General features: G+C 43.8%; 107 protein-coding genes and 5 tRNA genes (2 of these 112 cut by a window edge). 65 read left to right on the top strand and 47 right to left on the bottom strand.

Annotation, left to right across the window (positions count from 1 at the left end; genetic code table 11):
- Together CTT31_RS13680 and CTT31_RS13675 are read right to left on the bottom strand one after the other, a co-directional pair.
- On the bottom strand, positions 1 to 765 hold the 5' portion of the coding sequence (locus CTT31_RS13680; protein ID WP_211858342.1) for an EamA family transporter. 129 nt of this gene lie to the left of the window's left edge; the window shows 765 of its 894 coding nt (coding positions 1-765); its start codon is at positions 763 to 765; its stop codon lies off the left edge, out of view.
- Between the two features lie 100 nt (positions 766 to 865).
- A complete protein-coding gene (locus CTT31_RS13675) occupies positions 866 to 2,710 on the bottom strand; it encodes a serine hydrolase domain-containing protein (protein ID WP_260491442.1) in 1,845 nt (614 codons plus the stop codon).
- 172 nt (positions 2,711 to 2,882) lie between these two features.
- On the opposite strand from CTT31_RS13675, the gene CTT31_RS13670 reads away from it, so the two are divergent.
- Positions 2,883 to 4,880, top strand: a complete 1,998-nt coding sequence (locus tag CTT31_RS13670; protein ID WP_260491441.1) for a winged helix-turn-helix domain-containing protein — start codon at positions 2,883 to 2,885, stop codon at positions 4,878 to 4,880.
- A 79-nt stretch (positions 4,881 to 4,959) separates the two neighbouring features.
- On the opposite strand, the gene rdgC is transcribed toward CTT31_RS13670, so the two are convergent.
- Together rdgC and CTT31_RS13660 are read right to left on the bottom strand one after the other, a co-directional pair.
- Complete coding sequence (rdgC, locus tag CTT31_RS13665) at positions 4,960 to 5,874, bottom strand: recombination-associated protein RdgC (protein WP_010606126.1); 915 nt, start codon at positions 5,872 to 5,874, stop codon at positions 4,960 to 4,962.
- A gap of 157 nt (positions 5,875 to 6,031) precedes the next feature.
- The gene (locus CTT31_RS13660) at positions 6,032 to 7,792 is read right to left on the bottom strand and encodes a sensor histidine kinase (RefSeq protein WP_010606127.1); all 1,761 of its coding nucleotides are present in this window, start codon (positions 7,790 to 7,792) and stop codon (positions 6,032 to 6,034) included.
- Positions 7,793 to 7,990: 198 nt separating this feature from the next.
- Here CTT31_RS13660 and CTT31_RS13655 point away from each other — a divergent pair, with 198 nt between their 5' ends.
- The 14 genes from CTT31_RS13655 (at position 7,991) to CTT31_RS13590 (ending at position 23,800) form a co-directional block, all read left to right on the top strand.
- Positions 7,991 to 8,356: a response regulator gene (locus CTT31_RS13655; protein ID WP_069022959.1), complete on the top strand. Its 366-nt coding sequence runs from the start codon at positions 7,991 to 7,993 to the stop codon at positions 8,354 to 8,356.
- Between the two features lie 240 nt (positions 8,357 to 8,596).
- Positions 8,597 to 11,011, top strand: coding sequence for a bifunctional aspartate kinase/homoserine dehydrogenase I (gene thrA, locus CTT31_RS13650; RefSeq protein ID WP_260492408.1), 2,415 nt, complete (start codon positions 8,597 to 8,599; stop codon positions 11,009 to 11,011).
- A 5-nt stretch (positions 11,012 to 11,016) separates the two neighbouring features.
- Positions 11,017 to 11,955, top strand: coding sequence for a homoserine kinase (gene thrB / locus CTT31_RS13645; protein WP_039493701.1), 939 nt, complete (start codon positions 11,017 to 11,019; stop codon positions 11,953 to 11,955).
- A complete protein-coding gene (gene thrC / locus CTT31_RS13640) occupies positions 11,955 to 13,238 on the top strand; it encodes a threonine synthase (RefSeq protein WP_039493699.1) in 1,284 nt (427 codons plus the stop codon). Before thrB ends, thrC begins: the two co-directional genes overlap by 1 nt.
- Positions 13,239 to 13,495: 257 nt before the next feature.
- Positions 13,496 to 14,752 carry a serine hydroxymethyltransferase gene (gene glyA, locus CTT31_RS13635; protein WP_010372111.1) on the top strand — a complete coding sequence of 419 codons (1,257 nt, stop codon included), beginning with the start codon at positions 13,496 to 13,498 and terminating at the stop codon, positions 14,750 to 14,752.
- Between the two features lie 85 nt (positions 14,753 to 14,837).
- Entirely contained in the window at positions 14,838 to 15,287 is a 450-nt protein-coding gene (nrdR, locus tag CTT31_RS13630) for a transcriptional regulator NrdR (protein ID WP_010372109.1), read from the top strand.
- Positions 15,284 to 16,396, top strand: a complete 1,113-nt coding sequence (gene ribD / locus CTT31_RS13625; protein WP_039493697.1) for a bifunctional diaminohydroxyphosphoribosylaminopyrimidine deaminase/5-amino-6-(5-phosphoribosylamino)uracil reductase RibD — start codon at positions 15,284 to 15,286, stop codon at positions 16,394 to 16,396. The genes nrdR and ribD overlap by 4 nt, the downstream gene beginning before the upstream one ends.
- A 1-nt stretch (position 16,397) precedes the next feature.
- Positions 16,398 to 17,054 carry a riboflavin synthase gene (locus CTT31_RS13620; protein ID WP_010372102.1) on the top strand — a complete coding sequence of 219 codons (657 nt, stop codon included), beginning with the start codon at positions 16,398 to 16,400 and terminating at the stop codon, positions 17,052 to 17,054.
- Positions 17,055 to 17,082: 28 nt separating this feature from the next.
- Positions 17,083 to 18,195 carry a bifunctional 3,4-dihydroxy-2-butanone-4-phosphate synthase/GTP cyclohydrolase II gene (gene ribBA, locus CTT31_RS13615; protein WP_069022948.1) on the top strand — a complete coding sequence of 371 codons (1,113 nt, stop codon included), beginning with the start codon at positions 17,083 to 17,085 and terminating at the stop codon, positions 18,193 to 18,195.
- Positions 18,196 to 18,311: 116 nt separating this feature from the next.
- A complete protein-coding gene (gene ribH, locus CTT31_RS13610) occupies positions 18,312 to 18,776 on the top strand; it encodes a 6,7-dimethyl-8-ribityllumazine synthase (RefSeq protein ID WP_010372096.1) in 465 nt (154 codons plus the stop codon).
- Between the two features lie 11 nt (positions 18,777 to 18,787).
- The gene (nusB, locus tag CTT31_RS13605; RefSeq protein ID WP_010372094.1) at positions 18,788 to 19,198 is read left to right on the top strand and encodes a transcription antitermination factor NusB; all 411 of its coding nucleotides are present in this window, start codon (positions 18,788 to 18,790) and stop codon (positions 19,196 to 19,198) included.
- Between the two features lie 43 nt (positions 19,199 to 19,241).
- Positions 19,242 to 20,204 carry a thiamine-phosphate kinase gene (thiL, locus tag CTT31_RS13600; RefSeq protein ID WP_130163559.1) on the top strand — a complete coding sequence of 321 codons (963 nt, stop codon included), beginning with the start codon at positions 19,242 to 19,244 and terminating at the stop codon, positions 20,202 to 20,204.
- 8 nt (positions 20,205 to 20,212) lie between these two features.
- On the top strand, positions 20,213 to 20,695 hold the full coding sequence (locus tag CTT31_RS13595) for a phosphatidylglycerophosphatase A family protein (RefSeq protein WP_010606135.1): 483 nt from the start codon (positions 20,213 to 20,215) through the stop codon (positions 20,693 to 20,695).
- Positions 20,696 to 20,719: 24 nt separating this feature from the next.
- Positions 20,720 to 23,800, top strand: a complete 3,081-nt coding sequence (locus CTT31_RS13590) for a ligand-binding sensor domain-containing diguanylate cyclase (RefSeq protein WP_130163560.1) — start codon at positions 20,720 to 20,722, stop codon at positions 23,798 to 23,800.
- 97 nt (positions 23,801 to 23,897) lie between these two features.
- Here the strand turns inward: CTT31_RS13590 and dxs are convergent, their stop codons facing one another.
- From dxs to xseB, 3 genes are all read right to left on the bottom strand, one after another.
- The gene (gene dxs / locus CTT31_RS13585; RefSeq protein WP_260491437.1) at positions 23,898 to 25,769 is read right to left on the bottom strand and encodes a 1-deoxy-D-xylulose-5-phosphate synthase; all 1,872 of its coding nucleotides are present in this window, start codon (positions 25,767 to 25,769) and stop codon (positions 23,898 to 23,900) included.
- A 166-nt stretch (positions 25,770 to 25,935) separates the two neighbouring features.
- On the bottom strand, positions 25,936 to 26,835 hold the full coding sequence (ispA, locus tag CTT31_RS13580) for a (2E,6E)-farnesyl diphosphate synthase (protein WP_211858326.1): 900 nt from the start codon (positions 26,833 to 26,835) through the stop codon (positions 25,936 to 25,938).
- A complete protein-coding gene (xseB, locus tag CTT31_RS13575; RefSeq protein ID WP_045988936.1) occupies positions 26,835 to 27,074 on the bottom strand; it encodes an exodeoxyribonuclease VII small subunit in 240 nt (79 codons plus the stop codon). Before xseB ends, ispA begins: the two co-directional genes overlap by 1 nt.
- 234 nt (positions 27,075 to 27,308) lie before the next feature.
- Here xseB and pomA point away from each other — a divergent pair, with 234 nt between their 5' ends.
- From pomA to CTT31_RS13560, 3 genes are all read left to right on the top strand, one after another.
- A complete protein-coding gene (gene pomA, locus CTT31_RS13570) occupies positions 27,309 to 28,076 on the top strand; it encodes a flagellar motor protein PomA (RefSeq protein WP_017216363.1) in 768 nt (255 codons plus the stop codon).
- A gap of 2 nt (positions 28,077 to 28,078) precedes the next feature.
- Complete coding sequence (locus tag CTT31_RS13565; RefSeq protein ID WP_017216362.1) at positions 28,079 to 29,008, top strand: flagellar motor protein MotB; 930 nt, start codon at positions 28,079 to 28,081, stop codon at positions 29,006 to 29,008.
- 169 nt (positions 29,009 to 29,177) lie between these two features.
- Positions 29,178 to 29,699 (top strand): hypothetical protein, encoded by a 522-nt coding sequence (locus tag CTT31_RS13560; RefSeq protein WP_260491435.1) that lies wholly within the window; start codon positions 29,178 to 29,180, stop codon positions 29,697 to 29,699.
- 60 nt (positions 29,700 to 29,759) lie between these two features.
- Here CTT31_RS13560 and CTT31_RS13555 read toward each other — a convergent pair whose 3' ends face one another.
- From CTT31_RS13555 to leuS, 15 genes are all read right to left on the bottom strand, one after another.
- Positions 29,760 to 30,962 (bottom strand): aromatic amino acid transport family protein, encoded by a 1,203-nt coding sequence (locus tag CTT31_RS13555; RefSeq protein WP_260491434.1) that lies wholly within the window; start codon positions 30,960 to 30,962, stop codon positions 29,760 to 29,762.
- 253 nt (positions 30,963 to 31,215) lie between these two features.
- Entirely contained in the window at positions 31,216 to 32,292 is a 1,077-nt protein-coding gene (locus CTT31_RS13550) for a tetratricopeptide repeat protein (protein WP_010372068.1), read from the bottom strand.
- 216 nt (positions 32,293 to 32,508) lie between these two features.
- Positions 32,509 to 33,474, bottom strand: coding sequence for a lipoyl synthase (lipA, locus tag CTT31_RS13545; RefSeq protein ID WP_017216358.1), 966 nt, complete (start codon positions 33,472 to 33,474; stop codon positions 32,509 to 32,511).
- Positions 33,471 to 34,124, bottom strand: coding sequence for a lipoyl(octanoyl) transferase LipB (gene lipB, locus CTT31_RS13540; RefSeq protein ID WP_174169868.1), 654 nt, complete (start codon positions 34,122 to 34,124; stop codon positions 33,471 to 33,473). The genes lipA and lipB overlap by 4 nt, the downstream gene beginning before the upstream one ends.
- A gap of 19 nt (positions 34,125 to 34,143) precedes the next feature.
- Complete coding sequence (ybeD, locus tag CTT31_RS13535; protein ID WP_010606146.1) at positions 34,144 to 34,422, bottom strand: DUF493 family protein YbeD; 279 nt, start codon at positions 34,420 to 34,422, stop codon at positions 34,144 to 34,146.
- 164 nt (positions 34,423 to 34,586) lie between these two features.
- Positions 34,587 to 35,750 (bottom strand): serine hydrolase, encoded by a 1,164-nt coding sequence (locus CTT31_RS13530; protein ID WP_102057334.1) that lies wholly within the window; start codon positions 35,748 to 35,750, stop codon positions 34,587 to 34,589.
- A gap of 41 nt (positions 35,751 to 35,791) precedes the next feature.
- On the bottom strand, positions 35,792 to 36,565 hold the full coding sequence (locus tag CTT31_RS13525) for a septal ring lytic transglycosylase RlpA family protein (protein ID WP_211858320.1): 774 nt from the start codon (positions 36,563 to 36,565) through the stop codon (positions 35,792 to 35,794).
- Positions 36,565 to 37,671 carry a rod shape-determining protein RodA gene (gene rodA, locus CTT31_RS13520; protein WP_017216356.1) on the bottom strand — a complete coding sequence of 369 codons (1,107 nt, stop codon included), beginning with the start codon at positions 37,669 to 37,671 and terminating at the stop codon, positions 36,565 to 36,567. The genes CTT31_RS13525 and rodA overlap by 1 nt, the downstream gene beginning before the upstream one ends.
- Positions 37,668 to 39,536, bottom strand: a complete 1,869-nt coding sequence (gene mrdA / locus CTT31_RS13515) for a penicillin-binding protein 2 (RefSeq protein WP_039493678.1) — start codon at positions 39,534 to 39,536, stop codon at positions 37,668 to 37,670. Before mrdA ends, rodA begins: the two co-directional genes overlap by 4 nt.
- Positions 39,537 to 39,538: 2 nt before the next feature.
- Positions 39,539 to 40,009, bottom strand: a complete 471-nt coding sequence (gene rlmH / locus CTT31_RS13510) for a 23S rRNA (pseudouridine(1915)-N(3))-methyltransferase RlmH (RefSeq protein WP_010372039.1) — start codon at positions 40,007 to 40,009, stop codon at positions 39,539 to 39,541.
- A gap of 1 nt (position 40,010) precedes the next feature.
- Positions 40,011 to 40,328, bottom strand: coding sequence for a ribosome silencing factor (rsfS, locus tag CTT31_RS13505; protein WP_010372036.1), 318 nt, complete (start codon positions 40,326 to 40,328; stop codon positions 40,011 to 40,013).
- Between the two features lie 52 nt (positions 40,329 to 40,380).
- Entirely contained in the window at positions 40,381 to 41,016 is a 636-nt protein-coding gene (gene nadD, locus CTT31_RS13500) for a nicotinate-nucleotide adenylyltransferase (RefSeq protein ID WP_211858318.1), read from the bottom strand.
- Positions 41,013 to 42,056, bottom strand: coding sequence for a DNA polymerase III subunit delta (gene holA / locus CTT31_RS13495; RefSeq protein WP_211858316.1), 1,044 nt, complete (start codon positions 42,054 to 42,056; stop codon positions 41,013 to 41,015). The genes nadD and holA overlap by 4 nt, the downstream gene beginning before the upstream one ends.
- The gene (locus tag CTT31_RS13490) at positions 42,056 to 42,568 is read right to left on the bottom strand and encodes an LPS-assembly lipoprotein LptE (protein ID WP_010606155.1); all 513 of its coding nucleotides are present in this window, start codon (positions 42,566 to 42,568) and stop codon (positions 42,056 to 42,058) included. The genes holA and CTT31_RS13490 overlap by 1 nt, the downstream gene beginning before the upstream one ends.
- On the bottom strand, positions 42,552 to 45,140 hold the full coding sequence (gene leuS / locus CTT31_RS13485; protein WP_211858314.1) for a leucine--tRNA ligase: 2,589 nt from the start codon (positions 45,138 to 45,140) through the stop codon (positions 42,552 to 42,554). Before leuS ends, CTT31_RS13490 begins: the two co-directional genes overlap by 17 nt.
- Positions 45,141 to 45,388: 248 nt before the next feature.
- Between leuS and CTT31_RS13480 the strand changes: the two genes are divergently transcribed.
- The 5 genes from CTT31_RS13480 to CTT31_RS13460 all read left to right on the top strand — a co-directional run bounded on the left by CTT31_RS13480 (position 45,389) and on the right by CTT31_RS13460 (position 52,341).
- Positions 45,389 to 46,465 (top strand): PepSY-associated TM helix domain-containing protein, encoded by a 1,077-nt coding sequence (locus tag CTT31_RS13480; protein WP_211860068.1) that lies wholly within the window; start codon positions 45,389 to 45,391, stop codon positions 46,463 to 46,465.
- A 180-nt stretch (positions 46,466 to 46,645) separates the two neighbouring features.
- Positions 46,646 to 48,781 (top strand): TonB-dependent receptor, encoded by a 2,136-nt coding sequence (locus CTT31_RS13475; protein ID WP_211858312.1) that lies wholly within the window; start codon positions 46,646 to 46,648, stop codon positions 48,779 to 48,781.
- Between the two features lie 134 nt (positions 48,782 to 48,915).
- A complete protein-coding gene (locus CTT31_RS13470) occupies positions 48,916 to 49,374 on the top strand; it encodes a zinc ribbon-containing protein (RefSeq protein WP_017216346.1) in 459 nt (152 codons plus the stop codon).
- 71 nt (positions 49,375 to 49,445) lie between these two features.
- Complete coding sequence (locus CTT31_RS13465; RefSeq protein ID WP_211858310.1) at positions 49,446 to 51,875, top strand: Lon protease family protein; 2,430 nt, start codon at positions 49,446 to 49,448, stop codon at positions 51,873 to 51,875.
- Entirely contained in the window at positions 51,862 to 52,341 is a 480-nt protein-coding gene (locus CTT31_RS13460; protein WP_211858308.1) for an FKBP-type peptidyl-prolyl cis-trans isomerase, read from the top strand. The genes CTT31_RS13465 and CTT31_RS13460 overlap by 14 nt, the downstream gene beginning before the upstream one ends.
- Before the next feature lie 272 nt (positions 52,342 to 52,613).
- Here the strand turns inward: CTT31_RS13460 and CTT31_RS13455 are convergent, their stop codons facing one another.
- The 9 genes from CTT31_RS13455 to CTT31_RS13415 all read right to left on the bottom strand — a co-directional run bounded on the left by CTT31_RS13455 (position 52,614) and on the right by CTT31_RS13415 (position 59,819).
- The gene (locus CTT31_RS13455) at positions 52,614 to 52,850 is read right to left on the bottom strand and encodes a hypothetical protein (RefSeq protein WP_260491432.1); all 237 of its coding nucleotides are present in this window, start codon (positions 52,848 to 52,850) and stop codon (positions 52,614 to 52,616) included.
- Between the two features lie 68 nt (positions 52,851 to 52,918).
- A complete protein-coding gene (locus tag CTT31_RS13450; RefSeq protein WP_370649644.1) occupies positions 52,919 to 53,188 on the bottom strand; it encodes a hypothetical protein in 270 nt (89 codons plus the stop codon).
- A gap of 53 nt (positions 53,189 to 53,241) precedes the next feature.
- Positions 53,242 to 53,880 carry a DUF4178 domain-containing protein gene (locus tag CTT31_RS13445; RefSeq protein WP_010606163.1) on the bottom strand — a complete coding sequence of 213 codons (639 nt, stop codon included), beginning with the start codon at positions 53,878 to 53,880 and terminating at the stop codon, positions 53,242 to 53,244.
- 65 nt (positions 53,881 to 53,945) lie between these two features.
- Positions 53,946 to 54,635: a PspA/IM30 family protein gene (locus tag CTT31_RS13440; protein WP_010371996.1), complete on the bottom strand. Its 690-nt coding sequence runs from the start codon at positions 54,633 to 54,635 to the stop codon at positions 53,946 to 53,948.
- 15 nt (positions 54,636 to 54,650) lie between these two features.
- Positions 54,651 to 55,064, bottom strand: coding sequence for a DUF2170 family protein (locus CTT31_RS13435; RefSeq protein ID WP_010371994.1), 414 nt, complete (start codon positions 55,062 to 55,064; stop codon positions 54,651 to 54,653).
- A gap of 81 nt (positions 55,065 to 55,145) precedes the next feature.
- Positions 55,146 to 56,798, bottom strand: coding sequence for a polyamine aminopropyltransferase (locus tag CTT31_RS13430; protein ID WP_370649643.1), 1,653 nt, complete (start codon positions 56,796 to 56,798; stop codon positions 55,146 to 55,148).
- An 87-nt stretch (positions 56,799 to 56,885) separates the two neighbouring features.
- Positions 56,886 to 57,785, bottom strand: a complete 900-nt coding sequence (locus CTT31_RS13425; RefSeq protein ID WP_039493655.1) for a DUF350 domain-containing protein — start codon at positions 57,783 to 57,785, stop codon at positions 56,886 to 56,888.
- A gap of 23 nt (positions 57,786 to 57,808) precedes the next feature.
- On the bottom strand, positions 57,809 to 58,747 hold the full coding sequence (locus CTT31_RS13420) for a CHAD domain-containing protein (RefSeq protein ID WP_260491429.1): 939 nt from the start codon (positions 58,745 to 58,747) through the stop codon (positions 57,809 to 57,811).
- A gap of 289 nt (positions 58,748 to 59,036) precedes the next feature.
- On the bottom strand, positions 59,037 to 59,819 hold the full coding sequence (locus tag CTT31_RS13415) for a sporulation protein (protein ID WP_130125896.1): 783 nt from the start codon (positions 59,817 to 59,819) through the stop codon (positions 59,037 to 59,039).
- Between the two features lie 287 nt (positions 59,820 to 60,106).
- On the opposite strand from CTT31_RS13415, the gene CTT31_RS13410 reads away from it, so the two are divergent.
- On the top strand, positions 60,107 to 61,048 hold the full coding sequence (locus CTT31_RS13410; RefSeq protein ID WP_226899294.1) for a sensor domain-containing diguanylate cyclase: 942 nt from the start codon (positions 60,107 to 60,109) through the stop codon (positions 61,046 to 61,048).
- A 587-nt stretch (positions 61,049 to 61,635) separates the two neighbouring features.
- Positions 61,636 to 62,994 carry a molecular chaperone gene (gene yegD, locus CTT31_RS13405; protein WP_211858300.1) on the top strand — a complete coding sequence of 453 codons (1,359 nt, stop codon included), beginning with the start codon at positions 61,636 to 61,638 and terminating at the stop codon, positions 62,992 to 62,994.
- A 55-nt stretch (positions 62,995 to 63,049) separates the two neighbouring features.
- On the opposite strand, the gene CTT31_RS13400 is transcribed toward yegD, so the two are convergent.
- The 3 genes from CTT31_RS13400 to CTT31_RS13390 are packed head-to-tail and all read right to left on the bottom strand — an operon-like array spanning position 63,050 to position 64,861.
- Positions 63,050 to 63,508, bottom strand: coding sequence for a methylglyoxal synthase (locus tag CTT31_RS13400; protein ID WP_211858298.1), 459 nt, complete (start codon positions 63,506 to 63,508; stop codon positions 63,050 to 63,052).
- A gap of 28 nt (positions 63,509 to 63,536) precedes the next feature.
- Positions 63,537 to 64,172 carry a LysE family translocator gene (locus CTT31_RS13395; RefSeq protein ID WP_211858296.1) on the bottom strand — a complete coding sequence of 212 codons (636 nt, stop codon included), beginning with the start codon at positions 64,170 to 64,172 and terminating at the stop codon, positions 63,537 to 63,539.
- 5 nt (positions 64,173 to 64,177) lie between these two features.
- The gene (locus CTT31_RS13390; RefSeq protein ID WP_010371973.1) at positions 64,178 to 64,861 is read right to left on the bottom strand and encodes an XRE family transcriptional regulator; all 684 of its coding nucleotides are present in this window, start codon (positions 64,859 to 64,861) and stop codon (positions 64,178 to 64,180) included.
- A 227-nt stretch (positions 64,862 to 65,088) separates the two neighbouring features.
- Here CTT31_RS13390 and CTT31_RS13385 point away from each other — a divergent pair, with 227 nt between their 5' ends.
- Complete coding sequence (locus CTT31_RS13385; RefSeq protein ID WP_010371972.1) at positions 65,089 to 65,343, top strand: helix-turn-helix domain-containing protein; 255 nt, start codon at positions 65,089 to 65,091, stop codon at positions 65,341 to 65,343.
- A 71-nt stretch (positions 65,344 to 65,414) separates the two neighbouring features.
- Here the strand turns inward: CTT31_RS13385 and putA are convergent, their stop codons facing one another.
- The gene (putA, locus tag CTT31_RS13380; RefSeq protein WP_211858294.1) at positions 65,415 to 69,218 is read right to left on the bottom strand and encodes a bifunctional proline dehydrogenase/L-glutamate gamma-semialdehyde dehydrogenase PutA; all 3,804 of its coding nucleotides are present in this window, start codon (positions 69,216 to 69,218) and stop codon (positions 65,415 to 65,417) included.
- Between the two features lie 406 nt (positions 69,219 to 69,624).
- On the opposite strand from putA, the gene CTT31_RS13375 reads away from it, so the two are divergent.
- Genes CTT31_RS13375 through CTT31_RS13360 form a run of 4 tightly spaced genes read left to right on the top strand, consistent with a single transcriptional unit; the run spans position 69,625 to position 71,945 of the window.
- Positions 69,625 to 70,113: a winged helix-turn-helix transcriptional regulator gene (locus CTT31_RS13375; RefSeq protein WP_010371968.1), complete on the top strand. Its 489-nt coding sequence runs from the start codon at positions 69,625 to 69,627 to the stop codon at positions 70,111 to 70,113.
- Between the two features lie 27 nt (positions 70,114 to 70,140).
- Positions 70,141 to 70,887: an SDR family oxidoreductase gene (locus CTT31_RS13370; RefSeq protein WP_211858292.1), complete on the top strand. Its 747-nt coding sequence runs from the start codon at positions 70,141 to 70,143 to the stop codon at positions 70,885 to 70,887.
- Positions 70,888 to 70,893: 6 nt separating this feature from the next.
- Complete coding sequence (locus CTT31_RS13365; protein WP_010371961.1) at positions 70,894 to 71,343, top strand: FAD synthase family protein; 450 nt, start codon at positions 70,894 to 70,896, stop codon at positions 71,341 to 71,343.
- On the top strand, positions 71,340 to 71,945 hold the full coding sequence (locus CTT31_RS13360) for an SDR family NAD(P)-dependent oxidoreductase (RefSeq protein WP_211858290.1): 606 nt from the start codon (positions 71,340 to 71,342) through the stop codon (positions 71,943 to 71,945). Before CTT31_RS13365 ends, CTT31_RS13360 begins: the two co-directional genes overlap by 4 nt.
- Before the next feature lie 9 nt (positions 71,946 to 71,954).
- Here CTT31_RS13360 and CTT31_RS13355 read toward each other — a convergent pair whose 3' ends face one another.
- Both CTT31_RS13355 and CTT31_RS13350 read right to left on the bottom strand, forming a co-directional pair.
- On the bottom strand, positions 71,955 to 72,572 hold the full coding sequence (locus tag CTT31_RS13355) for a GNAT family N-acetyltransferase (protein ID WP_211858288.1): 618 nt from the start codon (positions 72,570 to 72,572) through the stop codon (positions 71,955 to 71,957).
- On the bottom strand, positions 72,556 to 72,783 hold the full coding sequence (locus tag CTT31_RS13350) for a helix-turn-helix domain-containing protein (protein ID WP_211858286.1): 228 nt from the start codon (positions 72,781 to 72,783) through the stop codon (positions 72,556 to 72,558). Before CTT31_RS13350 ends, CTT31_RS13355 begins: the two co-directional genes overlap by 17 nt.
- Before the next feature lie 392 nt (positions 72,784 to 73,175).
- On the opposite strand from CTT31_RS13350, the gene CTT31_RS13345 reads away from it, so the two are divergent.
- From CTT31_RS13345 to CTT31_RS13315, 7 genes are all read left to right on the top strand, one after another.
- Complete coding sequence (locus CTT31_RS13345; RefSeq protein WP_010371949.1) at positions 73,176 to 73,487, top strand: 2Fe-2S iron-sulfur cluster-binding protein; 312 nt, start codon at positions 73,176 to 73,178, stop codon at positions 73,485 to 73,487.
- A gap of 4 nt (positions 73,488 to 73,491) precedes the next feature.
- Complete coding sequence (locus CTT31_RS13340) at positions 73,492 to 74,898, top strand: FAD/NAD(P)-dependent oxidoreductase (protein WP_211858284.1); 1,407 nt, start codon at positions 73,492 to 73,494, stop codon at positions 74,896 to 74,898.
- The gene (locus tag CTT31_RS13335) at positions 74,885 to 76,090 is read left to right on the top strand and encodes an NAD(P)/FAD-dependent oxidoreductase (protein WP_260491428.1); all 1,206 of its coding nucleotides are present in this window, start codon (positions 74,885 to 74,887) and stop codon (positions 76,088 to 76,090) included. Before CTT31_RS13340 ends, CTT31_RS13335 begins: the two co-directional genes overlap by 14 nt.
- A 71-nt stretch (positions 76,091 to 76,161) precedes the next feature.
- Positions 76,162 to 77,196 carry a S66 family peptidase gene (locus CTT31_RS13330; RefSeq protein WP_260491427.1) on the top strand — a complete coding sequence of 345 codons (1,035 nt, stop codon included), beginning with the start codon at positions 76,162 to 76,164 and terminating at the stop codon, positions 77,194 to 77,196.
- 848 nt (positions 77,197 to 78,044) lie between these two features.
- A complete protein-coding gene (locus CTT31_RS13325) occupies positions 78,045 to 78,332 on the top strand; it encodes a hypothetical protein (protein WP_211858280.1) in 288 nt (95 codons plus the stop codon).
- A 117-nt stretch (positions 78,333 to 78,449) separates the two neighbouring features.
- On the top strand, positions 78,450 to 79,361 hold the full coding sequence (locus tag CTT31_RS13320; protein ID WP_260491426.1) for a hypothetical protein: 912 nt from the start codon (positions 78,450 to 78,452) through the stop codon (positions 79,359 to 79,361).
- A gap of 321 nt (positions 79,362 to 79,682) precedes the next feature.
- The gene (locus tag CTT31_RS13315) at positions 79,683 to 80,516 is read left to right on the top strand and encodes an alpha/beta hydrolase family protein (protein WP_211858279.1); all 834 of its coding nucleotides are present in this window, start codon (positions 79,683 to 79,685) and stop codon (positions 80,514 to 80,516) included.
- Between the two features lie 199 nt (positions 80,517 to 80,715).
- Here CTT31_RS13315 and srmB read toward each other — a convergent pair whose 3' ends face one another.
- A complete protein-coding gene (gene srmB / locus CTT31_RS13310) occupies positions 80,716 to 81,942 on the bottom strand; it encodes an ATP-dependent RNA helicase SrmB (protein ID WP_010606189.1) in 1,227 nt (408 codons plus the stop codon).
- A gap of 67 nt (positions 81,943 to 82,009) precedes the next feature.
- On the opposite strand from srmB, the gene CTT31_RS13305 reads away from it, so the two are divergent.
- Together CTT31_RS13305 and CTT31_RS13300 are read left to right on the top strand one after the other, a co-directional pair.
- A complete protein-coding gene (locus tag CTT31_RS13305; protein WP_211858277.1) occupies positions 82,010 to 82,714 on the top strand; it encodes a tRNA1(Val) (adenine(37)-N6)-methyltransferase in 705 nt (234 codons plus the stop codon).
- Positions 82,715 to 82,843: 129 nt separating this feature from the next.
- Complete coding sequence (locus CTT31_RS13300; protein ID WP_211858275.1) at positions 82,844 to 84,442, top strand: hybrid sensor histidine kinase/response regulator; 1,599 nt, start codon at positions 82,844 to 82,846, stop codon at positions 84,440 to 84,442.
- 45 nt (positions 84,443 to 84,487) lie between these two features.
- Here the strand turns inward: CTT31_RS13300 and fldB are convergent, their stop codons facing one another.
- Positions 84,488 to 85,012 carry a flavodoxin FldB gene (gene fldB / locus CTT31_RS13295; RefSeq protein WP_211858272.1) on the bottom strand — a complete coding sequence of 175 codons (525 nt, stop codon included), beginning with the start codon at positions 85,010 to 85,012 and terminating at the stop codon, positions 84,488 to 84,490.
- A gap of 80 nt (positions 85,013 to 85,092) precedes the next feature.
- Between fldB and xerD the strand changes: the two genes are divergently transcribed.
- The 12 genes from xerD to CTT31_RS13235 all read left to right on the top strand — a co-directional run bounded on the left by xerD (position 85,093) and on the right by CTT31_RS13235 (position 95,220).
- Complete coding sequence (xerD, locus tag CTT31_RS13290; protein ID WP_260491424.1) at positions 85,093 to 86,016, top strand: site-specific tyrosine recombinase XerD; 924 nt, start codon at positions 85,093 to 85,095, stop codon at positions 86,014 to 86,016.
- A gap of 98 nt (positions 86,017 to 86,114) precedes the next feature.
- Complete coding sequence (gene dsbC / locus CTT31_RS13285) at positions 86,115 to 86,852, top strand: bifunctional protein-disulfide isomerase/oxidoreductase DsbC (protein ID WP_010375978.1); 738 nt, start codon at positions 86,115 to 86,117, stop codon at positions 86,850 to 86,852.
- Between the two features lie 101 nt (positions 86,853 to 86,953).
- A complete protein-coding gene (gene recJ, locus CTT31_RS13280) occupies positions 86,954 to 88,684 on the top strand; it encodes a single-stranded-DNA-specific exonuclease RecJ (protein WP_193522601.1) in 1,731 nt (576 codons plus the stop codon).
- A gap of 173 nt (positions 88,685 to 88,857) precedes the next feature.
- A protein-coding gene (gene prfB, locus CTT31_RS13275; protein ID WP_099030198.1) for a peptide chain release factor 2 occupies positions 88,858 to 89,956 on the top strand; the annotation gives its coding sequence in 2 pieces (ribosomal slippage) (positions 88,858 to 88,932 and positions 88,934 to 89,956; 1,098 coding nt in all).
- A gap of 27 nt (positions 89,957 to 89,983) precedes the next feature.
- Positions 89,984 to 91,534 carry a lysine--tRNA ligase gene (gene lysS / locus CTT31_RS13270; protein WP_010375973.1) on the top strand — a complete coding sequence of 517 codons (1,551 nt, stop codon included), beginning with the start codon at positions 89,984 to 89,986 and terminating at the stop codon, positions 91,532 to 91,534.
- Positions 91,535 to 91,772: 238 nt separating this feature from the next.
- On the top strand, positions 91,773 to 91,955 hold the full coding sequence (locus tag CTT31_RS13265) for a hypothetical protein (protein WP_010375970.1): 183 nt from the start codon (positions 91,773 to 91,775) through the stop codon (positions 91,953 to 91,955).
- Between the two features lie 119 nt (positions 91,956 to 92,074).
- Positions 92,075 to 92,167 (top strand) — tRNA-Ser (locus tag CTT31_RS13260).
- Between the two features lie 21 nt (positions 92,168 to 92,188).
- Positions 92,189 to 92,265 (top strand) — tRNA-Arg (locus CTT31_RS13255).
- A 135-nt stretch (positions 92,266 to 92,400) separates the two neighbouring features.
- A tRNA-Arg gene (locus CTT31_RS13250) sits at positions 92,401 to 92,477 on the top strand.
- A gap of 136 nt (positions 92,478 to 92,613) precedes the next feature.
- A tRNA-Arg gene (locus tag CTT31_RS13245) sits at positions 92,614 to 92,690 on the top strand.
- A gap of 137 nt (positions 92,691 to 92,827) precedes the next feature.
- Positions 92,828 to 92,904 (top strand) — tRNA-Arg (locus CTT31_RS13240).
- Between the two features lie 1,155 nt (positions 92,905 to 94,059).
- Positions 94,060 to 95,220: an exo-beta-N-acetylmuramidase NamZ family protein gene (locus CTT31_RS13235; RefSeq protein ID WP_211858269.1), complete on the top strand. Its 1,161-nt coding sequence runs from the start codon at positions 94,060 to 94,062 to the stop codon at positions 95,218 to 95,220.
- 54 nt (positions 95,221 to 95,274) lie between these two features.
- On the opposite strand, the gene CTT31_RS13230 is transcribed toward CTT31_RS13235, so the two are convergent.
- On the bottom strand, positions 95,275 to 96,123 hold the full coding sequence (locus tag CTT31_RS13230; RefSeq protein WP_260491422.1) for a MurR/RpiR family transcriptional regulator: 849 nt from the start codon (positions 96,121 to 96,123) through the stop codon (positions 95,275 to 95,277).
- A 212-nt stretch (positions 96,124 to 96,335) separates the two neighbouring features.
- Here CTT31_RS13230 and CTT31_RS13225 point away from each other — a divergent pair, with 212 nt between their 5' ends.
- Positions 96,336 to 97,712, top strand: coding sequence for a Na+/H+ antiporter NhaC family protein (locus CTT31_RS13225; protein WP_211858266.1), 1,377 nt, complete (start codon positions 96,336 to 96,338; stop codon positions 97,710 to 97,712).
- Positions 97,713 to 97,721: 9 nt separating this feature from the next.
- Here CTT31_RS13225 and CTT31_RS13220 read toward each other — a convergent pair whose 3' ends face one another.
- The 3 genes from CTT31_RS13220 to CTT31_RS13210 form a co-directional block, all read right to left on the bottom strand.
- Entirely contained in the window at positions 97,722 to 98,327 is a 606-nt protein-coding gene (locus CTT31_RS13220; protein WP_260491421.1) for a hypothetical protein, read from the bottom strand.
- The gene (locus CTT31_RS13215) at positions 98,320 to 98,877 is read right to left on the bottom strand and encodes an RNA polymerase sigma factor (protein ID WP_130163599.1); all 558 of its coding nucleotides are present in this window, start codon (positions 98,875 to 98,877) and stop codon (positions 98,320 to 98,322) included. Before CTT31_RS13215 ends, CTT31_RS13220 begins: the two co-directional genes overlap by 8 nt.
- A 106-nt stretch (positions 98,878 to 98,983) precedes the next feature.
- A complete protein-coding gene (locus tag CTT31_RS13210; RefSeq protein WP_211858262.1) occupies positions 98,984 to 99,619 on the bottom strand; it encodes an energy transducer TonB in 636 nt (211 codons plus the stop codon).
- A 168-nt stretch (positions 99,620 to 99,787) separates the two neighbouring features.
- Here CTT31_RS13210 and CTT31_RS13205 point away from each other — a divergent pair, with 168 nt between their 5' ends.
- The 4 genes from CTT31_RS13205 (at position 99,788) to CTT31_RS13190 (ending at position 102,198) form a co-directional block, all read left to right on the top strand.
- Entirely contained in the window at positions 99,788 to 100,294 is a 507-nt protein-coding gene (locus CTT31_RS13205) for a DUF3087 domain-containing protein (RefSeq protein ID WP_211858260.1), read from the top strand.
- A 345-nt stretch (positions 100,295 to 100,639) separates the two neighbouring features.
- Positions 100,640 to 101,020: a DUF3413 domain-containing protein gene (locus CTT31_RS13200; RefSeq protein ID WP_249122416.1), complete on the top strand. Its 381-nt coding sequence runs from the start codon at positions 100,640 to 100,642 to the stop codon at positions 101,018 to 101,020.
- 29 nt (positions 101,021 to 101,049) lie between these two features.
- A complete protein-coding gene (locus CTT31_RS13195) occupies positions 101,050 to 101,892 on the top strand; it encodes a sulfatase-like hydrolase/transferase (RefSeq protein WP_249122415.1) in 843 nt (280 codons plus the stop codon).
- Between the two features lie 48 nt (positions 101,893 to 101,940).
- Complete coding sequence (locus CTT31_RS13190; protein ID WP_249122414.1) at positions 101,941 to 102,198, top strand: hypothetical protein; 258 nt, start codon at positions 101,941 to 101,943, stop codon at positions 102,196 to 102,198.
- A gap of 66 nt (positions 102,199 to 102,264) precedes the next feature.
- On the opposite strand, the gene CTT31_RS13185 is transcribed toward CTT31_RS13190, so the two are convergent.
- From CTT31_RS13185 to CTT31_RS13175, 3 genes are read right to left on the bottom strand one after another with little or no spacing between them, the layout of a single operon-like run.
- A complete protein-coding gene (locus CTT31_RS13185; RefSeq protein WP_211858259.1) occupies positions 102,265 to 103,830 on the bottom strand; it encodes a sensor domain-containing diguanylate cyclase in 1,566 nt (521 codons plus the stop codon).
- The gene (locus CTT31_RS13180) at positions 103,823 to 104,245 is read right to left on the bottom strand and encodes a type 2 periplasmic-binding domain-containing protein (protein ID WP_211858258.1); all 423 of its coding nucleotides are present in this window, start codon (positions 104,243 to 104,245) and stop codon (positions 103,823 to 103,825) included. The genes CTT31_RS13185 and CTT31_RS13180 overlap by 8 nt, the downstream gene beginning before the upstream one ends.
- Positions 104,245 to 105,468: a hypothetical protein gene (locus tag CTT31_RS13175; RefSeq protein WP_211858257.1), complete on the bottom strand. Its 1,224-nt coding sequence runs from the start codon at positions 105,466 to 105,468 to the stop codon at positions 104,245 to 104,247. Before CTT31_RS13175 ends, CTT31_RS13180 begins: the two co-directional genes overlap by 1 nt.
- 161 nt (positions 105,469 to 105,629) lie before the next feature.
- Here CTT31_RS13175 and CTT31_RS13170 point away from each other — a divergent pair, with 161 nt between their 5' ends.
- From CTT31_RS13170 to csrA, 6 genes are all read left to right on the top strand, one after another.
- Positions 105,630 to 106,256 carry a GTP cyclohydrolase II gene (locus CTT31_RS13170; protein WP_211858256.1) on the top strand — a complete coding sequence of 209 codons (627 nt, stop codon included), beginning with the start codon at positions 105,630 to 105,632 and terminating at the stop codon, positions 106,254 to 106,256.
- Between the two features lie 241 nt (positions 106,257 to 106,497).
- Positions 106,498 to 107,295, top strand: coding sequence for a BPSS1780 family membrane protein (locus CTT31_RS13165; protein WP_260491419.1), 798 nt, complete (start codon positions 106,498 to 106,500; stop codon positions 107,293 to 107,295).
- The gene (locus CTT31_RS13160; RefSeq protein WP_211858254.1) at positions 107,295 to 107,783 is read left to right on the top strand and encodes a regulatory protein RecX; all 489 of its coding nucleotides are present in this window, start codon (positions 107,295 to 107,297) and stop codon (positions 107,781 to 107,783) included. Before CTT31_RS13165 ends, CTT31_RS13160 begins: the two co-directional genes overlap by 1 nt.
- Positions 107,784 to 107,787: 4 nt before the next feature.
- A complete protein-coding gene (gene alaS, locus CTT31_RS13155) occupies positions 107,788 to 110,391 on the top strand; it encodes an alanine--tRNA ligase (protein WP_026000859.1) in 2,604 nt (867 codons plus the stop codon).
- A gap of 7 nt (positions 110,392 to 110,398) precedes the next feature.
- A complete protein-coding gene (locus CTT31_RS13150) occupies positions 110,399 to 111,622 on the top strand; it encodes an aspartate kinase (RefSeq protein ID WP_010375937.1) in 1,224 nt (407 codons plus the stop codon).
- Between the two features lie 90 nt (positions 111,623 to 111,712).
- Positions 111,713 to 111,898: a carbon storage regulator CsrA gene (csrA, locus tag CTT31_RS13145; RefSeq protein WP_010375935.1), complete on the top strand. Its 186-nt coding sequence runs from the start codon at positions 111,713 to 111,715 to the stop codon at positions 111,896 to 111,898.
- A gap of 76 nt (positions 111,899 to 111,974) precedes the next feature.
- Here the strand turns inward: csrA and CTT31_RS13140 are convergent, their stop codons facing one another.
- A complete protein-coding gene (locus CTT31_RS13140) occupies positions 111,975 to 112,469 on the bottom strand; it encodes a hypothetical protein (protein WP_017216304.1) in 495 nt (164 codons plus the stop codon).
- Between the two features lie 458 nt (positions 112,470 to 112,927).
- Between CTT31_RS13140 and CTT31_RS13135 the strand changes: the two genes are divergently transcribed.
- The 3 genes in view from CTT31_RS13135 to CTT31_RS13125 are tightly spaced (at most 12 nt apart) and all read left to right on the top strand, a layout consistent with a single transcriptional unit that may run on beyond the window.
- Positions 112,928 to 113,176: an OadG family protein gene (locus CTT31_RS13135; protein ID WP_010375931.1), complete on the top strand. Its 249-nt coding sequence runs from the start codon at positions 112,928 to 112,930 to the stop codon at positions 113,174 to 113,176.
- Between the two features lie 12 nt (positions 113,177 to 113,188).
- On the top strand, positions 113,189 to 114,970 hold the full coding sequence (oadA, locus tag CTT31_RS13130) for a sodium-extruding oxaloacetate decarboxylase subunit alpha (protein WP_260491418.1): 1,782 nt from the start codon (positions 113,189 to 113,191) through the stop codon (positions 114,968 to 114,970).
- Between the two features lie 10 nt (positions 114,971 to 114,980).
- A protein-coding gene (locus CTT31_RS13125; protein WP_045989904.1) for a sodium ion-translocating decarboxylase subunit beta crosses the window boundary here: on the top strand, positions 114,981 to 115,343 show its start. The gene runs 768 nt beyond the window's last position; 363 of the gene's 1,131 nt are visible here — the first part of the coding sequence; it begins with the start codon at positions 114,981 to 114,983; its stop codon lies off the right edge, out of view.

Below are 115,343 nucleotides of genomic sequence, written 5' to 3'. Positions count from 1 at the left end.
TAATAGTGCTGAACCTACAATGCCGACAATAGGGATTAATAAAGCAAAAGGCGTCACTGCCGCGGCCTTGTGATTTTTAAGTAGCCAACCCCATATTGCGAATGCAATTAGTGTCGAGATATAACCTACATAGGCAATGGATAGCCAAGACTGTGTTGTAGTGTTTAGTAGTAAGGTCAATGGGGCATCAGTTTCAATAAAATAAGACAGTGTAAAAAGTGGCAATGGCGGCACTAGGCTTACCCAAACAATAAAGTGGAGTAAATTAACGTCTTGCAGGCGCTTCATAATGAGATTTGAAAACGACCAAAATAATGCCGCGAATAGAATGAGCACCGCGCCCAATATTGTCGTTGACCCAGAGGAGTTGATAAAAAACAAACTAAAGCCAAACGTTGCGATGCTAATCCCCACCACTTGAAAGCGATCCATGGTTTCCTTTAACAACAAAACACTTAGCAAAACCGTGAAAATGACTTGGGCTTGTAGCAGCAAAGAAGCAATGCCGGCTGATGCGTTTGACTCCATCGCAATAAACAGCAAGCTAAACTTAAGCACACCTAAAAATAGCCCAACCCCGAGCACGTTCCATACCGATGTGTTAGGAAAAGGAATGAAGAATACTGCAGGGATCGCGACTACCAAAAAACGCAAGCCTGAGAATAAAATAGGAGGCAACTCTGCTAGGCCAAATTTAATGACCGAAAAGTTAAGCCCCCAAATGATCACTACCATCAAAGCCAATGAAATGCTTTTTACATTCACGCGCGTCAAACTCCGTTTAATTGTACGAGTTACCGTTTTCGGGTATCGGGACTACCGGCGTAAACTGTCTTCGATGCCTGAAATTCAGGTTAGCAAAGCGTTACTGCCAAAGCCGAATTCCTATCATGCCATTGAAGAGTAAATAAAGCGCGACAAATGCGTTGGTTAGTGCAAATAAAGTCGCGAGCCAGTAACTATACGCTCGCACTTGAGTGCGTTTAGTTTTTCTCCACACAAAAAGATGCCAAATTGATACTAGTAAATACCAGATAGTAGTAAGGAATAGAGCAATAGAAAGCCAACTAGGTTTCGCCACTAAAGGGGTTAATTGAGAGCTGTTTTTTGCAATTACAATCAAGATAAGTGCCATTATCACACTGGCTATGGTGTGGATGCTACACCAAGTGAGCTTACTACTAGCCAAAGAAGGAGGAGCTTTCTTTAAGCTCTTTCTTATTAACCTAGTCAATAACAGCACAATGGTCATAAAGCTTAACAGTAACCAAAATAGCACGATGAAAATGGGAAAAATCGCCATAAAGCCAGAAGTACGCTTTAGCGTCATGGGACCATACTGTAATACTTCTCCGGCAAGCGGATCTTGAGTCTGTGCAAGCACAACTTTTCCTGTACTCCACTGTGCAAACAATCCATTACCCGCATTACTTAGCGGTCGTGGTGGCATGCCAAGTAAAGCATGGATATGTGCTTTATCATCACGTACGGTGAGCTTCCAAGGGAGCAATGAGACAAAAGGGGCAACCAAACTTGCAGACGGATTGATCAGGCGATAAAAACCTGACATCGCTTGTTGTGTGGCAGAGAAGTGTTCTGAAGTTATATTTGGTTGTGCTGTATCTTGAGTAATAAACTCAGCCAAAATTTGATGGATTTTCGCCGTGGCAGCGCCTTCACCATTGACTGCAATAACGTAGCCTTTCCCTAGTTGAGGCTGATAGACGAGTATTGCAGAGCCTCCGCGTATGCTACCTTCATGACCATAAAGTATGACGCCATTGTGGTGAAATAAATTAACCCCTTGCCCAAAGGTCAGCTCAATACCTGCGCTGGTGGGGAGTGTTCCACTTGGGGTTTGTATCTCTTTGAACGATTGTTGAGAGAGGAGCTGCTGGTTATTACTTTCACCTTGCTCAAGCAAAAATCGCAACAAGTTTGACATGTCTGAGACACTACTGTTGAGGCCTCCAGCTGCGCGATTATTGAGGTGTTCATAAGGCAAAGGTTTATTGCCAAGATATAAAGTTGCGGCATTGGTACGATAAGTGTCAGTGTAAAAATAGCCACTATCATTCATTGCTAGAGGCTTGAAGAACTGCTGCTCAATAAACTGCTCAAACGGAAGCCCCGATTTTTTCTCCACCAAATAGGCCGCAATGAGCGCGCCATTGTTATTGTATGCGGTGCGGCTGCCCGGTGGCCAACGAGAAATTCTACTGTCTGGGTGAATATTAAGTGCCTGAGATATTGAGATGGGTTGCTCAGCCACTTTGACATTTTCAGCAAAATGCATCCCGTCCCAACCTGTAGAGTGATTGAGTAAATGCTTTACCCTAAGCGGGTATTCTGCCGACCAAGGATTAGTAAATTCAACTTCAGGGGCAATATCTATCAAACGGTCATTGAGAGAAAGTGTTCCCTGTTCAACAAGTTTCATCACTGACATCGCGACCAGCATTTTGGCAATCGAGCCAAATCGAAACTGGGTCTTTGCCGTAACAGGACGTCTGTTCTCAATATCGGCATAGCCAGAAGTAATCACGAGAGTTGGTTGTCCAGCTTCAACAATACCGACTGCAATACCTGGCACGGAAGTCATTTCTCTTACTTTATCCAATTGCTGCTGAAGAGATGTTGTAGTTGCAGCTTGTACTTTACTGATAGCAAGCCAAATGAACAAAAATAAATAGGCTAAACGGACTAACATGGTTTTCCTTATTAATAGTTTTAATTTTGCTGTGTAGCTTGTTTTAGGGAAGAAAACTAGGCAATGGATTTAATGTGACATTTGCGGTTTTAGACAAAAGTCACATTAAGTCAGGCGACACAAGACGCTAATTTTGCTATAAAAAAATAAAAACTGGTTACAGTGGAGTCGTATGTACAAAGTCGGGGAATTTGTTTTTGATTATCAACGAGCAGAGCTTGGTCATCAGGGCCAAGTTAAAAAGCTTGAGCCGCAGATTAATGAGTTGCTGAAGCTATTTGTCGAAAATCCTAGACAGTTGGTAACTAAAGAGCAAATCATCCATTTACTTTGGCCTAATCGCATCATCACCGACGATGCTTTTCGTGCGGTAATCAAGAAATTACGTCGAGCGCTAGGAGATAGCGCAAAGGAAGCTCGTTATGTTCGAACATTGCCATTGAAGGGTTACATACTGATTGCTGAAGTTTCTGTTTTACCTTCTAAAGCGACGCCTTCGATCCACCTCCGCTATCGGTTACTTTCTATAGTCGCATTGATTTTATTGGTTTTATTTTATCTTTTTTCCGGTGAAACAGTCATCGAACCAAAGCTTGAAGCACTCACAAAGGTTGCTGGCTCAGAGGTTAGCCCTTCATTTAACAGCAAGCTAAATCATTTACTTTACTCCCATCGAGCCGAGAAAGATGATTATCTTCAGCTTTACACTAAATCGTTAGAAAGCGGCGAAATTACTCAGCTTACTTTTGGTGAGGCTAATTTTGCCAATGCATACTTTTCCTATGATGGTAGCAAAATTGCGTTTACGAGAAGTACGGCCACAACTTCAGACATTGTAATCGCGGACTATTCGCCACAAACAGGGCTGACGAACTATGACACCTTACCACAAGCAGTCTCTTCGCAACGGTATTTGCAATCGTGGCGCGCGAATGGTCAGGGGTTGTATTTAAGTGACGCCAAAAAGCCGTTAACACCGCAAGGGATTTGGTATTATCGAATAGATAATCAAACACTACAAAATATTACCTCACCAGGTGGAAATGGTGGCGGCGATTACTTTGCTCGCGAATCTCATAACGGGCGCTGGCTCGCGGTGCTTCGAAATAGCGACAGTCAAAGCCATGAGCTGTTGATCCAGCACCTTGCTAGTGGTGAGTTGAGTCATATCGCCCTGTTGCCAAAAGCATTTAATCGTTTGGTTTGGCAACGAGATGACGAAAGTATCCTACTTTCAAGCTTTCACTCCGATTTTGCCCAGTATGATCTCTCCGTGTATGAGCTACACACCATAGAGCTTGATATCCCCTATCTGAACGACGTTTTCTATGGCTGCGGCAAGCACTGCTTTTATGCTCGACAGCACAATGGAAATTACCTAGATTTGCAATATCTGGCTAACCCATTTTCCGAAAATTCAGTCTCTCACTTTGGCTTTCACACGCAGCTTGGCGCACAAGACTTCCCGATTATGGATAAGGTGAGCGACAAAACTTACTTCGTGACAAAACAGTATGGCAGGACTGAGCTTATTGCTGCTGATAGACAGATGAGTAGGGTACTACATACATTTCCCAGAGACAGTGATTTTAGCGCGCTGCAATTGGATACTGAGGGCAGAAAGCTGGCAGGTATTGTCGATGGAAGATTATTTGTATTCGACCTTGAAAAAGATGCAATTGAGTTTCTCACCACATCACTAGAACAAGTTTCAACACCTGTTTGGGCATCAAACCTTGATCACTTGCATTACGCAAGACTAGAGCATGGTTCACCTGTTATCTATCGCTATGAACTCGATACTCAAACTACCATAAGGGAAGAAGTTGACCATTTTGCCAAGATAAAGGTCAGCTCATCAGAGACGCTGTTGCTCGATGATGCACTGCAAGTTTGGTATCAAAAAGATGGCAAAAAGCGCTTTTTGACTACGCTACAAAGTGCGAGTTCAAACCGCTGGTTAATGAGAGGTGAGTGGTTGTATTACACGACCCGAAAAGAAAACTTGGCTTATTTAGAAAGGGTTAATGTATACACAGGTGCCATTGAAACACAATTTCTTGCCAAAAATAGGTATAGATTAAACTTTGATTTGTCTGCTGACGCAGAGGTTATGCTGGCAGTCCGCTCGTTATTGGCGCAAAGCGACCTTGTGAAGATAGCGTATTGAGCTGGATAAAGAAAAATTGATAGCCATATCCGCTATCAATTTTTCGCACCCAAAGCTCAACAGGCTATAGATACTAAAATTAAGACTCTAGGCCTTCGTCGTCACCAAGACCTTTGGTTAGATCTTCTAACAACTCTTTGATTTCTTCCGATACCAAAATAAAGTCGGCATCAAGTTTAACGGCTAGATCTTCTTTAGGAATATCTGCATTTTGGTCTTTAAGTGCTTCTGCATAGCTTAAACGTTTTAATGTGCCATCGTTTTGTAAAACGAACTTCACGCGCTCACGCCAATCTAACGCGAGTTTAGTCACACGTTTACCGTTTTCTAGGTGCGTTTTGATTTCGTCTGATGAAAGGTCATGTTGTTTTAACTTTACCTGAGCGCCGTTGTCGTCTGGCTCTTGCAACTCAGCGTCGGTGCCTATTGCAAAGCCTTCAGGTGCACTAAACTCGGTGAGCCAGTGTGTTAGCTGTAAGTCTAAATCATAGTTTGCAAACGCAGGTACAACAGGAAGCGTGCCCAGAGACTTACGCAGTAGTGCAAGTAGTTCTTCCGCTTTATTGAAGCTGGCACTATTTACAATCACCCAACCTGATTTTTGGTCGATAAAAGCAAATTGCAGGCTCGATTTTTTGAACGCTTGAGGCAATAAAGTGGCTAGGATATTTTCTTTAATATCGTCTTTTTCTTTTTTCTTTACTGGACGATTTTCTTGTTGCTCTATTTGCTCAATTTTTTCGGCGACCATTTCATTGACTACGGCTGCAGGAAGCACCTTTTCTTCACGCTTAGCACAAACCAAGATACTGTCTTGAGAAAAATGAGAAAGCATTTGGCCATGTTTGCCAAAAGCTTTTGTCCAGCCAAAAGTGGTCATGTCTTGGCTACCACAAGGACGAAAAATATCCTGCTCGAGTGCTTTTTCGAAATCTTCTTGTGCGTAAGTTACATCTTGTTTGAATTTGTAGCAGATTAAGTTACTGAACCACATAGAAATATGCCCGTCTGGAATAAAATTGCGGTCATCATAGCAAAAAGGTCACAGCTTGTATTCCACTAGATGATGTTTGATGGTCGGGGAGATATCTTGCGCCAATACGCCACTTTGCAGCCTGACGTATTGGACGGTTGTTTTGTTCTAAACTTGGTTAGCTAAACATCGCCATTGGTTTTTGTAAGTCTTTTGGGAAACTGATGTAGTAGGTGAGGCCTTTGCCTTCTTCACTATTTACTTCGATATCCCCATTCAAGGTTTGTTTTACGAGGTTTAAGGTAATATGGGTACCAAGCCCACTGCCACCTTGATCGCGTTTGGTCGTAAAGAAGGGGTCAAACAAACGGTCTAGTTGGGCCTTACTTACGCCCTTACCGTTGTCTTTGTAGACGATATTTACCATACCATTGTCTTCTTTAATCTTAATATCTATTTGTCCTTGGTCTTGATTTTCAAAACCATGGATCAAAGAGTTCATGATAAGGTTAGTGAATATTTGGCTAATTGCCCCAGCTGGTAAATTTAGCGTCATGTCTTCAGGGCACTCAATATTTACTTGATGATGAGTTTTCTTCAATTTTGGATGTAATGAGCGGATCACTTCACCGAGGTATTGCTTCAGGTTAATGGTGCGAACCGCTTCACTGGCCTGATCGACTGCAATTTGTTTAAAGCTTGCGACAAGCTCCGATGCGCGGTCTAAATTGGTGGTAAGTAGGCTAGCACTTTGCTTTGCTTCACTAATAAATTCTTCTAACGCTTTTGGTGATAAGGTTTTTCCGTTGTACGCCGCCTCAAGCTGATCTAAACGTTCCTGCAAGAACGACGTTGCTGTCACGCCGATACCAACGGGGGTATTAATATCGTGCGTAATACCGGCAACGAGACCACCAAGTGCCGCCATTTTTTCAGAGCCCACTAGGCGCTCTTGAGCCATATTCAGCTCATCTACGTATTTCTCAAGTTCTTTTTGTTTCGTTAGTAATTCTTCTTCTGTTTGTTTTCTTAAATCAATCTCTTCTGTGAGCGTTAACTTCTGTTTTTCTAATTCATATTTTTGTTGCTGAAGATCCATCATCGCTTGGCTCAGGTTTGAAGTTTTACGTGCGACTTCTTGTTCCAACTGAATATTATGTTGGTCGAGCTTTTCATTGCTGATCAGCAGCTCTTTTTGAGTTTGGTCGAGTTTTTTACGATATTCAGAGACCTTATCAATTAGCTTATTGAATGCCTCTTCCATGATCTTTAGTTCATTGCGCTCTTTTGCGCCGATATCTATTTTATGGCCATCAACGTTGTCGACCTCAAAGTCTTCAATTTGCTCGGTGAGGTCGCTTAATGGCTCGGTAAGTAGCTTTCTGAAGGCAATTAAAAATAGAATAATCAAGAAAGTCGTCTTGATCATCGCATTACCTATCAAAAAGTAGATAGAAATCATAATGCGACTAAAGACGACTTCTCGGCTAGAAAACAATGTTACATCACCGACTTGTGTTGCACGTCCCGAAAATTCAAAAATCAACGGAAATGTATAACCAAATAAACCAGAGGGCGTATCTTCGATTATTGCTTCTTCTTGAACAAGCTGTTGGCTATACAGCTCGTGGATATCTAGTGAGCGGCCAAGCTGTGAAATAATCTCACCGCTGTCATCACGTACAATAATTCCTTCGATCATGGGGATCGCAAGTAGCCCCTCAGCGGTAGTAACGGTCTGCTTCGTATTGAGTTCCCAAATGGCACGGGTCAAACTGCGGCTAAAGGTTTTTTGCAGCATGGTAAGTTCATTGCGAATATAGTCTTTGGTATTGACGTATTCAGCAACGATTTGACCACATGTGACGACAAAGGTTAGAAGGAAGTAAACCGACAGCACATTGGTGAGCAATTTTTTTGAGAGGCTTTTTTGCAGCATGAATTAAGCTGAGCTCCTACGGTAAGTTCATCGCCTTTGTATAATCTGTTTTTAAAGTTAGCCAATAAATGGTTAAAAATAAATAATTATCTTCATTAATTATGCTTTTTGGCGCCTTACTTAGGAAAGTTTAATGTGTTATAAGATAGCGATATCCAGTGACCGTTTTATTAACGATAGTACAAGACTGACCACTTTATGAGTTATTCCGTCTTAGTTTGCGATGATTCGGCTGTCGCCCGTAAACAAGTCATTAAAAACTTACAGAGCAAATTAGACCTGACCTTGCACCAAGCACAGAATGGCCAGCAGGCGATTGATTTACTGAAAACTCAGCAAATAGATTTATTGTGTCTGGATTTAACCATGCCAATACTTGATGGGATTGCTGTGTTAGAGGCAATCAAAGCACACCGAATTGAATGTTTCGTGGTGGTTATTTCGGCAGATGTTCAGGCCAAGATGAAAGAAAGAGTAGCAAATTTGGGGGCGTTAGGGTTTTTAGAAAAACCGGTTAAAGCAGAGCAGTTATTAGAATTACTGCACCAGTTTGGTATCCGATAACTTATCTATGCAAATTACAAATGTCACTATTAAAAATTTGCATAATCTATTTTGCTCTTTCGTATTGACAGCGCGGCTAAACTTCAGGCACTCTAAAATTATGAAAACGAATATTATCACTACGACCATTATTACAACCACCATCCTAACGGGATAGTGGCATAGGTCAGTGCGAGTTTGAAAAAGGCCTGTGTTCACTAAGAACACAGGCCTTTTTTATTTTTGGAATGAGGAAAAATGATGCGAGTACTAAAGTTTGGAGGGTCTTCCCTCAAAGATTTTGCCTGTTTACAAAGAGTCAGAGAGCTAGTTAAAGACCATGGCCAACAACAAGCGCTTATCGTGCTGTCGGCTCCCGGTGGCATGACAGATCAGCTCGTTGAGCTTGCTGATTTGGCGGGACGAGGAGAAGCGTTTGACTCCCAGTGGCAGTCGTTTACTTCCCGCAGCCAAGGCTTATACGATGAAGTACAAGCGGTGTACGGTGGTGTTGTAGGCTGGCCTGACTTTGAATTACTTAAGAATAAATTAGATGGAGCCAAGTTACTGGGACATTGCCCAGATCAAGCAAGAGCCTATGTTATTAGTTTTGGTGAACGCATTAGCGTTGCGCTGATGGACACTATGCTGCAATCAGATTCAGTGGCACTCAATGCTGACGCTTGTGTAAAAACGCAGGGCGGGTATCTTGATGCCGAGGTTGACCTTAAGCTAAGTAAGCTATGTTTTGCAGAATTAGTACGTGCCCAAGCGTCGCGTTTTTATATCATGGCGGGCTTTACGGGAAGCAATGAAGCGGGCGAGCTAACAACACTTGGTCGCAATGGTTCTGACTACTCTGCGGCTGTCGCTGCTGCGTGTCTTGAAGCCGAAATCTGCCAAATCTGGACTGACGTTGATGGCGTCTACAGTGCAGATCCTCGCCTGATAAAGAAAGCGACTAAGGTCGACGTGCTATCTTATAAAGAAGCCATGGAGCTATCTTATTTTGGCGCTAAAGTGCTGCACCCAAAAACAATCTTACCTTGCGCCAAAGCAGATGTGCCTTGTGAAATTAAAAATACTCATGACCCAGAAGTGCCAGGTTCACTGATTTGTGCTCAAGGCGGTGGCGAGGCTCCAGTAAAAGCGCTTTCGAGTCTTGATAAACTGGCTATGCTGACCGTGGCAGGACCTGGAATGAAAGGCAAGGTTGGCATGGCTGCTCGGGTCTTTTCTGCACTGGCAGCAGATAACGTATCCATCGTACTTATTACGCAATCTTCTTGTGAATTCAGCATCAGTTTCTGTGTCCATGAGCAAGACTTAACACTTGCGCTGGCTGCGCTTGAGCAGGCATTTGAGCTTGAAACGCAAGCAGGTTTAATCGACCCAATTGAAGTGCAACGTAATCTTGCTATCGTTACTTTGGTTGGCGACAACATGAAAGCGCACAAAGGTCTTGCGGCCAAATTCTTTGCGTCACTTGCGCAGGCTCAGGTGAATATTGTTGCCATCGCGCAGGACTCAACGGAGAGTTCTATTTCGGCGGTGGTTGACGGTGAACTTTGCCAAGATGCAGTAAAAGTGTGTCACGAAAACTTCTTCACGCACGTGCCATCCATCGATGTTTTCTTGATTGGCTGCGGTCTAGTGGGTCAAGAATTAATGAAGCAGTTTCATAAGCAGCAAGTATGGCTTGAAAAACGCAATATCCGTTTGAATCTCTATGGCATTGCAAACTCAAGTAAGTGTTACTTAGACCCAGAAGGCGTACCGTTTGATAACTGGGAGCTGGCGCTTGAGAAAGCGGAGTCGGGCTTTGATTTACAACAGGTGAGCCAGTTTGTTAGACAAAATCATTTGATTAACCCTGTGATTGTCGATTGTAGTGCGGCTCAATTCGTTGCCGATGGCTATTTAGACTTTCTTAATGCGGGCTTTCATGTCGTTGCGGCTAATAAAAAAGCCAATACCGGCAGCTATGAGTATTATCAGTCACTACAACAGGCTGCACTAGCTAAGCGTCGTCACTTTCTATACGAAACTAACGTTGGCGCCGGACTCCCTGTATTAGACAACCTTAAACTGCTGTTTGGCGCAGGAGATGAATTGCTGTCATTTAGTGGTATTTTGTCTGGCTCGCTTTCGTATATCTTTGGCGTATTGTCGGATGGTTTATCGCTATCGGAAGCGACAGAGAAAGCTAAACAGAGTGGTTTTACAGAGCCAGATCCGCGCGATGACTTATCTGGTACGGATGTCGCTCGTAAGCTGCTTATCATTGCCCGTGAATCGGGACTGCCGTTGGAGCTCAGTGATATTGAAGTTGAATCTGTATTACCTGAAGGGTTTGCTGAGGGCGCCAGTGTTGATGAATTTATGGCGCAATTACCGCAATTAGATGATGCTTTCGCAGCGCGTATTGCGGCGGCCAAAGCACAAGGCCAAGTGCTACGCTATGTCGGTTCAATTGTTGACGGTAAATGCCGCGTTGGCATTGAAGCGGTAGAAAAAGAACATGCTCTGTACGATATTCGCGATGGTGAAAACGCACTGGCTATTTTGAGCCAATATTATCAACCAAAGCCTTTTGTGATCAGAGGTTATGGCGCGGGCGCAGAGGTAACCTCTGCAGGCGTATTTGCTGATATCCTAAAAACGCTGTCGAGGTAGGAGTTATGAAAACGTTTTATGCACCAGCGTCAATGGGTAATTTTTGTGTTGGCTTTGATGCCCTTGGCGCCGCGCTCCAGCCTATTGATGGCAGTTTACTGGGTGATCAGGTCAGCGTTGAAGCCGCAGAGCGTGATACGTTCAACTGTATTGGTCCATATGCCGAAAAGCTCTCCGCCGATCCTAAAGACAACTTGGCGTTTCAGTGTTTACAGCACTTCAAACAGCATGTGGCACCCAACATGCCGGCGGTTGCCATGACTTTGTATAAAGGCCTTCCTGTTGGTTCAGGTTTAGGCTCAAGTGCATGCTCTGTGGTTGCCGCTTTTGCTGCACTCAATGATTTTGCCAATACGCAATTAAGCCAAGAGGCGCTCATTGAATTGATGGCCGACTTTGAAGCAAAGGTCAGTGGTGGTCGTCACTACGACAACATCACGCCATGCTACCTTGGTGGACTACAACTGACTGCGGACTGCATTCCAAGTAAAGCAATCAGCGTTGCGCATGATGAAAGCTGGTTTTATGTTATTGCATATCCTGGCTTTGCATTGAATACAGCGAAAGCAAGACAAGCACTACCGCAGCAATTTTCTTTGCATCATACGGTGGAATTTGCCCAGCGACTGTCGGGCTTTTGTTTATTGATGCAGTCAGGTCAATTTGATAAAGCACTGTCGATGATGAAAGACAGTATTGCCGAGGAAGCGAGAGCGCCACTCATTGCTGGCTTTAGTGAGGCAAAAGACGCGCTACCAGCTTTAGGTGCCGAGCTGGTGAGTATTTCAGGGGCAGGGCCCACACTATTTGCTATTTGTAAGTCTGAGCAACAGGCAAATGCAGTGCAGCAATGGTTGCAACAAAATTACATTAATGAAGCGGGTTTTAGCCATATTTGCCGATTAGATGCGCAAGGCACAAGAGAATTAAAGGATCAAAAGTAATGAAATTAGTGAATTTAAAAGACGAACATCAGGTTGTTTCATTTGTTGAAGCGGTAAAAATTGGTTTAGGTCGTAACCAAGGGGTTTTTTTTCCTCCTACATTTGAGCGTATTGCGGATGTTGATGCACTACTTGAATTACCTTTTGCTGAGCGTAGTGCCAAGGTACTACATCACCTTATTGGCGATGAACTACCACGAGATACGCTCGATGCGATGGTAAAACGCGCCTTTAATTTCCCAGCTAAGTTAGTCGAAGTTGCTAAAAATCAGCATTGTTTAGAGCTTTTTCATGGACCAACACTGGCGTTTAAGGACTTTGGCGGCCGCTTTATGGCGGAATGCATTAGCATGTTTAATCAAGGTGAGCGCGTGACTATCCTCACCGCAACAAGTGGTGACACGGGCGCCGCCGTTGCCCATGCATTTTACGAAAAAGAAAATGTCGATGTGGTGATCCTTTATCCTCATGGCAAAATTTCGCTTGCCCAACAAAAGTTGTTTACAACACTTGGGAAAAACATTCATTGTTATGCTGTAGATGGCAGCTTTGATGACTGCCAAGCGATGGTAAAGTCTGCATTCCTTGATGACGAAGTAAAGCAAAAGCTTGGTCTTAATTCGGCAAACTCCATCAACATCAGTCGTTTAGTGGCACAAGTGTGTTATTACTTTGAAGCGCTAGCGCAATTACCTAAATCGCAGCGTGATAAAGTACATGTTTCAGTGCCAAGTGGTAACTTCGGCAACGTCTGTGCAGCAATGATTGCGGCGGCGATTGGATTACCTATTGCTAAGTTAAGTGCCACGACAAACCAAAATGATACTGTGCCCCGTTACATTGCCTCGGGTGAGTGGCAACCAAACGACACTTTAGAGTCACTCTCTAATGCGATGGACGTGAGTAAACCTAATAACTGGCCTCGTGTTGAAATCATGTTAGAAAGAGGGGATTTTAACAAACATGACTTTTATTCACGTTCGGTGTCAGAAGCGCGGACTCAGGCGGTAATGCAAGAATTACATGACAAAGGTTACTTGGCTGAGCCGCACACTGCGATAGCCTACGAGGGATTAGCGCTGGACTCTCAAGCGGATGAAACCGGAATTTTCCTTGCCACTGCGCATCCTGCGAAATTTAAAGAATCTGTAGAAGGTGTTTTAAATCAGCAGCTTGATATGCCTAAACCGTTGAACGATGCATTGCAAAAACCATGTTTGGCAGAGCCGCTTAGTGCAGATTATGATGCTTTGAAGGCGGCAATGTTAGCAAAACTCAACTAAATCAGAGAGCCTGTCTGAGTGGGTAGAACGCCCACTCAGATAAGGTCAATTTCAAGACTATATTAGCTTTTCAAATGCAACTTAGGTTGTCTTATTTAAAATATTAATGTTTAAATAAAAAAATATCATCGCGATAGGGGTGTGAAATAAATTCAATCCCTGCTTAAATATGCCCATGCTGATTTCATAGGCAAACTGGTTATCTTGTGATGCTAGATTGTCTTTAAAAATACCCTTACGTTTACCTAGGAGAAACCATGTTAGAACGTAACATGAATATTGCAGATTTTGACCCAGAACTATTTGCAGCGATTGAAGCAGAAACTTCACGTCAAGAAGAGCACATCGAGCTTATCGCTTCTGAGAACTACTGTAGCCCACGTGTACTTGAAGCGCAGGGTTCTCAGCTAACAAACAAGTATGCTGAAGGTTACCCAGGTAAGCGTTACTACGGCGGTTGTGAGCACGTAGACGTGGTTGAGCAACTTGCGATTGACCGCGCCAATGCGCTATTTGGTTCGACTTACGCAAACGTTCAGCCTCACGCAGGCTCACAAGCAAACGCGGCGGTATTCCAAGCGCTACTTCAGCCACATGATACTGTGCTAGGTATGAGCCTTGCTCACGGTGGTCACTTAACGCACGGTTCACACGTAAACTTCTCTGGTAAAACGTACAATGCTATTCAGTACGGTCTAAACGAAGAAACTGGTGAAATCGATTACGCGCAAGTTGAAGCGTTAGCACTTGAGCACAAGCCAAAAATGATCATCGGTGGTTTCTCTGCATATTCAGGGATCGTTGACTGGGCGAAGTTCCGCGAAATCGCTGATAAAGTAGGCGCTTACCTACTTGTTGATATGGCGCACGTTGCAGGTCTAGTTGCCGCTGGTATCTACCCAAGCCCAGTGCCTCATGCACACGTTGTAACAACAACAACGCACAAAACGCTAGCGGGTCCTCGTGGTGGTCTTATCATCTCTGCTTGTGATGATGAAGAAATCTACAAAAAGCTAAACTCTGCGGTATTCCCTGGCGGTCAAGGTGGTCCTCTATGTCACGTTATCGCTGCAAAAGCGGTTGCGTTCAAAGAAGCACTACAGCCAGAGTTCAAGTCATACCAAGAGCAAGTGGTTAAAAATGCACAAGCTATGGTTGCGGTACTTCAGGAGCGTGGTTACAAAGTGGTTTCTGGCAAAACTGAAAACCACCTGTTCCTACTTGACCTGATTGATAAAGACATCACAGGTAAAGATGCAGATGCTGCGCTTGGCCGTGCAAACATCACAGTAAACAAAAACTCTGTACCAAACGATCCACGTTCACCGTTCGTTACTTCTGGTCTGCGTATCGGTTCTCCTGCGATCACTCGTCGTGGCTTCAAAGAAGCTGAGTCGAAAGAGCTTGCTGGCTGGATCTGTGACGTACTAGACAACATCAATGATGAGTCTGTACAGGCACAAGTGAAAGAAAAAGTAAAAGCAATTTGCGCTAAATTACCTGTTTACGCATAATTTCGCTCACAAAAAAGCAGTTTTTTGTTATGATTAAGGCCGCATTCAAGCGGCCTTTTTTGTTTTTGAGTCAACGAGAGCGTCTATGCATTGTCCATTCTGTACAGCCAAAGATACCAAAGTGATAGATTCACGTTTGGTTGCTTCCGGCCACCAAGTCCGTCGCCGTCGTGAGTGTATTTTATGCCACGAACGCTTTACTACCTTCGAGGGCGCAGAGCTCTTAATGCCGCGCGTGATAAAGCAAGATGGTACCAGGGAGCCTTTCAATGAGGATAAGTTACTCAATGGCATGCACCGAGCGCTGGAAAAACGTCCCGTCAGCACTGAACAAATTGAAGAAGTAGTACACCAGATTAAATCTCAAATTCGTGGTACTGGTGAACGCGAAGTACCAAGCGACATGATTGGCGAATGTATTATGGAAGCCCTCAAAAAGCTCGATAAAGTGGCTTATGTGCGATTTGCTTCGGTATATCGCTCTTTCGAAGATATTCGTGAGTTTGGTGAAGAAATTGCGAGGTTGGGGGATTGAGCCAGTTCACAGCGCAAGACCTTGATTACATGAGCCGCGCCATCACGCTTGCAAAGCGCGGTAAATACACCACAACACCCAATCCAAACGTCGGCTGTGTGATCGTAAAAGACGGTGAAATCGTCGGCGAAGGCGCGCACTTAAAAGCAGGTGAAGGCCATGCTGAAGTGCATGCGCTTAAGCAAGCTGGAGCTAAAGCCGCTGGTGCAACTGCCTATGTAACGCTTGAGCCGTGTAGTCACTATGGCAGAACGCCGCCGTGCGCAAAAGGTCTGATTGATGCAGGCGTCAGCAGAGTGGTTGCTGCCATGGTTGATCCCAACCCACAAGTTGCAGGGCGTGGATTGGCAATGTTAGAAGCCGCAGGAATTGCAACGGCTTTTGGTTTGCTAGAGCCACAAGCAAGGGCACTGAATACCGGATTCTTGAAGCGAATGGAGTATGGGTTGCCGTTCGTGACTTGTAAGCTTGCCGCTTCTCTTGATGGTAAAACCGCACTAAACAATGGCCAGAGCAAGTGGATTACCTCAGCGGAAGCGCGCTTAGACGTACAGCGCCACCGCGCGCAGAGCTGTGTGGTCTTGACCGGAGCGGATACGGTTATGGTAGACAACGCCAGACTCAATGTTCGTGAGGAGTCTTTGCAAGACATCGATTATCCTCAATCTGAGCTACGCCAGCCGATACGTGCGATTATTGACTCACAAAATCGTCTGACACCAGATCTTGCGCTATTTAAAATTACATCTCCGGTGATTATTTTTCGCCGTACTATTGATAATTCAGCGCAATGGCCTCATTTCGTAGAGCAAATTGTCGTGCCTGAAATCAACGGTAAGCTCGACCTAAAAGCCGTGCTCAACAAGCTGGCTGAAAAGCACTGTAATTATGTTTGGCTAGAAGCCGGTGCCACCCTTGCGGGGGTAATGCATGAACAAGGGCTAATCGATGAATATATCGTCTATTTGGCACCGAAAATAATTGGCGCTGGAAAAGGGCTGTTTAACACCACGCCACTGAGTGCCATGTCGCAAATACCAGAGTTAGTGTTTGGCGACGTTTGCCAAGTGGGGCCTGATCTCAAACTTATCGCGACTAAAGAGAAGTAAAATGTTTACAGGTATTATCGAAGCAACAGGAACATTAACTCAATTGCAGCTCAAGGGCGGCGATTTAATTGTTCGTGTGACCACGACATCTCTTGATATGAGCGATGTAAACTTGGGTGATAGTATTGCCACTAACGGGGTTTGCCTGACCGTAACTGAGAAGTTTCATGATGGCTTCAAAGCCGATGTTTCTAACGAAACCTTAAGTTTGACGCGTTTTGCCGAGTACCAACAAGGCCAAAAGGTAAATCTTGAAAAGGCACTGCAGCCGATTTCACGTCTAGGCGGTCATTTGGTGTCAGGCCATGTGGATGGTATTGCTGAAGTGGTTGAGATAACCGCTAATGCCAGAGCGACTGACTATTGGTTAGCCGCGCCATCATCGCTAATGAAGTATATTCCGTATAAAGGTTCGGTTGCCATTGATGGTATCAGTTTGACGGTCAATGCCGTGGAACAAAATCGCTTTAAACTGACCATAGTGCCACACACGGCGCAAGAAACGACGATTGCAGGTTTTCAAGTCGGGTCAAAACTAAACCTAGAGGTTGACCAAATCGCCCGCTACCTCGAAAGACTAATTCAGGGTGAGCCAAGCGCTGCCAGCGAGTCCACTCTCACAACCAGTCTATTGGCGAAAGCTGGCTTTATAAAGTAGCCACAGACAAAGTAAAAATGGGAAAACTATGAGTTTAAATAGTGCTGAGGAAATCATCGCGGACATTAAAGCCGGTAAAATGGTTATTTTGATGGACGATGAAGACCGAGAAAATGAAGGTGATCTGATCATTGCAGCAGAGCACATTACACCAGATGCAATTAATTTCATGGCAACATATGGTCGCGGGTTAATCTGTTTGACCATGACACAGGAGCGCTGTGAGCAGCTGAACTTGCCACTAATGGTGAAAACCAATGGCGCTCAGTTCTCTACCAACTTTACTTTGTCTATTGAAGCTGCGAAAGGCGTAACGACGGGGATTTCAGCGGCAGATCGTGCTCGTACAGTGCAAGCTGCAGTTGCCAAAGGTGCGGTGCCTGAAGATATTGTACAACCTGGTCATATCTTCCCAATCATGGCGCAACCAGGCGGCGTTTTAACGCGTGCAGGCCATACTGAAGCTGGATGTGATTTAGCACGTTTGGCGGGATTGGAACCTGCATCTGTGATTGTTGAAATTCTAAATCCAGACGGCACTATGGCACGTCGCCCACAACTAGAAGTATTCGCAAAAGAACACGATATTAAAATCGGCACCATTGCTGATTTAATTGAGTATCGTAATTTAAACGAAACCACTATCGAAAAAGTAGCAGAGTGTAGACTGCCTACTGAGTTTGGTGAGTTTAATCTAGTGACGTACAAAGACACCATTGATAATCAACTTCACTATGCGATGGTAAAAGGCGAGATAAAATCGGAAGAAGCCAATTTAGTACGTGTGCATCTGCAAAGCACGTTTAACGATATTCTTCATTCAGATCGCAGCGCGGATAGAAGCTGGACACTGCAAAGTGCCATGAAGCACATCGCCGACAACGAAGGTGTATTAGTCATTCTTGGTAAGCAAGAACGCAGCGAAGAGATGGAAGCGCTGGTTAAGGCATTTGCTGCGGAAGATGCGGGTGAACAGGTGAACTACCGTAAATTCCAAGGTACTTCGCGCACCGTAGGTGTGGGGTCGCAAATTTTGGCTGATTTAGGCATTCAGAAAATGCGCCTAATGAGTCTACCTAAAAAATATCATGCACTGTCTGGTTTCCACTTAGAAGTGGTCGAATACGTCGAACCAAAATAATTCCAAAATGCCAAATTGATCGCAATCGCCTATATTCAGATAGTAGGCGATTGCCACATTACTGTGCTATCATGCGCCTCAATTTGGCAATTGCTCATACAGATTAGGAACATCTAATGAAAGTAATCGAAGGTAATAAATACGCTCCTGGCAAAAAATTTGCCATTGTCATTTCACGTTTTAACGATTTTATCGGTAGCAGCTTACTTGAAGGCGCTGTAGATGAATTAAAACGTACCGGTGGTGTTAGCGATGAAGACATCACGGTTGTATATGTACCGGGAGCGGTTGAACTACCACTAGCAGCAAAACGCGTTGCGATGAAAAAAGAGCACGACGCGATTATTGCGCTAGGTGTGATTATTCGTGGTGGTACGCCACACTTCGATTTAGTTGCTAACGAGTCTAACAAAGGCTTAGCTAGCGTTTCATTAGATTATGACATCCCAGTTGCTTTTGGTGTACTTACTACCGAAAGCATTGAGCAAGCTATCGAGCGCGCGGGCACTAAAATGGGCAACAAAGGGGGAGAAGCCGCCCTTGGAGCTCTAGAAATGGTGAACGTGCTAGAGCAAATTTAAGAGGAATCTCAGTGAAACCAGCAGCTAGACGCAAAGCACGTGTACTTGCTTTACAAGCTATTTATTCTTGGCAGCTAAGTGGTAACCCAATTGCCGATATCGAACAGCAAATGCTGATCGAAAACGACGTAACGAAAGTCGATGTAGAATACTTCAAAGACTTAGCGCGTGGTGTTGTTGTTAACCAAAAGCAGCTAGACGAAGCAATTCGTCCGCATTTAGCTCGTCCACTTGAAGAATTGGATATGGTTGAGCTTGCCGTGTTACGTGTTAGTGCTTATGAGCTTAAATTCCGTGAAGATGTGCCATACAAAGTGGCTATCAACGAAGGTATTGAGTTAGCGAAAATGTTTGGCGCTGAAGAAAGCCACAAATTCGTTAACGGTGTACTGGACAAAGCGGTTAAGTTTATTCGCAAATAAGCTTTACTATAGGAATAGCCGGCCTTGGCCGGCTTTTTTGTGTATGAAAGAATTTGAGCTAATCAATCACTACTTTAAAGGCCGCGGTATTATTCGTCGAGATGTAGAGCTTGGGATCGGTGATGACTGCGCCTTAGTTTCAGTTCCTGCTGGCAATCAGCTTGCGGTAACAACGGATACGCTAGTTGCGGGTGTGCACTTTTTTGAAGATATTCCACCACGGGCGCTTGGCCATCGTGTGATTGCGGTAAACCTTAGCGACTTAGCTGCAATGGGCGCGGAACCTACTTGGGTGTCACTTGGTTTAACCATACCCAACGCTGACTTGGAGTGGTTAGAGGCCTTCACCGAAGGCATGCATGAAATCGCCGAGTACTATAACGTACAAGTAATAGGTGGCGATACAACGCAAGGTCCATTGACTATCACTATATGTGCAAAAGGTATTGTACCAACTGGTAAAGCACTCAAGCGCTCAGGAGCGCGAGTGGGTGATTGGATTTATGTAACAGGTCCACTTGGTGACGCAGGGCTTGCTATTGAAGCGCGAAAGCAGGACTGGACGCTTGAGCCAAAACATTACAAAGCGGCGCTTGAAAAGTTTCACTACCCAGCGCCACGGGTTGCAGCTGGCCAAGTGCTTAGAGGGCTTGCTACTTCAGCAATCGATATCTCAGACGGTCTACTTGCGGATCTTAAGCATATTTTACGTAGCTCGTTAGTTGGCGCTAAGATAAATGCCGATAAAGTCCCACAATCTGATGCGCTGCGCTCAAGTCTTGATGAAGATGCACGCATGCGGCTCGCGCTCGGTTTTGGTGATGACTACGAGTTACTCTTCACGGTCAATGATAATAACAAAAATGCCGTGGAAACCAGATTGAAGCAATATGGTGTTGAGCCAGTTTGCATTGGCCAAATTACGGCTAATAATGGCGAAATTCAATTGCTCAAAAAAGGTCAACCTTACCAGCTCGCAGGGCTTGGTTTTGAGCATTTTAGCTAGGAGTTGGTTTGGCTAAGCAATATGTATTTAATTTAAAGAAGCCGCATCAATTCTTTGCACTCGGGTTTGGTCTTGGTTTAGCGAAAAAAGCACCAGGTACTTTTGGTACCTTCGCCGCATTACCGTTTATTTTTGCAACCCAAGGTGCACCAATTTGGCTGCAATGTCTGGTTGCGATTGTCATGACATTATTTGGGATTTGGGTGTGTGGTAAAACAGCGGACGATGTTAATGTTCATGACCATCCAGCCATTGTCTGGGATGAAGTGGCAGGCTTTTATATTACCATGATAGGGGCGGCACTTAGCTGGCAGTCATTAATCGTTGGCTTTATTTTGTTTCGCTTTTTCGATATTTTGAAACCGGGTCCGATAAGATGGCTCGATAAACGTTTGCACGGTGGCTCTGGGATTATGCTAGATGATGTATTAGCTGGCATTTTTTCATTGATTTGCGTGCAAGCTTTGTTTAAAACTGGCATTTTAGTCTAACTGTGCTGATGTGATGGAATCGAGATGACAAGGCTATTGTTTTTCATTTTCACTTTGCTGCTACCAATTACGAGTTTTGCGGCGATAGATGATTACGTAGTTAAACAGTGGAATATCCAAAGTGGATTACCGTCACAAAGCGTTAAGAGTGTCGTTCAAGACAATCAGGGCTACATTTGGCTCGGAACTCAGTTTGGCCTAAGTCGGTTTGATGGTCATCAATTCCAAAACTTCAATACCCAAAATACCGAATTTTTAAATAGCAATGCCATTAATAAATTGGTGGTGGATCGATTTGGCATGCTCTGGGTTGGCACGCGTCGAGGATTGTTAAGACTCAATCCCAAAACCTTAGAAGCTCGACGTTTCGATCTGCAGGGGCCTGTACGGGATATCTTGCAAGATGAAGATGGCGGGATCTGGATTGCTGCGAATGGTCTGTATTATGTTTCTGCGAAAAAGCTGACGTTAGCCGCTAATAACATCGAACAAAGTACGTTAGATGTTACCCAAATCAATCAAATTGTAGGTTCCGTGACTAAAATGGCGCTGGTGCCAGATGGCATTTGGTTGGTAAATGAACGTCACTTACTTAAAATCAGCGAATCAAACAATCGCACTGGCGATGGGGTTCGGCTTGAATTGGCAAGCAAAGTGTCATTACCGGAACAGTTAGCGCAAACCATCATACATGACTTAGCTTGGGTCGATGGTAAGTTGTTCTTAGCATCAGAGCTGGGCGCCTATTTTCTGGATATAGATGAAGTACTACGTCGTTACCAAGAAGTGGGTAACAATGCGGTATATAAGTTTCTTAACGATAAAGAAGGTGGCCTGTGGGTTTCCACTTATGGGCGATTGTTATACCGACAAAATAATGGTATTTGGCAAGCTGTTGAGCCCATTCAATTAGATCAGAGCATCTGGTTTGCCGATATTTTTATGGATAACGATAATAATATCTGGCTCGCTAGTTTAAATGAGGGACTTTGGCTTGCTCACTCAGGTAAGGTTGAGCGTCATCATATCGGTCAACGGACAAATCAAGCTATCTCAGCAATTACTCAAGGCCCCAATGGCCAATTGTGGGTAGCTAGCAGAGAAGGTCTTGGAATTATTGGGCTAAATGATAGTTATCAACCCGTGCTCACAAGTGCTCAGTTAAATCGCTCTGTAATACACGACTTAGAGTTTATCGGTGAAAAGCTCATTCTTGGTACTGACCGTGGTGCGCTTATCTATGAAGATGGCACTCTGCAAAAGTTAAGTGAGCGTGAGCTCAGGCAAAATCCGGTATTTTCTCTCAGCCCTTCAAATCGTGGGGGGATGTGGTTCGGTACTGGTAGGGGCTTGTATCGTCTTGATTACAAGGGGATAACGCCGTTTGCCTATAATGCCTTTCTCGGTAGCCAATTCGTCACTTTTGTTGAAGACTTCCCTAGATACGGCTTCATTGGTACAAACAAAGGTGCTTATCGTTACAATGATAAGGGGATCGAAAAAATTGGTTCTCAAACGTCGTTGGATACCGCTTATATCACCAGTATTTTGCATTTGGATACCGTGACGACTTTAGTTGGCTCTCTCAACGATGGGTTATTCTATCGTACCTCAGACGGTGATTGGTATCAGCTTGATGCTTCAAATGGATTGCCTTACGGATCGATATTTTCTTTGCATTATGACAAGAGCAATCAGCTCATCTGGGTGAGCACAATGAAAGGGGTATATCGCATGCCCGTTGCGCAATTTGGTCACGTTATAGAGAGTTTGCAAGTTGAACAAGTAATAAGCCCATTCGATAGGCAGCTTGATGGCAGACCAAGCCAATGTTGTTCAGGACTTGGGCATGATGCCGTGGTTGAAACCGAGTCAGCTATTTTTTACCCCAGCTTACAAGGCGTTGTTGAAATCCCTAAAAATGTCCAGCTTTTTGGTGGTGGGGATTTATTACCAAGGCTAGAGTCATTGTCTACCCACGATAGAGTATTTAGTACAGAATCATTAAATCAAGTGATCCAGCTTGATACATCTGAGCGTGATTTAACCATTAATTATACTGCAATCGATTTTTACGCGCCGCATAGCATTGAATTTAGATACAAGCTAGAAGGGCACGATACGCAATGGCGTGATGCTCAGTCACGCCGCGAAGCAATTTATACCAATTTACCACCAGGCAACTTCACCTTTGTTTTAGAAGTTAAGCGTCAAGGGCAAGATTGGGAACAGGCGAAGGTGCTTAACTTATCCATTACGTTACCGCGCCGTTTCGACGAGACTATTTACTTTAGGCTGTTTATCACTTGTGCGTTTATCTTTATGTTCTATCTCATTTTCTGGGTATTTAGAGCACAAGAAAGAAGAAAGCAAGCCGCGCTAGAAGCGTTGATAGCAGAGCGTACGACAGAGCTCAGAAAAGCCAACGAAAAGCTTAATCAGGTCAATACTCAGCTTAAACTTGTAAGTCACTCAGATGAATTGACGGGGCTACGTAGTCGTCGCTTCCTCTTTGATCAGTTACCAAAAGATGTCGAGCATTATCAGCGCAATGCACAATCATTACAGGCTCAAAATAAGAGTTTGGTATTGATGATCATGAACATTGATGATTTTAGCAAAATTAATGATTCTTATGGTCCAATTGGCGGTGATAGTTGTTTGCAGCAATTAGCGACGTTACTTAATACACGAACGCAAGGTTCTGATTATGTTGTCCGTTGGAGTGGTGATGAATTCCTATTACTACTACGTGACTTTAGCAGAGACTATATCGAAGAGTATGTCAGTGACTTATGTAAGGCGATTGCTGAAACGGATTACCGCTTACCGAACGGTAAAACGACTAAACTGACGGTGTCGATGGGGTGGTCATATTATCCATTGCCACTACTAGGCGGTAAGGTCATTGGTTGGGAATCATCTGTGAACCTAGCTGATATCGCATTACATCAGGTCAAACAACGTGGCGGTGATGGTGCTGCGACAATCATCTTTGACGATCAATTGGATGCATTCGAATTTGAGCAAAGCGCGAACATAGAGTCTCAGCTACAACTTTTGCAAAGCAATGGACTTGCGGAAGTAAGAGTGTGGATGAGGTAAAGCTCATCCACACTCTTAAACTGTCAACGTATTGCAGGACGAGAGGCAGAGCATAAAAAAGGCTTCCAAATGGAAGCCTTTTTAGAACTGCTCAAAGTCAAGACTGTGGATTTAGCCAAGCCTTAATTTGCTGACTTATTCCTTCGCTGCTTAAACCCAGTTCGGCGTGGATCTCGGATTGCGAACCATGTTTAATAAACTCATCAGGTAGGCCGAGTAGTTTGATTGGCTTTAGATGGCCTTGGGCTAATAAATATTCGCTCACAGCTGAACCTGCACCACCAGCAATCGCGTTGTCTTCAAGTGTTACAAAGCGCTCGTGAGTTACCACTAGCTCTTCGATAAGTGCGGTGTCTAAAGGTTTTACAAAGCGCATATCAACTAGTGTCGCATTTAGCTCTGCGGCAACGGTTTGAGCGTTTTCAAGCAATGTACCAAAGCTTAAAATAGCCAGCTTTTCACCTTCTCTTACTACCTTGCCCTTACCAATTTCCAGTTCGCTCATTTCTGCACTAATCTCTGCGCTTCCCGCACTGCCCCTAGGGTATCTTACCGCAGCTGGCCTATCTAGGCGGTGACCGGTATAGAGCATTTGGCGACACTCATTGAGGTCGCTTGGTGCCATTATCACCATATTAGGAATGCAGCGCAAAAAGCTTAGATCATAAGCCCCTTGGTGTGTTTCACCATCGGCACCAACGACACCTGCGCGGTCAATCGCAAAAAGTACCGGCAGATTTTGTAGTGCAACATCATGAATTAATTGGTCATAAGCACGTTGTAAAAAGCTTGAATAAATAGCAACAATAGGATTCAAGCCCTCACAGGCAAAGCCTGCACCAAGCGTAACAGCATGTTGCTCAGCAATCGCAACGTCAAAATACTGAGCTGGGTACTCTTTAGAGAAACGCACCATGCCAGAGCCTTCACGCATTGCAGGTGTTATAGCCATCAGCTTATTATCTTGTGCTGCCATATCACAGAGCCAGTCACCAAATACTTTTGAAAAGGTCGGTGCACTGGGTTTTGATTTGGGTAAGCTGTGCACGGTTGGATCAAACTTTGGTACGCCATGGTAGCCAATAGGATCCGCCTCTGCAGGCTTATAACCTTTCCCTTTTTGCGTTTTAACATGCAATAACTGTGGCCCCTTAAGGTTACGCATATTGCGCAGCGTATCAACTAGGGTGCCAACATCATGTCCATCGATTGGGCCAATATAGTTAAAGCCAAGCTCTTCAAAGAAAGTACCTGGGATTATCATCCCTTTTAAGTGTTCTTCCATTCTGCCAGCAAGTTCTTTAACTGGCGGTACACCAGCTAAAAGCTTTTTACTGCCTTCACGAATATTAGTATAGAAGCTACCAGAGAGGATCTTAGCGAAATGGTTTGTAAGTGCGCCAACGTTTTCTGAGATAGACATTTCGTTGTCGTTCAAGATCACGAGCATGTCCGGATTAACATCCCCCGCGTGGTTCATGGCTTCAAACGCCATACCAGCAGTCATTGCGCCATCACCAATAATAGCAACAGTTTTACGGCCCATTGCTTCTCTTTCAGCGGCAATAGCCATTGCAAGCGCTGCAGAAATCGAGGTGCTTGAGTGACCAACACTAAAGGTATCGTATTCACTTTCCTCTCGATATGGGAAAGGGTGAAGCCCATCTTTCTGGCGAATAGTATGCATCTGGTCACGGCGGCCAGTTAGGATCTTATGGGGATAAGCTTGATGACCTACGTCCCACACCAATCTATCCTGTGGCGTGTTGTAGACGTAATGCAATGCAACGGTCAACTCGACCGTGCCAAGACCTGAAGCTAAGTGACCGCTGCTTTGAGAGACTGAGTTTAGCAAATACTCTCGTAATTCATCACTTAACACAGATAACTTATGCTGGGGTAATTGACGAAGTTGACTTGGGTCGTCAATTAACGCGAGTAAAGGATACTTGCTACTATCAAGTTTCATGGTATTTATCAGAGTCCTAGTGAGTCTTTGCTGAGTATTTACCCGCGCAGCTCACTTCATAATTATTAAAATTCGTCACCAACTGGTCATAATATTATGTTAGCCAGTATTTACAAAGTACTTGTGAATATTTTCTTAGCTTGGCGTAGTTATTTTATACGTCAGCTTAATATTCTCGATCTATGATGTATTTTGCTAAATCTGCAAGTATTTCTGTGTCACCATCTATTTTCGTAAGCGCATCTAGTGCTTCATCTATCAACTGTTCAGCTTTTTCTTTTGCTTGCTCTAAGCCTAACAGTGCAGGGTAGGTAGACTTATTATGTTCTATGTCAGAGCCTTGTGGCTTACCAAGCACTGCCGTGTCACCTTCTACATCAAGAATGTCATCTCTGACTTGGAATGCAAGGCCTATTGCACGACCATAAGTGCGTATTGCATTACATGCTTGCTCGGTAACTAGCTCTGGGTTGCCGCATAAGATCCCAAGCTCTACAGCACAGCTTAGCAGTGCACCTGTTTTTAGCTTATGAATACGTTCTAGTTCGTCTATGGAAATTGAACGATTAGTAGCAGCTATATCAAGTGCTTGGCCACCAACCATGCCTTGTAGACCCGATGCTTTAGCTAGCGCGGAAATCATTTTTATTTGCGCATGGTGGCTTACTGCGAATTGATGCTCACTTAACAGCTCAAACGCCAGAGTTTGTAAGGCATCGCCAGCTAAGATAGCTGCCGCTTCATCGAATTGAATATGGCAGGTTGGACGGCCGCGCCTAAGTTCATCATCATCCATCGCGGGTAAATCATCGTGCACCAACGAATAGCTATGAACACACTCTATTGCTGCAGCGGCCTTGTCTAAGTCTTCTGGAGCCGCACCAAACAATTCACCAGTGCAGTACACCAAAAACGGTCGCAAGCGTTTACCACCATTTTCTATACTGTAGCGCGTTGCGGCTTTGATATTTTCTTCAGTATCAAGCACATTATCAAAATAGTGTAAAACGGTGGTTTCTACACGAGTCTTAGCAGACAGGAGTTTTTCTTGTAATTTTGCTGACATTAGGCTTCGTTTTCAAATGGCTGTAATTGCGCGTGCTCATCTTCGCCCATTAAAATAGCGACCTGCTGCTCAGCTTGCTGAAGTTTTTGGTTTGAAGCTTTTGCGAGCTTTATCCCACGCTCAAATTGTTTAAGTGCTTGATCCAGAGGTAAGCTACCATTTTCCATGTCTGCAACGATTTGTTCTAATTCTTGCATGGCCTCTTCAAAGCTCAAGTTATCAGGTTTTTTTACCGCCATATGTCACACTGACCCGTAAAGTAAAAGTGTGGCAATTTTAGGGGGATTGCGCGCCAAGGTCAAAAAAACCAGAGACTTTTTGATCTGACGGAGTATCGGCATTACAAGATCTGCTATAAACTCGCATTTTAAACACTTTTTAATATAATAGTGTTAAGTTGTAGAGAAACTTGCCGATAACTCAAACAATAATAACTGCGTGATTTATCACAAATAACTTCCCTCGGAGGACATGTGGATTTAGCAACGGTAATAGGGATCCTGGGTGCCATAGGTTTGATTGTAATGTCGATGGTACTAAGTAGTGATGGCCAGATCGCTATGTTCTATAACACGCCTTCCGTCGTTATCGTATTTGGTGGTTCAATTTTTATCGTATTGTCTAACTTTACGCTTGGACAATTTTTCGGCATTGGTAAAGTGGCCGGCAAGGCCTTCATGTTTAAGATTGAAACCCCTGAAGAGCTGATTGAAAAAGCCGTTGAGCTTGCTGATTCTGCGCGTAAAGGTGGTTTCTTAGCGTTAGAAGAAGCCGAAATTCCCAACCAGTTTATGCGTAAAGGCGTTGATATGTTAGTCGACGGCCATGACGCTGATGTTGTACGTGCCACACTGCAAAAAGACATTTCCCTAACGTCTTCAAGACATGAACTAGGCGCGGGTTTATTTAAATCCCTCGCGGATATTGCGCCTGCGATGGGGATGATCGGAACGCTCATCGGCTTGGTAGCTATGTTGTCTAACATGGACGACCCAAAAGCAATCGGGCCAGCCATGGCTGTTGCACTTTTAACAACTTTGTATGGTGCGTTTTTAGCTAACGTGGTTGCGATCCCTATTCAGGTTAAGCTTGAGCTTCGTAAAGATGAAGAAGAGCGAAATCAGCGGCTCATCTTAGATGCTGTCTTAGGCATTCAGGATGGCCAAAACCCGAAAGTTATTGAAGGCATTTTGAAAAATTATTTGCCTGAATCTAAACGTGGCGCTGAGGCTGAGGAATAACCATGTCAGATGAGAAAGAATGTAAATGTCCTCCTCCAGGTCTTCCCGCCTGGATGGGGACATTTGCTGATCTGATGTCATTACTGATGTGCTTCTTTGTACTGCTACTGGCATTTTCTGAAATGGACGTGCTGAAGTTTAAGCAAATTGCCGGGTCGATGAAATTTGCTTTTGGTGTGCAAAACAAAATTGAAGTAAAGGATATCCCAAAAGGTACCAGTGTTATCGCGATGGAATTTACTCCTGGTAAGCCAGAGCCAACACCAATTGAAACTATCCAACAGCAAACCGTAGAAATGACGCAACAGATGCTTGAGTTTCAGGCTGGTGATGAATCGTCTGCGGGTGGTCGGCAAGAGCAGCGGGGCAATAAGCGTGGTGGTGAGTCAGCCAGTACAGCTCAAGAAATGGCGTCAACGCAAGCAATCGCATCCGCAGATCAAGAACAAGTTAATGAGCTTGTTAAAAAGATTGCGCAGCAGCTAGAAAAGCAAATAATGGATGGTGCGATTGAGCTTGAGTCTCTAGGGCAGCAAATCATTATTCGTATCCAAGAGAATGGTTCTTTCCCAGCAGGTAGTGCGTTTTTACAACCTAAATTTGAACCAGTGATTGCCGAAATTGCAGAACTACTCAAAGATGTACCCGGTGAAATTACTGTCTCGGGTCACACAGACGATTTTAGAGTCACTAACGAACTTTACTCCAATAACTGGGATTTATCGGCGACGAGAGCGGTCGCTGTTGCGACTGTGATGGAGCGCGTTCGTGGTTTTGATAAGAACAGAATGGTTGTGGTTGGTCACGCAGACACCAGACCGCTTGTTCCCAATGACAGTGATGCTGATAGACGCCGCAATCGGCGAGTCGAAATCTCTATTTTACAGGGTAAACCTAAAGAGTCTGACCCTATTGAAGTGAGGCAAAATTAATTACAGTTTATTGCTAAATTACAGGGAATTCGCTAAAGTTCTAGCTGCTCTACAAACTCTCGATAAGGATAAAATGATGGACGTTAAAAACTATAGACTACCAGGTGATAATGGTGCAGGCGGCGACGAGGAAAGTGAAAAAAAGCCAAGTTTGGGTCGTTAACGGTCCATGTGGTTAGCTTGGGAGCCTGTTAGGCTCTTCTTTTTAGATTACAGTATCTGGGTCTCATTCGTAGCTGTTTTTTTGTGCCTGTTGGTACGAGATGTAAAGGCGCTTCGATACGCCAGCCTTATTGCTATTTTTTACGTTTTGGGGGCGTTTAACGCTGATTACATTAGGGCGGCTGATCCGGATAGAGTCTACCGGTATATTTATTGGGCCATTTCAGACATTGTCTTCATGGCAATTATTGCTTACTGGGCTGTTAAAGATAAGATGTATCTATGGCAAAGTATTCTTGCCCAAATAATCATTATTCCAGCTCCGCTATTACAGTTTTTTAGACTTGTCGACAGACACTTTATGGATCTGTCCTATTCAACTTACCTGTACCCTACAATTATTCCTATGGTTAATGTGGCTACTCTGTGTTTAGCATTTGTGCCAGTCTTTACCTTTTGGAAGCTAATGCAAGATAGAAAAGAAGCGAGACTGGCTAGGGAAAATAGATTAGCAGAAACTACGAGTTAACCTAAACCTTGGATAATTAATGCCTTATCCAAGGTTCGGGTTAATTTGCAGTTGCTTTGCTTACCCTAAACTAGGAATAAGGCCAGCCATTTGCATTAGCTGAGAGGTGATGATCATCACACCAAAAATGGCGGCAAGTCCTAGTCCAAGCGCACCACCTTTAACCTGATATCCATCATTACCTCTAACTTTTCTCTGCTTCCATACCATAGCAACTGGTAGAAATACTGCTAACACCACGAGCGCAATCGCTGCATATCCCAGTGCCATAATAAAGCCCTTTGGATAAAAGAGGGCAAAGCCAAGCGGTGGTAAAAAGGTAATGAATGCCGTTTTTACACGGTCTTTCTTAGTATCTTGCTTTTTAAAGGCATCTGCAAAAAAGTCGAATAAGCCGAGACTAACACCTAAGAATGAAGTCGCGAGAGCAAGATCTGCAAAAACCGTCACAAATAATTGTACGTTGTCGTTGTGTGCGATAGACGAAATACTGGTGACAAAACCCGGCAGTCCCTCACTTGCCATTAAGCTCTCTTGACCCATAACACCTTGGCTTAGTAGTTGCCAAAATACATAGATGATAAGCGGGAGGGAAGCACCAAACATCATTACTTTACGTAATTGGCGGATATCTACGCCCACGTACTTAACGATTGATGGGATTGAGCCATGAAACCCAAATGAAGTGAAAATTACAGGAATTGCCGCAATAACAAGTCCTTGCTCCACTGGCATATCGATAAGATGTTGGCCATGAACATAGGGAGTCAGGATAAAAAACAAACTCGCGAGCACGATAACTTTAATGGTAAATAGTAACTGGTTAAGCTTATCGACGGTACTTGTGCCTAATGTCACTATGGTTGCTATGATAACAGCAAGCAATACTGAACCGAGTTGGGGAGTGATCCCATCACCTAGTACACTAACCAGTTTGCTTTGAAGTTGTGCACCACCTCCTGCGATATAAGCTGCGCACAGTGCATAGAATAAAAATACCATAGAAAAGTTAGCGACATATTGGCCCGTTTTACCGAGCAAGTTTTTCGCCAGTGTATTTAGCGTTGCGTCTTGATCTGCGTATTGATGTACTTCCAACATAAGCAAAGCGGTATAGGTCATTAACAACCATGTGATTGCTAATAATGCGATAGCGGTAGAAAAGCCGAGTCCTGCTGATGCAATAGGGAGGGCGAGCATACCCGCGCCAATTGTAGTACCTGCTACAATCAGCATGCTGCCCAAAGTTTTATTCTTAAGCACGTTTTGCCCCTGATTATTATTATCTGGTGAGGCAAGATATAACGAATAGCGAGGAAATGAAACCGTTTTGCTGCTAATACCAATTCGCGTATAAAATTTATGCGTTAAAAACAAATAAGCCACATATCAATATGCGGCTTATTCTACTCACTGGTATTTTCATCCAGTGAGTTTGTGCTTGTACCTTTAACTTTTATATAAAGTCTTCATCTCTCATGAAAATGCACCGTATCAAGCTAACTTACCTAAGAGTCTATTGCGCTCGTACTAAATTGTCAAACCAATCTTGACCTCTCGAACTGAGCGACTTTAGCACAATAAGGTCACTTTCACCGTCGGGCAGCTTCAATCTTAAATGCTCATCAAGCGCAATTGCACGTTCCAAATGGCTGCGGATTTCACCCAGCGTCCGGACCATACAATCTAGCTCCTCAGGTAAGCCTTCGCTAAAATCTATACGAGTCTGGTAACAGGCTATATTCCAATGCATACGAGCTCTGACGGACTCACTCATATCTGAGATGGAAAGTGCGCTTTCTAGCAGCTTGATGGCTTCTGCGAGCTTACCATCTCGGCTGAGTGCTCTGGCTTTTATGCCAATTGCTCTTGCATGGTTTGGATGAATGTTGGTAAGAATGTCATCACAAACCTTAATTGCTTCATCGTATTGTGTGTTTGCAATCAATTCCCTAGCGCGTTGGAGTGCGATTTCTACGGTATTCTTACGTGCTATTTCATACTCTTCTTTAACCTTTTGTTGGATGTCATTGAATTCATCTTCGCCAACGTAGCGCTTGTAGGCGCTAGAAACGAGTCCTACACCACCAAAACCGCTTAAAATAGAGAATGAAAAGATTTTAATCCAAGTCCAAAATGCTTTATCAGAACCGGTAATTGAGTCGTTTTCCCGCTTCAAATTGTGCTCAACGACCACTTTGATGATACGGTTGATCTCAACGGCATTATCGTTATGCGCAGATGAAAACATCGCCACGGGAATGAGTATCTCGTCATTGTTTTGATGGTGGGAGTCGTGCTCCCCATTTTGATATGATTTAAATGCATACTTACTGACTGGGCTGAAGTCAGCAGCGCCCGCCATGGTGAGCACACCGATTGCCATAAATGCTGAGATCACACCGGCTAGAATGACACCGAATCCGCCTAAGTCCCAATACTCTGGGGCGGCGCTATTCGCACTCTTAAACTTAGGTTTGCGAAACTTATATGACGACGTTGAGCGCATCGCTTGTAAGAGCCCGCCTAAGGAGCCTCCAAGTACCACAACGGCAATAAAAATAGCGTAAAAGCTGATTGGTCCGTATTCCATATTATTATTCTAAGTAACCTGAGCTGGGGATAATTAAAGCCTTGTTACCACTAAAACGCTCTGGCTAGACAAGGGTGTAAATTAAGGGAATTTTGGCTATTTTACATTGAATTTACATGAATGCGTAGAGGGGAAGTCGGAAATTGTATGGGTATTGCTCCTGCTGACGACTAGGAGCAATATCCGTGTTACTTGAACTTAAGTTCGGAGCAGAAGCTATTTTACTTCTTTACCGGCGGCTTGCTGATCTGCATGGTAGCTAGAGCGTACAAATGGTCCGCAAGCTGCGTGGCTAAAGCCTATTTCGTCGGCATATTCTTTTAGCCCATCAAACTCAACCGGTGGCACGTAGCGCTTGACTGGCAAGTGGTGCTTTGAAGGTTGCAGATACTGGCCTACGGTAAGCATATCTACGTTATGCTCGCGCAAGTCTCTTAAGACTTCTTCAATTTCAGAGATTTCTTCGCCTAGTCCAACCATCAGGCCTGATTTAGTTCTTACTTCTGGATGCGCTTCTTTAAAGCGGCGTAGTAATTCGAGCGACCACTTATAATCGGCGCCTGGACGCGCTAGCTTGTAAAGTCTCGGTGCAGTTTCAAGGTTGTGGTTGAATACATCTGGTGGTGTTTCACTCAAGATTTCAAGCGCTCTATCCATACGACCACGGAAATCAGGCACAAGAATTTCGATTGTAATACCTGGGTTGTGCTTACGGATCTCACGAATACAGTCAGCAAAGTGCTGCGCACCACCGTCGCGCAAATCATCACGGTCAACAGAGGTAATAACAACGTAGCTCAACTTCATGTCTTTGATGGTAAGTGCAAGCTTTTCCGGCTCTTGGGCGTCAGGTTTTAGCGGACGACCGTGGGCCACATCGCAGAACGGACAGCGGCGAGTACAAATTGCACCTAAAATCATAAAGGTTGCTGTACCGTGATTAAAGCACTCAGAAAGGTTAGGGCAAGACGCTTCTTCACAAACAGAGTGCAAGCCGTGCTTTCGCATTGCTTGTTTAATGCCATCGATACGTTCACTTGATTTTGGCAAACGGATCTTTAACCACTCAGGCTTTCTCAGCATTTCTTCGCGTTCTGTTGGCATGACTTTAACTGGGATCAATGCCATTTTTTCAGCATCGCGGAGCTTTACCCCTGGCTCCATTTTGACTGGTTTACTCATACGTTTTCAAACCCTTCAGTGTATTCGACATGCTCAGCATTAATGCGTTTTAGCATGTGTTTTACCAGACCAGCCCCCGCATCAGCGACGGTTTGAGGTCCATTAATTTCGCTACTTTGCACCATATTCATGCCCGCATAACCACAAGGGTTTATTCGTAAAAATGGACCAAGGTCCATATTGACGTTGAGTGCGAGTCCATGAAACGAGCAGCCACGGCGGACTCTAAGTCCAAGAGATGCTATCTTGCTATCGTTGACGTATACACCTGGTGCATCGGCTTTAGCATAAGCCTCTATCCCATATTCTTTTAGGGAGTCGATAATGCTTTCCTCTAGCCAAGTGACAAGTTCACGTACCCCTATTTTCAATCGCCGTAAGTTGAGCAGTACATAAAGCATTTGTTGCCCAGGACCGTGGTAGGTAACTTGACCGCCGCGATCCACTTTTACGACAGGAATGTCACCTGGCGCCAAGACATGCTCTTCTTTACCGGCTTGACCTTGTGTAAAAACAGGCTCATGTTCCACCAGCCAGATTTCATCCGCTGTGGTGTCATCACGCTCATCGGTAAAAGATTGCATTTTGTGCCAAATTGGCTCGTAACGACAAAGGCCGAGTTGGCGCACAATTAACTTGCGAGATTCCATAACTAGGGGTCCTTACCAACTACAGGATGTAACGGACGTCTTCGATGCCACCGATCTCGGTATAAATCTGCTCGATATGCTCTTTGCTGGTTACGGTAACGACAAGAGATACGGCTTCATAGGTGCCTTTGCTGCTCGGTTTAACCTTTGGTGCATAATCCCCCGGTGCAATAACCTGCAGTTTGGCTAGGATCTGATCCGTCAAATTGACATTTGCTAGGCCCATAATCTTGAATGTAAATGGGCAAGGAAATTCTAAGTATTCATCAAACTTAGTATTTTTAACTGGTTTTACCACGACGGTATCCTCACAACGAACTACTTGCTGACGCCTTTATTTGGTTACTTAGTGGCTCTTTCAAGCCTTGAGTTGCCAAGGTCGTCATTTATTGGCCGCATTCTATCATTTTTGGCGCAAAAAAAAACGCCTCATGATGAGGCGTTCACTTACATAAAATGGGGTTATTGCGAGATCTGTAAACGTAGATAGTCGTAGATCTTGCTAAAGAATCCACCTTCTTGGATCTCTTCAAGCGTAACCAGTGGGTATTGTGCTACATCTTCACCCTCAAGTTGTAGGAACAAAGTACCAACTTTAGTGCCTTTTGCTAGCGGCGCTTCGAGCGTCTTATCTAGCTCAAAGTTAGCCTTTAAGTTCTTGCTTTGACCACGTGGGATAGTGATTGGTGTGTCTTCCATAATGCCAAGCGATACGGTTTCTTTGTTACCCATCCATACGCGCTGATCGGCAAAAGCGTCACCAGCTTGGTAAGGAGTAATGGTTTCAAAGAAACGGAAGCCGTAGTTAAGCAATTTTTTGCTTTCAACTTTACGTGCACGCTCACTCTCTGTGCCCATGACTACTGCAACAAGACGCATATCATCTTTAACCGCTGAAGTAACTAGACTGTAGCCTGCATCTGAGGTGTGGCCGGTTTTTATGCCATCCACTTCAAGGCTTGCATCCCAAAGTAATGAGTTACGGTTATATTGCTTTATGCCGTTGTATGAGAAAGACTTTTTCTTGTATAAAGCGTACTCATCAGGTACATCACGAATAAGCGCCGCCCCGAGTGTCGCCATGTCTCTTGGAGTGGTGTAATGCTCATCGGTGTCTAGGCCATGGCTATTGATAAAGTGACTATTCGTCATGCCTAGCTTTTCAGCATGTGCATTCATCAGATCGGCAAACGCACTTTCACTACCAGCAATGTGCTCGGCCATTGCAACACAAGCATCATTGCCTGATTGAATAATGATCCCGTGGTTTAAGTCATCAACACTGACCTGCTTACCCACTTCGATAAACATCACCGATGAACCAGGAAAATTCTTAGCCCACGCTTTTTCGCTAATGGTGACCTGATCAGATGGACTAATGTTACCTGCCGCGATTTCAGTACCAATAACATAACTGGTCATCATTTTGGTTAAACTTGCTGGCGCTAGCTTAGTATCGGCTTCACCTTCTGCAATCACCTTTCCAGTTGTGAAATCAACAAGGAAATAGCCTTTCGCATTAATCTGCGGCGGCGAAGGAATAATTTGTGCACTAGCACTCATAATAGAGAAAGTGCACACCAGTCCAAGGACTTTTTTAACGATTTTTGGTTTGATAGAAGTCATTATGCTCGCTTTTTTGTTTATCGGCATTCATTGCGGTTATTCTAAAGTTCCTGCTCACTGTAAAGCAAGAAAGCACGACTAAATTGACCTTGTTGTAAGGTTTTTAGTAAAGATTGTGCTTGATTGTCGTCGGTAATTGGGCCGACTCTAAGCTTGTACAGGTTGTTTTCAAACGTGATGGGTGTACCTAACCCCAGTTCTTGTTTTAACTGACCTGCTAATAACTGTATGTTCTCAAGTTTACTGCCAGCAGCAACTTGTACATAGGTTAGCCTTGGAGACTCGCGCGATAGAGTAATGGCTTCGACCTTAACGCGCGCTGTACCCTGAAGGTGATAGCCTAGCTTATAGGCGGCAGCGTAAGATAGGTCGATTAATCTATCGTCGTGAAATGGACCTCGGTCGTTAATTCTAACAATAGCAGAGCGTCCATTGTCTAAGTTTGTTACTTTGGCAAAGCTAGGGAGTGGCAGCGTCTTATGTGCCGCTGTCATATCGAACATATTAAAAATTTCACCATTGGAGGTGTGGTAGCCATGGAATTTACGGCCGTACCACGAGGCAATGCCTTGTTGTTGATACCCATGTTCGTCCGAGATTGGTGTGTAACGTTTTCCAAGAACTGTGTAGGGGCGATTGGCACTCACGCTCTTTTTCTCGTTGGTGACAATGGCATCCTGCATTTCCAGTTCGGTAGGCTCGCGCAGTGGCGCTTTATCATGGCGAATATGATAGCGATTTCCACAAGCGCTGAGCACGCTTAACAGGGCAAATACTAAAACCAGTTTTGAAATTAGGGTAATACGAACTGTCATTATTTTAACAACATCCTCTTATCTGTTGCGATTGCCATAATAATGCCAAAACCGGCCATTAAGGTCACCATCGATGTGCCACCATAGCTAATTAGGGGCAGAGGTACACCGACTACTGGCAAGAGACCAGAAACCATTCCGATATTTACAAAGACATAGACGAAGAAGGTCAACGTCAGTGCTCCCGCAAGCAGCTTACTGAAAGCGTCTTGTGCCTGTACTGCGATATATAATCCGCGACCAATTATAAAAAGATACAAACTGAGTAATATGGTGACACCCAACAAGCCAAATTCTTCGCTCAGCACCGAGAAGATAAAGTCGGTATGGCGCTCGGGTAAAAACTCTAATTGAGATTGGGTGCCATGTAGCCAACCTTTGCCTTCCACGCCACCGGAGCCTATCGCAATTTTCGATTGGATTATATGGTAACCAGAGCCCAGCGGGTCGCTTTCTGGATCTAAAAAGGTCAGAACACGTTGCTTTTGATAGGCATGCATTCCGTAATGCCAAAACGCATAGCCGCCGGGAACCGCGAGTAACAAACCAGAGCCGATTAAACGCCAACTTAACCCAGCTAAAAAGAGCGCAAAAATACCAGAGCTGGCAATTAAAATTGAAGTACCCAAGTCGGGTTGCTCTTTGATCAGGATAGTTGGCACTAACACAATCACAAAGCCGATTGTTAAATTCAAAATACTAGGAGGTAAGTGAGAGCGGCCAATAAACCAAGCGACCGTCATGGGCACTGCAAGCTTCATTATTTCAGAAGGTTGAAAGCGGGTAACACCTAAGTCGAGCCAGCGCTGAGCCCCTTTACTACTGACTCCAAAAAACAGCACGGCGACGAGCATGCCAAGCCCCAAGAGGTAAACCGGAATTGCCACACGCTTAAGTGTATTGGGAGAAAACTGTGCCATAAATAGCATGGCGACTAGTGCACCAAACATTCGTGTGCCGTGGCGCATCATCATGCCCATATCTTGTCCACTAGCACTATACACAATTGCGAGACTACCAATCATCATAGTGATCAAGGCTGCAAATAACGGTAGGTCGATATGGACTTTTTCAAATAGCGAACGCGGCTTATTCAGCGGGCTCATTGCTGTTGCTCCTTCTCAAGCGGGTAGGCTGAAAAGTAATAATCCATCACTTGGCGTGCCATTGGCGCTGCGATAGCACTACCACCACCTTGGTTTTCTACAACCACAGTGATAACAATTTGAGGGTCATCAAAAGGTGCAAAACCCACGTAGATACCATTGTCTCTGTGTTTTTCTTTCAGCTTCTCGGCATTGTACCTTTCGCCTTGAGCAATACTGATAACTTGCGCGGTACCTGTTTTACCAGCGTGATCATAGGTCACGCCCTTAAATGCACTTTTCGCGGTACCTATTTTTACTGTGTTGTGCATGGCTTTTAACGCGATATCCCAGTGATAAGGATTTTTCAACACAACAGGCGGTTTTTCTTCCGTAAATAATTGTTCTACTTCAGTGTCTTGCTTAGAAATTTGTACTAAGTGAGGTTGGCGGTGTATGCCTTTATTGACCAAAATGCTCAGCGAGTTCGCTATTTGCATTGGAGTGGCAGTCCAGTAGCCTTGTCCTATCCCAACAGAAATCGTATCTCCCGGGTACCACGACTCTTTAAAACGTTCTCTTTTCCATTCAACGGATGGCAAAATGGCGGAGGTTTCTTCATGAATATCGATACCCGAAAGCTCACCAAAGCCAAACTGGTTCATAAAGTCGCTAATTTTAGTTATGCCGAGTTTATATGCAGCTTCATAAAAATAGGTGTCGCAAGACTGCTCAATAGCCTTATACACATCAACATGCTCATGGCCCCAAGGACGCCAGTCACGCCATTTATGTTTTACATTGGGAATTTGAAAAAAGCCGGGGTCCCAAATTTTGGTTGTTTCGGTGACAACACCTTCTTCCAGCGCAAGCACCGCGAGATGGGGTTTCACTGTGGAAGCAGGTGCATAACGGCCTTGAGTTGCACGATTGATAAGTGGTCTGTCTGGGTTGAGCAAGGCTCGGTAGTCTTTGCCGCTGATCCCGTGAACGAACAGATTCGGGTCGTAACTTGGGTTAGAATAGAGCGCTAAAATTCCACCATCGCGTGGATCCATAACGATGATCGCGCCTCGGGTGTCTTTTAGCACATGTTGGACGATTTGTTGCAAGCCGATATCGAGCGTTAGCACCAAGTCTTTACCTGGTTGTGGCGTTTCCATGCTTAATGTGCGAATGATACGGCCGCGATTATTCACCTCGACGCGGCGAGAGCCCACAATACCGTGTAGCTGTTCTTCATAAAACTTCTCGACACCGAGCTTACCGATATCATGGGTGGCACGATAGTTCGTGTCTTTGCCTGCTAGTTCTAAGTCAAAGAGTTCCTCTTTATTGAGCTTTGCGACATAGCCAAGGGCATGAGTGAGGGTATCGCCATAAGGATAATAACGGGACAATCGAGCTTCAACGCTAAAGCCGGGTAAGCGGTGTTGGTTAACCGAGAGGATCGCAACTTCTTCTTCATTCAGACGACCCTTTAGTACTTGGCTTTTGAAGCGGCGGTTATGCTTGATTTCCTTTTTGAAATCTTCTACTTCTTGCTCAGAAATTTCGATGAGTTGACGTACAGAAGCTAATGATGCTTCGAGATCTTCGACATCTTCAGGGATCACTTCAAGGTTGTAAACGGGGCGATTTTCGGCGAGCAACACACCATTGCGGTCGTAAATCAGACCACGGTTAGGGGCGACCGGAATGACTTTTATACGGTTATCGTTGGAGCGGGTGCGATAGGTCTCGTGCTCGGTTACCTGAAGCTTATAGACATTGTGAAACAAGATCCCAACAATAATAACGACAAAAACAAAGCCGACAAAGGCCCGTCTCGCAAAGAGGTTAGCCTCGGCAGAATGATCCCTAATCGTCGGCCGTTTTTTTATCATTATTATTCTCTGTGGTAAGGATGATTGTTATTTAAACTCCAGCCGCGATACAAGCTCTCGGCAACCACTATACGCACCAAAGGGTGGGGTAGAGTTAAGTTTGATAATGACCATTTTTGTTCAGCTGCAGCAATACATTCTGGTGCAAGCCCTTCAGGGCCGCCAATCAGTAAGCTAACATCGCGACCGTCCAACTGCCACTTTTCCATATTGCTCGCAAGTTGGTGTGTATCCCATGGCTTGCCAGTCACTTCTAAGGTTACGATCCGATTGCCTTTTGGAATAGCGGCTAAGGTTTTTTCACCTTCTTGTTGCAAAATGCGTTTAATATCTGCGTTTTTCCCCCGTTTGCCAGCGCTAATTTCAATTAACTCCAGTGGCATATCTTTGGGGAAGCGTCTTTGATATTCGGTGAAGCCAGTTTCAACCCACTTCGGCATTTTGGTACCTACTGCAATGAGTTGGATCTTCACATTAGCCCCACAGCTTTTCTAGGTCATAAAAATCACGGGTTTGGTCTTGCATTACGTGAACAACAACGTCACCCAAATCAACCAATACCCACTCACCAACGTCTTGACCTTCTTGGCCAATTGGTGTTTCTCCAGCATGACGTGCTTCTTTTGCGACATGATCGGCAATCGATTGTACATGGCGTTTTGAAGTGCCTGTACAGATCACTAAGTAATCGGTGATTGAAGAAGTTTCGCGAACGTCGAGCTTAACAATATCACGCGCTTTCATATCATCTACTTTGTCTAGCGCGAAATCTAATAACTGTTGTGAATCCAAGTTTTTGTCTCTGTATTTCAAATAATCGGCGATTTTAACATGCTTTATGGGGTTAATCAGCATACAAGCCATGGCTATTTATATAATCTATGACAGAAGCGGGCAGCCAATGTTCCAAATATTCTTTGTCATGCTGTGCAATTGCAGCTCTTATTGTACTCGATGCAATGTCTTTTTGCTCACCGTGAAGGAAATAGCAGTGTCCAGCATTGCTGGTTTGGAGCTTATTTAAGTTATTTGTGCGTGCTTTGACCAAGTAAGCCGAGACTTTAGCATCTGGTGAGCAATGTTCATTTGGGCGTTGATACACCACCAGATGACACAACTTTGTGATTTCTTGCCATTGATACCAAGTGTGCAGGCTATTAAACGAGTCCATACCCATTAAAAATAAAATCGGTTGGTCCTGATATTCGTTACGTAGCTCTTGCAGTGTTAGCAGGCTGTAAGAGGGTCCTTGTCGGTCAAGCTCACGTCTATCAATAACCAGTTTTTGTTGCCCTGATAACAAATTAGCAAGCATCGCTAGGCGATGCTCGTCACTGATGCTGGGCTTTTGTTTATGAACCGGTATGGCACAAGGTAAAAATTTTAACTCAGCCAGACTTAGCTCGTCGACGCAGCGCATCGCCATATTTAAATGGCCCAAATGCGGAGGATCGAAAGTACCACCAAACAAAGCAATCATACATGCTCACTCTGGCTAATTGGTAACGGCATTGCTATAGGTGTAGCAAAGGCCAGTGCGATGTGTGCTAGAGCTTGATATGGCGCAGTGAGTCTTGCTTCTTTATATGCGGTATCAAAGTCTGCCATCATACAGAGCAACTGTTTCATCTGCTCTAGCGTTAATCTGTCTAACGCTTGCTGCGTGATGGTTTGCTGATTTTTCCAGACATTATGCTTTTTATAGGCATCCGCAAGCGTAGTGCCGGTTTGCCACAAGGTTTTAACACCTAGCAGGGTGCGTGCTTGGTTTTGCAAGGTCCAGAGAATACTCGCGGGCTCTACATTATCACTGGCGAGCTTATTCAATACTTTGATGATTTGTTTAGGGTTGCCACTTAGCAATCCGGTATTTAAATCAAAGATATCGAACTTAGATTGATTTAATAAGCCGCTCAGCAATTGCTGTTCATCAACCGGGTTTTTACCAAATAGTAAGGAAAGTTTTTCGAGCTCCTGATGCGTTGCAAGCAAGTTGCCTTCTGTGGCGACGAGCAGGGCACGCTTGCCTTGTGGTGACATAGACAGCTTCAGCCGCTTACATTCATCATCAAACCAGCGTTCAAGATGACGGCCCGTTAATGCATAGCAAGGGACAAACAGGCCTTTAGGCTCTAATGCTTTGAACCAAGCGGTGCGTTGAATGTCTTGACCTGCGCCCAGCCCTTTAAAAATAACAACGACATCTGGATTGACCTGTTCGGCCAAAGACTTTAAAACCGTAACACCTTGGGTAGGAACTTTTTGCTCGTTAAAGTCGAACTCGATGAGCGTACGTGCACTGAACAAAGACATGCTGTTGTACTGCGCACTGAGCTCTTGCCAGTCAAATCCCGGAAGTAGAGCAAATTTAATGACTTCGTCAAAACCTTGCTGCTTGGCTGCGGTTCGTATGGCAAGTGCACATTCGCCTTGCTGAAAGGGTTCTTCACCAAAGACCAGATAAAAAGGGGCAAGCCCTTTACTTAGGTAATTGGAGAGTTGATTGGCATAACAGCGCATTACAGTTGCGACAACTCTCGAATAATACGTTGGCTTGCAAGACGGCGCATCTCGGTTAGGATCAGCTCAAGCTCTTTTGCCTTTGCTAGCGCATTGTCTGGGTCGTCCTGATAGTTACGATACAGCTCGAACATTTGTTTAACGGGTTCTTGGCCCGGACGACTCAATCGGTACGACACGCGATACGCCAGTTCATACTGAGCAACCTGACCATTTTTGAACAAACTGAGTGTTTGACGTTCAAGTGAGTCATTGTACAAGTACAACTCAGCAGCCTGTTTGGTATTTTTTGGTGTAAGGGATACCTGAGCGCGCTGAAGATCGGACTGTAGCTGTTCAAACAAGGCTGAGCGCTTGTCGTCACCGCTTAAGGTGATTTCTTTTAGATCGTCAGGAAGGTAAGAGGCTTGCTTGAGGTGAAAACCGCAGCTCGCCACGAAGAAGCAAGCTAGCAAAACTGCTAGCTTGCTGGTGTGCCAAAATAGGCTACGCATCTTAGTTTGCAACCACATTAAGTAGCTTACCAGGAACATAGATCACCTTACGGATGGTCTTGCCGTCAGTAAACTTAGTGACGTTTTCTTCGCTAAATGCAATCGCTTCAACTTGTTCTTGCGTTGCATCTGCCGCCACGGTGATTTTAGAGCGCAGCTTGCCGTTGACTTGTACAACGATAAGCTTTTCATCTTCAACTAGTGCGCTTTGGTCGACAATAGGCCATGCCGCATCCAAGATATCACCAGCCTTGCCAAGCTCAGCCCATAGCTCGTGACACATGTGCGGTGTGATAGGCGCAAGCATGATCACCATAGCTTCTAGTGCTTCGTTGGCTAGTGCAATGTCCTGCTCATCGCTCAGTGGCGCTTTGATAAGCTTATTTGAAAGCTCCATCACCGCCGCAATTGCCGTGTTGAACGTTTGGCGACGTTCGATATCGTCTGTCACCTTTGCAATGGCTTTGTGGATGTCGCGACGTAGCGTCTTTTGCGCTGCATTTAGTTTGCTTAAATCAAGCTCGGCAGTACCTGCTTGCTTTACGTCAACCGCGTATTTCCAAATACGACGAAGGAAACGGTGCGCACCTTCAACGCCTGAGTCAGACCATTCAAGCGTTTGTTCTGGTGGAGCCGTAAACATCATGAATAAGCGAACTGTGTCAGCGCCGTATTGCTTAATAACCGTTTGCGGGTCAATACCATTGTTCTTCGACTTAGACATTTTGCTCATGCCTGCAGAGAATACCGGCTCGCCGTCTTCTTTATGCCACGCTTTAGTGATGCGGCCTTTGTCGTCAGTCTCAGTTAATACGTCAGTTGGTGCGATCCAAATGTCGCCGCCTTTCTCGTCTTTGCGGTAGTAAGTGTCCGCAAGTACCATGCCTTGACATAGTAGACGCTCAAATGGCTCATCAGAATTCACTAAACCGAAATCACGCAGCAACTTGTGGAAGAAGCGCGAGTACAACAAGTGCAAGATAGCGTGCTCAATACCACCAATATATTGGTTTACTGGTAGCCAGTAGTTTGCAGCACCTGGTTCAAGCATACCTTCATCGTAGCGTGGGCTACAGTAACGTGCATAGTACCAAGATGATTCCATAAAGGTGTCGAATGTATCGGTTTCGTGGAATACCGCTTCACCGTTTATTGTTGCTTTTGCCCACTCAGGATCTGCTTTAATCGGTGAAGTTACCCCATTCATGACTACGTCTTCAGGTAGACGAACAGGAAGCATGTCTTCAGGTGCCGCAAGCTCAGAACCATCTTCTTTGTTCAACATTGGGATTGGCGAACCCCAGTAACGCTGGCGGCTCACACCCCAATCGCGAAGACGGAAGTTTACTTTACGTTTACCCACGCCAAGTGCTTCTAGTTTAGTCGCGATGGCGTTAAATGCGCCTTCAAAGTCTAGGCCATCGAACTCGCCAGAGTTGATAAGCGTGCCTTTTTCGGTAAACGCTGCTTCGGCCAGATTGGCTTCTACTTCTGCGCCGGCTAGAGGCTGAATAACTTGTTTGATCTCAAGACCATAAGCGGTTGCAAACTCATAATCACGTTGGTCGTGACCCGGTACTGCCATCACGGCACCTGAGCCGTAATCCATCAGTACAAAGTTAGCTACCCAAATTGGCACTTCTTGCCCTGTGAGTGGGTGGATAGCCGTAAAGCCAGTTGCGATACCTTTTTTCTCCATTGTTGCCATATCCGCTTCGGCAACTTTGGTGTTCTTGCACTCTTCAACAAAACGAGAGATCGCATCGCTGTTTTTCGCCGCTTCTTGAGCGATTGGGTGACCTGCCGCAACTGCCACATAAGTCACGCCCATAAAGGTATCAGGACGGGTGGTGTATACGGTGAAGCTTTCGTCGTTGTCGGCACGTTTAAAGTCGATTTCAACGCCTTCTGAGCGACCAATCCAGTTACGCTGCATGGTTTTAACTTGCTCAGGCCAGTGGTCAAGCTTGTCTAAGTCATCCAGTAACTCTTGTGCATAATCGGTGATCTTAATAAACCATTGTGGAATTTCTTTTTGCTCGACAATGGCACCAGAGCGCCAACCTCGGCCGTCAATAACTTGCTCATTTGCAAGTACCGTTTGGTCAACTGGATCCCAGTTTACCGTTGACATCTTTTTGTATACTAAGCCTTTTTCGTAAAGCTTAGTGAAGAACCACTGTTCCCACTTATAATATTCAGGGTGACAAGTCGCGATTTCACGATCCCAGTCGTAACCAAAACCAAGTAATTTAAGCTGGTTGCGCATGTAGTCGATATTTTCGTAGGTCCATTTCGCCGGTGCGGTATTATTTTTAATTGCCGCGTTTTCAGCTGGAAGACCAAACGCATCCCAACCCATAGGTTGCATAACGTTTTTGCCTTGTAGGCGTTGGAAACGAGAAACCACATCACCAATGGTGTAGTTACGTACGTGACCCATGTGGAGGCGACCACTTGGATATGGGAACATTGAGAGACAGTAGTACTTCTCTTTACTTTCGTCTTCGACAACTTTGAAGGTATTGTTTTCTTCCCAGTACGACTGTACTTTGGCTTCGATATCTTGCGGGTTATATTGCTCTTGCATCTAGGTTTCCAAACATCTGGCAAAATTAATAGAAAATTGCTCGATAGCATACCCGAAATTGGCCAGCAATCACAGCACCTAAAGTGGAATTATTTTAGTCGATTGCCACGGACTAAAGGTGGTGTCGAAGTGGAGATAAACGACGCGAAGACCAGCAGCGGTAAAAGGGGAAATTTTGTGCTGTTGCAAGTAAGAGTTATTATCACTTACTATTGCTAAATATCGAAAGAAGTTTGAGAATTCCCTTGATAAAATTGTGGTTACGCCGTGCTCACCTAGTAATGGCGCTAGTATCTGGTGCGTTTATTATTTGCTTAAGCTTAACTGGGGCACTGCTTATATATGCCAAAGATATTCAATATCTTACTCAGCCTCAGTTGTGGCGAGTTGAGCCACAGTCTGAGCCTCTTGGGGTAGAGCAAATAGTCACCTCAGTTGAATCTACAACCGCTGAAAAAGTTTCACTGTTTATGCCTGAGCAGCAACCGGATTTGGCATGGCAACTGAAGTTGTCTAGCGGTGATTATGTTAGCGTTAACCCCTACAGTGGCAAGATCCTTCATCGCTACCAGTATTACTCTACGCTATACGGTTTTACGATGGCGCTACACCGTTGGCTGTTGTTTGAAGATGCTGACAACAAAAAGCCGCTTAGAGACTGGGTATCTATTTGTGCACTTGTACTCATTATTGAGTTAGTGTTGGGCTTTTATCTTTGGGTAAAGCCTAAAAATCGCTTGAAACGGCTAGTGATAAAACCAAAAGCTAAGCTAAGGATCCTGCTTTATCAGTTACACACCGTATTGGGGGTATATTTGCTTTTACCTATACTGCTCATTGCCTTCAGTGGTATGGCGTTTAACTGGCAGCCGCAAACTAAGGCTGTGGTTGAGTGGTTGAGCTTTGACGAGGTCGAAGCAAGACCAAAACCGCCCACTATTGCGGTTAATTTTCACGGCTTACCCTATGATTTAAATAGCGCTACAACACGCGCGAAATCTATCTTCCCAGACAGTCAGCTGTTCCGTATCTATATGCCTGACAAAGCGTCCGACAGCATCGCTTACAGAGTTCAAAACCCAGGCGAAAGTCATGCCTACAGCTGGGTTTGGGTAAATCCTTATAACAGTGAGGTGGTAGCGCAATATGATGCGTCACAAGCGGGGATCGCTACGCAAGTTTGGAACTTTAAGTACAAGTTTCATATTGGTGATTTTGCTGGTCCCATCGTGCAATTTGTTTGGTTAATACTTGCCTTAGCTCCGACCTTTCTCACGATATCCGGCCTGTATTTTTGGCTACAACGTCATCGCAAGAAGAGGTAATTAACTTCACTCTAAGTTACTGTTATGTAGATATAATTGCAAAAAGTGGCGTAGAGTAGAATAATTTTTTAGTAAAGGGTAATGCAAATTATTCACATTTGCCTTGTTTTTACTGAGGTTTGCCAATATTATATTGCCGCTTTTTACATCATTATTATTCTAAATCCAGCAAGGATAACCATGTTAAAAACTACTCTCAGTATGGTAGCGTTGGCTGTTAGCGCAGCAGCCATTGCAGACGATACCAATGTTAAAGATCTTCAAGCAGCAGATATGGAGCATATCGTGGTCTCGGGCAGTCGTGTGTTTGAAAGCATTGATGAAGTGCCTGCCTCCATTACGATAATTAATCAAAAACAAATTGAAGATCATTTAAAAGTAAATCCAGAACTACAAAGTTTGTTATCTCAAATCGTTCCTGGTCTTGCTCCGGATACGGGTAGTTCAAGTAATACAGGGCAATCATTGCGTGGACGTGCGCCTCTGGTGATGATTGACGGTGTACCTCAGTCTACGCCACTGCGAAATGGTTCTTTGGGTGTAAAAACACTCGATCCAAGTGCCATCGCGCGCATAGAAGTGATCAAAGGGGCAACCTCAATTTATGGTAATGGTGCTTCAGGTGGGATCATTAACTACATCACTAAGCAGGCCAAAAGCGATGGCAAACCAGAAGGTGAAATTAGCCTATCTAGCCGCTTTAGCGCAGTAAAGCTTGCAGAGAGTGCTGGTGCTCGAATTGCGGGCGCGATTAATGGCCGCGTTGACCAATTTAGTTATTTAGTCACGGCAAGTTATGAAGAAAATGGTGTTCAGCGTGATGCTGAAGGCGATATTCTGGGTTTACAGTATGGTCTGTCGGATACTGTGACAGAAAACTACTTTACTAAGCTTGGCTATGACTTTGATGAAGACAAGCAACTGCAATTTAGCTATAACTTCTACAGTTCACAGCAAAAAACGGACCTAGGTGATGTGTTTGGCAACATCAATTTAGGTGAAAAATCTTACGCTATTCACGTGCCACCAGCTCAGCAGAAACAAGGTAAGCCACAAGGGCCAGAAGGTAATGAAAACATTACGTTGAAATACACCGATATAGAAGTTTTTGCTAATACACAAATGACGCTTGATGCGTATATGCAAGACATTGAGAACGTGTTCTTCTTCTCTCCAAGCTTAGCAAACCCTGATGAAGGATACACTGGCGGTCAATCTATTATCCGTTCTGAAAAAAAGGGCGCGCGTGCGACATTTAATACCTTGGTTGATTTTGACAATGTCCAAGCTACCTTCATTTATGGTATTGATGCGTTGAATGATGTGACCTCACAGCCACTTGTTGATGGTCGTATTTGGGTGCCAGAAATGGACATGGAAAGCATAGCAGGTTACCTACAGACCAAGTGGATTGTTGCCGATGACCTAGTGTTAAAAGCGGGAGTGAGACAAGAAAGTATTGATCTTGCGGTAGCTGATTACCAAACACTAAAACTTTGCCGTTCAGCGGACCAGTGCTCTGTGCCACTTAACGTGAAAGGCGACACCATTGACTATGACGCCACAACGTACAATGTGGGTATTAAATATAACGCAAATGAAAAGTTTAGCCCATTCGCCAGTTACTCGCAGGGCTCTGATATCTCGGATATTGGCCGTCTGCTGCGCAGTGCAACGGTAGAAGACATTGGTCAAATTCAAACAGAAGCATCGATTGTTGATAACTACGAAATCGGCTTTAACTCTCAATTTGAGACGTTACGATTTGAATTTGCGGCATATAGAAGTACGTCTGAGTTTGGTACAACGAATAAATTCAATGAAGTAACTGGAGTTTATGAGCCTGTTCGAGCACCACAAAAAATATGGGGTTATGAGGCACTTGTCGATTACAAAATCAACGACACGCTAAAGCTCATTGCCACATATAGCTATGTAGAGGGTAAAGATACTGAAGCCGATACTTATCTTGGCTCTAGACAAATTAGTCCACCAAAGCTTACGGCAAACCTAAACTGGCAGCCAGTTGATGCGTTATCGATGACATTAAGCTGGTTACATGTCGGCGACCGTAAACGTTTCGAGCGGAACGATAAAGGCAACTATGTTGGAGATCAGGGTCCAATTGACAGCTATAATGTGGTTAACTTTAGTGGTCAATATCAATTCGACCAAAGTTGGCAAGCGTTTGTTGGTATTGAGAACCTATTTAACTCAGACTACTTCCCAGCTCGCGCACAAGCCTATACGTACGGTGGCTATAACATTAAAGGCCTTGGTACAACAGCAACCGTTGGCGTGAAGTATCGTTTTTAAGCTAATAGCAATGACTTTTGGCTTCATAATCTGAAGCCAAATGGGTTTGCTGAGCACCAAGTTCAGCAAACCCTAATACAATGAATGGTATATCTGGTCTACACTTAATCTATTGGCTAAACAGGAGTGTAGCAATGGCGGATTATCAAAAATGGCTGGATCAATTTTCCGATTGGCTCAAAGACGTCAAAGAACATGAAATTGACGATTTATCTAAGCGATTCTGGGAAGCGCAGAGCGCACTGAAAGACTACACCAAACAAACCTATGATGATTATAGTTACTATCTAAAACGTGACTTGGAACATCTTCTCGAAAACAAATCCTTCTATGATGAAGCGGCTTGGAGTGAGCTCAAAGCCAATATCTTATTTGAAATATCCCAATTAGAAGATAGAACTCAACTTGAGTGGTCCGCACTTTTAAAAGATTTTGAACACCAAGGCATTTATAAAGAAGGTGAATGGATAGCTTTGGGACAATTAGTGTGTAAGAATTGTGGCTATAAATTAGATGTTTATTATGCCATCAAGATCCCAGCTTGCAGCGAGTGCGGGCATGGGGAATATACTAGAAAAGCATTAGCGCCCTAAAGTGTGGGCGCTCAGCTTGGAAGCACCAAGCTGAGTAGACTAACGTATGCGAATAATACAAAGAAGTTAGAATGACCAAATCTAAATTGTCGTCTGAAAAAGCACTGCCTGCGAGCCAGCTCGCGCCATCAGTTTCGTTGACTCACATAGAAAATTGTATCCAAAACCCTTACCCAGAAGCGCTGCCATTTATTGGCCAGCAGCGCGCTCAGACCGCGCTAGACTTTGCCTTGGGAATGGAGCTTCCCGGTTATAATGTGTATGTCATGGGAGAAGCGGCGCTGGGTCGTTTTACCATGGTAAAAGACAAGCTTGAGGCCCATAGTAAAACTAAGCCAACGCCTAAAGAATGGCTGTACGTCAACAACTACGACGACCACCGCGAGCCTATCGCGTTATTTATGCAGGCGGGTGAAAGTAAGCAGCTTGAGGCCGATATTGACGCCTTTATTGATGAGATCTTAGATACTTTTCCTGCAGCTTTTGACAACCCGGGTTATCAACGCAAGAAAAAATCGCTAGATAAAGAATTCGAACAAAAATACGATGCTGCGATCACCGCTGTTGAGCAACAAGCTATGAATATGAGTGTTGCACTGATAGAAGATACGGGGACAGTTGGCTTTGCTCCTGTGGTCGATGGTAAGCAGCTCAGTGATACGGAGTTTTCGGCTCTGGACGAGCATGTTCAGGCACACTTTTTAACCGCAATAGAAACATTAGAAGATGCCCTAATCGAATCACTTATTGAGCTGCCAAGATGGAAGCGTGAATCTTCTGAGCGCTTACGTAATCTTAAAAAAACTACCATCGAAGTGGCGACCAAACCGCTATTAAAAGCACTTGAGCATAAGTATGCCGCACACATTGGCGTGCTGCGTTATCTTAAAGATCTGAAGGTTGAAATTGTCGATGCGGTATTAGATTGGCTAGACGACGATAGTAGCAACAGCGACGAAAACAAAGATGACTTTGACTCAAAGGGAATGCTCACGGACTTTTTTGCGCCCAATATTCTGGTTGAGTTTAAAGAGGACGACCCTGCACCTGTGGTATATGAGCCAAACCCGACCTTTGGTAATATTTTTGGTAAGGTGGAATATGCAACCTCTCAAGGTAATTTGATCACCAGCTATCGCTCTATTCAAGCCGGTGCATTGCACCGCGCCAATGGCGGCTATCTGATCATGGATGCGGAAAAGGTCATGGCTAACGCGCAAGTGTGGGATGGTCTTAAACTGTCGCTAAAAACTCACCAAATTAAAAATGACCTACCGTATCAAGACAATTCGGTGGGCAGCAGCTTTACCTTAAAGCCGCAGTTAATTCCGTTGGATGTCAAAATTATTCTTTTGGGGTCGCGAGACCTGTATTACACCATTGGTGAATACGATGAAGAGTTTGCAGAGCTATTTAGAGTGCTGGCCGATTTTGATTACTATTTACCAAGCTCGGACAAAATGCAGTACCAATTTATCACCAAGGTGATGGAATACTGTAATGATACCTTGAAGATTGAGCTTAGCTCAGCGGCGCTGGCACGTATGCTTAAATTTAGCTATCGCCAAGCGGAGCATCACAGCAAGCTTTCGGCGCGCTTTGCTGATGTTTTAGAGTTGGTAGCAGAAGCCAGTTTTTATGCCAAGCAAGATGGCGTAAACCAAATTGCTGCTAATCACATCGATGAAGCGATAGCTGGAAAAGAATATCGAACAGGACAGTTAAGTGAAAACATGCTCAGCGATATTCAAGAAGGGCATACCTTGATTGCAACTGAAGGCACCGCAATTGGTAAGGTAAACGGCCTGACCGTACTGCATATTGGTGACACTGCATTTGGTACGCCTGCGCGTATTACCTCTACGGTATACGCGGGTGCTGACGGGGTGATTGACGTTGAACGTGAGGTAGATTTAGGTAAGTCAATTCACTCAAAAGGCGTGATGCTGCTTACGGGTTACCTAGGTAACAAGTATGCGCAAGACTTTAGCCTGACGCTTAGCGCAAATATCGCCATTGAACAAAATTATGGTTTTATTGACGGTGATAGCGCATCACTTGCAGAACTTTGTGCGCTGCTATCGGCGGTGACGCAACTCCCCGTGGATCAATCATTAGCGCTCACCGGCTCAATTAACCAACACGGTGAAGTACAAGCCATTGGTGGTGTAAACGAAAAAATCGAAGGTTTCTTTAAACTCTGCAAAATGCGAGGCCTCACAGGTAAGCAAGGGGTGATCGTCCCTGAATCTAACAAGGTCAACTTAGTGTTAGATGATGAAGTGATTGCAGCTGTTGAAAAAGGCTTATTCCATGTCTATGCCGTTGCCACAGTAGATGAAGCGCTTAGCTTGTTAATGGATAGACCAGCAGGAGAGCTCGGTGACGAAGGCTATCCCGAAAACAGTATCAATGCAGTAGCAATGGCGAAGCTTGAGCGTATTGCAAAAGTAGTAAACGGCGATGATGACAAAGGAGAAGAAAACCATGACGACAACTAATATTATCCTCGTTATTGTTGCGCTGGTGATTGCGATGGTGTTTTTTCGAGGTGGTCAGAAACAAAAACAGCTTGCGCAGTTTAATAGAATTCAAGCGGCTGACTTTTTGAAAGAAAACGAAAAGCGCACAGAGGTTCATAAAACTGACTCAGGTCTTCAGTACGAAATAATCACTCAAACTGACGGTGGCAAACAGCCAAATGCAACGAGCAAAGTTAAAGTGCATTATCATGGCACTTTACTTGATGGCTCCGTATTCGACAGTTCGGTACTGCGTGACCAACCCATCAGCTTTGGACTTAATCAAGTGATCCCAGGTTGGACCGAAGGCGTGCAGTTGATGAGCGAAGGGGATAAATACCGCTTTTGGATTGGTCCGGACTTAGGCTATGGTGACCGCGCAGCAGGTAAAATCGAACCGGGTTCGTTATTAGTGTTTGAAGTTGAGCTGCTCGCGGTAGAGTGATGTTCTCAAAGCGATGAGGCTCTAGCAGCTATCTTTATTTGCCCAAGCGTGATTAACCATCGCTACAATTGTTAAAGTGGGCTGCTAGAGAGGAATGATGTTATTTAAGCTCAGGTTATTTATACCAGTTGTATTAAGTAAATGATCTATCTTGAAGCGGGGAAATAGCTTTAGTAGCAAGGCAAAAATTTTGCTATTTAGTTGTTCTAAATGAGAAATTTTTAACGAAGCTAATATGCTATTTCACCCTTCAAATTGATTAGAGAATTAATTCAATTGGTATTAGAACCATCCTGTGCTGATTTTGTGACAAGGACGTCACAGAGAACATTTTTGAAGATGTGTATGCCAGCAGCTAATGCTCCGAAAATGAGTAGGTTTGGAGTTAGTGGGTCATCTTCCAATAAGTAGTTATTCAATAATGCTATTAGTAACATCATGATGACTACGAAAATAAGTGGTTTCACACTATGTTTATCAATACTTTTCTTAATCTCTGCTTCTGTCATCGTTCCCTCTTAGGTTGTAGCTTTAACTATTTAAAATAGTTGGAGAATTAATGGATTGGTATTACTGCTCACTTGTTTCTTCTATCTGAGTAGCGACTAAGTAGCATATTGGCGACTTGTTGCTTTACAGCCCGTTTGTCATTAGGGTCAACGCCAAAACGTTCCGCCAGTAGTGCGATTTCTTCATCGGTTAGATTGAAGGATAAGCGTTGCCGAGTTTTCTTCGATTTAACTTCTAAATCAAGGATCTTTCTGATCATATCGGATGGCGTTAGCTCTTCGTCTATCGCCTGTTTTTTAATACTTTTTTGTACTTCCGTGGTTAAATCGAAGGCCATTTGTGTGGCCCTCAATGCCACTTCTTGACGTTTCCACTTGTCTTCTCTTGTGGTCACGAGTTAGCTCCAGGAAATAGGTCGACAATATCGCTCAGTGGGCGACACATGGTTAGTGACACGTCAGTTTCCCCTCCATCCCAGATCTCGATATTGATAGCGAACTTTTCGTCAGGACTAAGTAGCTCGATAACTTCACATACTTCGCCACTTTCATCTTGATAGCGTGGCAAGGCGCGACCGCGATAATCGCTATCGTAAAAATAGCAAACGTAGGGCGCTTCACTTTGTTGATAGCTTTTACCTAAAAATCGCTCGAAAATCTCCGGAGTAGCGTGGGTGTCGATGTGGGTCAGTGCTTCTTCATCGAAAATACGCGCAAATTCATCAAGCGTAAAAATAGCATCGACGTCTTCTCTTTGGATTTTGATAGAGAAATTCGCGTATTCCTCACCGTCACTTTGTTCAATTTGCAAAAAAGTAATGTTACCTGAATCACTTTCGAGAACAAATTCATATGCAGCGCTGCGTTCAAATTGGTAAGTTTGTACGCCAACCACTTTGAGGGTTTGTCCCTTGAGCCAGCTAGGGTAAGCGAACGAATCGATGATGGTGAGCATGTCTCCAACTTGCAGATCTTTTGCATGAGTAAGTTGTCGCTCAGGAGTTTTTTTTGATTTAAAAAAGCCAAACATAATGCACCTACATAATCAAAAAGGGTAAAAAGGAGGCGAGGCCTCCTTTTTCTATTCGGCAAATATTAGTTGCTTTGTTTCGCTCTAATACGTTCAAGAATATCATTACTCTTTTGCGTAGAGCCAATTCCAGCTTCTGCCATTTTGGCTTTTAGATCTGCACCCGTTGCAGCAGCTTCAAGCTCTTTTGCCGCAGCCAGTTGATCTTGCCTATCTTGCTGGCGTTGCTTGATACGCTCAAGCGACTGACGTGCATTTACCATAGATGACGCATTGGTATTTAGCGTACTGTTTACTGCCATGGTTGCTTTTTGAACGCTGTCTGTGGTTTTTACCATTGTCAGCTGGCGTTGGTTTTCTTTAATCGTTTTTTCAGCTTCTTTGATCTGCTGTTTTAACAGGATCACATGTTTACTAAAGCCGTCTAGCACTTGCTGATGCTCTGCGCGCTCAACTTCAAATTCACCGATTTTCTCTGCGATTTCTACCGCTAAAGCTTCGTTACCTTTTTCGAGCGCTTGTCCAGCATAGTTTTCATGTTCGATAATGCTTTCGTCAAGTGCAGCTAATTTGCGTTTTGTCTGCATCTCTTTCGCCATTACTTCTGTTAAGCTCTTTTTGGCTTTAGCTAATGCGTTTTGTGCGTCAGCAATTTCTTGCTCAAAAATACGAATGCCATTTGCATCAACAATTGACTCACCAACTTCTCTAGCGCCACCACGAACAGCAGTAAATAATTTCTTTAAAATACTCATTTCACAACTCCAATATTATTCATTCAAATACACAGTCACTGCATCTAATGCTTCGATTGCATTGTCCGCGAGGGTGACCAGTTCGTGCGTGATCTCATCAATTGAGGAGGAAACGGCTAGAGCACCAAATATCGCATATTGCTCATCAATTTTAGCAAACGCACTCAGCGGGATCGGCACATTCAGTTTTAATAGTGCTTCATTTAACTCGTTTAGCAACTCAGGCTTTACCTCATTCTCTTTAAATAGGTAACTAATGCATACAAGTTGTTCTTCAGTCTGAGTCACAAAAATTGGTAATTCGTCATTTCCGTCAACAATCACTTGCAATACATCTTGCTCGCCTTCATTGGCGATTAAGAAAGATTCGAAGTTAGCACCTTCTGTTTCAAATGATGCTAATTTGATTGATAGTTCATTTAATTCCATCTTCATTTACCTTTTTTGTTTTGACATATTATGTCTGAGTTAAGAGTTGCACGTAAGACATAATATGTCAATGGCCGTGCGCTAATTTTTATACAACTCATCTTCTGTTTGCCATGCTTGGCGATAATAATCGTATAGTCTCCCTGTTCCTAACTGGTTGACTTCAATATCTTTTGCTCCATCAAAAAAGCGATTTGGGAAGGCGAAAGTCGCGAGTAAATACTCTTTGTTTATCCAGTTACTTGGGACTGGTATAGACTCGACTGCCCGGATCCTAGCACTTGCTGGTTGTCCTGTTCTCGTTGCGATTGTCCATCCCCACTGGCCAAATGAGGGAATATTCTGTTGGTATTGCTCAACATGCGTAAACCCGGCATGTTTTACCGTTTTGGCTATACTAATAAACGCTTTTTTGGCGTGATAGGGAGACGTTGACTGAATAGCGAGTGCACCATCGGGTGCCAGTAATTGACGCACATGATTATAAAAGTAGTCGCTATATAGCTTATTCAAATCAGGGTGATTAGGGTCGGGTAAGTCGATAATGATAGTGTCAAATTGCCTACCTTGGTCAAGCATTTTTTCTACTTCTAAAAATGCATCTGCAACGATAACCGTTGCTCTTGGGTCATTTAAGGCGTCGCCATTTAAATGAGTTAATTGACTGGTGATATGTGGTCTAGCAGGGTAAGGCTGCCCTTGTAGTCCAAATAATGAAAGTAGTTGTCCATCCAAATCAATTAAGGTTGCATTTTCGACAGGCCACTCCAGTACATCTCGAAGTGCTAGACCATCTCCGCCGCCAATGATTAATACCTTTTTACGACGGTTGGATGCCAGCATCGCAGGATAAACGAGCATAGTGTGATAGATCTGTTCATCCACAGATGAAAACTGTAATCGACCATTTAAGAATAAATCGTTAATTGGCATCGGTTGTGCGCGGCTCAATCGCTCAGTGATGACAACATGTTGATACTTCGTTGACTCTGAATAGATCACCTTGTCTTTGTATAGCACATTGCTGAGGTCTTTCATCCAAAGAGAGCCATGGCTCAGGATGACAAAAAAGATACCAAGTAGAACAAAGTGGCAAGCAAACAGCAGCTTAGCGAAGCGGACATGAGCATGGTAACGCCATAGGAAGATAAGTCCTGCAATGATATTAAATAGCGCAGTCCACGCGGCTGCTTGCATTATTGGCAGCGCAAGCATAATCGTGACCCAAATGGCAGCACCAACACCAGCACCGATATAATCTGCACCGTAAATGGTACCTGCGTTATTTTCAAGGAAGCGGCCATACACTTGTTGACGGATCCTAGCGATCAGCGGAATTTCCATGCCAATTAAAATGCCTAGAATGAGGCCGAAAACATAAGGTAAAAATCGGGCAAATGCTTGTAATTGCGCAAATGGCATGCCATCTAAGACACTATCGGGAGGCAGGCTGTAAAGGCTAGAAAGTGTATGGGGCAGGGTATAGGTAAGTGCAATAACACTGGCGATCACCAAAATACTGCTCATGCCGAGTAGCGCGATTAGGCTTTCAAGCCATGCAAACGCGGTAAAAGGATCTTTGAACCAGCGTGCTAAAAATGCGCCAATGCCCATGGCCACGATCATAGTGCCAATCATGGCATAAATCGCGCTTTCTACAGAGCCTAAAACGCGACCAGCATAATGAGAGAGTAAATATTCGTAGATTAGGCCGCAACCGGCCAAAATAGCCATGACGCCAATAAGTAAGGTGTCGTGACCGAACAACGACCAGTTGCCGGTCACTCTTGCTGAAGTTTGTGGTGCAGATGCGCTCAAGGGTTATGCACCTAACAAACTAGCCATAGTCGTACCAATCGCAAAAGAAAGCGCGGCTGAGATTGCAGCAACACCAACATTCTTTTGTCTGTTCACTTCATCGGAAATATCTTTACCCGCAAGAATAATTTTTATCATGACGAGATGTAAGACGATGAAAAGCACAATGCTACCCAGTGCCGCAATACTCCAGTACAGTAGGCTTGAGTTAATGTTGTCCGCTACATACGGCGCTAAACCGGACGCTGCAGTCAGTGCTAGTGCTGAGCCGATTAAAAAGCCCGCGTAGCGGATCCCGACAGCGATATTGTTATCTTTGATTGCTTGCTGTAAACAGTCGCCACTTTTGTTAGTGCGCTTAAATAGTTGTACTCGGTATTGGCTCACAAGCAACATACAAATATTACCAATAATGAAGGCAGCAACCACAATCGGTAAACCGTACCAGCCCTCTGTGAGTACCCAAAGCAAAGCTGAGCGGATCACAATAGCAACGCTCACCACATGGCCAAAATCAATCAGTGCTGAGGTGACATTACCTTTAACGATTTCGTCATGAAGGTTCACCTTGCGTAGCGCGACTTTGTCTTGGAAAAAGTGGCCGAGTTTGATAAGAATGATACCAACGATACCATAGCCCGCCATTTGTAGCGCTTCTTGAGCCAAAGAACTGGCAAAAGCACCACTTGAAATACCTGAAATTACGATGGCCAAACCTGCTAAACCACCAGCAAAACTGAGGCCAAATGCAAAGTTGTCTTTTTCTGTGATTTCATCGTTTGCGTGAAGGTTAGATACCCAACCTTTGATGTATTTTAAGCTAACAAACAACGCGACGATCACCGCCATATCTATTAGCAATGCTTGAAAAGTCCAAGCTGTTAATCCGTTAAATTGGTACATGTGTTAACTCCGCTATATATGCGCTATTTGCCCCGGCTTACGCCACGGGAGGTTCTACTTGAGCTATTGCGAACTGAGCCGTAGCTTGAGGTTCGAGAGTAGCTGCTTCGAGTTACTGCTGATGGGGTATTGCTACTTCGACTTAACCCTGACGCGCCAGACTTTTTCTTGGCATAGGGACTGGTAAACTGTTTGCCTTGGCGTTGATACGATTGTTGAGTACGCTTGGCGAGTTCAGTTTGGCGTTTGTAGCTTTTATAACTGGTGTATCTATGACGACCATAGTCACTGTAGTAACTGTATTTACGGTGTTTACTCCAGCGACCATATTCAACATCACCAACAATATCGCCAAGCATGCGATACATGCCGTACCACATCCAAAAGCTAGTGCCGTTTGAGTTGGTCTGCCATTCGCCATAGTTGGCATTACCAACAAGCTGATTGCCGACACCGGTCTGACCGTTTGCCGTTTGTTCCGCTTGCTGACTGATTGCGCCAACTCGCGCTAGCTTTCCATCTGACATATCGGCTAAAACATTGATTGGATCTGTCAGCGCATCATTGAACAAACTGATTGAAGCGGCTTCTTTTAACAAGAGCGCTTGGTTGATAATATCATCGCTGTTCATACTTGGAGCGGGGGACTTGAGGGACTGATAACGAGTCAATAAACTCTGATATAAGGTTCCACTGCTTGTTGCGTCTTGGGAAATAATTTGCGCAATTTCACTGAGCTGAGGTTTTTGCTGACCAAGTACTTTGCCATACTCAGTCAAAAGGTTGGCATTTCTCACCTGCTTTTTATCAAGGGCGGATCCCAGCGTATTTATCGCTGTTGAAGCTTCTTGAAGTGTATGTGTAATGGTTTGCTGGATACGTTCTTCTTTCGATTCGCAGCCCAGCATTAGGCTCAAAACACACAGTAGGCTAACCAGTTTCCAAATTTTAAAGTTGGACATTCATTGTCACCTAATCTACCTTGACCATTCGTTTTAATGTGCTGTTTTATTGAGTTTAAGTCAACTCAAACGTGCCGTGATTGGCATGTTAAAGGGGCTTAAATTGTAACAATAAATCAGTCTAGAAAGTTATTACCTATACACCTTAACATTTGTATTAACATAAACCATAGCGTTAGGTGGACTGGGATAATAATAGAGTTTGTTCATATAGAAGTTGCATTCGTATGAATGCAACGATCACCAAAGCATCAATATAAATCTATCAATACTATAAGGTTAATATACCTTAGCAATTCGCCTCTAGAATGTCATAGATAGCATCTTCTAGGTCTTCTAAATCTGCTTCATCTATCAACAATCTGGCTTTTGATTCATCAAGGTCTAGCGCCTCCGCAAAGAAGCCTTTAAAGCCTCGCGCTTTGCGATCAATCTCAAAGATGATTTCGAGTTGCTCACCACGATTAAAGAAAACCACTTCTACCTCATCAAAGCGACCATGGAAGTCACCTGTGATCGTTTTAAACTCTAGCTCTTGTACGAATGGCAGGCGTGAGAATGATACTTCATCAATACCTTCACAGTCTGATTCATAAAGTTTAAAGCCAAGCGCTTCCATCGCATCGATGGCGGCTTGTTGTAGCTCGGTAGGTACGATATGTAAATAGTCTCTATCTGACTTGTCGAGCGCCATATCAATATCAAGGTTGGTAGCAATCCAAGTTTTGGATTGTCCTACAGTAAGCGGGGTTTCTTCAGCGAGGTCAAGCGCGAATGGAATGTGCTTTTCATCACCGGGTTCGATAGTAAATCGTTCGTTGATTTGAAATTTAGCAAGGGTGTGGTTTTTAGTGATGGTCGTTGTTTCACCTTCACTGTCTTCTCTTTCAACTGTGTAGTTGCACATTACGTTAAGATCTATTTTGTTGATCTCTTGAGCAACTTTGCCACCGATGATTTTAACCGTTCCAGAAATTTCTTCGCCAGGGGAGGCGTGATGGGTTTCTAAGATGGTATCTACTTTTGCTGCACCGATACCGACTGCGCCAAGGGCTTTTTTGAAAAAAGACATAGTCATCCTTATATATCTTGTGACCTTCCATCATGGAAAGCGCTGCCGTGTCGATTATAGGAATTATTATCAATTCGTCAATTGCTTTTCTCCTTCGAAGCCAATGGCTTGAAAATATTTTTTATGATGCAGTCGGTAATTAGTCATTATTCATAAAATTGGTATATTATTTTTATAACGATAGCCGTAGATGAGCAGTGTTCGTTGGCATGTTTCAAATTGCAAAGTTCAAGTTTATAGAATTATGGAACAGGATGTTGCAACGCCTCATGGTTAAGGACCGACGTATGGCCCGCACTCAAGCTTTGGCGCAACCGAGCTATGAGGAATTGGCGTCGACATTAAGTGCGATGCCGGATTTGATGTTTGAACTGGATGAAGAGGGGCGGCACTGGGACGCCAGAATACTTCGCCCTGAGTTGTTAGTCGCGCCTGCAGAACAATTGATTGGCCATACGGTGACTGAAGTGATGCCAGAGCAAGCCGCTAAAATAGTGATGCAGGCATTACAGGAAGCAAAAGTTAACGGCTATTCACATGGTAGCCATATTCACTTGTCTACACCGGTTGGTGAGCGTTGGTTTGAGGTCTCTATTGCCCGTAAGGTTATGACTGCAAGCGATCATCATGCTGAAACACGTTTTATCGTGTTATCTCGGGATATCAATGATCGTAAGTTGGAGTATCTAGAAGCCGAAAAGTTGGCGTATCATGACCAGTTAACCGAATTACCGAATCGTCATGTTCTCCAGCATGGATTGACGGAGCAACTCCGTGTAGGTCAACAGCTTGGTAGTTACAGCGCAATCTTGTTTTTGGACCTTGACGATTTTAAAAAAGTAAATGACTTGCATGGCCACCATGTGGGGGACCAGCTACTTAAGGCGGTTGCCCAGCGTTTGTGTGCTAGCGTACGCCAAGATGATGTGGTGATCCGTTGGGGAGGTGATGAGTTTGTGATTTTAATCACTCATTTATCTCCACAACAGCCTCAAGCCGAATCTCATGTGGTTGGGATCTGCCAGCAAATAATCAACAAGGTAGATAAACCATATCTCTTTGAAGGCAATAAGCTAAGTTGTCGGATTAGTATCGGCGTCAGTCTATTTAATAACCTCGATATCGAGACTGGGATCCAACAGGCTGATTCCGCTATGTATCAAGCCAAGCAATCTGACAGTGTGCGCTATGCTTTCTACAACAAACCAATTAAGGATGTGGGAACCTAGATAAATTTATCTGGCAATAACAACAACCATAATACACTTCGCGACTTTTCAGCAGTTTGAGGTGGATAATGAAAGTCGGGTTTTATTACCTAAGTTCTCATTGTGCTATGTCTAGTGTGTTATGCAAAATGGTTTCATTCCACGACAAGCCTATAAAGGATGTGGGAACCGAGATAAATTTATCTGGCAATAACAACAACCATAATACACTTCGCGACTTTTCAGCAGTTTGAGGTGGATAATGAAAGTCGGGTTTTATTACCTAAGTTCTCATTGTGCTATGTCTAGTGTGTTATGCAAAATGGTTTCATTCCACGACAAGCCTATAAAGGATGTGGGAACCGAGATAAATTCATCTGACAATAACGACAACCATAATACACTTCGCGACTTTTCAGCAGTTTGAGGTAGAGAATGAAAGTCGGGTTTGATTACGGAAGCTCTCATTGTGCTATGCCGAGTGTGTTATGCAAAATGGTTTCATTCCACGACAAGCCTATAAAGGATGTGGGAACCGAGATAAATTCATCTGACAATAACGACAACCATGATACACTTCGCGACTTTTCAGCAGTTTGAGGTAGAGAATGAAAGTCGGGTTTGATTACGGAAGTTCTAATTGTGCGATGGGTGTCATGCAAAATGGTGAAGTGGACTTACTGCGTCTCGAGCAAGATAAATATTACCTGCCTTCAACTATGTATGCGATGCACAATGCGTTAATTCCTGCATTTGTTAATCGTCATCTCAATGAACCAGATCCTGTCTACACACAGTCTCGCCAAGGGCTGCTAACGGTGGCGCAGCAAGCTAAGCGCGATCTCGATTTAGAAACACATGAAACAGGCGTTTTTTTTGGTCAAGCGGCAATTTCTGAGTATGTTGAATTTCCCGAAGAAGGTTTTTTTGTTAAATCACCCAAGTCCTTCTTTGGGGCGGTTGGGCTTAAACCTCAACAAATCGCCTTCTTTGAAGATATTGCTGCGGCGATGATGGTGGAGATTAAGCGCCGTGCCGAGTCGCAGCTGCAACAGTCCATTACCGACACGGTGATTGGTCGACCTGTTAATTTTCAGTCCGTTGGCGGAGAGGAAAGTAATCAACAAGCGGTTAATATTCTTACTACCGCTGCAAAAAGAGCAGGGTTTAAGGAAGTGGATTTTCTCTTCGAACCGCTCGCAGCGGGGATTGAGTACGAAAGCTGTCTTCAGCAAGATAAACTTGTGCTGGTGGTTGATATTGGCGGTGGTACTAGCGATTGTTCGTTTGTCAGAATGGGGCCGAGCTATCGCAATAACACACGGCGCCAGCAAGACTTTTTAGCGCATACGGGTAAACGTATCGGTGGTAACGATTTAGATATTGCACTTGCTTATCACCAATTAATGCCGTTGTGTGGTCTAGGTTCTAACATGAGTTCAGGTTTGCCGATGCCTAGTCAACTGTATTGGCAGGCATGTAAAATCAATGATATTCAGTCTCAACTAGACTTCTACAGTGATAAATTAGCGCGAGAATTACAAAGCATGTTGCGAGATGTCGCCGAGCCGCAAAAGCTGGCGCGTTTACTTCATATTCAACAGAACAAACTTACCCATCAAGTGGTTCGTGAAGGTGAGCTTGGTAAGATAGCACTCTCTGAGCAAGCAAAGTTTAATGCCAATCTTGGTTTTATTGAGCCACAGTTAACCTCTGAGTTTACGCAGCAAGATTTTGCCGAGTCCATCATGTCGAACTTAGAGCAGATGGGCATGCTTGCAAAAGAAGCCATTCATCAAGCGGGGTCAAAGCCCGATGTAATTTATCTGACTGGCGGTAGCGCGCAATCACCGTTACTCAAGGCAACGCTTGCACAGCAAATTGGTGATATTGAAATGGTGAACGGGGATAACTTTGGTAGTGTTACTGCAGGCTTGACTAAGTGGGCTGATAAAATATTTAAGTAATCGAAGTCAAAATCAGAGAAGCGGTCACAAACCGCTTCCATACTCATCTATTTTATCAATCTAAGCGACTAGCAAGGTACTGCTCATAATCAGGTAAATGTCTTGCGATTGGCTGGCTCATTTTATCGCACGCCATCAGTAAATCTGCCGTTGCTTCATTACAGGCAACGGGAATATTCCAGACAGCAGCGAGTCTCAACAGTGCTTTTACATCCGGATCGTGAGGCTGTGACGCAAGCGGATCCCAAAAGAAAATCAAGACATGAACATCCTGCTCCGCAATCTTGGCACCAATTTGCTGGTCGCCACCCATTGGGCCACTAAATAGCTTTGTTACTTCTAAACCCGTATTCTTTTCTATTAGGTTACCCGTTGTGCCTGTAGCGTAAAGCTTGTGCTGTTTTAGGCTATCTAAGTGGGTCTGACACCACTCAAGTAGGACTGGTTTCATGCCATCGTGTGCAACCAAAGCAATGTGCTTTTTAGCTGGCAGTGGCTGTGAGCGTTTTTGCATGTGTACTGCTCCTATTTTGCGTAACTGTTTAGAGTAATAAGTTGACTGCCAATGCGATAAAAATTAAGCCTGAAATACGATCAATCCACACCGGCGCTGCGGGATGCTGCCTAAAATAGCCAGCGATTTTATCACCACCGTAGATATACATGCAGTCGATGGGAAAAGCTAAAATAGGATACAGTAAGCCAAACATGGCCAGTTGCATCGCTGTCGAAGTCGCCAAGCTACTATCGACAAACTGAGGAATAAATGCAATAAAAAACAGGGCGACTTTGGGATTTAAGACTTCCGTCATCATTGCTTGGAACATCACGTTTTTAGGCTTTTTAGTGCTCACGTGCGGTTTTTCCTCGCAAGCTATCTGCCCCTTCTCAAGCGTCTCTTTGATAGTCATTACACCTAGATAAGCTAAGTAAGCTGCGCCGAGGTATTGCACTGTGGTATAGGCGGTCTCTGAGGCTTTTAGGAGTGCCGATAAGCCAACAACGGCAAAGAGTGTGTGGGTCACTCCTCCTAGCGCAAAGCCTAATGCGCTTTGCATGCCAGCTACGCGGCCATTAGTAAAGGTCTGCGCCATTAAAAACGCATTGGATGGGCCCGGTGCCACGGCAATTAACGTGCTGGCGATTAAAAATGAGAATAAGTATTCAAGATTTAGCATCGTTATTAAATTAGATCTTTACCAATCCATACCACTTTACCGAGAATTTCCAGCTGCTCCAATTCATTCGGCATCACCACTTGTTCACGGTATTCTTTATTATCGCTAATCAAGCGTACTGAGCCATCAAAGTTTTGTTGTAAGCGCTTGGCATAAAGCTCTTCACCAAGGCGGACAACATAGATCAAGCCTTCGCTTAATTTTTTATCCGATAAATCCACTAAAATTGTATTGTTATTGTGAATAGTGGGTTCCATTGAGTCGCCTTTGGCAAACACCACGACCAGTTGTGACTTATCTAGATTTTTAAATTCAATCCACTTTTTTCTAAATGCAAGATAACGTGCAACCTCGGCACTTTGGTTAAATGCACCATAACCCGTACTGACAGAGACATGGTAGCCAGGCACAACAACAAAGTCCTCATTGAAGTCTTCCAAGGTAATACTTTGCTGGATGATTGGTGATTCGGTTTTGCAATCAAGTGGGATCCCGGTAACGAGCCACATCAAATCTACGTTGGCTTGTTTAGCAATGCGTTCAATGACACTGAGTTTTGGGTCTTCCCCTTTTAATATTCTGCGCAGCGTCCCTTCAGATACATCAATTTTTAACGCAAAAGCTCTAATACTGTCTGGCTTGATCGCATATTCTACGCGCTCCGCTAGGCTCATGAGACTTTGTTCCATGCGTTGCCTCTTAAGTAATGATACGTGTGCGTCATTATATGGGCTATTTTTTGCGAAGTAAAATCATTTTTGACGCAAAAAAGATCCATTTTTTCGTTGAAATGCGTAAAAAACGGGTCTATTATCTTCATTAAATTACGCATTGAATGCATTTAGTCAGTGGGTGCGTAAATAAGTGATTTTTCTAAATGTCATATATTTGCGCAATTTTTTAAGGAATGAGTGTGATGTTAATGAGCCAACCTTTAATTTCTGAACGCGCGCCGCTTGGTGCTGCCATACTTAGATTTGCACGTAAAAGTCGCGGTTTTACTCAAGCTGAATCAGCCGCAAGCTATGGTATAGAGGAGCGAACATTAAGGCGCTGGGAGAATAACGAATACAACCCTAAATGGAATGATGTAATTGCTTTGGTTGAAGATGTTTATTTAATGGACATTGTTAATGTTATTGTGGGATTAAGGACATCAAGCGCTGCGTAAAAAATTAAAGCCAGCTTGCGCTGGCTTTGGTCGATAAAATCGCTATGGCTAACATAGCGACTTATATTCTTTTACTCTTCGTCTTCAACAAGCGTCATCAGTGAAGTGTTACCACCAGAAGCTGTGGTATCGATACTGATGGTTTTCTCAGTCACTAGACGATTGATAAGCGTATCGTAGTACTCTGCACTGATCACCGGCAGGATAGCACCTTTGCGCTCTGCAAGTTGCTGTGAGAAGTAACCAAGGCGTGAAGAGCGCGCAGCCACAACAGCACCTGCAAGGTGAGGGTGTGCCAAAATCGCTTGTAGCTGGTTTTGCTTCGCTACTTGGAATACGCCTTCAGCAACGCCAGTTGAGATGAACTTATCTCTAAATGCCAATGCTTCTTCATAGAACAAGTCAGAGGCTACTGTGATCACTGTGTTACCGGCAGCAAGTGCTGTGATAATTGAAATCGCCCAGAAGTTGAACGACGTACTCTTATCGGCATATACCACTACACAACCACGAGCTTCTAAGTGCAGCGTGTTCGATTCACCAGTAGGTCCCGGTAGCGTTGTGTAAGTACGCATACGCTTTTCTAAGCGGTTTAGCTGAGCACGTGCATCAGAAAGCGTTAATGACAAATCATCCGCCAGCTCATCAATGATGTCTACTGTTGCCACTTTTGCAAGTAGCTGACGCACTGCCGAAACACGGTCATTAAGCGCAGTACGACGCCAGATCTTCTCATCACGCTTAGAGTTTTGCATCAGTTTTTCAACTTGCTCAACGGCACCAGGGAAGTGGTGGATCTCTAGCTCATCAGGCGTCAGATCTGTCATTTGTACGTTGTCTGGTGACGCTTTTTCTTTCACAAGGCGAACTAAGTAGTTTGGACCACCTGCTTTAGGACCTGTACCAGAAAGACCACGCCCACCAAATGGTTGCACACCAACGATTGCACCAATCATGTTACGGTTCACGTATACGTTACCCGCGCGAGACATCTTAGCTAGGTATTCGCAGCGCTCTTCAATGCGTGAATGAACGCCCATTGTTAGACCGTAGCCTGTACCATTGATTTGATCGATCACATTATCAAGTTGATCTGCTTTGAAGCGTACAACGTGGACTACCGGACCGAATACTTCACGCTTAAGCACGGATAGATCAGAAATCTCATATAGACGAGGCGCGAAGAAGTAAGCGCCGTTCTCGCTGTTATCAGGGATCTTTGCTTCGAATAGGAGCTTACCGTTCGACTTCATGTAATCAACATGCTTAGTCAAAGTGGTCAGCGCTTTTTCGTCGATTACCGGGCCTACGTCTGTAGATAGTAGCGATGGGTCGCCGATATGTAGCTCTTTAAGCGCACCTTGGATCATTTCAATGATACCGTCAGCAACATCTTCTTGTAAGAACAACACACGAAGTGCTGAACAGCGTTGACCGGCACTTTGGAAACCTGATGAAATAACATCGTCAACCACTTGCTCTGGTAATGCTGTTGAGTCAACGATCATACAGTTTTGACCACCAGTTTCTGCGATCAGAGGAACTTGAATATCGTTACGCTCAGCAAGAATTTGCGAGATAAGCGTACCTGTCTCTGTTGAACCTGTGAACATAACCGCTTGGATACGCTCGTCAGGCACGATGTGTTTACCCACTTCGCTACCGCGTGCGATAACCGGTTGTACTACGTGCTCTGGTAAACCAACAGTATGCATTAATTCGATACAACGCAGGGCAATCATGCTGGTTTGTTCAGCAGGCTTTGCAATAACGGTATTACCCGTCACGATAGCAGCAGCTACCTGACCTAAGAAGATCGCAAGCGGGAAGTTCCACGGGCTGATACATAAAATCACGCCACGAGCTTCAAAACGCTCATCTTTAGAAAGCTCTTCTGCACGCGCTGCATAGTAGCGACAGAAGTCAACGGCTTCACGTACTTCATCGATGCTGTCTTGGGTTACTTTACCTGCTTCTTTAATACAGATAGCAACAAGTTCATCATGGTGACGCTCAAGGATGTCAGCAGTGCGGCGTAGTAAGTTTGCACGCTCTTCAACTGAGGTTTGAGACCAACTTTCAAAAGCCGCATCAGCATTGGCAAGCACGCTTTGCATGTGTGCTTCATCGTGTAAAGGCACAGATCCAATCACTTGTTTGTGGTTCGCAGGGTTACGAACAGCAAGGTGACCTTCTGGTACTTGGCTTTCATCGATTAGGTGTTCGTTAAACCAGTTGTCTAGGCTTTCTTTAAACGGTGTTAAATCGTTGATGTCCGTAAGGTCTTTACCTTTTGAGTTTGGACGCTCATCGCCATAAAGCTCGATAGGTAGTTTAATCTGCGTATTGTAACGGTTACGTAGGCCTTGCAGTGTTTCTACAGGATCTGGAAGTAGTGACTCAACAGGCTTAGTGGTATCAACAATTGCGTTTACGAATGATGAGTTTGCACCATTTTCAAGTAGACGGCGTACCAGATAAGCAAGTAGGTCTTCGTGCTGACCAACTGGAGCATACACACGACACTGAATTCCTTCGTTTTCAACGATTTGGTCGTAAAGTGACTCACCCATACCGTGTAGGCGTTGGAACTCGAACCCTTTGTTATCGCCTTTGGCCACTTCTAGAATGGTTGCTGCGGTGTAAGCATTATGCGTCGCAAATTGCGGGAATAGTACATCGCGTGCTTCAAGGAGCTTAATAGCACACGCTTTATAAGAAACGTCAGTCGTTGCTTTACGAGTGAACACAGGGAAGTGCTCAAGACCATCTTGTTGAGTGGTTTTGATTTCTGTATCCCAGTAAGCACCTTTAACTAGACGCACCATCAGTTTACGGCCTACGCGGCGAGCAAGTTCAGCTACCCATTCCACAACGAAAATGGCACGTTTTTGATATGCTTGTACTGCAAGACCAAAACCATTCCAGTCGCCAAGTGCGTCGTCTGAGAATACCGCTTCGATGACATCTAGTGAGATATCTAAACGATCCGCTTCTTCCGCATCAACCGTGAAACCGATATCGTATTCTTTCGCAGCAATCGCAAGTTCTTTTAGCTTAGGTACAAGCTCGTCCATCACGCGGTCACGATGTGTGAATTCGTAGCGCGGGTGGATAGCAGAAAGCTTCACTGAAATACCTGGGCTCTTAATTGGGCCACGGCCTTTCGCAGCTTTACCAATCGCGTGGATAGCAGTCATATAGCTTTGGAAGTAACGATCTGCATCTTTCATCGTACGCGCGCCTTCACCTAGCATGTCGTACGAATATACATAACCTTTTTGTTCTTTATCAGCGGCGCGATCGATAGCATCTTGAATGGTTTCACCCATTACAAACTGCTTACCCATGATCTTCATTGCATAGTTAACGGATTTACGGATAACTGGCTCACCAAGACGACCAATTGTACGCTTTAGTACGCCAAATTGTTCTTCTTTATTCTTGTCTGAATAGTTAACCATTTTACCGGTAACGAGTAGACCCCAGCTTGAAGCGTTAACAAATAACGAGTCGCTGCTGCCTAAGTGTGAACTCCAGTCGCCTTTTGCGAGCTTATCGCGGATCAGGCTTTCTTGTGTTGCTTTGTCTGGTACACGAAGTAAAGCTTCGGCCAAACACATCAGTACCACGCCTTCTTCGGTAGAAAGAGAGAATTCATTTAAAAGCGCGTCTACACCGTTTTGACCATCTTGATCTCTACGAATGTTTAATACCATTTGACGTGCACGTTCCCATGCTCGGCTTCGAGCTGTAACGCCTACCTCAGCTAAAGGTAAAATATGATCAATTACTGCGTTCTCATCGATGCGGTAAAAATCACGGATCTTTTGTCGGATAGGACAGTTAGTTGTCAAATCGCCGTTATAAAGCATAAGCAACCCTCAAAAATTGGAGTCAAAAATACATGTAATTCGCGCCTGCCTATGGAATCACACACCTTAATGTGCAGATTACAAAACTACATCTGAACTGATGCCAAACTAAGCAACCAAAGGTTGAAAGTGTAGTTTAATTTGTATAGGAAGCCTCAATTACGACAAAATGATGCAGTCACATTGCTAACCATAACACACCCATTTGGGGGTTCAAATTTTAGCCAGAATGCATTATCTAAATGTTCGAACAAAGCCGCGTTAAAGACTGAAATAAGCCGCTTTGCCCTTTATCGTTAATTTCGCGGGCATTCTATCGAAAAGACAGCAGAATATGCTGTTTTATTTTTAAGGAATACGGTAAATTTGCGGGTAATCTCAAACCCTCACAAAATTTTATGCTGATATGACGACTTCCATTAAAACTCGGGTATTAGATCGCATCGATTTAGCAATCTTAGACGCGCTCCAGCGCAATGGTCGGATCTCTAATGTAAACTTGGCGAAAGAGGTAAACTTGAGTCCGAGTCCTTGTCTCGATCGAGTAAAAAAACTCGAGTCGGAGGGGTATATCGAAGGATATACGGCAAGATTAAATGCCGCAAAACTTGGCCAGCATTTGGTTGCGCATGTGGAAATCACCTTAAAAAGCTCGACCGAAGCGGTATTTGAGGTGTTTAAACAGCATATTGTAAAAATCCCCAACGTCGTTTCTTGTGATATGGTAGCTGGCGGCTTTGATTATTTAGTTAAGATCCGAGTCCAGGATATGCGTCAATATCGTGAGGTATTAGGTCAAATTGTTGAAATACCTGGAGTTGGTACAAACCATACCTATATGGTGATAGAACACGTCAAAGAAGACATGGGTGTAGAAGTACTGAACTATCAGTAACTGTTGGCCCAATTTAAGGAATAATAGATGCAAAAAGTGGTACTTATCACCGGTGCGAGCCGTGGGATTGGTGCGGCAACGGCTCAACTGCTGGGACAACAAGGGTTTACAGTTGTTATAAATTACAAGCAGAATGTGCAAGCCGCAGAAACGGTTGCTGATACCATCCTAAGTAATAATGGTAAAGCGCATTTGTTACAAGCAGATGTCACAGATGAAAAATCTGTAGAGGCAATGTTTGACAAGATAAAGACCGATATTGGCATAGTTACGCATCTGGTTAATAACGCGGGGGTGCTGAACACGCAGACTCGAGTTGAACACATGACCGCAGCGCGTATCAACAATATGCTTACTAATAATGTTACGCCGTATTTCATTTGTGCTCGCGAAGCAATTAAACACATGCGTTTAAGTGCCAATCCAGCACAGTGCGCCATGGTAAACGTATCGTCGGCAGCTTCTTATTTAGGTGGGGCTAATGAGTATGTTGACTATGCGGCTGCAAAAGGTGCAATAGACAGCTTCACTAGAGGCTTATCTCTGGAATTAGCCGCTGAGCAGATCCGCGTGAACTGCGTGAGACCGGGCTGCATTTATACCGATATCCACGGCGACGGTGGCGAACCAAACCGAGTTGATCGCCTAGCCGATTTTTTACCGCTGAAGCGAGGTGGAACCGCGATTGAGGTTGCCAATGCCATCGCTTGGCTTTTAAGTAACGAAGCAAGCTTTGTTACAGGAACTTTTATTGATTTAGCTGGAGGGAAATAGCAATTTATGAAAAATAAAATTGTTTATGTCTCAGGAACATTTGATCTATTTCACAGTAATCATTTAAAAATGATTAGTTATGGCCGAGGTTTAGGGGACACGTTGATCGTTGGTGTAAGTACCGATGAACTTGTTTGTTCTTATAAAAAGCCACCGGCAGTGCCATTTGAAGAGCGTTTAGCGATTATCGAAGGGTTAAGAGATCCAGATCTTGCTATTCCACAACGTACTTTAGATCATCGTGAAACGGTGAAAAATCTAAATATTGATGTGTTCGTGATTGGCGATGATTGGAAGGGAAAATATGATTATCTGAAAGAGCTTGGAGTTCAGGTATTTTACTTTCCTTATGGTGCTGGCGTTAGCTCTAGTAACTTAAAGCAAAAAATCTACGATCAGTATAAAAAGCTAATAGAGCAAAGCGACAATCATCCAATCCCAGAGCCACAGAAATGAAAGTGTTAATAACGGGCGGACAGGGGGGTCTTGCCGCTTATTTAAGCGATGAATTGAAGCGCTTAGGACACGAAGTAGAAGCACCATCACGCGCGCAGCTTGATGTCTCTAAACCAGCTGGAGTTGAGCGTTTTTTTGACGACAAATCTTATGACTGTGTAATCAATGCGGCAGGAACGCTTTACTCAAGTTTAGTGGCAGACTCAGACCCAAATCTTTGGATCCGTGACATCGAAGTAAACCTAATCGGCACTTATTTAATTTCTCGTGCTGCAATTAAAGCAAACAAAGCGGTGCATTTGATCAATGTGGCGTCGACGGCGGCATTTAACAGTTACAAAGATTGGACGTCTTATTGTGCGGCGAAAGCGGGCGTGGTGACCTTATCTAAAGGTCTTCACAAAGATGGCTACAAAATAACGGTACTGTGTCCTGGGGCAATAGATACTAAGCTGCGCGATGGTCTTACTATCAATAATCCCAATGTGATGAGCATACCACAAGGCGCTGCGCCAATCTTAGAGGCTGTAACTACACCACAGCACATCGGTAAGCTGCTTTTTTATCGCCTGAATGAAAGTCGTAGCGAGTCGCTTGATTAAACTGGTTTGCTAATATTCATTGGCATAATGCGCTTGAGCTAGGTTCTCAATACGATTGCGCAAGGTCGGTGCAAGCAGTTTGTAATAGTATGTGGTGGCATGGAAGTCACCGCGCGCATCACTGACAAAATGAGGGATTTGCCCAGCAACTTTAAAGCCCAAACTCTGATATAGGATTTCTGCGTCCGAATCCGATTGTGTATCAAGGACGAGTAACGATATCTGCTGCCGTGTAGATTCTTGCTCTATGGCTTGCATCAGCTTTGTTGCCACGCCTTTTCGTCGGCTGTTTGGATGCACCAATAGTTTTTCCACTTCTGCCCGGTGCTGAGCATTATCTTTTGTTGCTGGTGAGAGTTGCACACAACCTGCCATTACGCCATTAAGTTCAGCGATAATAAGCGTCTTTTGCGACTTGATCACAGCATCGAATACCTGCCACCAGTAGTTTTGTATTGCTCTGCTAGAGGATGAGGGCAAAAAGCCGATAGAGGCGCCAAGATTAATACAGGCTTGCGTCAGTGCGCTGAGCTGTTTTACCCAAAGCTGACAATCTAAGCGATTGTATTTCAAGCTAGGCGCCTGAATAATGCGAAGCTGCATAGCGCTATTAGACAAATTGTTCATGCAGTTCCTTATTTATCCGTGCCAGACTTTGTTCAAGCCTTGCCTTTTCATGCATTAATTTTTGCCATCGAGTTTGCTGTTTCTCTTTGGAGCGTCGCAGTGCTTCGTAAAGTGCTCGCTGCGGCACATGATAGGCTTTTGCTGCTTGTGATGGGGTGAGCATATCGTTCATTACTGCGTGGACCGCAGTGTCTAGTTTGCCAAGTGTCATTGTGCTTTCTCCTTAACATCTACTGGGTTTGTTGCTGTATCGTGCACAGGCCAGATACTCACATCCAAATGCCAAAGTAAGTACATCGTTTGATATAAAGTGTACATAATTACGCTCCTTTCTTTGTCGTGTTAGTTGATAAGGAAAAACTGTGCCATAAATTAAAATTATTTAATATCAATAAGATGTGGTTTTTGTTGGTCTGTAAATATGTTCACATTGCACTGCTTTAGTGAGGTGAGTGCAGCATTTGCACCGAATTGAACAGAATTAGCGCGAGAGTGCTTAAAAGTTAATTTGGATCAAATTAAAGTGAATAAAGTAAATAAAATGTTTATTTTTAATATTTGGATAGTAGGCTTTGTGCGACTTTATTGAAGGAGCATTTTTTCATGTCTGAATTATCCAGAACCCAAGATATTACAGACCCTGAGGGGTTACAGTTCCAAATTCAAATTGACGACATTGCGGTTAACGCATGCGATGGTGAAACCGTGTTGTCTGTATTGCTTGCGGCGAACTACAAGCAAATCATGGAAAGCGATCGAGAAGCCGTATCCGGTGCTTATTGTGGTATGGGCGTTTGTCATTGTTGCCAGGTAACAATAAACAAACAACATAAACAAAAGGCTTGCCAAACCTTAGTACAACCCAATATGCAGGTTGAAACTAAACAAAATCGTTTCAAGCAGGTTGGAGTATAGTGTGATGTCTAGTTGTCAAAAAGAAAAAATCGTTATTGTTGGTGCAGGACCTGCAGGCGTTAGCTGTGCAGCTGAGCTGGCTAAATATGGCATTACTAGCACCTTAGTTGATGAAGCACCAAAAATTGGTGGGGTGATCTATCGCGGGCCACTTCGACAAGCAAGTAAGCTTCCTCATTTAGATGAAAATCTTAAACGTTCGATGGCTGCACTAAAGGTACGCTACGAACATCATAAACAAGATATAACACTACAACTACAAACCAAAGTGCTTGGGCCTGAAGGCGAAAGCGGTTTGCTGGTGCAAACACAAAATCAGTTAACGCAAATAGATTACACCAAGTTGGTTCTGGCAACTGGTTGTCACGAGCGCAGTGTGCCATTTGAAGGATGGCAGTTACCTGGTGTGATGTTAATGGGCGGGATGCAACTTCAGCTTAAAAGTGGGTTAGTTCGACCAGGGAAAAAAGTGGCTTTAGTCGGAACAGGACCATTATTACCATTGGTTGCTTGCCAGTTACATAAATCCGGTGCACAAGTGGTTGGCGTATATGAAGCGAGTCGCTTTAGTGAACTGGCGAAAGAGACTGTGGCGCTGCTTAATAAACCTAAGCTTACGCTTTCGGGATTGAGTATGTTGGCGTATCTCAAAAAGCATAATATTCCATTCAAGTATGGCTATGGCATTGTGAAAGCAGAAGGCCAAGAAAAACTCTCCAGTGTTACCGTAGCGCCTTACGATGAGCATTGGCATGCGGACTTGTCAAAAGCACAGCATTTAGCCGTGGATAGTTTGGGAGTTGGCTATGGTTTTGTTGCCCGCACCCAGCTTGCCATGCTACTTGGGGTTTCTCATCAGTACACCACCACGAATGGTTATGTGCCTTTATTAGATGACAATTTACGCAGTAGCTTAAATTCAATTTTTGTCTGTGGTGATACCAATGGTTTGCTAGGCGCAGAAGCGGCTATCATTGAAGGAAAAATGGCCGCAACCATGCTTGCCTATGAGCAAGCCTGTTTAAGCGAAACGGCCTTCCACACGCGAATGCGCAAGCTCAAGACTAAGCGTAAGCAAGCACAGAAGTTTAGAGCAGGATTTGACCGCTTCTCGGCGCGACGAGAGGGGCTGCTAGCGTTAACCCAGCCAGATACTGTGGTGTGTCGCTGCGAACAAGTAAAGCGCCAGCAACTCGATTTAGCATTGCAACAAGGTGCAAAAGATTTATCTAGCGTGAAAATGAGAACCCGTATTGGCATGGGAGACTGCCAAGGGAAAATGTGCTCTAGCTATGCACTAGACCGACTGCACGCGGCAGGGCACTTAGATACATTGGGCGTGATAAGGCCAAGATTCCCACTTGACCCAATTCCATTTACTCTACTGGAGAAAAACCATGAAGCAGTATGATGTCATTATCGCAGGTGGCGGTGTAATTGGTGCTGCCTGTGCCTATTTTTTAAGCCGCGATACCAACCTAAAAATCGCGTTAGTGGATTTAAAAAAGCCGGGTAACGCGTCTCGTGCCTCTGCGGGTGGATTATGGGCAATTGGTGAGTCGGTTGGTCTTGGCTGTGGTGTGATCTTCTTCAAAACCTTGTCTAAGCTCCAAAGCGAAGGCGATACCGAAGCTGCAGAAACATTGCGGCCGCATCAATTACCAGAATGCTTTTTTGAACTTGCGCTCAAGTCAAACGAGTTATATCCAGCACTGCATGAAGAAATGCTGGCCAGACATGATGTCGACTTTAAGTTTGAACGTACCGGTCTTAAATTCATTATGTACAATCGCGATGATGAAATATATGCAGATAGCATAGTGTCTGGGATCCCTAATTTGTCTTCGCAGATCCGATGGTTAGACCAACAGCAATTACGTGCAGAGGAACCTTACATCACTCCAGATGCGATTGGTGCAATAGATTTTATTTGTGACCATCAGGTAAACCCATACCGATTAGTTGATGCGTATACTGAAGGTGCGCGCCAAAATGGTGTTGAGTTATTTCTGAATACTGAAGTGTTAGAGGTGCTGCGTGAAGGCAATAAGGTGATAGGCGTGAGGACGCAAGATCAAAGCCTGCATTGTGAGACCTTAATTAATGCCGCTGGTGCCTGGGCGGATGACATTTACCATCAGGCGACAGGTAAACACATGCCAGTTTACCCGGTTAAGGGTCAAATAGTGCTGTCTGAGCGCATGCCTAAAGTATTAAATGGTTGTATCAGTACCAGTGATTGCTACATTGCACAAAAGGACAACGGCGAGATTTTAATTGGCTCTTCAACGGAGGAAAAAGGTTTCGACACCACCAATAGTCTAGATAAAATCACTGAGTTGTCACAAGGTGCTATGAAGTGTCTACCCATTCTTAAAGAGTCGAGTATTAAACGTTGTTGGGCAGGGCTTAGACCCGGTACACCGGATGAGCTGCCAATTTTGGGCCCCGTTGATGGAGTGGAAGGTTACATTAATGCGTGTGGGCACTTTAGGACGGGGATTTTAATGTCGGCCATTACCGGCACGCTTATTACTGAACTCATGACAGGCAAACCTACCTCTGTTGATTTGGCTCCGTTTTGCGTTGAAAGGTTCGAATAAGCATTTGATTCTGTTGTCTTAATGGGATATATCTAGTTGCTGATGAATATTCCATTAAGGCAAGATAGACGGTGCAATTACGCAAGCCTAAAAAACTAAACCGAGGTGATACCCTTGCGATTGTATCACCTAGCTGGGGTGGCCCAGGTACATTTCCCCATATTTTTGAGCAAGGGTTAGCAAACCTGCGTTCGCTTGGTTTTAATATCGTTGAAATGTCGTCGGCTCGAACGGCTGCGGATGTGCTCTTTTCACAGCCACAATTACGTGCAAAAGATATTAATGATGCCTTTGCCGATCCGAATATAGCCGGGATAATTTCTTCTATTGGTGGTTCAGATTCCGCGCGGATCCTACCTTATTTAGATAAATCCGTTATCTTGAATAACCCTAAGTTTATGATGGGCTATTCTGACTTTTCCACGCTCACCACACTGCTGAACCAGTGGGGATTAGTCACCTTTAACGGCCCATCGATCATGGCTGGTTTCTCCCAGTACCACAATGCTAGTGCTGAGTATCAAGCCTATTTAGCGCAGGCGCTGCTAGGTGAAGTCCATTATCCAATATTCAACGCTTATTCTCATGGGTATCCTGAGTGGGCAATACCAGAAAACGTCGGTAAGCTGCATCCCGCTATTGCGACAAATGGTCCAAAAGTACTGCAAGGTACAGGGCAAGTGGAAGGGCGGCTATTTGGCGGCTGTTTTGAAGTGATGGAGATGCTAAAAGGCACTGAATACTGGCCATCGCCGTCATTTTGGCAAGACAAATTGCTATTTTTAGAAACCTCTGAGGATAAACCCAGTCAAGACTATATTCGCTTTTGGTTACGTAACTATGGGGTGATGGGAGTGTTTGAAAAAATATCCGGCTTAATGATTGGCCGTGCTCGGGATTACAGCGAGCGCGAGATGGCTGCGCTTGATGAGGTGATTTTATCGGTTGTACGTGATGAGTTTGGCTGTGACAGTTTACCCGTAATAACTCGGCTTGACTTTGGCCATACCGATCCGCAGTGGATTTTGCCGTTAGGAATACAGCATCGCTTGGATTTGGATAACTTCAGTCTAGATGCGAAAGAGCCGGTATTTGATTTGTTGTAGTGGTGTGATGAGGGAGGAAAACCGTGCTGAGAGCTTTTTTGGTGCTTGCAGGCAAATTTGCTGCTTTTGAGAGAAAAACTAGAACTCGCAGTGAATACTAATCCCCCTTTAGCACACCCGAAAAACATAACAGCTCGGCGGGTAAACCACCTCCCACAAAACTATCTGCACTGCTAATTAGGAGGCTATGCTGATAGTTTTTGCAACCCTTGCAAACAGCTTTATCGTAAAAATCGTAGAAGATCTCACAAGCAACTTATTCCCCCTCCATCACACCCGAAAAGCATAAGCCGATATGCAATGTGCCGACAGGATGTCGGCCAAGTCTTGTCTGGCATAGGGATGTGCCTTACAAGACGGTTGCACTATATCGGCTTAGGGTTTGAGGATTAAGTGTGATGCTGGGGCGACGTTTTCTTGGTTCGCTCGATCGCGTTGTTTCAAAAGAATGAACGAGAAGCGCATGGATGCGCTTTGATATCAGCCAAGGAGGGGATGTTTGATTATGGCTGCTTTGTAAAATCAAGTAGTTAACCTGCCTAATTGCTCAGGCTAGCGGCCTCTGTATGCGTAAAAAATATAATTGCTTATTAAGCCAAGTTTAGGTGTAATGAATACATAATAAGCGCTGAGCAATGCAGGGAAAGCTTACATAACACTAGCTAAACTGATTACACTAGCTAGGAAAGTGAAAGCCTCCAAAAAGCCTATTTTTTCTAAGTAAGCCATAGCATAAATAACACCAACTCTGACACATCGAGCAGGTAGCGGCTCAGTCCAACAAGCGATTGTGCAACACAAACTGCGTGTGGCATAAATACTAAAGTGTTATGCTCCAAGGAGAAATCATGGATATTCGCGATAAATTTAAAGCAAGAATTCAATACTCTATTCGAGAGTCTTATGAAATAGGTTATTCACCAATTAGGTTTGAATCTATGATTCAAGAAAGGCATCCAGTAGAGGTAGCGAAGACTTTAGTTTTATCTGGTGAAATTCAAACAGGTGTTAGAGAATTAAAAAGACTTAACAGGTTAGATCTTACAATTGAGAGCCTAATGTGTTTGCCAGAATTTAAAGTGTTGTTTACGTCTGACGAGTTAACGGCCGCAAAGTGGCGGTTAAAAGAAGCATAACAAAGTCGTCAACGCGGACAAAAAACTGTTGGCTGTTACGCTTCGCTTCACTTTTTAGCCAGCAATTTTTAGCCGGTTACAACGGCGTTATGTTTTTAATCAAATAAGGTTGTACTAATGGAAATAAGAGCAGGAAATCACAAGCTATATGAAAGGAACTTTTGCTTAAGTGAGGCACATCTTAGAAAAATTCACTCAGTTATGGAGGCATACTCTAAAAAATTAGAAGAGCCATCAGAAATACTAGTCCAAATAATTAGGAAAGATGATTCGTTTTATGAAACTGCGGATATCGAAACAATATTAATAGACGAAAATACTGAAGGAAAGTCGATAAAGTCCCTTTCAATGGAGATTGCCTCTAAAACAACAGGGGGCAATGATAAAACTACTAAAAGAGAAAACACAAAAGCTATAGTTGAATTTGACCTTGAAGGTAGCTCATATATCCGTATTGTAACTTCTCACAACTCTAGAGATTGGTGCTTTTTATTAGTGGATGAGTTAGATACACAAATCCAGCGAATTCTTAAAAATAAATCACGCTCATTTATTCCCAGTCGTATATTAGATGCTTCATTTGGAATTATTTTGATGATTGCATCCCTTTTTTGGTTTGCTCTACGGAAACAAAAAGAAAATATCGATATTGAAGCGTTATTTCTTAAAGGAACTGAAGATAAAATAAATTATCTAGTTAAGGAAATCGCAGAAAAAAATAATAATTCTAGCGATTTGTTTATTTTGCCAATTATGTTTACTGGAATATTGGTTTTCATTTTATTACTTGAATTTAAACCCTTAAGTAAGCTCCTTAAGCTCACTAATTTATCCGTTTTTTATTGGGGAGATATGATTTCAATTTATGATGCTTCTCTGCAAAAAAGGAGCCGTATAAAGTGGGGGGGATTGTTGCTTTTGTTGTATCTTTATCCGCATCTTTTGTATTCTCGTGGGTATCATAAAAACATAACACATATGAACCTTATCCGGTCAAGTAAGCATAACGATTCTTTTTATCTGCTTTAAGCAACTAATTTGTGTTGGCAACGCTTATGAATCATTGATGACACCCACCTCAAAGCAGAGGAAGTGAAGTATAACGAGGACACCCATAGTTACTTTTTAGGTTGGCTGTCTAAGCTAACATTCTTTCACCTTTTAAAACAGCAGCTTGTGTAAATTATTTATGAGTATCTAATCCAATAAAAGTTATGCTATGGTTATTCAGCTAGCGTCCAGTTTTTAGTATTGAACAGACTAATTATGGCTCTGGCTTTTTAAATTAACCCACGATGATGGAGGCAGCCTCGTGGGGAGTCATTATGTTTAGCACTACTAGGAGATATCGTGCATAAATCTATACCTTTTTTATTTCTAATTTTTACATTAGCTTCTTTTTCACTGAAAGCTGAAAATCATGAGTATGAGATCAATAAAGTCGAATATAAAAACTTAGTTGCAAACTTGTATTTACCTAAATCTGAAAAAAAAGTTCCTGTGGTTATTGCAATAGGTGGTTCTGAAGGAGGGATCAGTACAGGTGATGCTAATGGTAAAATGATTGCACCGCATGGGATCGCTGTACTAGGGTTGGCCTATTTTAAAGAAAAAGGGATTGCTCAGACTCTTGATCAAATACCCTTAGAATATTTTTTAAGTGCAATTGATTACCTTGAAACTGTTCCCTCAATAGATTCTTCAAAAATTGGCTTTGTTGGTGGTTCGAGGGGAGCTGAATTAGCGCTTTTATTAGCATCGAAGGAGCCACGTATCAAATCTGTTGTGGCAACAACTCCAAGCAAAGTAGCATGGTATGGAATGACCACAGCAAAGTCAGCGTGGACATTTAACGGAAAAGATATTCCTGCTTTAAAGTTGGAACTCGATGAAAATGCTCCTTTACTTAGTCGATTTGAAGCTGCATTGGAAAATAAAGAAAATGTAGCAAAATCACTATTTTCTTTCGAAAAGATAAATGGTCCAATATTATTGATTTCAGCAATAAACGATCAAGTTTGGCCCTCATTTCAAATGTCGAACGAGATAGAGGAATACCTTAAAAAACATAAGTTCAAACACTCTATCATACACAACGCATATCCGACTGGTCATGGCTTTAGTCAAGAGACGGCACCTGAAATTAAACAGTCAATAATTAATCATTTTTTGCGTACGTTATAGAAATAACGTGGAAATCCGTAGTTAATTTTTAGGTTGGGGAGTGAGGTTTAAATTAGAAATAAAGAGCTCTTCCGAAGTTCTGCACCAATTATAATTAACGGCGGCAACGCGTTTTAAAATCGAGCAATCGCATTTATCCAGATTAGCACTTGCTCAAATTAACATAAAAAAACCAGCGTACTGACGCTGGTTTTTTGGGTTACTTTTTCTTTTTAACCTTGGCGGCTTTCTTTTTCGCCTTGATTTTCACCGGATCTTTTTTCTTCTTCGGTGCTTTTGCTTCTTTATGTTTAGGTTCTAAGCCTTTAATTACACGGCGCTTAAGTTTTTGGTCGGTGTAACGCTCAACCTTACCTAAAATCTCAACATCGTGGGCTTCAACCAAGGAAACCGCGGTGCCTTTTTTACCAGCGCGGCCTGTACGACCAATGCGGTGTACATAAATATCTGCGGTGCGTGGCATATCAAAGTTAAATACGTGGCTGATATCCGCAACGTCGATACCACGGGCTGCAACATCTGTTGCCACTAAGATATTCGTCTTACCACTGTGAAAACTTGCCATCGCAGCCATGCGTTTGTCTTGTGGCATTTCACCACGTAGCCAAGTGGTTTTAATGCCTTTAGCAAATAGCTCACCAACGAGTGTTTCTAGGCGTTCACGTGTTTTTACGAAGATAACCGCTTTGGTTACTTCTTCGTCATCAAGCAGTTGTGCGAGCAAATTGACTTTGTGCTCGTAGTTATCTGCAAGATGAACCCACTGATGGATTTTACCTTTTTCTTTACGTGATGGAGTGGCTTCAAGTAGTGCTGGGTCTTGTAATATACGTTCAGCAAACTTCTCAACACTTTCGCCCTCAAGGGTTGCTGAGAACAAAAAGCATTGGCGACGGTTAACCGCTTCAGAGCAAATACGTAGCATTTCTTTTCGAAAGCCCATGTCTAGCATGCGGTCGGCTTCATCTAAGATCAGTAGCTCAACGTTTTCTGCGTGGAAGTTCTCAGTTTCAAGATATTCCATCAAACGACCAGGGGTTGCGATGAGGATATCATTGTTCTTTTCGAAGATTTCTTTGTGACTACCGTAATTAATACCGCCAGTTACCACGCCTATTTTAAGGTTAACACCTGCGGCAAGGAGTTCACATTGCTCGTGTATTTGATAGGCAAGTTCACGCGTTGGCGTCATGATAAGTACGCGGGCAAAGCCTGGCTCTTTGCGAGGAAAATCAAGCAAATACTGAATCGCAGGGATCAAGAATGCAGCGGTTTTACCCGTACCGGTTGGTGCGCTGGCGAGAATATCTCGGCCAATTAGCGCTTCAGGAATAGCCATCTGTTGAATGCTGGTGGGAGTATCGAAACCCATTTTTTTAATCGCACTAATCAGCTTGCTGTCTAAATCAAATTCAGTAAATTGCATATTGCATCACAAATAAAGGACAATAGCGGAATTATACGTTGCTATTGCATTTTCTCAAAGGTATAGGATGTCTCAGTTTGCATTTAAACAGTTTTCGGTGACTCAGCATCATGCAGCAATGAAGGTTTCGACGGATGGTATTTTGCTTGGCGCATGGGTTCCACTCGCTGAAGCCAACCGAGTTGTTGATGTCGGAACGGGAACTGGGCTTATCGCATTGATGTGTAAACAGCGAAGTCCAATGAGCACAGTCCATGCGGTTGAGCTTGATGACGATGCGTTAAAGGATGCAGAGTTTAATATCAAGCACAGCCCGTGGCCTGATATTGAGCTACATCGCTGTGCAATACAAGAGTTTGATAGCGAGCTGCGCTTTGACCTCATGGTATCAAACCCACCTTACTTCAACGCGAGTTTGAAAGGAGAAAATCAAGCGAGAAATAGAGCTAGACACACGGACAGCCTAAGTTTTGATGCGCTGCTTGATGCCTTCGAAAAGTTCACATCGGATGCTGGGCAACTTGCGGTAATTTTACCCTATCAAGAGAGTTTGCTCTTTTGTCAGCTTGCCAAAGCGCGAAATTGGTTTCTTGTTTCAAGCTGTGCGATTAAAACTACCCCGAGTAAATCTTACTCTCGCAGATTGCTACTGATAGGCAAACAAAGCATAGCACAACCAAGTCATGAGCAATCGTTGGTGATATACGATTTAGATAACCAATATACGAATGATTTTGTTTCTTTATGTCATGAGTTTTACCTAAAAATGTGATGGATATTTTTTGCTCGTATCGTGATTTATCTTCTACACTTTAGCTGAGAAATAGTCAGAATCATCGTGTCAAAAGTGCAGTCTGATTTACGTGTACTTAGCTGGTTTAATTCGCTTGTGTAGGTGTTCATGAAAAAAGCCGAGATCCCAAATAACGAAGAAAATCGTCTCAAAGCGCTGCGCGAATATAAGGTATTGGATACTGCTGCAGAAGCAAATCTTGATGAAATTACGCAGCTGGTGTCAGAGATCTGTGAAACGCCTATCGCGCTTATTAGCTTGATAGACACAAATCGCCAATGGTTTAAGTCTAAAGTGGGGCTGGAGGTGGATGAAACCCATCGAGATATCTCCTTTTGTTCTCATGCAATTTTGCAAGAAGATGTATTTGAGGTGCAAGACGCCCTAGAAGATGAGCGCTTTTTTGACAATCCACTGGTTACTGGTGGCCCGAAAATCCGCCATTACTCCGGTGCACCGCTGATTAGCTCAGGCGGCTATAAGGTAGGCACTATTTGCGCTATCAGTGATAAGCCCAAAAAACTCACCGATTTGCAAAGGAAAACACTCGCCACCTTGGGTCGTCAGGTAATTCGGCAACTTGAACTGCGCAGAGAAGTAAACGTACTTAAACTGCTCAATGATTCCAAAGACAATTTCTTATCTGATATCAGCCATGAACTGCACACCCAACTTAATGCCATCATTGGTTTTAATGATGTGGTACTCAACTCAGCTGAAGCTGAAGGGTTTTCTGAATCTACGACAAGCTACTTGCAAAATATAGAAACAGGGGGAAGTAAACTGCTTACTGTCATTGATTCCGTTTTAGAGCTTGAGCTCATTGAAGGTGAAAAAGTTCAATTTGAACCTATTCTTTGTTCATTACCCGATTTACTCAAACAGTCAGTTGCTCGCTTTGCCACTGAGGCAAAACAACACGATATTACTATTACGCACTCTATTGCTGGCGTCTACAAAGGCGAGGCTTTGATGCTCGATAAGGATAAAGTGTCGCGCGTTATAGAGACTTTACTCGACACTGCAATTCAGAGCAGCGAGGCTGGGCAAGAAGTGGTACTCAGAGCATATGTCATTGGTAATGAAATACAGTTTATTGTAAAAGATAGTGGTAAAGGCCTTTCAGCGCTTGAGCAAAGTAATCTGTTTGACCGTTTTAGTATGTTTGAGGGCAGAGGAAACTTAGGGGTTGGGTTAAGCCTATGTGTAACTAAAGCACTTATTGATATTATGGGGGGGCGGATCAGTGTCTCCAGTCAAGAGGGCGAAGGAACTGAGGTAGTGTTTATTATTCCGTGCCGAAGTGAAAGTGGAGTAAAAGTCGCTTCGCCACCAAAAACAGAGCATATCGCCATTTTCTATCATCAAATTGGTGTAATAGAAGACAATCCGCTTAATCAGCTACTGATCACTGCGATACTCGACAAACTGAATTGTAGTTTTGATATTTTCGAATCTGCTGAAGCCTATTTTGAAGTGGCAAAAGAAAAACACTTTGACATCATTTTTATGGATGTGAATCTTCCGGGTATGAGTGGTACAGAGGCCGCACATTTAATCAAACAAGAAAATTCAAGGTTACCGATCTTGGCGATAACCGCTGATATTTTCTTAACTCAAGCTCAAAATGAAGTTTTTGATAATGTGATCCATAAGCCGTACAAGCTATCTCAAATTGAGGCCGCATTGAGCCAGTTTTATAAGTAATAACACGGCCTTGAATTACATTAATTAGTATTAACGCTTACTACGCTAAATATCTAATTCGGCGTATTCCGTCATGATTTGCTCTATCCAAGTCGCGATACGCTCGTCGCTTTTGTCGTATTGACTGTCTTCATCTAATGCCAGACCAACAAACTGACTTTTATCTTCGGTCAGTGCTTTTGACGCTTCAAATTCATAGTCGTCTGAATTTGGCCAGTAGCCTAAAAAAGTGGCGCCTTGAGGGGCAATTTTTTCGTGTAGCATGCCGAGCGCATCTTGAAACCATTCACCATAACCTTGTTGGTCACCCATGCCGAATAGCGCTATCACTTTGTTGCTCAGATCAACGCTGTCGATATCGTCCCAGTGAGACTCCCAGTCTTCCTGAAGTTCGCCGAAGTCCCATGTGGAGATACCAAAAATGAGGAAGTCAAAATGCTCAGCTTGTTTTAGCGGCTCGTCCTTAATATTAAATAAGGTAATTGTGTCTTTGCCGATGATTTCTTGAATCTTTTCTGCGGCCATTTCTGTGTAACATGTTGTCGAGCCGTAAAATAACCCAATTTGCATTGTATTTATCACTTTCAATTTGACTGGTATTATAGGTGGCAAGTCTACATCATGACGTTAATAATTAATACAGGTACTCTGTGAGCGAACACCAAGCAACTTCCCATACACTGTCCGATCCGCAATATATAGAAGCCTTTTTAGATGCGCTATTTTTGGAGCAAGGGCTCAGTGAAAATACCATAGCAGCCTATCGCAGCGACCTTGAAAAGTTTCTCTTATTTATAAAAGCTGAAACCTCGGTGTCTTCTTTACTGGCAATCACAAGTCAGGACGTCGAGGCTTATTTGGCACACAGAATAGACAAGGGCTTAAAAGCAAAGAGTAACGCGCGAGCCATCAGTGCATTAAAGAGATTTTATTTATATTGGTTGCGAGAAAAACAAATCGCGCAGTCTCCACTGGATACTATTGCGCAACCTAAAACAACACCGTCGCTGCCAAAAACCTTGTCAGAGCAAGAAGTTGAGGCCTTGTTAAATGCTCCTGATTGTGACGACCCGATGGGACTGAGAGATAAGGCAATGCTCGAACTCTTGTATGCCACGGGGTTGCGCGTGACTGAGTTAGTCGGGCTAAGAATGGAGCAAGTCAACATGAGACAAGCTGTTGTACTTGTGCGGGGTAAGGGAGGCAAAGAACGCTTAGTGCCTATGGGTGAAGAAGCATTGCATTGGATTGAACAATTTCTCAAAAAAGGGCGGGGCTTAATGATCAAGCATGCTACCGATTTTGTCTTTCCATCTAAGCGCGGTATAGGTATGACGCGACAAACTTTTTGGCATCGCATAAAACACTATGCTATTTTGGCAGACGTTAAGTCGCCGTTATCGCCACATACGCTACGTCATGCTTTTGCAACACATTTATTGAATCATGGCGCTGACTTGCGAGTTGTGCAAATGATGCTTGGCCATAGCGACTTGTCGACGACTCAAATTTATACACATGTTGCCAGTGAACGTTTAAAAACATTGCACCAGCAGCATCACCCAAGAGCTTAATTTTTGTTGCTTGGGAATTATTTATGGTTACTCCGGTCTTAGTGAGTAGCACAAAGGGGCGCGTGAACCCCTCAAATAACAGGTTTAGAGAGAACATAATGAAAAAACTAATAGTTGCCGCTTCACTGGCATTGAGCTTTGGCGCTTTCGCTGAGCAAGTTGAGGGTCCTGTCGCACCAACAGCACAAGTAGACCCAATTACAACGCAATTTAGCGGATTAGGTATAACGGTTAAGCAAATCAAAGATAGTCCGCTTGCGGGCTTAAAAACAGTGATCACAGATAAAGGGGTACTGTATTCAAGTGCCGATGGTAAATACCTAATTCAGGGCACTATGATTGATCTTGATAACCGCCGTAATATCACCGAAGACGCGTTGAGTGATGTGCGCCAAAAAGGTATTGCTGAATACGAAGACTCAATGATCGTCTACAAAGCGGAAAATGAAAAGCATCAAATCACGGTATTCACAGACATTACTTGTGGCTACTGCCGCAAACTTCACCGTGAACTAGAAGATTACTTGGCAGCTGGTATTACCGTGAAATACCTAGCTTTCCCACGTGGTGGTTTGCGTGGTTCAGGCTATGAAGACTTAAAAAATGTATGGTGTGCAAAAGATGCTGCGGCGGCACTTACTGAGGCGAAAGCTGGTGGTGAAGTGAAACCAGTTGAAAACTGCCAAGCGCCAGTAGCCGAGCACTATCAACTAGGGCAAAGCTTTGGTATTTCAGGAACACCAGCGATCATTCTTGAAGATGGTTCAATGATCCCAGGTTATCAACCTGCAGCAGCTATCGCACAAATGCTAGACGCAAATAGCCCTAAGTCATAATGACTCACGCTTAGCGATGGAGTTCGCGTTGAGAACTCGATAAGATAGCAAGATAAAGAATACAAAAGGCCATTTAGGCCTTTTTTGTTTTGTGAAAAAGTATGCATACAGAAATTAAACCAAGAGAGCGGGTTGATGACAGCCATTTACCGGCTTCACTACATCCCGTGATCAAACAGCTTTATGCTGCCAGAGGGGTTAAATCGGTCGTTGAACTCGATAATAGCGCCGCAACCTTACACGATTTTAAATTATTTAAAGACATCGAGCTTGCAAGCCAAATTCTGGCTGAAGCACTTTCTTTGCAACAACAAGTGTTGATTGTTGGTGACTTTGACGCCGATGGCGCAACGAGCACCGCCGTGTTAATGGAGGGGTTGCCTCAGTTTGGTTTTCAGCGTGTGGATTACCTCGTGCCGGACAGATTTAGCTTAGGATACGGTCTAAGCCCTGCATTGGCCGAGCAAATCGTTGCCATAAAACCTGATTTGGTGATCACCGTAGATAACGGTATTTCCTGTATTCGCGGTGTCGAAATCGTGAAGCAGGCGGGTATTAAAGTGATTGTTACCGATCACCATTTACAAGGTGATGAGTTGCCGATTGCCGATGCCATTGTTAATCCAAATCGTCTTGACTGCGACTTTCCTTCAAAATCTATCGCGGGCGTTGGGGTTGCCTTTTATCTGCTGATAGCGCTGCGGCATTACTTACGGACGCAAAACTATTTTGTGGAACAAAATGTCGCGATGCCAAATTTGGCGACATTATTAGATATTGTTGCCCTAGGAACCGTGGCTGACGTTGTGGCTCTGGACGCGAATAACCGCACTTTGGTACACCAAGGGCTCGCCCGGATCCGCAGTGGTCAAACGCGACCAGGGATCCAAGCGCTTATCGAGGTTTCTAACCGTAATAATGCAAGATTAAGTGCCAGTGATTTTGGCTTTGCGTTAGCGCCAAGACTCAATGCCGCGGGGCGTCTTGACGATATGAGTTTAGGTATTGCTTGCTTGTTATCGAAAGACATTAACCAAGCCCGCCGTATTGCGTCTGAGCTTGATAGTCTAAATATAGAACGACGCGAGATTGAGCAAAGTATGCAGCAAGAGGCGCAAGCGGTATTGGAGCGTTTGGTACTTAAAAGCCAAGAAGTACCAGATGCCTTGTGTTTGTATCAAGATGATTGGCATCAAGGTGTGATAGGTATTCTGGCGGGACGCTTAAAAGAAAAGTATCACCGCCCGTGTATTATTTTTGCACAAGGCGACAACGGCGAGATAAAGGGCTCATGTCGTTCTATTGAAGGTCTACACATGCGCGACCTGCTGGAGTCAATCAATACCCAGCATCCAGAGTTAATTGTAAAATTCGGTGGTCATGCGATGGCAGCAGGATTGACCATTTTAGAGTCTGAATTTGCGCGGTTTAAACAGGTATTTGAACAAAACGTCAGTGCGACGCTGAGTGAAGAAGCAAAGCAAAGCATTCTGTTGACGGATGGTGAGCTGCCGGGCGATTGCTTTACCATGGATTTTGCTTTTGAACTACAGCAGGCAGGTCCGTGGGGGCAGCAATTTAGTGAGCCGGTATTTCAGGATGTATTTGAGTTGGTGCAGCAACGTATTGTTGGCGACAAACATCTAAAACTTGTGCTTAAGCATCGCTCGGGCCGATTGGTTGATGCGATAGCATTTAACGTTGACGTTCGGGCTTGGCCAAATCTCCAGGCAACCCATGCTTTATTTGCTTATCAATTAGATATTAATGAGTTTCGTGGTAAATATAATTTGCAGCTCATTGTGCGTGAACTTCAGGCGCAACCGAATTAATAGAGATGTGCGTACTGAGTTTGTTAAAAAACTCCCAAAATTCTCACTTTAAGGGATGCTAAGCGCGGTTATTATTTGATACTATTGGTCGCTTAAATCTATGGTCTGACCCGTTGTCAGACCTGTTTGTGTGAATTCACAAACCGACAAATTTAGTTCTGGAGTAATGGTAAATGTTTGAAGTGAATCCTGTGATTAACCAAATCAAGGAAATTCGCGAACGTACAGAGCTTCTTAGGGGGTATCTTTGACTACGCTCTAAAGCAAGAGCGTTTAGAAGAAGTTAATGCCGAATTAGAAGATCCCGCTGTATGGAATGAGCCGGAAAGAGCCCAAGCACTGGGCAAAGAAAAATCGAATTTAGAAGTGATTGTTGAAACCATCGATAATCTCGTGTCTGGTGCCGATGATGCAGAAGGTCTGGTTGAGCTTGCCGTAGAAGCCGAAGATGAAGAAACCTTCACTGAAGCAGAGCAAGAGGTCAACGGCCTTGTTGAGCAGCTGGAAAAGCTAGAGTTTCGTCGTATGTTCTCAGGCGAGCAAGATGCCAACGATGCGTACATCGACTTACAGTCAGGTTCTGGCGGTACTGAAGCCCAAGACTGGTGTAATATGTTGCTGCGTATGTATTTGCGCTGGGCTGAGGCGAAAGGCTTTAAAGCCGAAATCGTTGAAGCGACCGATGGCGATGTTGCTGGTATTAAGGGCGCAACAGTTAAAGTCACGGGCGAATATGCTTATGGTTGGCTTCGTACAGAAACGGGCGTACACCGCTTAGTACGTAAGAGTCCTTTTGATTCAGGCGGCCGTCGTCATACTTCGTTTGCTTCTGTATTCGTTTACCCAGAAATTGACGACAATATCGAAATCGATATTAATCCTGCAGATCTTCGTATCGATGTATATCGTGCATCGGGCGCAGGTGGTCAGCACGTTAACCGTACAGAATCAGCGGTACGTATTACGCACTTACCAACCAATACGGTAGTGCAGTGTCAGAATGACCGTTCGCAGCACAAGAACAAAGATCAAGCGATGAAGCAGTTAAAGGCGAAATTGTTTGAACTTGAACTGCAAAAGCAAAACGCTGAAAAGCAAGCCCAAGAAGATGCAAAATCTGACATCGGCTGGGGCAGCCAAATCCGTTCATACGTGCTAGATGATTCACGTATTAAAGATTTGCGTACAGGTATTGAAAATCGCAATACCCAAGCCGTACTAGACGGCGATTTAGACAAATTTATCGAAGCAAGCCTGAAATCAGGCCTTTAATCCACAAGCTAAACTAAGAGCTAAACAATGACAGATCACAATCAAGACGAAAATAAACTTATTGCTGAGCGTCGTGGCAAGCTAGATGCGATCCGGGAAAATTGCCCTGCGAATGGCCACCCGAACTCATTCCGCCGCGAAGACTACACACAAGATCTACAAGCTAAGTTTGGTGATAAATCGAAGGAAGAGCTAGTAGAACTTGATCATCATGTTTCTGTTGCGGGTCGTTTGCTTGCGAAACGTGGTCCTTTCTTAGTGTTGCAAGACATGAAAGGTCGTATTCAGGCTTATGCTTCAAAAGACGTACAAAAAGACCTAAAAGAGAAGTATGGTCAATTAGATATCGGCGATATCGTTGGTGTTAAAGGTCCGCTTCATAAATCTGGTAAAGGCGATCTTTACGTCGACATGGTTGAGTATGAACTACTGACTAAGTCGCTACGTCCACTACCTGAAAAGTTCCACGGTCTGACTGACCAAGAAGCAAAATACCGTCAGCGTTATGTTGATTTGATCACTAACATGGATACGCGCGAAACATTCCGTATTCGTTCAAAAGTGATTGAAGGTATTCGCCGTTTCTTAGCTGAGCGTGACTTTATGGAAGTGGAAACGCCGATGCTACAGGTTATTCCGGGCGGTGCGTCTGCACGTCCTTTTGTAACGCATCACAATGCACTAGATATTGATATGTATCTACGTATCGCGCCTGAGCTATATCTTAAGCGTTTAGTGGTTGGTGGTTTTGATCGTGTATTCGAAATCAACCGTAACTTCCGTAACGAAGGTTTATCTACGCGTCATAATCCAGAGTTCACTATGATTGAGTTCTATCAAGCATACGCGGATTACAATGATTTGATGAACTTGACTGAAGACATGTTACGTACCGTGGCACAAGACGTGTTAGGCACTACTACAGTTGTTAATACTGTGAAAAATGCTGAAGGCGAAGTGACAGAGACGATTGAGTATGACTTTGGCAGTGCGTTCCAGCGTTTGTCTATGGCTGATGCTATTTTACAATATGGCCCAGATGCTGAAGCACAAGCTGAAATCTTTAAAGATCCAGAAAACCACTTTGAAGCACTAAAAGCATACGCTAAGAAAGTTCACGTTAAGATCCCTGAAAACTGTGTATGGGGCCCAGGTAAGTTCCTATGTGAAATCTTCGAAGAAGTCGCTGAACACAGACTTATCCAACCGACGTTCATCACTGAGTATCCTTGGGAAGTGTCTCCGCTGGCGCGTCGTAACGATGAAAATCCATTTATCACAGACCGCTTCGAGTTCTTCGTGGGTGGCCGTGAGCTTGCAAATGGTTTCTCTGAGCTTAATGACGCTGAAGACCAAGCTGCGCGCTTTGCTCGCCAAGTGGAAGAAAAAGATGCAGGTGACGATGAAGCAATGCACTACGATGCGGATTATATTCGTGCGCTAGAGCATGGTTTACCACCAACAGCAGGTGAGGGGATTGGTATCGATCGTCTAGTGATGTTATTCACAGATTCACCGACTATTAAAGACGTTATCTTGTTCCCACACATGCGTCCTGAAGTACAAGCTGAACAGTAAGTATTTTCACGTAATCTGAAAGTACATCTAGAAAAGCGCCTTATGGCGCTTTTCTGTTATTTGCGTAAGATAAATCCCACAGTATTTTTAAATACTTAGTTTTATTATGTAGTTATTGCCAACTCCTACTCATCATAAAAGTTGTTTCTCTTTTGAAACTAGATTATCCCAATTTCCTAACTAGTCTTTTTCAAGTTCTAATGCTGCGTTAAAAATAACAAATAGGGAATCCAATAAGATGAGCAATAATGAGTTTGAAAATGTTGATGAGCACGAGCAAGCGAGAATTTTATATTATCGGGCTTGCATCGCTGAGTTTCAGCAGCTTGGTTATCAAGAAGCATTTTTGGACGAAGTTTTGCGTCAACAACGTGCATTAAGAAATACCTACAGCGATCCTAACCCCCTACAAAATGAGTAAAAATTGGCGTTAGTGCCGAGTAACTAAGCAGACTGCACAATCTATCACCATTCAGTGCTTTTTTACAAGAAAAGTATTTGACATATTTTTTCTAACCTATATTATACGCCCCACAAGACGGAGAGGTGGCCGAGTGGCCGAAGGCGCTCCCCTGCTAAGGGAGTATAGGGTTTGTAGCCCTATCGAGGGTTCGAATCCCTCCCTCTCCGCCATTTTTAATGGTTGTCTTGTACGGACGCATAGCTCAGCTGGATAGAGTACCTGGCTACGAACCAGGCGGTCGGAGGTTCGAATCCTCCTGCGTCCGCCACTTTTCCTTAAGTGGTTAAATGATAAAGATAGGAAACAGGCGTTGGAGGTTCACCTTCAAAAAACACGTCCTGCGTCCGGCACTTTTCTTTCGGTGGTTAAATATAAAGAAGTTGGAAAACTATACATTCATAACGGACGCATAGCTCAGCTGGATAGAGTACCTGGCTACGAACCAGGCGGTCGGAGGTTCGAATCCTCCTGCGTCCGCCACTTCTCCTTGAGTGGTTAAATAATAAAGGTAGGAAACAGGAAGTCGGAGGTTCACCTTCAAAAAATACGTCCTGATTCCGCCACTTTTCTTTAGGTGTTTAAATATAAAGAAGTTGGAAAACTATACATTTATAACGGACGCATAGCTCAGCTGGATAGAGTACCTGGCTACGAACCAGGCGGTCGGAGGTTCGAATCCTCCTGCGTCCGCCACTTCTCCTTAAGTGGTTAAATAATAAAGGTAGGAAACAGGAAGTCGGAGGTTAACCTTCACAAAATACGTCCTGTATCCGCTACTTTTCTTTAGGTGGTTAAATATAGAGAAAGTTGAAAAACTATACATTCATAACGGACGCATAGCTCAGCTGGATAGAGTACCTGGCTACGAACCAGGCGGTCGGAGGTTCGAATCCTCCTGCGTCCGCCACTTTCTCTCAAGTGGTTAAAGAATGAAGGTAAAAACAGGCGGTCGGAGGTTCACTCTCCACAATACACGTCCTGTATCCGCCACTTCTCCTCAAGTGGTAAAAACAAAGAGAGAAACAAGCCGATGAAAGTCGGTTTTTTTGTGTTTAAATGTCTCGTGTAGGAGCAGGTTTACCCTGCGATCTTTTACGAAATTTGAAGACGACGACGCTCGGAGATTCACTCTCCACAACACACGTCCTGCGTCCGCCACTTTGTCTCAAGTGGTGAAATAAAGAGATAAACAAGCCGACGAAAGTCGGTTTTTTTGTGCTTAAATGTATCGTGTAGGAGCAGGTTTACCCTGCGATCTTTTACGAAAGTTGAAGACGACGACGCTCGGAGGTTCACTCTCCACAATACACGTCCTGCATCCGCCACTTTTCCTCAAGTGGTAAAAACAAAGAGAGAAACAAGCCGACGAAAGTCGGTTTTTTTGTGTCTAATATCCATGTAGGTGCAGGTTTACCCTGCGATCTTTTACGAAAGTTGAAGACGACGACGCTCGGAGGTTCACTCTCCTCAATACACGTCCTGCATCCGCCACTTCTCCTCAAGTGGTAAAATAAAGAGATAAACAAGCCGACGAAAGTCGGTTTTTTTGTGTCTAATATCCATGTAGGAGCAGGTTTACCCTGCGATCTTCTACGAAAGTTGAAGACGACGACGTTCGGAGGCTCACTCTCCACAATACACGTCCTGCATCCACTACTTATCTCAAGTGGTTAAAGAATGAAGGTAAAAACAGGCGGTCGGAGGTTCACTCTCCTCAATACACGTCCTGCATCCGCTACTTATCTCAAGTGGTAAAATAAAGAGATAAACAAGCCGACGAAAGTCGGTTTTTTTGTGTCTAATATCCATGTAGGTGCAGGTTTACCCTGCGATCTTTTACAAAAGTTGAATATGATGGCGCTCGGAGCTTCACCCTCCACAATATACGTCCAACATCCCCTATAATATTTCGTGTAGGAGCAGGTTCACCCTGCGATCTATTACGCAAGTTGAATACGACGACGCTCAGAGATTCACTACTGCATGATTAAACTCTCGAAACACTTTTCATTTTTTTTCTGACTGATACCCTAATCGCGTATTTATTTAGAGAAAGCGTTATATGTTTCAATCACTCAGAATTTGTTTACTACTTGTTTTTTGTTGTGTTCCTTTAACTGTTGAAGCGCTTACATTAGGTGCTGAGCGCGCAGAAGAGTATTTACCTGTGTTAAAAGGTAAGCGCGTCGGATTAATCGTAAACCAAACATCCCGCGTTGACGACCAACATCTAGTTGATTACTTACTTAATAAAGAAGTGGATGTTAAAAAGGTCTTTGCACCGGAACATGGTTTTCGTGGTAATTATGATGCGGGCGCTAAAGTAGATGATGTAAAAGATGTGAAAACTGGGCTACCAATCATTTCGCTTTATGGCAGTAATAAAAAGCCAAGGCCTGAGCAGCTCAAAGATATCGATGTGCTTATTTTTGATATTCAAGATGTGGGGTTGCGCTTTTATACATACATCAGCACTATGCACCTCGCGATGGAAGCCGCAGCCGATGCAAATATTGAATTTTGGGTTTTTGATAGGCCAAATCCAAATATCGCATATGTTGATGGCCCATTATTAGAAAAACCATTTCAATCTTTTGTTGGTATGCATCCCATTCCTGTATTGCATGGCATGACCGTTGGCGAACTGGCGACTATGATTAAAGGAGAAGGTTGGTTAACCTCGCTTACAGCGCTACAGTTACGTGTATTTCCAATGCGAAACTATAGCGGTAACACTGAATACAGATTGCCGATACCACCAAGTCCTAACCTACCAAACCAACAAGCAATCTACTTGTATCCATCTTTGTGCTTTTTTGAAGCGACACCTATTTCTGTTGGTCGTGGAACGGATTTTCCATTTCAAGTTTTTGGCTATCCAGATCCTAAATTGGGCGAGTTTCAGTTCACTCCCCGACCAGTACTAGGTGCGGCTTCCAATCCTAAATTAAATGGTGTGACTGCGTTTGGCTTGGACTTAAGAAACAGCAATGTACGAGGTTTTGATCTAACTTGGTTTGTTGCTGCATACGCACAGTTCAAGCACGAGAATAAAGCGTTTTTTCAGTCCCCCGATTTTCTCGATAAGCTTGCAGGCACGGACAAAATCCGCAAAGCCATTGAGTCTGGCCAATCGGCATCAGAGTTGAGAAAACTGTGGCAGCAGGATGTACAAGATTTTTTAAAGCAGCGGAAAAAGTATTTATTATACCCGAGACTGTAAGGGTTTTTGCTAGAGGTAAACGGCAGCACGAGTCTGCCGTGAGCAGCTTAAGTCTTACTCGCTACGCAATACTTGCATGTTTTCATTGGCCTTATCCACGCGTTTTTGCCAATGCAGGTTTGATTGTGCAAGTGCAGTGAATAAAACATCAATAAGGTAGGCTTGAGAAGTACGAGACAGCATGCCTGAATGTTTAAGTGGCTCTCCTTCATTGATGCAATACAGTATCGCATCTGCCATTTCCGCAAGTGAGTGGTTACCATAACGAGAAATGGCAAGACATTTACAACCATTGTCCAATGCTTGATTAGTCAAGGTTAGCAAGCTCTTACTGGTTCCTGTATTGCTGATCACAATAAAAAGATCGTCCTTCCCCATCGTTGCAATAAAGCTAGATGCGCTGATTTCATCAACCTGAGCAATTGCCGGAATACCAAGCTTTTGGAGTTTCCAAGTTAAATCTTGGGCCATAGTGAAAGTACTACCAAGTGCACACACAATGACTTTTCGTGCGTTCTTCACCAACTGAATTGCGTTCTCAAACTGTTTTGCTGAGTTAAGTTTTCGAGTTTCGGAAATAACATTTTGCTGTTTTAGTTGTAATTTATCTGCGATTAACTCGATGGAGTCATTACTGGAAATTAACTCATCAATTGGTGCGCTGGTATCCGTTTGCTCGTTGAGCGCATCAACAACGGCAAGTTTAAATGCTGGAAATCCTTTATAACCCAGCTTTTGGGCAAATTTTACGACGCTAGATTGGCTGACACCGGCTTCGCGTGCCAGCTCAACGGAGGAAAGCGCACGGATTTTATCGCCCGAGTTCAAGGTAAAGTCAGCAAGCTTTGCTTCACTATTTGATAGTGATGGACGAAGTGCTTTTATTTTGACAAATGTAGACATGCGATACTCAATCCGAACTAAATTAATCTGTCCATATTATAGGTTCAATTGGAACGTTACGATAGACCAAAAAGGAATATCATTGCACAAAACACACTCATTGTACCAGTATTGGGGTTAAATGTTGACTTAAATTTAATTTAGTCGCAAAGACTTGGTGTTTTAAACCGCTTAACTTAAGCTAAGTGTTTTGAATTTATAGATTAAACTATATGGCTTGGTACTCGATTTTGCCACCTTTGATTGCAATTGCAGTCGTGTTTTGGCGTAAAGAAGTGATTATCGCATTGATTTTAGCGCTAGTTTCTTCCGAATTTTTATTGGCTCTACATGGTCAGCAGTCACTAGTTGCCGGCACATTCGTAGGCAGTATTGAACGTGTTATTGAGGTTGCGACATCGGCAGGTAACAGCCGGATCTTGATTTTTAGTATAGTGATCGGTGCATTGCTCGCCTACATTAGAGAGTCAGGTGGAGTTGCTGCAACGGTGAATATGCTGCTTAATCGAGGCGTCGCTAAAAGTAAACGTCAGGTTGGCTTACTAACCATGTTTACTGGCACTGCAGTGTTCATCGAATCAAATATGAGTGTACTAACCTCTGGTATTGTTGCGAGGGGACTATTTGATAAGTTCAAAATGAGTCGGGCTCGTTTGGCTTATATCATCGATAGTACTAGCGCTCCTGTATGTATTTTGATTTTGCTTAATGGTTGGGGTGCTTATGTGCTTGGATTGCTGAGTAACTACGAACTTGAGCAGTCGGCAGTGAGTATTTTATGGGGTAGTGTCGCGTTTAATTTTTATGCGATTATTGCACTGTTAATTGTTCTCTATACGATTGTCTTTGATAAAGTTCATGGACCGATGAGGGCCGCAGAGCAAGAGTTAAAGCACCATACAGCTGAAATAAGTAGTGGGCCAAGTGCCACCAAATCGCGTTATATGCTGATCCCTTTATTAACGCTGATTGTAAGTATGATTGGATTTATGTTTTGGACAGGCGATGGTGTATTGGCAAATGGTAGTGGCTCTAAGTCAGTACTTTATGCCACAATTTTAGCTTCAACCGTTGCGTACCTGCTGCTTTTAACTGGTAAGAGGTTTAGTCATCATGAGCTAATGGATGTTGGCTTTAAGGGGATGGGGGAGCTGCTGCCATTAGTAAGCATTGTGTTACTTTCTTTGACTTTAGGCGCAAGTCTAAAAGAGTTGGGAACAGGCACTTTTGTTGCGTCTTTAGTTGGTGATTATCTGCCTATTTACTTGATAGTACCTGTACTCTTTATTACTGGTGCAATCATGTCATTTACAACAGGCACATCATGGGGCACCTTCGCTATATTAATACCGATTGGTGTGCCACTGATTCAAGCGCTTGGCTTGCCACCATCGCTTGTGCTTGGTGCTATTTTAAGCGGTGGTATATTTGGCGATCACTGCTCGCCTATCTCTGATACCAGCGCGGTATCGGCACTGGCATCAGGGTGTGACCTACTGACTCATGTTAAAACCCAATTACCCTATGCACTGGTGGGGGGCGTATTAGCTATTATCTGCTTCTTTATTGCCAGCCTTATTATGATTTAAGAGCGCCTGTTAGGGGCAAGCCAAAACTTGGTTTTGCCCTATACTTTCAATTGCAATAATTTGCCCTTGGTTGGCGGTCGACAGTGCTAGCATAACTGGCGTATTAAAATTAATAACTCTGGTTTTTGGTTGCGGCATGGCGCTAAGTAAGCTCTGTTTTAACTCGATGAGAGTATGGGTATTACACTCTTCAATTAACCAAGCATCATCGTTAATCGCAACGAGTCGACCGTAACGCTGTTCTTGAACTTGTTGTTGCGCAGCCTCAAATCTAGCATCCAGCACTTTTTTCTGTTCGTCTATGCGGGCAAGATACTGGCCCTGCTCTAGCTCATGCGTTTCGATGTGTTGAAAATCTCCATAACTGACTAAATGAGCACTTGAGTTATATTCTTTATCAATATCAACATGTTGATTTTGATACCATAAGGTGAAAAGTAAAGCGACTGAACAAGTAACCGCGCTCCACTGCCAAGTTTCTATACAACCCAAATAATGATGGGCAAAGCTAACTAGTCGCACCTTGATGCGAGTAGCCAAAGTTAACGGTTTGTCCTGCTTGCTAGCTTGGTAAGCCGCTTTTAACTTGGCGTCAAATTTGTCTAAATTACTCATGATTTTCACCCACTTGAGACTTTAGTGTCTCTTTTGCGTATCTAATTCGAGTTTTTACAGTCTCTTGTGTGGCCCCTACAATTTGCGCTATTTCAGCTAAGCTGAAGCCCTCTAACTGTAAGCTTAGCGCCTCTTTTTGTAATAAAGGAAGTGCAGCAATTTGCTGGTATAGCCACTGTTCCTCCGATGTTTTTGTAAACTCATTGGAGTTGGTCATACCTACTTTACTATCTGTCAACTCAGAGAGTTTACCTGAGGCCCTGATTGAATCGATTAGCAAGTTACGTGCAATGTGAAACAAGTAAGCCTTGGGGTGACCCTGCTGTCGATAAGCGCTTTTCTTTTCGATGACTTTTAACCATGTTTTTTGACATATATCTTCTGCCGACGCCGCCTGTGTTTGTGTTTTTAGAAAGTGAAATAAATCACTTTGATAGCGCTCAATGACTTGCTCTAGGTATTTTACTTTACCCGTCGTCGCATATTCATAAAGCGGATCTTCTACGTTGCTGGTGGCGCGAGCACGCCACATTTTCAAGCTACTCAGCATAGGCAATCCTAAGTCTCAAGGGTCAACAGACCCTAATATCAATAAGCTAAATTAAGAAGTTTACTTCGTGACTCAGCGGCTCAAATTGATTACGTATCAATGGCTGTTATTGTTCCAGTGTAAACTCTAATACAACGCGCTGAGCGTATTGCGGCTGCGGTTTTCCATCAACAATAAGTGGTCTATATTTCCATTTCCTTAGTGCTCTGACAGCAGCCTGATCAAATACTCTTTTAGGCTCCGCTTTCGTCACTTTAACATCAATCACTTCGCCTTGTGGAGAAATGGCAAACTCCATTTCTACCCAGCCTTCCACTCCATCTCTAGCAGCCGCGGGCGGATAGTTAGGGTTGCTTCTAACAAGTGGAGTCGCTTGCCCATCGGTGGAGAATTGCAGCGTCATTGTGTTAGCAAACTTACCTAAATCTAAGCGAGGTGTCTCGCTACTAATTTGTAGATTATCTCCTGTATCAACGATATTTTCAGTAGGTCTAATCGGGGCCGTTATTGGTTTTGGTGGTTCTGGCATTACCCTTTTTTCTTCGACTGGAGAGTCCTCTCTATCCGCTGCAATAGTAAGATCAAATACTTCTCTGTCGATAATGGGGCGAGTGAGCTCTTGAGAGACCAAGTTTTGCATAAAGCCAAAGGTGGCAAAAGTAATAATAACTGCGCCAACAAGCGATAGTGCGAGTTTTGGAATTGCTGAATTAGGCTGTTGAAGAGTGGCTAATGTCGTCATGATTTTATCCCCGTTATGTTGTTTTCGTAAATAGAACGTTTGGGTAACGGAAACGGGGTGAAAGTTTTTAGATTTTTTTGATATGTATCTTGGTTTGGCCACAGGCCTTGGATTACAATGCACGAGGAGCAGAGTACATTATTTAATTTTTCGTGATCATAGGTTGTTATGAAGTTAGTTGAGATCAGCAAGGCGCGTTATCGCAAACATCTAAATCAAGTTATCATTGCTTGCGTTACAGCGCTAACAATCGGTAGTTTAGGGATTGCTCAGTTATTGATCCAATTATTTCCTGATGTTGATGGTAGCCATTTTCATTGGAATTTAACTGGTGTAGTCGTGACCTGCATCGTCATTGGGTTTGTGCTCAAAAAGCATAAGGCGCATCCCTTTATGACCGAAGTAAGTTATGTGTGGGACTTAAAGCAATCACTGAACAAAATCACCCGTAAAATGGCGAAGTTAAAACAGGCAGCGCAGCAGGGGGATGTAGATGCGATGACGGCGATTCAGTATAGCTATGCGGGATCTCGTCAGCTATGGCAATTGGATGACAATACCATAACGATGGATGATTTGGCTATGTGGCAAGCAGAGCTGGATTCACTGGCTAGCAAGTATCAAGTTGAAATAAAAGCAGAAAACTATAAAGAAACGATATTGAAACAGTACTAACAAAGCGGCTTGTTTCGGCGTTAAACTTTTTCACAATTTTTAATGTGACACTAACTATGTCAGAACGGTAAGATGAGAGTTAAGCTTTCTATTAAAGGAACAAATTGAACTGTGCTATTGCGTCATCAGTTCACCAGTTCACCAGTTCGGTTCTTATCAACTCTCTTTGCTCAATCTTAATTACCATAAACGTTGTAAATACCAACCCTGCCGATTATCTAGGACTGACATTATTTTACGTTTCCGTATCAACGTGGAGCCATATGGCTATACTCACAGCGTTAGTGAGTATTGTCGCTATGCCTTTAGTATGGTTACAGTCAAATAAAGTGAGATCCGTATGCTTTGCTTTATGCATTGTTTTTCGTAGCACTTATTGCAAATAGCTTGTGCTTTGAGCTTTACAAGTTTCATATTAACGGTGTTATTGTCGATATGCTGCTTGCAGGCCAAGTTATTGAGTTCTCGCCAATTGCATGGGCTCAAGCGGTAGCCATTTTTATTATGATATTTGTTTTCCAGTTTTACCTGTTAACGTGGTTAAGTAAGCCCCGAGCCGTAATGCAGCTGCGCTTTGGTCGAAAGTTTACCAGCGTAACCATTATTGCGCTTATTCATGCTTGGGCAAGTGCGACGGTATATCAACCGATTACGGGGTCAGTAAGTACTTACCTCTCTGAAAGTCCGCAACAGCAAACTCCTTTTTGCGTAGATATGATTTGCTAGATGAAGCTGCATTGGCGCAGCAGAAATCTATGTCTTTAACACAAGGACAATTTAACTATCCTTTACAACCTATTGAAGTAGAGCCAGTTAAGAAGCCTCTTGATATTGTTTTTGTGGTGCTGGATTCATGGCGGTATGATGCTTTTACAGCGCAAGTGACTCCCAATATTTGGCGATTCTCACAACAGGGAGTGGTCTTCAATCAACACTTCTCTACTGGAAATTCTACACGTACAGGGATAACCGGGTTATTTTATGGCTTGCCTGGCACCGCTTGGCAGGACATTTACAACAATCGTGTTACACCGTTATTGATGGACAGAATGCGGGAGTTGAACTATCAACTTGGAATATTCTCTTCTGCTCAGCTTGTTCGCCCTGAGTTCAATGAAACAGTCTTTGCCAACATTATAGGCTTGAAAACACATACTGAAGGTGATGACGTTTTAGCTAGGGATGAGCAGATCACCAAAAATTGGGCTAAATGGTATGCTAATAAAGATCCAAACCAGCCGTCTTTCAGTTTTCTCTTTTATGATGCAATCCATGGCTACGCAGTTCCTGAGGGTTACCATGCCGGGTTTGAGCCAATGCACGGTCCCATTAACCATATGTTATTGGACAACGATTATGATAGAGAACCAATTTTAAATCGTTATCTTACCAGTACACACTTTGTAGATAGTCTTGCTGCATCGGTATTAGCGCAGCTTGATATAGAGAATACACTGGTGATTATCACGTCAGATCATGGTGAAGAGCTGAATGACAACAAGCTTAATTACTGGGGACATAATAGTAATTTTACTGAGCCGCAGATAAAGGTGCCATTTATTGTTGTTGGACCAAAAAGCGAAAAGTGGCAGCATTAGCAAGCCTCAAATGTGATAACCAGTCACTTAGACCTGGCTCCAACGTTGATGAATGAGTATTTAGGGATTAAAAACACGCCTGAAGAGTATAGTACGGGTTATAACCTAACCGGGCCCGTTAAAGAGAGAAATTGGTTACTACTTAGTAGCTACAACAAATATGCGGTTGTGAGTAAGCAGCAAATTATTGAAGTCTCGCCCATGGGAATCTACGAGACGCTCGATGAAACTAACAGGCCATCAGAGCAAGAGCCAAACTTTGAATATATTCAAGAGGCAATGCAGCAGATAAGTCACTTTCAGTAGATAAAGGCAAGTTAGGTGTGCTGGTGGACTGTCGTACATCGGTACACACTAACTTGAGCGGTATAACTAAGCGCTTAGAGAGTAAAATTGAAAGGCGTTTTTCTTGTCTTTTTTTACCGTATACATAGCGACATCAGCACACTCAATTAATTGGCTTAGCTCAACCGCGTCTCTTGGGTAGCTTGCAATACCTATGCTCGCGCCAACTCGCAGTGGCAGTGATTTACCTTCTGGCGTTTGCCAAATCATCTCGGTGTTTATCGCCTCTAGCAGGTTTTCAGCTATCCGTTGCAGCTTTTCATTTTTAGCGCAGTGCAAAGCAATCAAAAACTCATCACCTCCCCAGCGACAAACCACATCTTGCTCTCTAACCTGAGTACTAATTTGAGTGGCGATATGTTTTAACATAGCGTCGCCGGCGTTATGGCCATAAATATCATTGATTGGTTTAAACTCATCTAAATCAATAATAAATAAGCTAAACGGCGTTTCGTTATCTAACCACTCGTTGATTTTGATTTCAGTCCCATGGCGATTGTAGAGGCCAGTTAGCTTATCGCGGTTAGCTTTTTTATTGAGTTCTTGAAACACGGTTTTTCTCAGCGTGATATCTGATAAAAATACCTGTAAATAGAAATGTCCGCTACTTTCCACTCTCAGCATGATGACACTCAGCCAAACAGGTTGTTCGGTCAAGGGGTTGATAAACTCAAACTCTGACTGAGTTGGCTGGTTAAGCTCCAAAGTATGCTCCGTAAAGGTATAAAGAATATCCGGAGTTTTGCAGTAGCGACCAAAACTCTCGGGAAAATATTCATCAAGGTCAATTGCCATACCAGCCAGCAAATCACAAGCGGCATCATTAGCTAAGATCACTTCGCCTTTGTCTTTTACCAATAGTGTGGGAGAGGATGACCGTTCAAACATCAGTCTAAAGCGCTTCTCAAGCACTTCTATATCTGCTCGCAGTTGCCGTTCTTGCTCGAACATAGAAGCGGTTTTTGCAATAAGTTGATTGGTATTGCTTGCAATATCACCGATTTCACTTGATTCATGTCCTTTAGGCACGACTAAATTCAAGGGGGCGCCAGGAATAACCCTAGCAATTTGACTACTCAAGTTACTCAGGGGTTTCGTCACTATAAAGTGTGTCACAACGGTAAAGATGATTAAGATCGGGATGATGACGACCAACAAAGTTTGAACGCTTGAACGAGCGATATCTCTAGCACTTTGCTCGATAAAAACGGAATTGGGTTGAATATAGATCTCACCAACAATTTCACTCAATAAAAACGGATGATTAAGCTTAATAATGGTCGCATTTTGCGGCTTAAATCCTACGCTTTGAGCGAGCCACTTTTCTTCACTTTTGATTGCGGCAGAAGAGATAACGTCGTTACTGACTAGGCCATTAATAACTTCTACAGCAAGGTCTTTGTCATTGAGATAAGTTGCAATAGAGGAAGAAGATGACACGGTTTGGCCAATTTGCCCGATAATAGTATTAGAGCGCCGAAGTTCACGCTCAACGATATGGTCGTGATATAACTTAGCGTAAAGCATTGAAAAAATAAAAGTCGAGACAACAAGCACGAGTGCAAGTCGCACGATCAGCCCATATTTAGTCATCGATTTGGTAAATTACCTTCACATCACCCGTCACAAAGTCTGCTGGAACATAGCCGATTGCATTTGGCGTATTTCTGATATTTTCAAGTATAGTCGACGGTGAGGAAAATGACTGAGGGGGAGAAACTTTGCCGCTGAATTTTATTCTTGACCAATAGGCGTTGATTTGGCTTTCATTACGTCCTGTCAGTGCCAGAAAAAAAGGGCCTCTTAAAGGGTGCGATTTTTCGTAGTCATAGGTCACGGCCATATCGCCATTGGGAAAAGCAACGTATTTTCCCATGTACATGTCTATTAGTTGGCGCTGCGATATCGACTCGGTGGGGTTGTCTTTGTTAACGATGACGGCAATATCGGCTGTTGCTGAAATTGGGTAAGAAACAAGGAAGAAAACAGCAATAAGTAACCTATTCATCAGAACACCCAATTAAAACTAAGCGTAAAGGTGTTGAAGGAAAGGTCAGGATCACTAAATTGCTCTGTATTGTGAAGGTAGAAAGCGCTGGGCAAATGGTCAGCAGAGGTATGTTTCCAATTGAACTTTAGCGCTAATGTCGGGCTCAATTCACGTCGCCACGTTAGGGAAGTGCTATGCTGATCCAGTTGATAAAAACCAGAGTGCATGGAAGCAGCCTCGTAAATTTGCATTAATTCAGGTAATGGGACGAGCGGACCAGGCTCTACACTTGGCTCATTATCGGACTTGGCAACTGAGTAGGTGAAAGACAAGGTATTTAAATCAAAGCGCTTGCCCAGAGTGATGTAGCCTGCTTTTAAGTGGTTGAGCACGCTGGAATTTGAATCCGTCAGCGATATTTCACTCTGTAGTAACCAATTTGAGTCATCATATCTCATACTGACTGCGCTGTAGGTAAAGCGCTTGTCGATGATATAAAGAGAATCGATCAGCTCATTTTTGGTTGGCCAAACTTGTAGGGGAACTTGCGTGAGTGCATCACGTAACTGCTTTTGCTGCTCGTGTTCATTGGCTGCTTGTGTTGTTGTATAGTTGGCTCTAAACAGCCAATTTAACGTTTCGTACTGTACCGCTACACCCAAGATAGATTTGAGTTCTACATTCCAAAAAAACTCATAATCGCTGTAGATTGGTGACTCGGAGCGCCCCCAATATGCCTTGATACTGGCGATGCCCTGATCAAGCGGCGTGCGGTACTGAATGTCAACGCCATCCAAGTTCTGATGTGGGATAATAGAGTAAAATTCAACGGGAGGGTGTTCCATATCCATCGAGTAGCCGATATCTCGATACTCAGTCATTAAGAATAGATCTAACCCGGTACGTCCTGCCCGGAATTGCCAGTTTGAGTTTAAGTGGTAACGTAAAAATGCCAGTTTAATAGCGTTTTTCACTCGGTCATCATGTTGTTCTTTTAACAGTAGCTGTCCAACAAGCTCCAAATTATCACTAGCATGCCATTCGGCTTGTAGGCCCAAAGATGAAAATGAAAAGTCAAGTTCATCTCTTTCTACACCGTGTGGTTGTGAAATGGACTCTCTGATTTTGGCAGTATGGGAGTCTGTTTTAACCGCCTTGAGCGTAGCAAAGCCACTGAAATCGATGCCAGAGCCGTAGCTGAATGTGGTTAAAAATAGTAGGCAGATAAAAACAGAGCGCATGAGTTATAAACGTTCTCGCTTTCCTTTTTTATATAGCCTAGTTCGAATTTTGACATTTACCAATGCGATGTCCGCCCAGCCCTTGTATAATGAATTTAGAGACACCATATCCCATGTATGGTAGCATATTGTTATATTATCACATTAGGCAAGATTAAGACGTGGCAGAAGTAAGAGCGAGAGTCGGGCTGAATGTAGGGCAGCATAGTAATATCCCTGCAGAAATAGTTTCTTTTTCTGGGCTAAAAGATGGCCAAGAACATGTTGCGCTGGTATTTAATAGCGCAGACAGTCAGCAGCAAATTCCCCTAATTCGTATGCACTCTGAGTGCTTAACCGGCGATGTCTTTCATTCTTCTCGTTGTGATTGTGGCGAACAGTTAAATGAATGCATTGAGGCGATGCATACACAAGGCGGCATTTTGTTATATTTGCGCCAAGAAGGTCGTGGCATTGGTCTGTACAATAAAATCGATGCTTATGTATTGCAATCACAAGGGATGAACACCTACGAGGCAAACAACCACCTCGGCTTTGAAGATGACTTAAGAGATTTTTCTGATGCCGTGTTGATGCTTCAGGCGCTCGGGTTAAACCATGTTAAGTTAATGACGAATAATCCAAGAAAGCTAAAGGCGTTGAGAAATGCGGGTATTACCGTCGATGAAGTAGTTGGCACTCAGGCGCATGTTAAGGCTGGGGTTTCTGGTAATGAACAGTATCTAAAAACGAAGATCCAACACGGTGCCCACATGCTGGATATCAAAAAGATATCAAAAGCGGATTAGCCTAAGCGTATATGCTTATCACAACAAGCCGACTAGGTAAGTGCTTCGGTTGGCTTGTCATATCAAACATTCTATTCTCTTTCCAATCCCTTAAAACTTAAGATGTCCAAGTAGGTTAGGTCTACCATCAGTATTTGTTTAAAATATGCTAAAAAGCGCTGACAAATCCGCCTTTCATGCCTTTTCACTCGACGCGGTAATCAGTATAATCAAAGACGTTATAGCTTAAATTAAGTGGACTATGTCGACACCAATTAGAACATTCAAAGCAAGCATAGGCGTGCAGTGGCTAAAAGCCGGGTGGGCAATTTTCAAAACCCAGCCTATGACTTTCATGCTGATGTACATTTTCATGGCGGTAGTAAGCCTATTACCCCTATTCGCACCTATTTTTCATATTATCGCAGCCTTGTCTGGTCCTTTTTTAAGCGCGGGCTTCTATCTTGCCGTTATCAATAAACAGATCAATAAACCAATAAAGTTGGCTGACATTTTTGAGCCTTTTGCAGCAAAAGGCCGCCGATTACACTTGTTCCGAGTTGGTATTTATCAAATGGCAGGTGCACTGTTGCTGACTATGGTTGCCGGAGTGCTATTTAGTGATGTGGCGACTGCGCTCGAGAGTGTTGGCCCAAACACCGATCCGAATGAACTTATCGGACTTATCGCGAGTAATATTAGTTTTGCCGAAGTTGCAGTATTTGTGATTGCACAATCGGTCATTATGATGGCCTTTGCTTTTGTTGTGCCACAGGTCTTTTTCCAAGGTGAGAAACGTATTTTTCACGCGATGAAGTGCTCGCTTGCCGCTTTTTATCATAATATGGCTGCGCTGAGTATTTACGGCTTAGTCGTCGCAGCGCTTATTGTCGCGTCTATACCGCTATCGATGATTCCGGCGATTATTATCATGCCGGTCGCCATGATAGGCTTTTTTGTTTCTTTTCAGGCGATGTTTATGCCAATTATCGTTGAAAAGAAGGAAAATGATGAAAATGCTAACATCTCTCAGTCTGACTCAGGACGCTTTGACGCCTGATGGATGAACAAGAAGTTAAAAAGCTAAAAAATTATGCGGTTTGGTTATTGTCGAGACAAGAGTACTCTGAGTCAGGATTGACGCAAAAGCTACTGCAAAAAGGGGCTACAGCGGCAGTCGCGGAGCAATTGGTATCTTGGCTAAAGTCGCTTGATTACGTTAATGACGACCGCTATGCAGAGAGCTTTTTAAACCGCCAGATTGCAAAAGGACTTGGAGAAAAGCGTGTATTAATGGATGCAGGGCAAAAGGGTGTGAGCCGAGATACTTTGCATACGCTAATCGCTGAGCGTGAAATTGATTGGTACATGCAAGCCGCAAAAACCTATGAAAAAAAGTACGGTCTTTGCGCACAACCGATAGAATATAAAGAAAAAACTAAGCGCGTACGTTACATGAGTTATCGTGGCTTTAGTTTTGATGAAATAGATTTTGCAATTGAAGCTGCAATGACTGCAGCAGAGCAAGAAGAAATAAAGGGTGAATGATCACATGCAGCATATGACTACCGCACAAATCAGGCAAAGCTTCTTAGATTTCTTTGCTAAACAACAGCACCAAGTGGTGCCTTCAAGCTCGTTAATTCCGGGTAATGATGCCACCTTACTGTTCACCAACGCTGGTATGGTGCAGTTTAAAGATGCCTTCTTGGGTGCGGAAAAACGCCCTTATACGCGAGCAACCAGTTCACAGCGCTGTGTTCGTGCTGGTGGTAAACATAACGACCTTGAAAACGTAGGTTATACCGCAAGGCACCATACTTTCTTCGAAATGCTAGGTAACTTTAGCTTCGGTGACTATTTTAAAACCGACGCAATTAAGTTTGCTTGGGGTTTCCTTACGGATGTGATCAAGCTGCCAAAAGAAAAGCTACTAGTCACGGTTTACCATGAAGACGACGAAGCATTTGAGATCTGGTCAAAACAAGTTGGTGTTCCTGAAGACAGGATCATCCGTATTGCGACGGCGGATAACTTTTGGTCAATGGGCGACACGGGTCCTTGTGGTCCTTGCTCTGAAATCTTTTATGATCACGGCGAACACATTTGGGGTGGACCTCCGGGCTCACCAGAAGAAGACGGTGATCGCTTCATTGAGATCTGGAACTTAGTATTTATGCAGTACAACCGTCATGCGGACGGCACAATGGAACCGCTGCCAATGCAGTCGGTTGATACTGGCATGGGCCTTGAGCGTATCTCTGCAATTATGCAAGGTGTGCATTCAAACTATGAGATTGACCTGTTCCAAGCGCTGATTAAAGCAGCTGCAAAAGTAACAGATGCTCAAGATTTAGAAGATAAATCACTACGTGTGGTTGCTGACCACATTCGTTCGTGTGCGTTCCTTATTGCTGACGGCGTCATGCCATCGAATGAAGGTCGTGGTTACGTGCTGCGTCGTATCATTCGTCGTGCAGTTCGCCACGGTAATAAACTCGGTGCAAAAGGGGCATTCTTCTATAAGTTAGTTGCTGCACTTGCTGAGCAAATGGGTGAAGCTTACCCTGAATTAGTGAAGCAACAAGCAATTATCGAAAAAGTATTGCGTATTGAAGAAGATCAGTTTGGTAAAACCTTAGACCGTGGTTTAACTATTCTAGAAGAGAGTCTAGCTGGCATTGAAGGCGACGTTATTCCAGGCGATTTAGTGTTCAAACTGTATGACACTTACGGTTTCCCTGCGGACTTAACAGCAGATGTGGCGCGTGAGCGTTTTATGACGATCGACGAGCGCGGTTTCCAAGCATGCATGGAAGAGCAGCGTAAAAAAGCGCAAGCGGCTGGCAAGTTCGGTGCTGATTACAACGAGCGCTTGAAATCTGATAAAAACACTGACTTTAAAGGCTATGACGCTGAGCACTATACCGGCACTGTGGTTGAAATTTTTAAAGAAGGTCAACATACCAATACGTTAGAAGATGGTGAGCAAGGTGTGGTTATCCTTGACCGCACGCCTTTCTATGCTGAGTCAGGCGGCCAAGTTGGTGATACAGGTGTACTAAAAGTGGCTAACGGCGAGTTTGTGGTTACTGACACGCAAAAGCTAGGTAATGCATTTGCACACCATGGTCATGTAGTTGGCCGCATTGGTGTTAACGATAAAGCCGATGCGCGTATTGATGCTGAGCGTCGCGAGCGAGTGAAGAAAAACCACACTGCAACGCACTTAGTACATAAAGCACTGCGCGATTTACTGGGCGATCACGTAACGCAAAAAGGTTCATTGGTACTGCCAGATCGTTTGCGTTTTGACTTCTCGCATTTTGAAGGCGTCACTAAAGCACAGCTACAGCAAGTAGAAGATGCTGTGAACGCAGAGATCCGCCGTAACTTTGCTTTGCAAACTGAGCTGATGGATATCGATGCTGCCAAAGACAAAGGTGCGATGGCGCTTTTTGGCGAAAAGTACGATGATGAAGTTCGAGTCGTTTCAATTGGTGGATACTCAATTGAGCTTTGTGGTGGCACACACGTGAAGCGTGCAGGTGATATTGGTCTATTCAAGATTGTCTCAGAAGGCGGTATCGCAGCGGGTGTTCGTCGTATCGAAGCGGTAACGGGAGCTGATGCCATCGCTTATGTTAATGAGCAAGAGCAAGTGCTTTCTGAAATTGCGGCTTTGGTTAAGGGTGATACCTCATCTGTGCTAGAAAAAGTATCTGCGCTACTTGAAAAGTCAAAAGGCCTTGAAAAGCAAGTTGCTCAACTAAATGACAAACTAGCAAGTGCCGCGGGTGCAACGCTACTTGACTCTGTAACCGAAGTGAATGGGATTAAATTACTCGTAGCGAACGTTGCAGGAACTGAGTCTAAAGCACTGCGAGGCATGGTCGATGACCTGAAGAACAAGATTGGCTCAGGTGTCATCGCGCTAGGTGTAGCAAATGGCGATAAAGTAAGCCTAATCGCTGGCGTAACGAAAGACTTAGTTGGTCAGGTAAAAGCAGGTGAGCTAGTTAATCACATGGCTTCTCAAGTCGGTGGTAAAGGTGGTGGTCGTCCTGATATGGCGCAAGCTGGTGGTTCACAACCAGAAAACCTAGACGCAGCACTAAACAGTGTTCCAACTTGGTTAAATGAAGTAACGCAGTAATCAGCAAGTGGCGCTGATTGTACAAAAGTTTGGCGGCACCTCGGTAGGTTCGGTAGAGCGTATTGAGGCGGTTGCCGAACACGTTATCAAAACACAACAACAAGGCCACCAAGTGGTGGTCGTGTTGTCTGCAATGTCAGGCGAGACAAATCGTCTCATTTCCCTTGCCCAACAAATCGATGCACGTCCAAGTTCTCGTGAGCTAGATGTGTTGATCACCACCGGCGAACAAGTTTCTATCGCGTTATTGGCGATGGCCATCATTAAGCGTGGGCATTCTGCCGTGAGCTTACTTGCCGATCAGGTTGGTATTAAAACCGATAACATGTTCTCTAAAGCGCGGATCACAGAAATAGACACAACCCGCTTAAAGCAAGAACTTGAGCATAACCGGATAACCATTATTGCCGGATTTCAAGGGCGTGATGGAGAAGGTAATATCACCACGCTAGGACGCGGCGGTACAGATACCTCAGCAGTTGAAATCGCAGGGGCTTTGCAAGCAGACGAATGTCAGATATATACTGATGTCGATGGTGTTTACACTACCGATCCGCGAATAGAGCCAAATGCAAGGCGTCTATCACATATTACTTTTTCTGAGATGTTGGAGCTAGCAAGTGTTGGCGCTAAGGTCTTGCAGATACGTTCGGTTGAAGCGGCCGGTCGATATAATGTACCGCTGCGCGTACTTTCTTCGTTTTCTCCTGATAACGGCACCTTAATTAGCTATGAGGAAGGTAAGATGAAAAACACCAAAGTGGTCTCTGGGGTAGCGAGTGTCAAAGACGAAGCGCTTATCTTAGTTAACAATGTAGATGCAAAACCTAGTAATCTTGCCAATATACTGTCTCTTCTTGGTGAGCATAATATCGAAGTCGATATGATTAACCATTTGAACCACAGTGAGAAAAAAATAGACTATGCTTTTACTGTGCACACAAATGATTGTATTCTGGCGGAAGAAGTTTTAGCGCAACATGCACAAAATTTAGGTGGCGCAACGGTAGAGGTTAATGCTAACGTGGCAAAAATCTCAGCGGTTGGCATCGGGATGAAATCTCATTCAGGTGTTGCTGGTCTCTTTTTTATGGCATTGGCCGAAGAAAATATTCACACTCTATTAGTATCTACATCAGAGATAAAAATCTCGGCACTAGTAGAAGAAAAATATTTAGAGCTAGCTGTACGGGCTTTACATGCCAAATTCGAATTGGAAAGTACTGAGTAAAAGAAGTTTTTGCTTACTTTTCTAGGAACTTTTATTTAAAATGGATTTGACGCGGAATCTTTTAAATTTTGGAATAACAGGAGCAAGAGAATGCTAATACTAACTCGTCGAGTAGGTGAAACCCTGATGATTGGTGATGAAGTGACTGTAACAGTACTAGGTGTTAAAGGTAACCAAGTACGTATTGGTGTAAATGCGCCTAAAGATGTTTCAGTTCACCGTGAAGAAATTTACATGCGAATCCAGGCTGAGAAATCTAGCCCGGGCAATATGTAATTGACCAAATACTGAATTACGATGTTAGTTAACATGGTTTAACTGGCATAATAAAACCCCGCCACTGCGGGGTTTCTTATTTCTGGCTTTGCTCAGATAAAAAGGCAATCGCTTCTTCGTTAAGTCCAGATTTACTGATATAGCTCGGGTTGTTTTGGTGAAATACCAAAAAACCTCTGTTCGTTTCAACAAGTTTATCTAAGTCGTCAAATAGGTAAGAAAATTCGGCATGTGTCGCTTTGGTGCTAATGCCTGCTTTAGAGATTGAAACCTCGACGATATTGCCGGCGGCACGAGAATATGACTGTCTTATCACCCACCAAGCTTTGCGATAGTAGAAAGCGACGCATTCAACTACAGCCAATAGAATAAGAAAGTTCCCGACGTAGTGCTCCTGCAACCCGTAAATAGCAAACAGCCCCAGTAAAATTAGTAGTACAAGCAAGCCATATTTCGGTTTAACAGCAAGCCCATTGGCTTCAGACTCTTCAAAACACTCTCGATAATAGGCTTTATCTAACTTAAATTGGCTTTGAAAAGATAAATTTTCATTTTGTTCAAGGGAGGGCATAGACGTTCGTTTTGGTAAAAATTTCCCCTTATTATACCCATCTATATTGAAAAAGCTGTAACGCGAATAAATTGTTTGCAGCTCCCTTTTCCCACATCCAGCGAAATACGCGTCATACAGGGTGACGTTAACGTAAATGTTAAATTTTGGTCAGTCCAATTTACAATTTATCTTGCGTAATCAAAAATCCATTCTATATTCATTAAAATCTCAGTATTAGTTGGCGCTATTTTGAATATTTTTCATATTTATTACGTTAATTTTCCATATTTATTAATGTTTTCTTAGCTAACTCACTGATAGTTTGTAAATTAAGTGCTTTGGTAATACCAATTTACAACGCGCTTTACAGTGGAACATTTTTTGTTATAAGGTGAATAAATATCTACAAAAAGTGAAGGTTTATACCTGTTCGTTAACATCGAACAGGAAAACCAAACAGCAAGTAAGGGGTAAAAATGGATATTGGATCGCAGCTACTGCAAGCAGGAAATCTCATGCTGACCGGTATGGTTGGTGTTTTTGTTTTTCTGTCCATTTTAATTTTTGCGATGCGACTGTTGGCCAACTTTGCTGCTCAATTTAAAGAAGTAGAGCCAAGTACCACAAGATCAAAAACAACCAGAGCAACATCGTCACAGGGTGTGCCGCAGGCACATATTGCAGCCATTAGCGCTGCCGTTGCAGCCTATAGAAAAAACAATTAATAGGGGTTTTGCATGTCACAGTTAAAGCTAACCGAATTAGTGCTGCGCGACGCGCATCAGTCATTACTCGCCACCAGAATGCGCTTGGAAGATATGCTTCCTATCGCTGAGAAGCTCGACAATATGGGCTATTGGTCTGTTGAATCATGGGGGGGAGCAACCTTCGACTCGTGTATTCGCTATTTAGGCGAAGATCCATGGGAGCGGATCCGTGCGCTGAAAGCTGCGATGCCAAAAACCAAACAGCAAATGCTACTGCGTGGCCAGAATTTATTGGGCTATCGTCACTATGCTGATGATGTTGTCGAAAAGTTTGTTGAGCGTGCCCACCATAACGGGGTGGACGTATTTAGAATATTCGATGCAATGAACGACGTGCGCAACTTAGAAACGGCTATTAAAGCTGCCATTAAAGTGGGCGCGCATGCGCAGGGGACGATTTCGTATACCGTAAGCCCTGTTCATACGCTGGAAATGTGGCTCACGCAAGCTAAGCAGCTCGAAGACTTGGGCTGTCATTCCATTTGTATCAAGGACATGGCTGGGTTACTAAAACCCTATGATGCCGAAAAGTTAATCTCTGGGCTTAAAGCGTCCGTCTCTATTCCCATCGCAATGCAGTGCCATGCAACCACAGGACTCAGTACTGCAACTTATCAAAAAGCCATAGATGCGGGTATCGATATGCTCGATACGGCGATTTCTTCGATGAGTATGACCTATGGCCATAGCGCAACAGAAACTATTGCGGCGATTGTGGAAGGCACAGAACGTGATACAGGACTTGACTTACTCGAGCTTGAAGAGGTTGCAGCCTATTTCCGTGAAGTGAGAAAGAAATATGCAGCTTTTGAGGGCAGCTTAAAAGGAGTAGATGGTCGTATTCTATCTGCACAAGTGCCTGGTGGCATGTTAACCAATATGGAAAATCAACTGCGAGAGCAAGGTGCGGGTGACAAGCTTGACGCAGTACTAAAAGAAATTCCAAGTGTGCGTAAAGAGCTTGGCTATCTGCCACTCGTAACACCAACCTCACAGATTGTCGGGACGCAAGCGGTATTAAACGTACTTACCGGTGAGCGTTATAAGTCTATAACCAAAGAAACGGCTGGCGTGCTGAAAGGCGAATATGGAGCGACACCAGCGCAAGTCGACCAAGCTTTACAACAACGTGTGCTTGAAGGTGCAGAGCCTATTACCTGCCGTCCTGCCGACTTAATTGAAGCTGAGCTAGATAGTTTACAAAGCGAGCTAGTTGCGATGGCAAAAGAGGAGCAAATTACCTTAGCCGACGAGGTTATTGATGATGTGCTTACCTATGCATTATTTCCGCAGATTGGCCTTAAATTCTTGAAAAATCGCAATAACCCAGATGCGTTTGAGCCAAAACCGACGCTTGTTGAAAGCAAACAACAAAAAGCTGCAGCAACGTCTGCTAAAGCCAAGTCATCAGCTACTGAGCGTTACAGCGTAAAAGTGGATGGCAAAGTATACGATGTGGTGGTTGCGCCGGGTGGAGAGTTACAAGAAGTACAAGTCAAAGACAGTGAGCTTATTCCGCAATCAACCTCGGTGAGCTCCAGTGAAACTTTGAATGCGCCACTTGCCGGCAACATCTTTAAGCTTATGGTGCGCGCAGGAGATGAAGTGCAAGAAGGCGATGTGGTGCTCATCATGGAAGCCATGAAAATGGAAACCGAGGTGCGTGCAACACACAGTGGCCAAGTTGCAGAGCTACTCGTCTCTGAAGGCGACTCCGTCAGTGCTGGCGATGCCATCATGTCTTTAGCATAAGGATGTTGTGATGGAAGGGTTACTTAATTTATGGCAAGCAACAGGGCTTGCCAACTTCACCGTGCCTGCACTTTGCATGATGGCTGTGGGCTGCGGACTTTTGTATCTTGCGATCGCCAAAGGCTTTGAGCCGTTGCTATTAGTGCCTATTGGCTTTGGTGCCATACTCACGAACATTCCTGTTGCTGGGCTTGCCGATCCTGGTGGGCTTTTATACTACGTGTATTACATTGGTATAGACAGCGGAGTATTCCCCTTGCTGATCTTTATGGGGGTGGGCGCGATGACGGACTTTAGTGCACTGATAGCCAACCCCAAGATGCTGTTGCTTGGTGCCGCAGCTCAATTTGGGATCTTTGCCACTTTGTTTGGG

This window comes from Pseudoalteromonas maricaloris (assembly GCF_024746855.1).
Taxonomy (GTDB): Bacteria; Pseudomonadota; Gammaproteobacteria; order Enterobacterales; family Alteromonadaceae; genus Pseudoalteromonas; species Pseudoalteromonas maricaloris.
This window is presented reverse-complemented; position numbering and strand designations above follow the sequence as displayed.

What these genes read in the sequence shown, in the direction of transcription:
- thiL (WP_130163559.1), top strand. Translation starts at nt 19,242, where the DNA reads ATGAAAGAATTTGAGCTAATCAATCACTACTTTAAAGGCCGCGGTATT.
- CTT31_RS13465 (WP_211858310.1), top strand. Translation starts at nt 49,446, where the DNA reads ATGACCAAATCTAAATTGTCGTCTGAAAAAGCACTGCCTGCGAGCCAG.
- thrC (WP_039493699.1), top strand. Translation starts at nt 11,955, where the DNA reads ATGAAATTAGTGAATTTAAAAGACGAACATCAGGTTGTTTCATTTGTT.
- glyA (WP_010372111.1), top strand. Translation starts at nt 13,496, where the DNA reads ATGTTAGAACGTAACATGAATATTGCAGATTTTGACCCAGAACTATTT.
- nrdR (WP_010372109.1), top strand. Translation starts at nt 14,838, where the DNA reads ATGCATTGTCCATTCTGTACAGCCAAAGATACCAAAGTGATAGATTCA.
- CTT31_RS13165 (WP_260491419.1), top strand. Translation starts at nt 106,498, where the DNA reads ATGTCGACACCAATTAGAACATTCAAAGCAAGCATAGGCGTGCAGTGG.
- CTT31_RS13350 (WP_211858286.1), bottom strand. Translation starts at nt 72,783, where the DNA reads ATGACACTTGGCAAACTAGACACTGCGGTCCACGCAGTAATGAACGAT.
- ribH (WP_010372096.1), top strand. Translation starts at nt 18,312, where the DNA reads ATGAAAGTAATCGAAGGTAATAAATACGCTCCTGGCAAAAAATTTGCC.
- CTT31_RS13205 (WP_211858260.1), top strand. Translation starts at nt 99,788, where the DNA reads ATGAAGTTAGTTGAGATCAGCAAGGCGCGTTATCGCAAACATCTAAAT.
- CTT31_RS13590 (WP_130163560.1), top strand. Translation starts at nt 20,720, where the DNA reads ATGACAAGGCTATTGTTTTTCATTTTCACTTTGCTGCTACCAATTACG.
- CTT31_RS13565 (WP_017216362.1), top strand. Translation starts at nt 28,079, where the DNA reads ATGTCAGATGAGAAAGAATGTAAATGTCCTCCTCCAGGTCTTCCCGCC.
- rdgC (WP_010606126.1), bottom strand. Translation starts at nt 5,874, where the DNA reads ATGTGGTTCAGTAACTTAATCTGCTACAAATTCAAACAAGATGTAACT.
- dxs (WP_260491437.1), bottom strand. Translation starts at nt 25,769, where the DNA reads ATGAAACTTGATAGTAGCAAGTATCCTTTACTCGCGTTAATTGACGAC.
- thrA (WP_260492408.1), top strand. Translation starts at nt 8,597, where the DNA reads ATGCGAGTACTAAAGTTTGGAGGGTCTTCCCTCAAAGATTTTGCCTGT.
- CTT31_RS13385 (WP_010371972.1), top strand. Translation starts at nt 65,089, where the DNA reads ATGTTAATGAGCCAACCTTTAATTTCTGAACGCGCGCCGCTTGGTGCT.
- lysS (WP_010375973.1), top strand. Translation starts at nt 89,984, where the DNA reads ATGACAGATCACAATCAAGACGAAAATAAACTTATTGCTGAGCGTCGT.
- CTT31_RS13220 (WP_260491421.1), bottom strand. Translation starts at nt 98,327, where the DNA reads ATGAGTAATTTAGACAAATTTGACGCCAAGTTAAAAGCGGCTTACCAA.
- CTT31_RS13420 (WP_260491429.1), bottom strand. Translation starts at nt 58,747, where the DNA reads ATGTCCAACTTTAAAATTTGGAAACTGGTTAGCCTACTGTGTGTTTTG.
- ispA (WP_211858326.1), bottom strand. Translation starts at nt 26,835, where the DNA reads ATGTCAGCAAAATTACAAGAAAAACTCCTGTCTGCTAAGACTCGTGTA.
- CTT31_RS13300 (WP_211858275.1), top strand. Translation starts at nt 82,844, where the DNA reads ATGAAAAAAGCCGAGATCCCAAATAACGAAGAAAATCGTCTCAAAGCG.
- CTT31_RS13140 (WP_017216304.1), bottom strand. Translation starts at nt 112,469, where the DNA reads ATGCCCTCCCTTGAACAAAATGAAAATTTATCTTTTCAAAGCCAATTT.
- CTT31_RS13370 (WP_211858292.1), top strand. Translation starts at nt 70,141, where the DNA reads ATGCAAAAAGTGGTACTTATCACCGGTGCGAGCCGTGGGATTGGTGCG.
- xseB (WP_045988936.1), bottom strand. Translation starts at nt 27,074, where the DNA reads ATGGCGGTAAAAAAACCTGATAACTTGAGCTTTGAAGAGGCCATGCAA.
- CTT31_RS13445 (WP_010606163.1), bottom strand. Translation starts at nt 53,880, where the DNA reads ATGTTTGGCTTTTTTAAATCAAAAAAAACTCCTGAGCGACAACTTACT.
- CTT31_RS13190 (WP_249122414.1), top strand. Translation starts at nt 101,941, where the DNA reads ATGAATGAGTATTTAGGGATTAAAAACACGCCTGAAGAGTATAGTACG.
- CTT31_RS13620 (WP_010372102.1), top strand. Translation starts at nt 16,398, where the DNA reads ATGTTTACAGGTATTATCGAAGCAACAGGAACATTAACTCAATTGCAG.
- recJ (WP_193522601.1), top strand. Translation starts at nt 86,954, where the DNA reads ATGCATACAGAAATTAAACCAAGAGAGCGGGTTGATGACAGCCATTTA.
- holA (WP_211858316.1), bottom strand. Translation starts at nt 42,056, where the DNA reads ATGCGCTGTTATGCCAATCAACTCTCCAATTACCTAAGTAAAGGGCTT.
- fldB (WP_211858272.1), bottom strand. Translation starts at nt 85,012, where the DNA reads ATGCAAATTGGGTTATTTTACGGCTCGACAACATGTTACACAGAAATG.
- CTT31_RS13675 (WP_260491442.1), bottom strand. Translation starts at nt 2,710, where the DNA reads ATGTTAGTCCGTTTAGCCTATTTATTTTTGTTCATTTGGCTTGCTATC.
- CTT31_RS13320 (WP_260491426.1), top strand. Translation starts at nt 78,450, where the DNA reads ATGGAAATAAGAGCAGGAAATCACAAGCTATATGAAAGGAACTTTTGC.
- CTT31_RS13490 (WP_010606155.1), bottom strand. Translation starts at nt 42,568, where the DNA reads ATGTGGTTGCAAACTAAGATGCGTAGCCTATTTTGGCACACCAGCAAG.
- CTT31_RS13475 (WP_211858312.1), top strand. Translation starts at nt 46,646, where the DNA reads ATGTTAAAAACTACTCTCAGTATGGTAGCGTTGGCTGTTAGCGCAGCA.
- nadD (WP_211858318.1), bottom strand. Translation starts at nt 41,016, where the DNA reads ATGATTGCTTTGTTTGGTGGTACTTTCGATCCTCCGCATTTGGGCCAT.
- CTT31_RS13450 (WP_370649644.1), bottom strand. Translation starts at nt 53,188, where the DNA reads ATGGCCTTCGATTTAACCACGGAAGTACAAAAAAGTATTAAAAAACAG.
- putA (WP_211858294.1), bottom strand. Translation starts at nt 69,218, where the DNA reads ATGCTTTATAACGGCGATTTGACAACTAACTGTCCTATCCGACAAAAG.
- CTT31_RS13355 (WP_211858288.1), bottom strand. Translation starts at nt 72,572, where the DNA reads ATGAACAATTTGTCTAATAGCGCTATGCAGCTTCGCATTATTCAGGCG.
- dsbC (WP_010375978.1), top strand. Translation starts at nt 86,115, where the DNA reads ATGAAAAAACTAATAGTTGCCGCTTCACTGGCATTGAGCTTTGGCGCT.
- CTT31_RS13655 (WP_069022959.1), top strand. Translation starts at nt 7,991, where the DNA reads ATGAGTTATTCCGTCTTAGTTTGCGATGATTCGGCTGTCGCCCGTAAA.
- CTT31_RS13360 (WP_211858290.1), top strand. Translation starts at nt 71,340, where the DNA reads ATGAAAGTGTTAATAACGGGCGGACAGGGGGGTCTTGCCGCTTATTTA.
- CTT31_RS13225 (WP_211858266.1), top strand. Translation starts at nt 96,336, where the DNA reads ATGGCTTGGTACTCGATTTTGCCACCTTTGATTGCAATTGCAGTCGTG.
- lipB (WP_174169868.1), bottom strand. Translation starts at nt 34,124, where the DNA reads ATGGAATCTCGCAAGTTAATTGTGCGCCAACTCGGCCTTTGTCGTTAC.
- CTT31_RS13195 (WP_249122415.1), top strand. Translation starts at nt 101,050, where the DNA reads ATGTCTTTAACACAAGGACAATTTAACTATCCTTTACAACCTATTGAA.
- leuS (WP_211858314.1), bottom strand. Translation starts at nt 45,140, where the DNA reads ATGCAAGAGCAATATAACCCGCAAGATATCGAAGCCAAAGTACAGTCG.
- CTT31_RS13325 (WP_211858280.1), top strand. Translation starts at nt 78,045, where the DNA reads ATGGATATTCGCGATAAATTTAAAGCAAGAATTCAATACTCTATTCGA.
- CTT31_RS13235 (WP_211858269.1), top strand. Translation starts at nt 94,060, where the DNA reads ATGTTTCAATCACTCAGAATTTGTTTACTACTTGTTTTTTGTTGTGTT.
- CTT31_RS13395 (WP_211858296.1), bottom strand. Translation starts at nt 64,172, where the DNA reads ATGCTAAATCTTGAATACTTATTCTCATTTTTAATCGCCAGCACGTTA.
- lipA (WP_017216358.1), bottom strand. Translation starts at nt 33,474, where the DNA reads ATGAGTAAACCAGTCAAAATGGAGCCAGGGGTAAAGCTCCGCGATGCT.
- alaS (WP_026000859.1), top strand. Translation starts at nt 107,788, where the DNA reads ATGCAGCATATGACTACCGCACAAATCAGGCAAAGCTTCTTAGATTTC.
- rodA (WP_017216356.1), bottom strand. Translation starts at nt 37,671, where the DNA reads ATGAGCCCGCTGAATAAGCCGCGTTCGCTATTTGAAAAAGTCCATATC.
- ribBA (WP_069022948.1), top strand. Translation starts at nt 17,083, where the DNA reads ATGAGTTTAAATAGTGCTGAGGAAATCATCGCGGACATTAAAGCCGGT.
- CTT31_RS13160 (WP_211858254.1), top strand. Translation starts at nt 107,295, where the DNA reads ATGGATGAACAAGAAGTTAAAAAGCTAAAAAATTATGCGGTTTGGTTA.
- CTT31_RS13335 (WP_260491428.1), top strand. Translation starts at nt 74,885, where the DNA reads ATGAAGCAGTATGATGTCATTATCGCAGGTGGCGGTGTAATTGGTGCT.
- CTT31_RS13230 (WP_260491422.1), bottom strand. Translation starts at nt 96,123, where the DNA reads ATGTCTACATTTGTCAAAATAAAAGCACTTCGTCCATCACTATCAAAT.
- CTT31_RS13390 (WP_010371973.1), bottom strand. Translation starts at nt 64,861, where the DNA reads ATGGAACAAAGTCTCATGAGCCTAGCGGAGCGCGTAGAATATGCGATC.
- oadA (WP_260491418.1), top strand. Translation starts at nt 113,189, where the DNA reads ATGTCACAGTTAAAGCTAACCGAATTAGTGCTGCGCGACGCGCATCAG.
- thrB (WP_039493701.1), top strand. Translation starts at nt 11,017, where the DNA reads ATGAAAACGTTTTATGCACCAGCGTCAATGGGTAATTTTTGTGTTGGC.
- CTT31_RS13365 (WP_010371961.1), top strand. Translation starts at nt 70,894, where the DNA reads ATGAAAAATAAAATTGTTTATGTCTCAGGAACATTTGATCTATTTCAC.
- CTT31_RS13660 (WP_010606127.1), bottom strand. Translation starts at nt 7,792, where the DNA reads ATGCTGCAAAAAAGCCTCTCAAAAAAATTGCTCACCAATGTGCTGTCG.
- CTT31_RS13175 (WP_211858257.1), bottom strand. Translation starts at nt 105,468, where the DNA reads ATGCGCTCTGTTTTTATCTGCCTACTATTTTTAACCACATTCAGCTAC.
- CTT31_RS13340 (WP_211858284.1), top strand. Translation starts at nt 73,492, where the DNA reads ATGTCTAGTTGTCAAAAAGAAAAAATCGTTATTGTTGGTGCAGGACCT.
- CTT31_RS13375 (WP_010371968.1), top strand. Translation starts at nt 69,625, where the DNA reads ATGACGACTTCCATTAAAACTCGGGTATTAGATCGCATCGATTTAGCA.
- CTT31_RS13425 (WP_039493655.1), bottom strand. Translation starts at nt 57,785, where the DNA reads ATGTACCAATTTAACGGATTAACAGCTTGGACTTTTCAAGCATTGCTA.
- CTT31_RS13180 (WP_211858258.1), bottom strand. Translation starts at nt 104,245, where the DNA reads ATGAATAGGTTACTTATTGCTGTTTTCTTCCTTGTTTCTTACCCAATT.
- CTT31_RS13670 (WP_260491441.1), top strand. Translation starts at nt 2,883, where the DNA reads ATGTACAAAGTCGGGGAATTTGTTTTTGATTATCAACGAGCAGAGCTT.
- CTT31_RS13215 (WP_130163599.1), bottom strand. Translation starts at nt 98,877, where the DNA reads ATGCTGAGTAGCTTGAAAATGTGGCGTGCTCGCGCCACCAGCAACGTA.
- CTT31_RS13265 (WP_010375970.1), top strand. Translation starts at nt 91,773, where the DNA reads ATGAGCAATAATGAGTTTGAAAATGTTGATGAGCACGAGCAAGCGAGA.
- CTT31_RS13550 (WP_010372068.1), bottom strand. Translation starts at nt 32,292, where the DNA reads ATGGAATACGGACCAATCAGCTTTTACGCTATTTTTATTGCCGTTGTG.
- CTT31_RS13400 (WP_211858298.1), bottom strand. Translation starts at nt 63,508, where the DNA reads ATGCAAAAACGCTCACAGCCACTGCCAGCTAAAAAGCACATTGCTTTG.
- CTT31_RS13525 (WP_211858320.1), bottom strand. Translation starts at nt 36,565, where the DNA reads ATGACAGTTCGTATTACCCTAATTTCAAAACTGGTTTTAGTATTTGCC.
- CTT31_RS13305 (WP_211858277.1), top strand. Translation starts at nt 82,010, where the DNA reads ATGTCTCAGTTTGCATTTAAACAGTTTTCGGTGACTCAGCATCATGCA.
- CTT31_RS13210 (WP_211858262.1), bottom strand. Translation starts at nt 99,619, where the DNA reads ATGACGACATTAGCCACTCTTCAACAGCCTAATTCAGCAATTCCAAAA.
- CTT31_RS13440 (WP_010371996.1), bottom strand. Translation starts at nt 54,635, where the DNA reads ATGAGTATTTTAAAGAAATTATTTACTGCTGTTCGTGGTGGCGCTAGA.
- CTT31_RS13460 (WP_211858308.1), top strand. Translation starts at nt 51,862, where the DNA reads ATGACGACAACTAATATTATCCTCGTTATTGTTGCGCTGGTGATTGCG.
- CTT31_RS13345 (WP_010371949.1), top strand. Translation starts at nt 73,176, where the DNA reads ATGTCTGAATTATCCAGAACCCAAGATATTACAGACCCTGAGGGGTTA.
- CTT31_RS13135 (WP_010375931.1), top strand. Translation starts at nt 112,928, where the DNA reads ATGGATATTGGATCGCAGCTACTGCAAGCAGGAAATCTCATGCTGACC.
- srmB (WP_010606189.1), bottom strand. Translation starts at nt 81,942, where the DNA reads ATGCAATTTACTGAATTTGATTTAGACAGCAAGCTGATTAGTGCGATT.
- CTT31_RS13430 (WP_370649643.1), bottom strand. Translation starts at nt 56,798, where the DNA reads ATGGCTATTTTGGCCGGTTGCGGCCTAATCTACGAATATTTACTCTCT.
- CTT31_RS13415 (WP_130125896.1), bottom strand. Translation starts at nt 59,819, where the DNA reads ATGTCTTTTTTCAAAAAAGCCCTTGGCGCAGTCGGTATCGGTGCAGCA.
- CTT31_RS13410 (WP_226899294.1), top strand. Translation starts at nt 60,107, where the DNA reads ATGGCCCGCACTCAAGCTTTGGCGCAACCGAGCTATGAGGAATTGGCG.
- CTT31_RS13185 (WP_211858259.1), bottom strand. Translation starts at nt 103,830, where the DNA reads ATGACTAAATATGGGCTGATCGTGCGACTTGCACTCGTGCTTGTTGTC.
- mrdA (WP_039493678.1), bottom strand. Translation starts at nt 39,536, where the DNA reads ATGATAAAAAAACGGCCGACGATTAGGGATCATTCTGCCGAGGCTAAC.
- CTT31_RS13560 (WP_260491435.1), top strand. Translation starts at nt 29,178, where the DNA reads ATGTGGTTAGCTTGGGAGCCTGTTAGGCTCTTCTTTTTAGATTACAGT.
- CTT31_RS13455 (WP_260491432.1), bottom strand. Translation starts at nt 52,850, where the DNA reads ATGACAGAAGCAGAGATTAAGAAAAGTATTGATAAACATAGTGTGAAA.
- CTT31_RS13435 (WP_010371994.1), bottom strand. Translation starts at nt 55,064, where the DNA reads ATGGAATTAAATGAACTATCAATCAAATTAGCATCATTTGAAACAGAA.
- CTT31_RS13530 (WP_102057334.1), bottom strand. Translation starts at nt 35,750, where the DNA reads ATGACTTCTATCAAACCAAAAATCGTTAAAAAAGTCCTTGGACTGGTG.
- yegD (WP_211858300.1), top strand. Translation starts at nt 61,636, where the DNA reads ATGAAAGTCGGGTTTGATTACGGAAGTTCTAATTGTGCGATGGGTGTC.
- csrA (WP_010375935.1), top strand. Translation starts at nt 111,713, where the DNA reads ATGCTAATACTAACTCGTCGAGTAGGTGAAACCCTGATGATTGGTGAT.
- CTT31_RS13470 (WP_017216346.1), top strand. Translation starts at nt 48,916, where the DNA reads ATGGCGGATTATCAAAAATGGCTGGATCAATTTTCCGATTGGCTCAAA.